Annotated in this window: 112 protein-coding genes and 1 tRNA gene (1 of these 113 running past the window's edge); 53 read left to right on the top strand and 60 right to left on the bottom strand. The window is 73.5% G+C overall.

The window, feature by feature from the left end; genetic code table 11:
• Positions 1 to 358, bottom strand: partial view of a hypothetical protein gene (locus tag AB7F12_RS16960; protein WP_428502004.1) — the 5' portion only. 299 nt of this gene lie to the left of the window's left edge; the window shows 358 of its 657 coding nt (coding positions 1–358); the start codon lies at positions 356 to 358; the stop codon falls past the left edge of the window.
• A 46-nt stretch (positions 359 to 404) separates the two neighbouring features.
• Positions 405 to 1,796, bottom strand: a complete 1,392-nt coding sequence (locus AB7F12_RS16955) for an acyltransferase family protein (protein ID WP_428502005.1) — start codon at positions 1,794 to 1,796, stop codon at positions 405 to 407.
• 217 nt (positions 1,797 to 2,013) lie between these two features.
• On the opposite strand from AB7F12_RS16955, the gene AB7F12_RS16950 reads away from it, so the two are divergent.
• Complete coding sequence (locus AB7F12_RS16950; protein WP_428502006.1) at positions 2,014 to 5,007, top strand: arabinosyltransferase domain-containing protein; 2,994 nt, start codon at positions 2,014 to 2,016, stop codon at positions 5,005 to 5,007.
• A 63-nt stretch (positions 5,008 to 5,070) separates the two neighbouring features.
• Positions 5,071 to 7,011, top strand: coding sequence for a glycosyltransferase (locus tag AB7F12_RS16945; protein ID WP_428502007.1), 1,941 nt, complete (start codon positions 5,071 to 5,073; stop codon positions 7,009 to 7,011).
• Positions 7,012 to 7,058: 47 nt separating this feature from the next.
• Here AB7F12_RS16945 and AB7F12_RS16940 read toward each other — a convergent pair whose 3' ends face one another.
• The 3 genes from AB7F12_RS16940 to glf all read right to left on the bottom strand — a co-directional run bounded on the left by AB7F12_RS16940 (position 7,059) and on the right by glf (position 12,288).
• Positions 7,059 to 9,047: a glycosyltransferase gene (locus AB7F12_RS16940; protein WP_428502008.1), complete on the bottom strand. Its 1,989-nt coding sequence runs from the start codon at positions 9,045 to 9,047 to the stop codon at positions 7,059 to 7,061.
• A 120-nt stretch (positions 9,048 to 9,167) separates the two neighbouring features.
• Positions 9,168 to 10,886, bottom strand: coding sequence for a hypothetical protein (locus AB7F12_RS16935; RefSeq protein ID WP_428516629.1), 1,719 nt, complete (start codon positions 10,884 to 10,886; stop codon positions 9,168 to 9,170).
• A gap of 208 nt (positions 10,887 to 11,094) precedes the next feature.
• Positions 11,095 to 12,288, bottom strand: coding sequence for a UDP-galactopyranose mutase (gene glf, locus AB7F12_RS16930; RefSeq protein ID WP_428501046.1), 1,194 nt, complete (start codon positions 12,286 to 12,288; stop codon positions 11,095 to 11,097).
• 146 nt (positions 12,289 to 12,434) lie between these two features.
• Here glf and AB7F12_RS16925 point away from each other — a divergent pair, with 146 nt between their 5' ends.
• Genes AB7F12_RS16925 through AB7F12_RS16915 form a run of 3 tightly spaced genes read left to right on the top strand, consistent with a single transcriptional unit; the run spans position 12,435 to position 16,851 of the window.
• Complete coding sequence (locus AB7F12_RS16925; protein WP_428501047.1) at positions 12,435 to 14,498, top strand: DUF6541 family protein; 2,064 nt, start codon at positions 12,435 to 12,437, stop codon at positions 14,496 to 14,498.
• A 53-nt stretch (positions 14,499 to 14,551) separates the two neighbouring features.
• Complete coding sequence (locus tag AB7F12_RS16920) at positions 14,552 to 15,841, top strand: hypothetical protein (RefSeq protein ID WP_428501048.1); 1,290 nt, start codon at positions 14,552 to 14,554, stop codon at positions 15,839 to 15,841.
• A complete protein-coding gene (locus AB7F12_RS16915) occupies positions 15,838 to 16,851 on the top strand; it encodes a glycosyltransferase family 2 protein (protein WP_428501049.1) in 1,014 nt (337 codons plus the stop codon). The genes AB7F12_RS16920 and AB7F12_RS16915 overlap by 4 nt, the downstream gene beginning before the upstream one ends.
• 7 nt (positions 16,852 to 16,858) lie before the next feature.
• Here AB7F12_RS16915 and AB7F12_RS16910 read toward each other — a convergent pair whose 3' ends face one another.
• The 3 genes from AB7F12_RS16910 to AB7F12_RS16900 are packed head-to-tail and all read right to left on the bottom strand — an operon-like array spanning position 16,859 to position 18,656.
• On the bottom strand, positions 16,859 to 17,278 hold the full coding sequence (locus tag AB7F12_RS16910) for a DUF2304 domain-containing protein (protein ID WP_428501050.1): 420 nt from the start codon (positions 17,276 to 17,278) through the stop codon (positions 16,859 to 16,861).
• Entirely contained in the window at positions 17,278 to 18,048 is a 771-nt protein-coding gene (locus tag AB7F12_RS16905; RefSeq protein WP_428501051.1) for a glycosyltransferase family 2 protein, read from the bottom strand. Before AB7F12_RS16905 ends, AB7F12_RS16910 begins: the two co-directional genes overlap by 1 nt.
• A complete protein-coding gene (locus AB7F12_RS16900; protein WP_428501052.1) occupies positions 18,045 to 18,656 on the bottom strand; it encodes a class I SAM-dependent methyltransferase in 612 nt (203 codons plus the stop codon). Before AB7F12_RS16900 ends, AB7F12_RS16905 begins: the two co-directional genes overlap by 4 nt.
• A 99-nt stretch (positions 18,657 to 18,755) precedes the next feature.
• On the opposite strand from AB7F12_RS16900, the gene AB7F12_RS16895 reads away from it, so the two are divergent.
• Positions 18,756 to 19,292, top strand: coding sequence for a dTDP-4-dehydrorhamnose 3,5-epimerase family protein (locus AB7F12_RS16895; RefSeq protein ID WP_428501053.1), 537 nt, complete (start codon positions 18,756 to 18,758; stop codon positions 19,290 to 19,292).
• Positions 19,289 to 20,125, top strand: coding sequence for an SDR family oxidoreductase (locus tag AB7F12_RS16890; RefSeq protein WP_428501054.1), 837 nt, complete (start codon positions 19,289 to 19,291; stop codon positions 20,123 to 20,125). The genes AB7F12_RS16895 and AB7F12_RS16890 overlap by 4 nt, the downstream gene beginning before the upstream one ends.
• Here AB7F12_RS16890 and rfbB read toward each other — a convergent pair.
• The 8 genes from rfbB to AB7F12_RS16850 form a co-directional block, all read right to left on the bottom strand.
• Positions 20,112 to 21,086 carry a dTDP-glucose 4,6-dehydratase gene (rfbB, locus tag AB7F12_RS16885; protein ID WP_428501055.1) on the bottom strand — a complete coding sequence of 325 codons (975 nt, stop codon included), beginning with the start codon at positions 21,084 to 21,086 and terminating at the stop codon, positions 20,112 to 20,114. The two genes, AB7F12_RS16890 and rfbB, sit on opposite strands and share 14 nt — an antisense overlap.
• Positions 21,083 to 21,994 (bottom strand): glucose-1-phosphate thymidylyltransferase RfbA, encoded by a 912-nt coding sequence (gene rfbA, locus AB7F12_RS16880; protein ID WP_428501056.1) that lies wholly within the window; start codon positions 21,992 to 21,994, stop codon positions 21,083 to 21,085. The genes rfbB and rfbA overlap by 4 nt, the downstream gene beginning before the upstream one ends.
• An 11-nt stretch (positions 21,995 to 22,005) precedes the next feature.
• Entirely contained in the window at positions 22,006 to 22,926 is a 921-nt protein-coding gene (locus AB7F12_RS16875; RefSeq protein WP_428501057.1) for a decaprenyl-phosphate phosphoribosyltransferase, read from the bottom strand.
• Positions 22,923 to 23,414: a phosphatase PAP2 family protein gene (locus AB7F12_RS16870; protein WP_428501070.1), complete on the bottom strand. Its 492-nt coding sequence runs from the start codon at positions 23,412 to 23,414 to the stop codon at positions 22,923 to 22,925. The genes AB7F12_RS16875 and AB7F12_RS16870 overlap by 4 nt, the downstream gene beginning before the upstream one ends.
• Before the next feature lie 180 nt (positions 23,415 to 23,594).
• Positions 23,595 to 24,449 carry an HAD family hydrolase gene (locus AB7F12_RS16865; RefSeq protein WP_428501058.1) on the bottom strand — a complete coding sequence of 285 codons (855 nt, stop codon included), beginning with the start codon at positions 24,447 to 24,449 and terminating at the stop codon, positions 23,595 to 23,597.
• Positions 24,450 to 24,473: 24 nt separating this feature from the next.
• Positions 24,474 to 24,926 carry a DUF350 domain-containing protein gene (locus AB7F12_RS16860; RefSeq protein ID WP_428501059.1) on the bottom strand — a complete coding sequence of 151 codons (453 nt, stop codon included), beginning with the start codon at positions 24,924 to 24,926 and terminating at the stop codon, positions 24,474 to 24,476.
• 63 nt (positions 24,927 to 24,989) lie between these two features.
• Positions 24,990 to 26,156 (bottom strand): glutathionylspermidine synthase family protein, encoded by a 1,167-nt coding sequence (locus tag AB7F12_RS16855; RefSeq protein ID WP_428501060.1) that lies wholly within the window; start codon positions 26,154 to 26,156, stop codon positions 24,990 to 24,992.
• Positions 26,156 to 26,809 (bottom strand): hypothetical protein, encoded by a 654-nt coding sequence (locus AB7F12_RS16850; protein ID WP_428501061.1) that lies wholly within the window; start codon positions 26,807 to 26,809, stop codon positions 26,156 to 26,158. The genes AB7F12_RS16855 and AB7F12_RS16850 overlap by 1 nt, the downstream gene beginning before the upstream one ends.
• Before the next feature lie 276 nt (positions 26,810 to 27,085).
• Here AB7F12_RS16850 and AB7F12_RS16845 point away from each other — a divergent pair, with 276 nt between their 5' ends.
• Complete coding sequence (locus AB7F12_RS16845; RefSeq protein WP_428501062.1) at positions 27,086 to 28,174, top strand: septum formation family protein; 1,089 nt, start codon at positions 27,086 to 27,088, stop codon at positions 28,172 to 28,174.
• A gap of 15 nt (positions 28,175 to 28,189) precedes the next feature.
• Positions 28,190 to 28,540 carry a metallopeptidase family protein gene (locus AB7F12_RS16840; RefSeq protein WP_428501063.1) on the top strand — a complete coding sequence of 117 codons (351 nt, stop codon included), beginning with the start codon at positions 28,190 to 28,192 and terminating at the stop codon, positions 28,538 to 28,540.
• 16 nt (positions 28,541 to 28,556) lie between these two features.
• Here the strand turns inward: AB7F12_RS16840 and AB7F12_RS16835 are convergent, their stop codons facing one another.
• From AB7F12_RS16835 to AB7F12_RS16825, 3 genes are all read right to left on the bottom strand, one after another.
• Entirely contained in the window at positions 28,557 to 29,291 is a 735-nt protein-coding gene (locus AB7F12_RS16835; protein ID WP_428501064.1) for a histidine phosphatase family protein, read from the bottom strand.
• Positions 29,288 to 30,241, bottom strand: a complete 954-nt coding sequence (gene pheA / locus AB7F12_RS16830; RefSeq protein ID WP_428501065.1) for a prephenate dehydratase — start codon at positions 30,239 to 30,241, stop codon at positions 29,288 to 29,290. Before pheA ends, AB7F12_RS16835 begins: the two co-directional genes overlap by 4 nt.
• A 199-nt stretch (positions 30,242 to 30,440) precedes the next feature.
• On the bottom strand, positions 30,441 to 31,316 hold the full coding sequence (locus tag AB7F12_RS16825; protein ID WP_428501066.1) for a hypothetical protein: 876 nt from the start codon (positions 31,314 to 31,316) through the stop codon (positions 30,441 to 30,443).
• Positions 31,317 to 31,435: 119 nt separating this feature from the next.
• Between AB7F12_RS16825 and AB7F12_RS16820 the strand changes: the two genes are divergently transcribed.
• Positions 31,436 to 32,275, top strand: a complete 840-nt coding sequence (locus tag AB7F12_RS16820; protein WP_428501067.1) for a DUF2470 domain-containing protein — start codon at positions 31,436 to 31,438, stop codon at positions 32,273 to 32,275.
• Between the two features lie 63 nt (positions 32,276 to 32,338).
• On the opposite strand, the gene AB7F12_RS16815 is transcribed toward AB7F12_RS16820, so the two are convergent.
• Positions 32,339 to 32,689, bottom strand: coding sequence for a DUF3817 domain-containing protein (locus tag AB7F12_RS16815; RefSeq protein ID WP_428501071.1), 351 nt, complete (start codon positions 32,687 to 32,689; stop codon positions 32,339 to 32,341).
• Positions 32,690 to 32,737: 48 nt separating this feature from the next.
• Positions 32,738 to 33,193: a hypothetical protein gene (locus tag AB7F12_RS16810; RefSeq protein ID WP_428501068.1), complete on the bottom strand. Its 456-nt coding sequence runs from the start codon at positions 33,191 to 33,193 to the stop codon at positions 32,738 to 32,740.
• Between the two features lie 36 nt (positions 33,194 to 33,229).
• Between AB7F12_RS16810 and AB7F12_RS16805 the strand changes: the two genes are divergently transcribed.
• Positions 33,230 to 34,048, top strand: coding sequence for a CPBP family intramembrane glutamic endopeptidase (locus AB7F12_RS16805; protein ID WP_428501069.1), 819 nt, complete (start codon positions 33,230 to 33,232; stop codon positions 34,046 to 34,048).
• Positions 34,049 to 34,201: 153 nt separating this feature from the next.
• Here the strand turns inward: AB7F12_RS16805 and AB7F12_RS16800 are convergent, their stop codons facing one another.
• Positions 34,202 to 35,116: an SDR family NAD(P)-dependent oxidoreductase gene (locus AB7F12_RS16800; protein ID WP_428516627.1), complete on the bottom strand. Its 915-nt coding sequence runs from the start codon at positions 35,114 to 35,116 to the stop codon at positions 34,202 to 34,204.
• A 104-nt stretch (positions 35,117 to 35,220) separates the two neighbouring features.
• Between AB7F12_RS16800 and AB7F12_RS16795 the strand changes: the two genes are divergently transcribed.
• Positions 35,221 to 35,757: a ferritin gene (locus AB7F12_RS16795; RefSeq protein WP_428502785.1), complete on the top strand. Its 537-nt coding sequence runs from the start codon at positions 35,221 to 35,223 to the stop codon at positions 35,755 to 35,757.
• A gap of 22 nt (positions 35,758 to 35,779) precedes the next feature.
• Here AB7F12_RS16795 and AB7F12_RS16790 read toward each other — a convergent pair whose 3' ends face one another.
• The 12 genes from AB7F12_RS16790 to AB7F12_RS16735 all read right to left on the bottom strand — a co-directional run bounded on the left by AB7F12_RS16790 (position 35,780) and on the right by AB7F12_RS16735 (position 48,815).
• Positions 35,780 to 36,727, bottom strand: a complete 948-nt coding sequence (locus AB7F12_RS16790) for a DUF5926 family protein (protein ID WP_428502786.1) — start codon at positions 36,725 to 36,727, stop codon at positions 35,780 to 35,782.
• Between the two features lie 37 nt (positions 36,728 to 36,764).
• A complete protein-coding gene (locus tag AB7F12_RS16785; protein ID WP_428516625.1) occupies positions 36,765 to 37,691 on the bottom strand; it encodes a DUF4328 domain-containing protein in 927 nt (308 codons plus the stop codon).
• Positions 37,692 to 38,152: 461 nt separating this feature from the next.
• Positions 38,153 to 38,482, bottom strand: a complete 330-nt coding sequence (locus AB7F12_RS16780) for a rhodanese-like domain-containing protein (protein ID WP_428502788.1) — start codon at positions 38,480 to 38,482, stop codon at positions 38,153 to 38,155.
• Between the two features lie 272 nt (positions 38,483 to 38,754).
• Positions 38,755 to 40,497, bottom strand: a complete 1,743-nt coding sequence (locus AB7F12_RS16775; RefSeq protein WP_428516623.1) for a cation acetate symporter — start codon at positions 40,495 to 40,497, stop codon at positions 38,755 to 38,757.
• Positions 40,494 to 42,233, bottom strand: coding sequence for a cation acetate symporter (locus AB7F12_RS16770; RefSeq protein ID WP_428516621.1), 1,740 nt, complete (start codon positions 42,231 to 42,233; stop codon positions 40,494 to 40,496). Before AB7F12_RS16770 ends, AB7F12_RS16775 begins: the two co-directional genes overlap by 4 nt.
• A gap of 6 nt (positions 42,234 to 42,239) precedes the next feature.
• The gene (locus AB7F12_RS16765; protein ID WP_428502734.1) at positions 42,240 to 43,628 is read right to left on the bottom strand and encodes a hypothetical protein; all 1,389 of its coding nucleotides are present in this window, start codon (positions 43,626 to 43,628) and stop codon (positions 42,240 to 42,242) included.
• Positions 43,629 to 43,664: 36 nt separating this feature from the next.
• Positions 43,665 to 44,531 carry a LytR/AlgR family response regulator transcription factor gene (locus tag AB7F12_RS16760; RefSeq protein WP_428502735.1) on the bottom strand — a complete coding sequence of 289 codons (867 nt, stop codon included), beginning with the start codon at positions 44,529 to 44,531 and terminating at the stop codon, positions 43,665 to 43,667.
• A 167-nt stretch (positions 44,532 to 44,698) separates the two neighbouring features.
• Positions 44,699 to 45,580: a S49 family peptidase gene (locus tag AB7F12_RS16755; RefSeq protein ID WP_428516619.1), complete on the bottom strand. Its 882-nt coding sequence runs from the start codon at positions 45,578 to 45,580 to the stop codon at positions 44,699 to 44,701.
• Positions 45,581 to 45,631: 51 nt separating this feature from the next.
• Complete coding sequence (locus AB7F12_RS16750; protein ID WP_147114372.1) at positions 45,632 to 46,840, bottom strand: sensor histidine kinase; 1,209 nt, start codon at positions 46,838 to 46,840, stop codon at positions 45,632 to 45,634.
• 10 nt (positions 46,841 to 46,850) lie between these two features.
• The gene (locus AB7F12_RS16745) at positions 46,851 to 47,726 is read right to left on the bottom strand and encodes an Fpg/Nei family DNA glycosylase (RefSeq protein WP_428497929.1); all 876 of its coding nucleotides are present in this window, start codon (positions 47,724 to 47,726) and stop codon (positions 46,851 to 46,853) included.
• A gap of 1 nt (position 47,727) precedes the next feature.
• Positions 47,728 to 48,174: a hypothetical protein gene (locus tag AB7F12_RS16740; RefSeq protein WP_428497930.1), complete on the bottom strand. Its 447-nt coding sequence runs from the start codon at positions 48,172 to 48,174 to the stop codon at positions 47,728 to 47,730.
• Between the two features lie 107 nt (positions 48,175 to 48,281).
• The gene (locus tag AB7F12_RS16735; RefSeq protein WP_428497931.1) at positions 48,282 to 48,815 is read right to left on the bottom strand and encodes a cupin domain-containing protein; all 534 of its coding nucleotides are present in this window, start codon (positions 48,813 to 48,815) and stop codon (positions 48,282 to 48,284) included.
• 245 nt (positions 48,816 to 49,060) lie between these two features.
• Between AB7F12_RS16735 and AB7F12_RS16730 the strand changes: the two genes are divergently transcribed.
• The 4 genes from AB7F12_RS16730 to AB7F12_RS16715 all read left to right on the top strand — a co-directional run bounded on the left by AB7F12_RS16730 (position 49,061) and on the right by AB7F12_RS16715 (position 54,001).
• A complete protein-coding gene (locus AB7F12_RS16730) occupies positions 49,061 to 49,648 on the top strand; it encodes a MarR family winged helix-turn-helix transcriptional regulator (protein ID WP_428497932.1) in 588 nt (195 codons plus the stop codon).
• Between the two features lie 11 nt (positions 49,649 to 49,659).
• Positions 49,660 to 52,509: an MFS transporter gene (locus tag AB7F12_RS16725; protein WP_428497933.1), complete on the top strand. Its 2,850-nt coding sequence runs from the start codon at positions 49,660 to 49,662 to the stop codon at positions 52,507 to 52,509.
• Positions 52,506 to 53,309, top strand: a complete 804-nt coding sequence (locus AB7F12_RS16720) for a YceI family protein (RefSeq protein ID WP_428497934.1) — start codon at positions 52,506 to 52,508, stop codon at positions 53,307 to 53,309. Before AB7F12_RS16725 ends, AB7F12_RS16720 begins: the two co-directional genes overlap by 4 nt.
• A 287-nt stretch (positions 53,310 to 53,596) precedes the next feature.
• Complete coding sequence (locus AB7F12_RS16715) at positions 53,597 to 54,001, top strand: nuclear transport factor 2 family protein (RefSeq protein ID WP_428497935.1); 405 nt, start codon at positions 53,597 to 53,599, stop codon at positions 53,999 to 54,001.
• A gap of 25 nt (positions 54,002 to 54,026) precedes the next feature.
• On the opposite strand, the gene AB7F12_RS16710 is transcribed toward AB7F12_RS16715, so the two are convergent.
• From AB7F12_RS16710 to AB7F12_RS16695, 4 genes are all read right to left on the bottom strand, one after another.
• Positions 54,027 to 54,578: a methylated-DNA--[protein]-cysteine S-methyltransferase gene (locus AB7F12_RS16710; RefSeq protein WP_428497936.1), complete on the bottom strand. Its 552-nt coding sequence runs from the start codon at positions 54,576 to 54,578 to the stop codon at positions 54,027 to 54,029.
• Between the two features lie 99 nt (positions 54,579 to 54,677).
• A complete protein-coding gene (gene msrA / locus AB7F12_RS16705) occupies positions 54,678 to 55,358 on the bottom strand; it encodes a peptide-methionine (S)-S-oxide reductase MsrA (protein ID WP_428497937.1) in 681 nt (226 codons plus the stop codon).
• 133 nt (positions 55,359 to 55,491) lie between these two features.
• The gene (locus AB7F12_RS16700) at positions 55,492 to 56,793 is read right to left on the bottom strand and encodes a UDP-glucose dehydrogenase family protein (RefSeq protein ID WP_428497938.1); all 1,302 of its coding nucleotides are present in this window, start codon (positions 56,791 to 56,793) and stop codon (positions 55,492 to 55,494) included.
• A 155-nt stretch (positions 56,794 to 56,948) separates the two neighbouring features.
• A complete protein-coding gene (locus tag AB7F12_RS16695; protein ID WP_428497996.1) occupies positions 56,949 to 58,661 on the bottom strand; it encodes a TM0106 family RecB-like putative nuclease in 1,713 nt (570 codons plus the stop codon).
• Positions 58,662 to 58,820: 159 nt separating this feature from the next.
• Between AB7F12_RS16695 and AB7F12_RS16690 the strand changes: the two genes are divergently transcribed.
• The 5 genes from AB7F12_RS16690 to AB7F12_RS16670 all read left to right on the top strand — a co-directional run bounded on the left by AB7F12_RS16690 (position 58,821) and on the right by AB7F12_RS16670 (position 62,586).
• Positions 58,821 to 59,567 (top strand): DUF6474 family protein, encoded by a 747-nt coding sequence (locus AB7F12_RS16690; protein ID WP_428497939.1) that lies wholly within the window; start codon positions 58,821 to 58,823, stop codon positions 59,565 to 59,567.
• A gap of 53 nt (positions 59,568 to 59,620) precedes the next feature.
• Positions 59,621 to 60,226 carry a hypothetical protein gene (locus tag AB7F12_RS16685; RefSeq protein ID WP_428497940.1) on the top strand — a complete coding sequence of 202 codons (606 nt, stop codon included), beginning with the start codon at positions 59,621 to 59,623 and terminating at the stop codon, positions 60,224 to 60,226.
• A gap of 61 nt (positions 60,227 to 60,287) precedes the next feature.
• Positions 60,288 to 61,052 carry a YcnI family protein gene (locus AB7F12_RS16680; protein WP_428497941.1) on the top strand — a complete coding sequence of 255 codons (765 nt, stop codon included), beginning with the start codon at positions 60,288 to 60,290 and terminating at the stop codon, positions 61,050 to 61,052.
• A complete protein-coding gene (locus AB7F12_RS16675) occupies positions 61,049 to 61,606 on the top strand; it encodes a copper resistance CopC family protein (RefSeq protein WP_428497942.1) in 558 nt (185 codons plus the stop codon). Before AB7F12_RS16680 ends, AB7F12_RS16675 begins: the two co-directional genes overlap by 4 nt.
• A complete protein-coding gene (locus AB7F12_RS16670; RefSeq protein WP_428497943.1) occupies positions 61,606 to 62,586 on the top strand; it encodes a copper resistance D family protein in 981 nt (326 codons plus the stop codon). Before AB7F12_RS16675 ends, AB7F12_RS16670 begins: the two co-directional genes overlap by 1 nt.
• 18 nt (positions 62,587 to 62,604) lie before the next feature.
• Here AB7F12_RS16670 and AB7F12_RS16665 read toward each other — a convergent pair whose 3' ends face one another.
• From AB7F12_RS16665 to AB7F12_RS16655, 3 genes are read right to left on the bottom strand one after another with little or no spacing between them, the layout of a single operon-like run.
• Entirely contained in the window at positions 62,605 to 64,032 is a 1,428-nt protein-coding gene (locus tag AB7F12_RS16665) for a dihydrolipoyl dehydrogenase family protein (protein ID WP_428497944.1), read from the bottom strand.
• Positions 64,029 to 64,688 (bottom strand): SDR family oxidoreductase, encoded by a 660-nt coding sequence (locus tag AB7F12_RS16660; protein ID WP_428497945.1) that lies wholly within the window; start codon positions 64,686 to 64,688, stop codon positions 64,029 to 64,031. Before AB7F12_RS16660 ends, AB7F12_RS16665 begins: the two co-directional genes overlap by 4 nt.
• Positions 64,689 to 64,698: 10 nt before the next feature.
• Positions 64,699 to 65,160 carry a DUF4442 domain-containing protein gene (locus AB7F12_RS16655; protein WP_428497946.1) on the bottom strand — a complete coding sequence of 154 codons (462 nt, stop codon included), beginning with the start codon at positions 65,158 to 65,160 and terminating at the stop codon, positions 64,699 to 64,701.
• 75 nt (positions 65,161 to 65,235) lie between these two features.
• On the opposite strand from AB7F12_RS16655, the gene AB7F12_RS16650 reads away from it, so the two are divergent.
• The 5 genes from AB7F12_RS16650 to AB7F12_RS16630 all read left to right on the top strand — a co-directional run bounded on the left by AB7F12_RS16650 (position 65,236) and on the right by AB7F12_RS16630 (position 71,097).
• On the top strand, positions 65,236 to 67,062 hold the full coding sequence (locus AB7F12_RS16650; RefSeq protein WP_428497947.1) for an AMP-dependent synthetase/ligase: 1,827 nt from the start codon (positions 65,236 to 65,238) through the stop codon (positions 67,060 to 67,062).
• Positions 67,063 to 67,325: 263 nt separating this feature from the next.
• Complete coding sequence (locus tag AB7F12_RS16645) at positions 67,326 to 68,354, top strand: NAD(P)-dependent alcohol dehydrogenase (RefSeq protein ID WP_428497948.1); 1,029 nt, start codon at positions 67,326 to 67,328, stop codon at positions 68,352 to 68,354.
• 53 nt (positions 68,355 to 68,407) lie between these two features.
• Positions 68,408 to 69,472 (top strand): amidohydrolase family protein, encoded by a 1,065-nt coding sequence (locus tag AB7F12_RS16640; RefSeq protein ID WP_428497949.1) that lies wholly within the window; start codon positions 68,408 to 68,410, stop codon positions 69,470 to 69,472.
• Positions 69,469 to 70,182 carry an iron-sulfur cluster assembly protein gene (locus tag AB7F12_RS16635; RefSeq protein WP_428497950.1) on the top strand — a complete coding sequence of 238 codons (714 nt, stop codon included), beginning with the start codon at positions 69,469 to 69,471 and terminating at the stop codon, positions 70,180 to 70,182. Before AB7F12_RS16640 ends, AB7F12_RS16635 begins: the two co-directional genes overlap by 4 nt.
• 225 nt (positions 70,183 to 70,407) lie before the next feature.
• Positions 70,408 to 71,097: a haloacid dehalogenase type II gene (locus AB7F12_RS16630; protein ID WP_428497951.1), complete on the top strand. Its 690-nt coding sequence runs from the start codon at positions 70,408 to 70,410 to the stop codon at positions 71,095 to 71,097.
• A gap of 101 nt (positions 71,098 to 71,198) precedes the next feature.
• Here AB7F12_RS16630 and AB7F12_RS16625 read toward each other — a convergent pair whose 3' ends face one another.
• Complete coding sequence (locus AB7F12_RS16625; RefSeq protein ID WP_428497952.1) at positions 71,199 to 71,933, bottom strand: class I SAM-dependent methyltransferase; 735 nt, start codon at positions 71,931 to 71,933, stop codon at positions 71,199 to 71,201.
• A 10-nt stretch (positions 71,934 to 71,943) separates the two neighbouring features.
• Positions 71,944 to 73,044, bottom strand: a complete 1,101-nt coding sequence (locus AB7F12_RS16620) for a 5-methyltetrahydropteroyltriglutamate--homocysteine S-methyltransferase (RefSeq protein ID WP_428497953.1) — start codon at positions 73,042 to 73,044, stop codon at positions 71,944 to 71,946.
• Between the two features lie 69 nt (positions 73,045 to 73,113).
• Here AB7F12_RS16620 and AB7F12_RS16615 point away from each other — a divergent pair, with 69 nt between their 5' ends.
• A complete protein-coding gene (locus AB7F12_RS16615) occupies positions 73,114 to 73,965 on the top strand; it encodes an LLM class F420-dependent oxidoreductase (protein ID WP_428497954.1) in 852 nt (283 codons plus the stop codon).
• Here the strand turns inward: AB7F12_RS16615 and AB7F12_RS16610 are convergent.
• Entirely contained in the window at positions 73,962 to 74,750 is a 789-nt protein-coding gene (locus AB7F12_RS16610) for an IclR family transcriptional regulator (protein WP_428497955.1), read from the bottom strand. The genes AB7F12_RS16615 and AB7F12_RS16610 overlap by 4 nt on opposite strands.
• Before the next feature lie 51 nt (positions 74,751 to 74,801).
• On the bottom strand, positions 74,802 to 75,362 hold the full coding sequence (locus AB7F12_RS16605) for a carboxymuconolactone decarboxylase family protein (protein ID WP_428497956.1): 561 nt from the start codon (positions 75,360 to 75,362) through the stop codon (positions 74,802 to 74,804).
• Between the two features lie 100 nt (positions 75,363 to 75,462).
• Between AB7F12_RS16605 and AB7F12_RS16600 the strand changes: the two genes are divergently transcribed.
• Complete coding sequence (locus tag AB7F12_RS16600) at positions 75,463 to 75,714, top strand: DUF2630 family protein (RefSeq protein WP_428497957.1); 252 nt, start codon at positions 75,463 to 75,465, stop codon at positions 75,712 to 75,714.
• Positions 75,715 to 75,727: 13 nt separating this feature from the next.
• Complete coding sequence (locus AB7F12_RS16595) at positions 75,728 to 76,351, top strand: uridine kinase (RefSeq protein ID WP_428497958.1); 624 nt, start codon at positions 75,728 to 75,730, stop codon at positions 76,349 to 76,351.
• 14 nt (positions 76,352 to 76,365) lie between these two features.
• Here AB7F12_RS16595 and AB7F12_RS16590 read toward each other — a convergent pair.
• Positions 76,366 to 76,451, bottom strand: a tRNA-Leu gene (locus AB7F12_RS16590).
• 175 nt (positions 76,452 to 76,626) lie between these two features.
• Here AB7F12_RS16590 and AB7F12_RS16585 point away from each other — a divergent pair.
• From AB7F12_RS16585 to AB7F12_RS16535, 11 genes are all read left to right on the top strand, one after another.
• Positions 76,627 to 77,715: a DUF3662 and FHA domain-containing protein gene (locus AB7F12_RS16585; RefSeq protein WP_428497959.1), complete on the top strand. Its 1,089-nt coding sequence runs from the start codon at positions 76,627 to 76,629 to the stop codon at positions 77,713 to 77,715.
• Positions 77,716 to 77,815: 100 nt separating this feature from the next.
• Positions 77,816 to 78,274 (top strand): FHA domain-containing protein FhaB/FipA, encoded by a 459-nt coding sequence (locus AB7F12_RS16580; protein ID WP_098956915.1) that lies wholly within the window; start codon positions 77,816 to 77,818, stop codon positions 78,272 to 78,274.
• Between the two features lie 115 nt (positions 78,275 to 78,389).
• Positions 78,390 to 79,781 carry a PP2C family protein-serine/threonine phosphatase gene (locus AB7F12_RS16575; RefSeq protein ID WP_428497960.1) on the top strand — a complete coding sequence of 464 codons (1,392 nt, stop codon included), beginning with the start codon at positions 78,390 to 78,392 and terminating at the stop codon, positions 79,779 to 79,781.
• Positions 79,781 to 81,247 carry an FtsW/RodA/SpoVE family cell cycle protein gene (locus AB7F12_RS16570; RefSeq protein ID WP_428497961.1) on the top strand — a complete coding sequence of 489 codons (1,467 nt, stop codon included), beginning with the start codon at positions 79,781 to 79,783 and terminating at the stop codon, positions 81,245 to 81,247. The genes AB7F12_RS16575 and AB7F12_RS16570 overlap by 1 nt, the downstream gene beginning before the upstream one ends.
• Positions 81,244 to 82,707: a peptidoglycan D,D-transpeptidase FtsI family protein gene (locus AB7F12_RS16565; RefSeq protein WP_428497962.1), complete on the top strand. Its 1,464-nt coding sequence runs from the start codon at positions 81,244 to 81,246 to the stop codon at positions 82,705 to 82,707. Before AB7F12_RS16570 ends, AB7F12_RS16565 begins: the two co-directional genes overlap by 4 nt.
• Positions 82,704 to 83,675 (top strand): serine/threonine-protein kinase, encoded by a 972-nt coding sequence (locus tag AB7F12_RS16560; protein WP_428497963.1) that lies wholly within the window; start codon positions 82,704 to 82,706, stop codon positions 83,673 to 83,675. The genes AB7F12_RS16565 and AB7F12_RS16560 overlap by 4 nt, the downstream gene beginning before the upstream one ends.
• A 401-nt stretch (positions 83,676 to 84,076) precedes the next feature.
• The gene (locus tag AB7F12_RS16555) at positions 84,077 to 84,682 is read left to right on the top strand and encodes a hypothetical protein (RefSeq protein WP_428516615.1); all 606 of its coding nucleotides are present in this window, start codon (positions 84,077 to 84,079) and stop codon (positions 84,680 to 84,682) included.
• A 108-nt stretch (positions 84,683 to 84,790) separates the two neighbouring features.
• The gene (gene pknB, locus AB7F12_RS16550) at positions 84,791 to 86,701 is read left to right on the top strand and encodes a Stk1 family PASTA domain-containing Ser/Thr kinase (protein WP_428497965.1); all 1,911 of its coding nucleotides are present in this window, start codon (positions 84,791 to 84,793) and stop codon (positions 86,699 to 86,701) included.
• Between the two features lies 1 nt (position 86,702).
• A complete protein-coding gene (locus AB7F12_RS16545; RefSeq protein WP_428497966.1) occupies positions 86,703 to 87,341 on the top strand; it encodes an aminodeoxychorismate/anthranilate synthase component II in 639 nt (212 codons plus the stop codon).
• Between the two features lie 135 nt (positions 87,342 to 87,476).
• Positions 87,477 to 87,734 (top strand): cell division protein CrgA, encoded by a 258-nt coding sequence (gene crgA, locus AB7F12_RS16540; protein ID WP_428497967.1) that lies wholly within the window; start codon positions 87,477 to 87,479, stop codon positions 87,732 to 87,734.
• Positions 87,735 to 87,816: 82 nt separating this feature from the next.
• Positions 87,817 to 88,287: a PH domain-containing protein gene (locus AB7F12_RS16535; protein ID WP_428516613.1), complete on the top strand. Its 471-nt coding sequence runs from the start codon at positions 87,817 to 87,819 to the stop codon at positions 88,285 to 88,287.
• A gap of 65 nt (positions 88,288 to 88,352) precedes the next feature.
• Here AB7F12_RS16535 and AB7F12_RS16530 read toward each other — a convergent pair whose 3' ends face one another.
• Entirely contained in the window at positions 88,353 to 89,156 is an 804-nt protein-coding gene (locus tag AB7F12_RS16530; protein WP_428497969.1) for a rhomboid family intramembrane serine protease, read from the bottom strand.
• A gap of 85 nt (positions 89,157 to 89,241) precedes the next feature.
• On the bottom strand, positions 89,242 to 89,781 hold the full coding sequence (locus AB7F12_RS16525; protein ID WP_428497970.1) for a peptidylprolyl isomerase: 540 nt from the start codon (positions 89,779 to 89,781) through the stop codon (positions 89,242 to 89,244).
• Positions 89,782 to 89,840: 59 nt separating this feature from the next.
• Between AB7F12_RS16525 and AB7F12_RS16520 the strand changes: the two genes are divergently transcribed.
• Entirely contained in the window at positions 89,841 to 90,266 is a 426-nt protein-coding gene (locus tag AB7F12_RS16520) for a hypothetical protein (protein WP_428497971.1), read from the top strand.
• 25 nt (positions 90,267 to 90,291) lie between these two features.
• Here AB7F12_RS16520 and AB7F12_RS16515 read toward each other — a convergent pair whose 3' ends face one another.
• Complete coding sequence (locus tag AB7F12_RS16515) at positions 90,292 to 91,413, bottom strand: alpha/beta hydrolase family protein (RefSeq protein ID WP_428497972.1); 1,122 nt, start codon at positions 91,411 to 91,413, stop codon at positions 90,292 to 90,294.
• Positions 91,414 to 91,636: 223 nt separating this feature from the next.
• Between AB7F12_RS16515 and AB7F12_RS16510 the strand changes: the two genes are divergently transcribed.
• From AB7F12_RS16510 to AB7F12_RS16495, 4 genes are all read left to right on the top strand, one after another.
• Complete coding sequence (locus AB7F12_RS16510; RefSeq protein WP_428497973.1) at positions 91,637 to 92,230, top strand: hypothetical protein; 594 nt, start codon at positions 91,637 to 91,639, stop codon at positions 92,228 to 92,230.
• Positions 92,231 to 92,387: 157 nt separating this feature from the next.
• Entirely contained in the window at positions 92,388 to 93,053 is a 666-nt protein-coding gene (locus AB7F12_RS16505) for a DUF899 family protein (RefSeq protein ID WP_428497974.1), read from the top strand.
• A 153-nt stretch (positions 93,054 to 93,206) separates the two neighbouring features.
• Positions 93,207 to 93,875: an MT-A70 family methyltransferase gene (locus AB7F12_RS16500; protein ID WP_428497975.1), complete on the top strand. Its 669-nt coding sequence runs from the start codon at positions 93,207 to 93,209 to the stop codon at positions 93,873 to 93,875.
• 49 nt (positions 93,876 to 93,924) lie between these two features.
• The gene (locus AB7F12_RS16495) at positions 93,925 to 94,137 is read left to right on the top strand and encodes a helix-turn-helix domain-containing protein (RefSeq protein ID WP_428497976.1); all 213 of its coding nucleotides are present in this window, start codon (positions 93,925 to 93,927) and stop codon (positions 94,135 to 94,137) included.
• Here the strand turns inward: AB7F12_RS16495 and AB7F12_RS16490 are convergent, their stop codons facing one another.
• The 8 genes from AB7F12_RS16490 to AB7F12_RS16455 form a co-directional block, all read right to left on the bottom strand.
• Positions 94,138 to 95,220 carry a zinc-binding dehydrogenase gene (locus AB7F12_RS16490; RefSeq protein WP_428497977.1) on the bottom strand — a complete coding sequence of 361 codons (1,083 nt, stop codon included), beginning with the start codon at positions 95,218 to 95,220 and terminating at the stop codon, positions 94,138 to 94,140.
• A 303-nt stretch (positions 95,221 to 95,523) separates the two neighbouring features.
• Positions 95,524 to 95,796, bottom strand: coding sequence for a hypothetical protein (locus AB7F12_RS16485; protein ID WP_428497978.1), 273 nt, complete (start codon positions 95,794 to 95,796; stop codon positions 95,524 to 95,526).
• 118 nt (positions 95,797 to 95,914) lie between these two features.
• On the bottom strand, positions 95,915 to 96,589 hold the full coding sequence (locus tag AB7F12_RS16480) for a trimeric intracellular cation channel family protein (RefSeq protein ID WP_428497979.1): 675 nt from the start codon (positions 96,587 to 96,589) through the stop codon (positions 95,915 to 95,917).
• A 116-nt stretch (positions 96,590 to 96,705) separates the two neighbouring features.
• Complete coding sequence (locus AB7F12_RS16475) at positions 96,706 to 97,353, bottom strand: trimeric intracellular cation channel family protein (RefSeq protein ID WP_428497980.1); 648 nt, start codon at positions 97,351 to 97,353, stop codon at positions 96,706 to 96,708.
• 119 nt (positions 97,354 to 97,472) lie between these two features.
• On the bottom strand, positions 97,473 to 98,756 hold the full coding sequence (locus AB7F12_RS16470; RefSeq protein ID WP_428497981.1) for an RNA polymerase sigma factor: 1,284 nt from the start codon (positions 98,754 to 98,756) through the stop codon (positions 97,473 to 97,475).
• 3 nt (positions 98,757 to 98,759) lie between these two features.
• Positions 98,760 to 99,179, bottom strand: a complete 420-nt coding sequence (locus AB7F12_RS16465; RefSeq protein WP_428497982.1) for a YciI family protein — start codon at positions 99,177 to 99,179, stop codon at positions 98,760 to 98,762.
• 130 nt (positions 99,180 to 99,309) lie between these two features.
• On the bottom strand, positions 99,310 to 100,149 hold the full coding sequence (locus AB7F12_RS16460) for a class I SAM-dependent methyltransferase (RefSeq protein ID WP_428497983.1): 840 nt from the start codon (positions 100,147 to 100,149) through the stop codon (positions 99,310 to 99,312).
• Positions 100,150 to 100,288: 139 nt separating this feature from the next.
• Positions 100,289 to 100,624: a VOC family protein gene (locus tag AB7F12_RS16455; protein ID WP_428497984.1), complete on the bottom strand. Its 336-nt coding sequence runs from the start codon at positions 100,622 to 100,624 to the stop codon at positions 100,289 to 100,291.
• A gap of 79 nt (positions 100,625 to 100,703) precedes the next feature.
• Here AB7F12_RS16455 and AB7F12_RS16450 point away from each other — a divergent pair, with 79 nt between their 5' ends.
• Positions 100,704 to 101,951, top strand: a complete 1,248-nt coding sequence (locus AB7F12_RS16450) for a cation:proton antiporter (protein ID WP_428497985.1) — start codon at positions 100,704 to 100,706, stop codon at positions 101,949 to 101,951.
• A 17-nt stretch (positions 101,952 to 101,968) separates the two neighbouring features.
• Here the strand turns inward: AB7F12_RS16450 and AB7F12_RS16445 are convergent, their stop codons facing one another.
• Together AB7F12_RS16445 and AB7F12_RS16440 are read right to left on the bottom strand one after the other, a co-directional pair.
• A complete protein-coding gene (locus AB7F12_RS16445) occupies positions 101,969 to 102,541 on the bottom strand; it encodes a GNAT family N-acetyltransferase (protein WP_428497986.1) in 573 nt (190 codons plus the stop codon).
• 7 nt (positions 102,542 to 102,548) lie between these two features.
• The gene (locus AB7F12_RS16440) at positions 102,549 to 103,079 is read right to left on the bottom strand and encodes an ester cyclase (RefSeq protein ID WP_428497987.1); all 531 of its coding nucleotides are present in this window, start codon (positions 103,077 to 103,079) and stop codon (positions 102,549 to 102,551) included.
• 192 nt (positions 103,080 to 103,271) lie between these two features.
• Between AB7F12_RS16440 and AB7F12_RS16435 the strand changes: the two genes are divergently transcribed.
• Positions 103,272 to 103,958, top strand: a complete 687-nt coding sequence (locus AB7F12_RS16435; protein WP_428497988.1) for a phosphatase PAP2 family protein — start codon at positions 103,272 to 103,274, stop codon at positions 103,956 to 103,958.
• Between the two features lie 105 nt (positions 103,959 to 104,063).
• Positions 104,064 to 107,231, top strand: coding sequence for an ATP-binding protein (locus AB7F12_RS16430; RefSeq protein ID WP_428497989.1), 3,168 nt, complete (start codon positions 104,064 to 104,066; stop codon positions 107,229 to 107,231).
• Here AB7F12_RS16430 and AB7F12_RS16425 read toward each other — a convergent pair.
• Positions 107,228 to 109,333: an alpha/beta fold hydrolase gene (locus tag AB7F12_RS16425; protein WP_428497990.1), complete on the bottom strand. Its 2,106-nt coding sequence runs from the start codon at positions 109,331 to 109,333 to the stop codon at positions 107,228 to 107,230. The genes AB7F12_RS16430 and AB7F12_RS16425 overlap by 4 nt on opposite strands.
• 115 nt (positions 109,334 to 109,448) lie before the next feature.
• Between AB7F12_RS16425 and AB7F12_RS16420 the strand changes: the two genes are divergently transcribed.
• The 5 genes from AB7F12_RS16420 (at position 109,449) to AB7F12_RS16400 (ending at position 113,363) form a co-directional block, all read left to right on the top strand.
• Complete coding sequence (locus tag AB7F12_RS16420) at positions 109,449 to 110,504, top strand: class I SAM-dependent methyltransferase (RefSeq protein ID WP_428497991.1); 1,056 nt, start codon at positions 109,449 to 109,451, stop codon at positions 110,502 to 110,504.
• Positions 110,505 to 110,729: 225 nt separating this feature from the next.
• Positions 110,730 to 111,431 carry an energy-coupling factor ABC transporter permease gene (locus AB7F12_RS16415; RefSeq protein WP_428497992.1) on the top strand — a complete coding sequence of 234 codons (702 nt, stop codon included), beginning with the start codon at positions 110,730 to 110,732 and terminating at the stop codon, positions 111,429 to 111,431.
• A complete protein-coding gene (locus AB7F12_RS16410) occupies positions 111,428 to 111,790 on the top strand; it encodes an energy-coupling factor ABC transporter substrate-binding protein (RefSeq protein ID WP_428497993.1) in 363 nt (120 codons plus the stop codon). The genes AB7F12_RS16415 and AB7F12_RS16410 overlap by 4 nt, the downstream gene beginning before the upstream one ends.
• Positions 111,790 to 112,527 (top strand): cobalt ECF transporter T component CbiQ, encoded by a 738-nt coding sequence (gene cbiQ / locus AB7F12_RS16405; RefSeq protein ID WP_428497994.1) that lies wholly within the window; start codon positions 111,790 to 111,792, stop codon positions 112,525 to 112,527. The genes AB7F12_RS16410 and cbiQ overlap by 1 nt, the downstream gene beginning before the upstream one ends.
• Positions 112,524 to 113,363, top strand: coding sequence for an energy-coupling factor ABC transporter ATP-binding protein (locus AB7F12_RS16400; RefSeq protein WP_428497995.1), 840 nt, complete (start codon positions 112,524 to 112,526; stop codon positions 113,361 to 113,363). The genes cbiQ and AB7F12_RS16400 overlap by 4 nt, the downstream gene beginning before the upstream one ends.
• The last annotated feature ends 120 nt before the right edge of the window (positions 113,364 to 113,483 follow it).

Below are 113,483 nucleotides of genomic sequence, written 5' to 3'. Positions count from 1 at the left end.
CACCACGCAGGACGCGCCGCCACAGGGCGATCGCGTCGAGGACGGCGCGGTCGTCGAGGGCGCCGGTGTCGTCGACGGCGACGACGCCGCGGAACCCGTCGTCGGCGAGGTCGGCGGGGTCGGTGACGACGGGGCAGCCGGGGGCCTCCGCGCGGGCGAGGCGGGCCACGGCGTCGTCGGGGGTGAAGCCGGTCGCCGCCCCGTGCTGCGCGAGCCGGCGCAGGCGCTGCCCGCCTGCGCACCGGAAGTCGAGGTACGGCCCGGCGCCGAGGTAGCGGCGCACGAGCTTGAGGTGCCAGGCCAGTTCGGGGTCGTCGGACTGGATGGGCAGATCGGGGGTGGGGGCGTCGTCGGTCATGGTTACGCCCATCATCCCCGGGGGTGGGCCCGGCGCGGAACCGTCCTCAGGACAGGGCGGCGCGGGGGTCGCGGCGGGCGTGGCGGGCCGCGGCGGAGGGCACGAGCGCCGGGCGGGCGACGGTGCCGGCGGCGTGCCGGGGCGTGCGCTGCCGCGGCGGGCCGTAGGAGACGGTCCGGGCGACGGGGACGGCGCCGAGCAGCGGCCCGCGGCCGCGCGCCGGACCGCTGCTCGTCGGCCGTACCCGTGCTGTCGTGCGGCCCGCCTTCCCGGCGGGGACCTCGTGCAGGAACGACGGCATGTGGGCGCGCATGATGCGGCTTCCGGGCGCCTCGACGAACCGGTGGAGCAGGGCGGCGGCGGGGAACGTCGCGAGCAGGACGAGCCCGCCGATGACGTGTGCGGCGACGGTCGGCCCGGTGAGCACCGGGATGTGGGCCATGGCCAGCCAGTAGACCTCGAAGATCGGGATGTGGACGAGGTAGAGGCTGTAGGAGGCGCGGCCGCCGTAGCAGAACGCGCGCGTCGACAGCAGCCGGGCGAGGCCGCCGTCGGCGATCGAGAGGGCCCCGACGAGCACCGGGAACAGCACGATGACGGCGCCGCCGCGGCCCTCGCCGGCGAGCTCGCCGACGCACAACCCGACGACGACGAGCACCGCGGTCGTGTCGGCGACCCGGGAGGCGACCCGGCGGCTGCGGGCGGTCACGCGCAGGCGGCGGACCACGAGGAACACCAGGACGCCGGCGCCGAACCCGCCGAGGATGCGGACGAGCCAGCTCCACGGGAAGTAGGGGCTGCCGGTGACGACGTAGGCCGCCGCGATGGGCGTCATCAGCAGCAGCGCGCCCAGTGCGAGCAGCGGGCGCGGCAGCCGCCGCATCCGGTACAGCACCACCGCGGCGACGGGGAAGAGCAGGTAGGCGAGCCACTCGGCGCTGATCGACCAGGTGGGGCCGACCCAGGACGCGCCGTCGAAGTACGGCTTGTCCCACAGCTGGACGAGCAGCAGCTGGCGGACGAAGGCGCCGACGGTCACGTCGGGCTGCTCGGCCTGGAACACGACGGGGCCGCCCCCGCCGACGACGTGGCGCGCGACGACCCACGCGCCGAACAGGACGAGCACGACGACGTAGGCCGGCCACAGCCGCGCGGTGCGGGCCCAGACGAAGCGGCCGGCGGCGCGGGCGCGCAGTCGCGGGCCGAGGACGTCGAGGTAGGTGTAGGCGATCACGAACCCGCTGAGCACGAAGAACATGTCGACGCCGAGTGCACCGGCAGTCAGGACCGGTCCGGTCGCGGCCACGACGTCGGCGACGCCGCCGAGCGCGGTGAAGTGGAAGTGGAAGACGACGACCCAGACCGCTGCGACGATCCGCAGTCCGGTGAGCGCCCGCACCTCGGGCTGTCGGGTGGCGCGCGGCGCGGTGGTCGTCACATCGGACTGAACGAGCAACGGGATTGCCCGTAACGGGCGTCCCTCGACAGCGCCCGAACAGCCCAACCGACTACTCACTGTCGGTGAGCATCGCGGGCGTAACCCGGGCGATCGTCACAGATCGTCACTCCTTCCTCGCGATGCACACGGAAAGTGATCGACGGGGGCACCGGCCGCGTCACCCGGGCCCCGTCCCCGTCGGCGCTAGCCTGACCTCGTGCTCTCGCCGGCCCACGCCCCCGAGGCCGGCGCGACCACATCGGACCCGGGAACGCCCGGACGGCCCCGCCGGACCGGCCCCGCGCACTGGGCACTGGCCCTCGGTCTGCTCACCGTGCTGTGCGCCGTCGCGTTCCCCCTCGCCCCCGTCACCCAGTCACAGGCCACGTACACATGGGACGTCGCCGACGGCCCCGCCGCCATCCCGCTCATGCCGTACCAGCCGACGTCGCTGCAGGCCACGGTCGGCTGCGCGGGCGTCCGCTCCGCCGCACCCGGCACCACACTGCTGCGGACGGTCCCGGCCCGCACCGGGCCCGGCGCCGAACCGCTCGCCGGCCTCGAACTGACGGCCGGACCCGGCCTGACGGTGCGCTCGGCGGGGGCTGACGTCGGCACCGTCGACGTGCCCGCAGGCGACTGCACCGTCACGGTCACCTCCGACGTCAGCACGACCCAGGTCCTCGTCGACGACCGGCCGGTGCTGACCGCCGAGGGCGACCTGCGGCCCGCCGTGGCGGGCGCGTTCGCCGACGTCGACGCCGGGCAGTCGTTGAGCCTCGTGGCCGACACCAGGTGGGAGACGACGATCTCCCCGCTCAAGGCCGCGCTCGGCGTCGTCTGCCTGGCAGCGCTCGTCGGCGCCCTCGTCGCGCTCGCCCGCTGCGACCGCGCCGCGCGGCCCCGGGTGCGGCTCGTCGCGAGACCCCGCCGGCCACGCGTCGTCGACGCCGCGGTCACCGCGGCGCTGCTCGGCTGGTGGTGGGTCGGGCCCGTCACCGTCGACGACGGTTACATCGCCGGGATCGTCCGCGGCCGCGCGGCCGACGGGTTCATCGGCAACGGCTACCGCTGGCTCAACGCCCCCGAGGCCCCGTTCAGCTGGTTCTACGAGCTGTACGCGCCGTGGTCGGCGATCTCGGCGTCGACGCTGTGGCTGCGGCTGCCGTCGACGCTGCTCGGTGTCGGCTGCTGGCTGCTGCTGTCGCGGGCGGTGCTGCCCCGGCTGGGTGTCGCGTTCCGGCGGCGCGGCGTGCCATGGATCGCGGCCGCGGCGTTCGGGTCCTGGTGGCTGCCGTTCAACCTGGGGATGCGTCCGGAGCCGTGGGTCGCCGTCGGCACACTGGCCGTGCTCGTGGCGGTCGAGCGCGCGGTCGCCCGGCGCGCCGTGCTGCCGTTGGCGGTCGCGCTGCTCCTCGCGGGCGCGACGACGGCCGTCACCCCGGGCGGGCTGGTCGCGTTCGCACCGGTCCTCGCCGCGGTCCTGCCGCTGGTCCGGCTGCTGCGCGCCCGTCGGGACCTGCACGTCCTGCCGCTGGTCGCCGCCCTGCTCGGGGCCGCCGCCGCACCGGTGCTGCTGATGTTCTCCGACCAGAGCCTCGCCGCGGTCATGGAGTCGGTACGGGTCCGCCGCGAGATCGGCGGCGGGGTCGCCTGGACCCAGGAGTACGAGCGCTACGCGCTGCTGCTGGACCCCGACAACTTCCAGGGCGCCATCGGCAAACGCACCCCCGTCCTGCTGACGCTGCTCGCCGTGGCGGGCGCGGTGTGGTCGGTGGCCGGCCGTCAGCGGGCCGGGCTCGCGGCAGGTCCGGTGCGACGGCTCGTCGTGGCGTTCGTGCTCTGCCTGGTGTGCCTCACCGCCACGCCGACGAAGTGGACGCAGCAGTTCGGCGTCCTCGCCGGGCTCGGCGCCGCGGTGCTGACGGTCGCCGTCGTCGGGTGGACGACATCGGCGCTGCGGGTGCGCACGCGCGGCCGGTCGCTGCTGCCGGTGCTCGCCGGGACAGCGGCGCTGACCGCGGCGGGCTCGCTGATCCTCGCCGGCCGCGACCTGTGGCCCTACGTCTCCGGCTGGTACCCGACCGAGTGGGGGCTGCACCCGCCCGGCCTCGCAGGCCGGTCGATGTCGTCGTCGTGGCTGGTCATCGGAGTAGTGGCGATCGTTGTCGTCGGCGGGACCGCGGTGTGGCGGGCCACGTCCACGTCGGGGACGGCGCTCACCCGCGCCGACGCGCCCCGCCGCTTCCCCGCGCCCGGCCCGCTCGCGCTCGGGCTCGCCGTGGCGGTGCTGCTCGTGCAGGTCGCCGGCTTCGCGCGGTCCGCGGCCGAACATCGCGCGGCCTACACCCTCGCCGGCGACGCCGCCGCGACCCTCCGGGGCGACCCCTGCGGGCTGGCGTCGCACCTGCTCGTGGAGACCGACCCGGGCGTCGGCCAGCTCCCCACGGTCGGACCGCTCACCACGACAGCACCCACCGCGGCCGCCGACGTCGGGGGCCGGCTCGTACCCGGCATCGCCGTCGCCGGCTCCGGGGTCTCCCCCTGGTTCGCGCTCGACCCCGCCCAGCGCTCCGGCGACCTGCCCGTCGTCACCACCCTCGGGGGCATCCCCGGCGACGCCGCGCTCGTCGCCGAGTTCGCCGCCGGCCCCGGCCAACCCCCGCTCGCCCGCCAGGACGTCACCACCGACGCCGCCCGGCCCGCCGACGTCCGCCTCGTCGCCCCCGCAGGCGCCGCGGTCGTGCGGCTCGTCGTCGAGTCCGGCACCGGGCCGGCGGGCACCGAGATCGCGTCCCTGCCCCGCGTGCCGCGCCTGACGCCGATGACGACGCTGCTCCCCCGCGGGACCTCGGCCGTCCTCGACTGGCCGGTCGCCTTCACCTTCGGCTGCCTCGAACCCGCACCGCTGCGTGACGGGTCGGCCGGCCTCCCCGAGTGGCGCGTCGCCCCGCCCGCCACCGACCCGTCGGCCGGGATCACCTACTCCCCCACCTTCGGGGGCCCGTTCGCCGCGCCCCGGCTGCTGGTCGCCGAGGAGCGCCTCCCCGTCTACCTCGCCGACGAGCCCGTCGCCGAGCCCGTCCGCCTCTATCGATGGGTTGCGGCGCAGGACTTCACGACACTCGCACCGGCGGTCACCGACCGTGATGCCTGGGGATGGCATTCTGACGGGAGAGTTCGGACGGCGTCGGCCCGGACGACCGGTTGATCCCCGGCCTCGACGGCGTCCGCACGGCCGCGTGACACAGACGAGCAAAGGACGTTCGCCCGCATGCCAGCTTCCGCCGGCACCACCGAGATCCCGCGCACGGCAGCGACCGGCATGGACGCCGATCCCGCCGCCGACCCCTCGGCGTCCGACGAACCGGGGGCCGCTCGTCGGCTGTTGATCCAGCGCGGCCTCTTCGACGGCCCCTCCCCGCTCGTCCCCGAGGACCTGTACTCGGTCGTCGAGCGCGGCAACGCCCGCCGTGAGCGCGGCCGGGTCGTGCTCACCCCCGACAGCCTGCTGACCACCAACGCCTACTTCGGGCGCGTCCACGCCACCTACTGGCAGCGCTGGACCGACGTCACCGAGCTGCAGGTCTCGGTCGTCGTCAGCGGGTCCGGGCGCATCCGCGTCATGGCGTCGGACACCAACCGCATCCCGCGCATCGCTGCCGCCCAGGACGTCACCGAGGCCCGGGCCGTCACGCTGCGCTTCGACGTGAAACTCGACCGCTTCATGGACGGCGGCGGCCTGTGGCTCGAGTTCAGCACCGGTGCCGACGAGCTCACGGTCTCCGACGTCCGCTGGTCGGTGGCCGAGGTGGCGGCGCCGCGGCCCGCGTCGATGGTCATCTGCACGTTCAACCGCGTCGACGACTGCCTGAACACCCTCGAGGCGCTCGCCGACGACCCCGAGGCGCTCGCCGCGATCCGCACGGTCTACGTCGTCGACCAGGGCAGCGACCCGGTCGAGTCCCGGCCGCGGTTCGCCACGGTTGCGGCCCGCTTCGGCGACCAGCTCGGCTACATCCGCCAGCCCAACCTCGGTGGCGCGGGCGGCTTCACCCGCGGCCTTTTCGAGGTGGCCGGAAGCGGCGAGGCCGACGCCGACACCGTCTTCATGGACGACGACGTGCTGCTCGAGCCGGAGATCCTCATCCGGCTCACGGCATTCGCGAACCGCACCCGCAACCCGATGATCGTCGGCGGCCAGATGCTCAACCTGCTGCACCCCAGCAGGCTGCACATCAGCGCCGAGTACGCGGTGCCCGAGAAGCTGCTCGCCGGCCAGCCCGTCGAGGACGGCATGCACGACGCGATGCTGCTGGGCGTCGACGAGGAGGGCCTGCCGCACGTCGTCGAGCGTCGCGTCGACACCGAGTACAACGGCTGGTGGTCCTGCCTGATCCCGGCCGAGGTGGTCCGGCGGATCGGCTACCCGCTGCCCATGTTCTTCCAGTGGGACGACGTCGAGTACGGCTACCGCGGCCGCGCTCACGGCATCGCGACGGTCTCCCTCCCGGGCGCGGCGGTCTGGCACGCCGACTTCGGGTGGAAGGACTGGGACGAATGGCACCGGTACTTCAACATCCGCAACGCCCTGGTCACGGCCGCGCTGCACACCGATTTCTCGACGCGCACCGTCGGCGGCAAGCTCGCCGGGATGCTGGGCCAGTACCTCGTCGGGATGCAGTACGGCCTGGCCGCGACGCTGCTGCAGGCCGTCGAGGACTTCCTGCGCGGCCCGGAGATCATGGCCGACGGGTCGGCCGCGGCCGCCGCCGAGATCCGCCGCATCCGCGCGGAGTACCCCGAGACCAGGATGCACCAGGTCGGTGAGATCGAGCACGACTTCCGGGAGCTGACGGTCGTGCGTCCCGCCGGCCCACCCGGGCTGCCCCGGGCGACCTGGCTCAAGCGTGCCGCCGGCCTGGCGCTCGATCGGGCGAAGGGCCGCACGGGTTACGTCACCGCGGGCGACGCCCACTGGTGGCACACGTCGACGTTCGCGAAGGCCTACGTCACCGACATGTCCGAGGGCGGCGTACGCGTCCGCACCCGCGACCGGGCGCTGGCCGGGGAGCTCGCGAAGCGGGGGGCGCGCACGCTGCGCCGCCTGCAGAAGGAGGCGCCGTCGGTGGTCGAGAGCTACCGGTCGGCGATGCCGGAGCTGACGAGCCGGGCGAACTGGGCCCGGCTCTACGGGCTCGACGAGAACGCCTGACACGCACGAGGCCCCGCACCCGGGAAGGTGCGGGGCGTCGTCGTGTGTCAGTCCTCGAAGATCTGCTTCCAGCCCTCTCGGCTGGTCAGCGTCGGCTGCGCGTCCCGGTAGCGACGCTGCAGCTCCGGCCACCGCTTGCCGATCTCCCGCAGCTGCTGCCCCGACTTCTTGAGCTGGGCCGCGAACAGCGCACGGTCACGCCGGCGGAAGGTGACGCCGCGGCCGTCGGGCGTCGACACGGTCGCCGAGTCGAGGTGCGCGAGCACGTACCAGTGCGCCTTGCGCGACGGCACGTTGCGCTGCGGCACGTCGTGGTGCGCGGGGTTGGGCGGACGCAGGTTGGCGACGACGGCCCGGCCCAGCATCTTCACGGCCGTCTTCGCGTTGCGCGGGGCGTCGGGGAACATCTGCGCGGCGAGCTCGTCGAGCTCCGACAGCGGCACCTGCGTCGCGGAGTCGAGCGGGCGGCCGTCGTCGAACTCCGCCCGCTTGGCGCGGATCTCGGGCAGCACCGTCGGCAGCTTCGGGAACAGCGCCTCCGGACCGGCCAGGAAGTCGCGCAACGCCATGTCCTGCAACGCCATCGCCGAGTACTCCATGAGCAGGAGATGGCGCAGGCTGCGCTTGAACGTGTCGATCAGGATGCCGCGCGGGTTGACCGGGCCGTGCAGCGCCGCCGCGACGAACCGGTTGCGGTAGTGGAAGTACGCCTGCCAGTCGCTGGTGTCGTCCTTCTCCAGGAACGACATGTGCCAGATCGCGATGCCCGGCACCGTCGCGGTGCGGTAGCCCTTCGAGCGGGCGCGCAGGCCGTACTCGGCGTCGTCCCACTTGATGAACAGCGGCAGCGGCAGACCCAGGTCCTCCGCGACCGCGCGCGGGATCAGGCACATCCACCACGCGTTGTAGTCGACGTCGGTGCGTGAGTGCAGCCACGGCGTGTTCCGCAGCGGTCGGTCGGCGAGGTCGTGGTGCGGCTCGGTGCCGGGCGCGTTGCGCCACAGGAAAGCGTTGCGGTCGACGACCTCGCCCATGGTCGACAGCTGCGACCGTGACTGCAGCGACAGCATCTGCCCGCCGACGAGCATCGGGGACCGCGCGAAACGGGAGAACGCGACGGCACGCAGCACCGAGTCGGGCTCGAGCAGGATGTCGTCGTCCATGAAGAGGATCTGCTCGCAGTCGGTCGACCCGAGCGCCTCGTACATGACGCGCGCGTAGCCGCCGGATCCGCCGAGGTTGGGCTGGTCGATGATCCGCAGCCGGTCGCCGAGGCGCGCCGCGGCGGCGGCGAAGCCGTCGGCGTCGCGGACCTTCTGCGTGCCCTGGTCGGGCAGGATCACAGCCGTGACCTCGGCGAGCACCGCCGGGTCCTCGCCGATCGCGGTCAGGGTGGCGACGCAGTCGGCGGGCCGGTTGAACGTCGGCATCCCGATGGTGACGGCGGCGCGGCCCGGTGCGGGGCGGTCGGCGAACCAGCCGCCCTCGACCAGGGTGAGCTCGGCGTCGTCGGTGACCAGGTCGAACCAGTACCAGCCGCCGTCCTCGAACGGCCGTAGGTCGAGCGCCAGGTCGACGTCGCGACGCCCCTCGACCACTTCGCCGCCGACGTAGATCTGGGTGCCGTCGGCCTTCGTCCGGTACACCTCGACGCGGCCCGCGCCCTCCAGCGTCAGCCGCAGGTGCACCTCGGTGAGGACCGACCAGCGACGCCAGTAGCCGGCCGCGAACGCGTTGAAGTACGCGCCGAAGGACACCTCGGACCGCGCGGGCACCGACGCCGACGTCCGCGACAGCACCCGCAGCCGCCGACGTCCGCGCTGACCGAGGGTGAGCGTCACCGGCTGCGAGGTGTCGCCCGGCTCCGGCTCCTCGGTGGCGACCTTGCTCCCCGAACCCTCGTCGACGTAGAGCGCGCGGACCCGTGTCGGGTCGGCCACCCGCGGCAGGATCACCCTCTGGAGCAGGCCGGGCGCGCTGTCGGCGGCCTCGTCGGAGACGGGGCGCGTGGTCGGGTCGGTGGCGAGCTCGGTCATCAGGGGTGAGCCTCGGTCCTCTGCTGCTCGACGTCGGGCGTGCGCGTCCGCCGGTTGCGGTCGCGACACCGAGGGTAGCGACGGACCCCGCTCACCCCTGGCCGGGGCGCGCGGTCGGCGTCACGCCGCCGACGTCTCGCCCTGGACGATCCGGTCCCCGCACGACGCGAGGGGAGTCGCACGCTGCCCCGCGTCGGCCGCGTCGGCCTGCACCGCCCACTCCCGCAACTGCGTCATCGTCGCGTCGTCGGGCACCAGCTCGCGCCGCACCCAGTTCCCGCCGCCGTTGGGCGAGGGCCCGATGAGCAGGTAGTCGGCCTGGAACCGCGGGTCGGCGTCGAACGCCATCTGGGTCCGGAACTCGCCGTGCGCGCGGAAGAACGTCGGCTTCACATCGTCGAGGACGTAGTCGCGCACAGCCGCCCAGTCCTTGTCGGCCCAGAACACCGCGATCGTCGGCTCGGCCAGCCCCGCGCCGTCGACGAGCAGCGACCGGCCCGCGAGCGCGCCCCCACCGATCTCGGGCGCGAAGAACGTCGCCCGCTGCAGACCGAGGATGTCGGCGTAGCCGTTGAACTCCCAGCCGGTGTTCACGACGATCAGGCACATCGGCGCGGTCGGGGCGGCCCGGAACGTCTGCGCCGACCCGACCCAGCCCGCCCCCGAGAGCACCGCCGCGACGACGGCGACGAGCGCGACCGTCAGCCGTCCCCGCATCCGCAGCCCACCGAGCACGTCGACGGCCGCCAGCGCCACGACGAACGCGCCCAGCGCCCAGACGGGCGTCGCGAACCGGTACTGCTCCATCCAGTCCGGCACGAGCACCCCGAACGCGACGACCCCGAGCCCCAGCGGCACCAGCAGCGCCGCGAGCGCCGTCCGCAGCGGGGCCGGGCGCATCAGGGCGGCGCCGACCAGCACCGCACCGACCAGCACCCCCAGCCAGCCCGCGTACGCGACCAGTTCGGCGACCTTGCCGAACCCCGCGACCGTGGGCAGGCCCTGCGACTTCGCGACGGCCGTCGTCGGCAGCAGCTGGTGGAACGTCGACCAGCGCCACAGTAGGTACAGCCCGAACGGGACGGCGAACGCGGCGACCGACAACAGCGCTGTCGCGAACGAGCGCCAGAACCCGCCGCGGCGCAGCAGCAGGAGCGCGACCAGCGGGAACGCCCCCGCGTAGATCATCCCTTCCGGCCTGGTCAGTGCCGCGAGCGCGGCGAGCAGCCCGCACGCGACCGCGGTGCCGACCGACGCGATCCGATCCCGCGCCGACGCCCTGACCAGCAGCGCTCCGATCCAGGCGACCGCGAGGGCGAGCAGTGCGTTCTCCAGCCCGGACACGCACCAGATGACGAACGACGGGATCGCCGACGCGATCGCACCCGCCAGGATCGTGACGACGACCGGGCGGCGCGACACCGCCGACGCAGCGGCGTAGAAGGCTGCGAACACGCCGGCGACGCACAGCAGCGCGAGCATCTTCGGGTATGCGACGTAGTCGGGGATGCCGAACCAGGCGCCGTGGTCGAACAGCCCCAGCCAGTGCCCGACGACGAGCAGTCCCAGCCACGCCGGGTTCGACCAGCCCTCGACGGGAGGCAGCCCCGCCTGCAGCACCGGACCCGCGCCGGTCGCGACCGAACGGGCATAGGCGAACGTGATGCCGGCGTCGTCGACCTCCCACTGCCCGTAGGTGAGGGCGTGCAGGCCGAACAGGACCGTCGGGACCAGGACGGCGAGCAGGCCCCACAGCCGGTGGCGACCGCGGCGGGGCGGGTCCGCCTCGGGTTCCGGGGTGTCGAGCGGCCGAGCGACGACCTCGGCGGTGTCCGTCATGCGCGGAAGTCTGGCAGGTGCGGGGACGCCGACGCGGGACCCCCGCGCGGGGTTCCGGCACTCCGGCAGCAGCGCGGTTGCGGCCGGGACGTCGCGCGCAACCTCACGGTCGTCCGGCGGCGCTCCGGGAGCGGTGAGGTTGCGGCCGGACTTCTGCGCGCAACCTCACTGCTGTGCCGAAGCCCCCCGCCGACATCGAGGTTGCGGGTCAGTCCTCGGACTCCGTGCCGGACAGGGGCCTGCCGTCGACCAGGAACGGGCGCAGCCGGTTGTCGAACATCGTCAGTGCCGAACCGATCGCCATGTGCATGTCGAGGTACTTGTAGGTGCCGAGGCGACCGCCGAAGAGCACGTTGTGCTCGGCGGTCTCCTTGCGCGCCCGCTCCCGGTAGCGCTCGAGCTTCGCCCGGTCGTCGGGGGTGTTGATCGGGTAATAGGGCTCGTCGCCCTCCTCCGCGAACCGCGAGAACTCCCGGACGATGACGGTCTTGTCGGTCGGGTAGTCGCGCTCCGGGTGGAAGTGCCGGAACTCGTGGATGCGCGTGAACGGGACCTCGGCGTCGTTGTAGTTCATGACCGACGTGCCCTGGAAGTCGCCCGTGTCGTGCAGGACCTCCTGCTCGAAGTCCAGCGTCCGCCAGCCCAGGTCGCCCTCGACGGAGTCGAAGTAGCGGTCGATCGGGCCGGTGTAGACGATCGGTACGCCGGCCGGCAGCTCGTCGCGGACCTCGAAGAAGTCGGTGTCGAGACGGACCGTGATGTTCGGGTGGTCGGCCATCTTCTCGAGCCACGCGGTGTAACCGTCGACGGGCAGGCCCTCGTAGGTGTCGTTGAAGTAGCGGTTCTCGAACGTGTACCGCACCGGGAGCCGCGTGATGATCGACGCCGAGAGCTCCGTCGGGTCGGTCTGCCACTGCTTCGCGGTGTAGCCCTTGACGAACGCCTCGTAGAGCGGGCGCCCGATCAGCGAGATCGCCTTGTCCTCGAGGTTCGCGACCTCGTCGGATGCGACCTCCGACGACTGCTCCTTGATCAACGCGCGTGCCTCGTCGGGCGTGTGGGACTTGCCGAAGAACTGGTTGATCAGCGCCAGGTTCAGCGGGAACGCGTAGACCTGCCCCTGGTACTTCGCGAAGACGCGATGCCGGTACCCGGTGAAGTCGGTGAACCGGTTGACGTAGTCCCACACCCGCTTGTTCGACGTGTGGAACAGGTGGGCGCCGTAGCGGTGGATCTCGATCCCCGTCTCCGGCTCCGCCTCCGAGTAGGCGTTGCCGCCGATGTGGGAACGCCGCTCGAGCACCAGGACCTTCTTGTCCAGCTCGGCGGCCGCTCGCTCGGCGATGGTCAGCCCGAAGAATCCGGAACCGACGACGACCAGATCGAACCCCGTGTCATCCACGGCCACCGAGGGTAGCGGCGCAGACCGCACACACCCGGTCCGGGTGTGGTGACGCCGCCGTCCAGGGCGGCGCCGCGGCCTCCCGGGGCGACCTGGCTAGCATGCGGCAGCAGGATGCACCACCCCCCGACGCGAAGAAGAGGCTCGTGATCATCCCGCAGTTCGGTGTGGCCGACAGCGTGGTCGTGATCGCGTACGTGGCGGCGTTGCTGCTGCCCGGCGGACTCCTCGGGTTCGTCGGCGGCCTCCGCGGCTGGACGCTGGTCGCGTCGGCTCCGTTGGCCACCTACGCCGTGTCCGGCATCGCGGGTCCCCTGTACGCGGCGATGGGAATCCGCTGGTCGACGGTGTCGTGGGCGCTCACGTTCGTCGTCGTCATCGTCGTCGTGGCCGGAGTCCGGCTGCTGGTCCGCCGGCTGCGCGGGGCACCCGAACCTCGTCCGGAGATCCCGCCGTGGAGTCTGGCGGCGCAGCTCGCCGTGGTCGCCGCCGTGGTCGTCGCCGTCGGGACGGGCCTCGTGGTCATCCTGGGCGGTATCCGGACGCTCGGGGCGATCCCGCAGGACTGGGACGCGGTTTTCCACGCGAACGGCATCCGCTACATCTCCGAGACCGGCGACGGCTCGCTGTACGGGATGGGGCTCACCAACTGGTACGAGCCGGGCGCCCCGCCGATCTTCTACCCGAACGCGTACCACCTGCTCGCAACCGTCGTCCACGAGATGACCGGCGCGACGATCCCGGCAGTCCTCAACGCCCACACCGTGCTGATCCCCGGCATGATCGGGCTGTCGCTGGTGGCGCTGGTGCGCCGCTTCGGGGGCCGCCCGATCGTCGCCGCCGCGGCCGCGCTCGCGGTCGTCGCGGTGTCGTCCGTGTACGACCTGCTGTGGCGCGGGCCGTTGCTGCCCTTCGCCACCGGCGTCGCCCTCACCCCGGTGCTGGTCGTGCTGGTCGTCGACATGCTCGACGCCCGGACGCTGCGCTCGGCCGTCCGCCCGGCGCTGCTCTTCGCGCTCGGCATGGCGGGCCTGCTGTGCCTGCATCCCGCGATCCTCATCGGGGCCGTCCTGTTCACGGTGCCCGCGCTGCTGCAGCGCTGGTGGAGCGCACCGGGCCGGGCGCCACGGGAGATCGGGCTGCTGCTGGTCGCGGGCGTCCTCGCCGCCCTCGGCTGCGCCGCGCAGCTCGCCGGCACGCTGAGCAGCGCCGGCAACCTCGCCGCGATCAGCTGGCCCGCCGACCTCACCGCCTCGACGGCCGTCGGCCAGATCCTGACGTTCGGCCACGGCAGCGACACCATCCAGCTGTGGTTGACCGCGTTCCTGGTGGTCGGGCTGCTCACGTACCGGCGGCTGGGGGCGCTGCGCTGGGTCGGGTTCACCGCCGCGATCTTCGGTGTCCTGTTCGTCGTCGCCGCATCGGTGAGCGCGCCGTGGGCGAAGACGATCACCAGCCTGTGGTGGAACGACCGCTGGCGGCTCATCGCGCTGACCGCGGTACCGCTGTGCATCGTCATCGGGCACGGCGTCGGTGAGCTGCAGCGGCTCGTCGTCACCGCGCTGTCCCGGGTCGCCGACGCGGCCCGGCACCGCCCCCCCGAGGCGCTGCCTTCGCAGAGCGCGACGACGCAGCGTGTGCTCGCCGTCGCGACCTCGGTCGTCGTGCTGGTGCTGTTCGTCGTCCTGACGAACGGCCTCTACGTGAGCCGCGACCAGGCCCGGATGATGCAGAACAGCGGCGAGGGACCCGCCGTGTCCGGGCTCGAGATCGCCGGCATGCAGGAGATCGCCCGGATCGTCCCGCCCGGCGAGCGTGTCCTCAACGACCGCGGCGACGGCTCGACGTGGCTGTACGCCCTCACGGGCGTCGAGTCGGTGGCCGGGCACTACGACGGGTTCCGCACCGGCCCGGACGCGATGCTGCTCGCGCAGAGCTTCAACCGCTACCCCGACGACCCGGCCGTCCGTGCCGCGGTGCAACAGCTCGGCATCCAGTACGTGCAGCTCGACGCAGGCTTCCTGCGCTCGGACGCGACGCGCGCTCCCGGCCTGACCGGGCTGGAGGACGCCGCCTGGCTCACCGTCGTGTACCGCAACCCCGACGTCGTGCTCTACCGGATCGACCCGCCCGGGGCCGAGCAGGAGACGTCGGCCGGATCGAGGGCAGGCGTCCCCGCTGGTCCGCTGCTCTCCGACGGCTCGGGCTGATCGGGCGTCACCGTGGGCGCAGGGGTGCTCACGCCGACGGCTAGCCTGGCGCGGTGACCAGCCGCGCCGAGTCGGGCAGCCGCGTCCGCCGCACCGGCGCGGCGGCGCAGGTCGCGGGCAGCCAGATCGGGCTGGCGCTGTCGAACTACCTGGTGCTGGTGATCGCGGCGCGCCACCTCGACACGGCGGGTTTCGCCGCGCTGACCTCCTACTACCTGCTGATCAACACCGTCGGTCGGGGCCTGTTCGCCGCCGTCGAACTGGAGGCGACGCGCGCGGTCGCCGACGCCGTGGCCCGCGGCCACGACACCGGGCCGGCCGTCCGCACGGCTCGCAACGACACGCTGCGGCTGCTCGTCGTCGCGCTCGTGCTCTCGGCGGTGGCGGGTCCGTTGCTGCTGGGCCAGGCGCTGGGCAGTTCCGCGCTCGCGATCGGGATGCTCGCCGCGGGTGCGGTGACGATGGCGGCGTCGTACCTGCTGCGGGGGCCGCTCGCGGGCCGCCGCCGGTACGGCCTGTACGCGGCGACGTTCTGGATCGAGGCCCTGGTCGGGCTGGCGGTGGCGGCGGTGTTCGTGGTCGTCGACGTACGCGGCATCGGATCGTGGGTGGCGATTCTCGCGCTGGCGCCGATCGTGTCGGCGCTGGTCCTCGCCCGCCCGGCCACCCGGGTCCCCGCGGCCCCCGAGGCGGTCCCCGGCGCGGCGGTCGCCGTGCCCGCGGCCGCCCGCGGTGGCGTCTTCTGGTCGGCCGCGCTGCTGCTCGCCGGCCAGGGCGTCTGGAACCTCGCCGCCGTGTTCGTGACGTCCCGGCTCGCCGACACCCCGGCCATCGCCGCCGGCTTCGTGACCGTCGCGGTCATCCTGCGCGCGCCCGTTCTGCTGTTCCCCGCCGTGCAGGCGATCCTGCTGCCGTCGTTCACCGCGATGCTCGGCGACGGCGACCACTCCGGGGTGCGCACGATCGTGCGCCGCCTCGGCCTCGTCCTCGCCGGCGGCGGGGTCGTGTGGCTGGTGCTGTCGGTGTTCGTCGTGCCCTGGGCGGCGCGGCTGCTGTTCGGGGCCACCGTCGTCCCGCCCGCGTGGGTGCTGCTGGTGCTCGCGGCATCGACGGTCGTCGGTGCCGCCGCCCAGATCGGCCAGACCCGGCTCGTCGCCGAACGCCGGCCCGCCGCGGTCGCGGTGGCCTGGATCGCCGGTCTCGCGCTGCTGGTCGTCGTGGCGTTCCTCGCCGCCCCGCCCGTCGCGGCGGCCGCGATCGGCCAGCTGGCGGCTGCCGTCGCCGTCTTCGTCCTGCTCGCCGTCGCCGCGCGACGGACCCCCGACCCCGGAGCCACCCCATGAGCCTGCCCTCGGTCGGAGTCGTCGTCCTCGCCTGGCGCGCCGAGCCCTACCTCGCCGAGTGCATCTCGTCGGTGCTCGCGTCGAACGACGTCGACGTCCGGATCGTGCTGGTGGACAACGGGTGCGAGCCCGACGACCTCGCCGCCGTCGCCCCGGACGACCGGGTCTCGCTGCTCACCCCCGGCGTGAACACCGGCTTCGCGGGCGGCTGCAACCTGGGTGTGGAGAAGCTCGACACCGACTTCGTGACGCTGGTGAACTCCGACTGTGTCCTGCGCCCCGACACCCTCGCCCTGCTCGTCGCCGAGGCGTCGCGGCCCGACGTCGGCCCGGTCATGGCCTCGATCCGGCTCGCCGAACCGGCCGGGCTGATCAACAGCGCCGGCAACCCGGTGCACCTCGTCGGCCTCTCGTGGGCGGGCGACATGAACCGCCCCGAGACACGCACCGAGCCGTTCGACGTCACCGGCGCCAGCGGCGCGTGCGTGATGCTGCGCCGCGACCTCTGGGACAGGCTGGGCGGCTTCGACGACGCCTACTTCGCCTATCTGGAGGACACCGAGCTGAGCCTGCGGTCGTGGCGGCTCGGCCTGCCTGCCCGCTGCGTCCCGCAGGCCGTGGCAACGCACTACTACGAGTTCTCCCGCAACAGTCACAAGATGCACCTGCTGGAACGCAACCGGCTGATGCTCGTCACGACGATGTGGAGCGGTCGCGCGCTGGTGGTCCTCGCGCCGCTGCTGCTCGTCACGGAGCTGCTGCTCACGGGCTACGCGTTCGCCTCGGGCTGGGGGAAGCAGAAGCTCACGGGCTGGGTGTGGCTGTGGCGCCACCGCGGGCACGTGGCGGCGCGTCGCCGGCAGCTGCAGGCCGAACGGGTTCGTCCCGACACCGAGTGGATGGGCCGGCTGACCCCGAACCTCGACCCGCAGGCGTTCGGGGCGGCGCCCGCGAAGGTCGCGAACGTGTTCTTCCGCGCCTACTGGGCGGTCGCGCGCCGGCTGGTCTGACCGCGCGTCAGCTGCGCTGGTCGACCTCGGCCGGGGTCACGGCGGGCTCGGCGACGGCCTTCGCGTCGGACGCGTTCTTCTTCTCCAGGGCGTCGACCCGCAGCCGCAGCGCGCCGACCTCCTCGGCGAGGCGCCGCGACTGCTCCTCCAGCAGGCCCACCTCGCGGGAGAGCTGCAGCGACACCGCGAACAGGACGAGCAGCGACCCGAAGAACAGCAGGTTGCTGGGGGTCTGGATGCCGATCGCGCCGGCGATGCCGCGCAGCAGCGACGGGAAGATCGCGACGACCAGCGTGCCGATCGAGATGACGACCCAGATGACCGCGTACTTCTCCCGCAGCCGCCGGCGCCGCAGCAGCTCGACGACGAGCACCAGCGCCGCCACCGCGACGACGACGGAGAAGATCGTGAGGCGCAGGTCGGGCACTAGCGGTGCTCGCTCTCGGGACGGCGGCGGACGAGGGCCAGGCCGACGGCGACTACGACCCGCACCAGGTAGACGGCGGACCGGAGCGGGTTGGTGCTGGCGACACCGGTCTCACGGGGACGCATGACCACCGGGACCTGCGCGACGGACAGGCCGGCGCGGTGGGCGATGACCAGGGACTCGACGGTGTCGCCGAGGTACTCCTCCGGATAGTGCGCCGCGAACAGCGCCAGCGCACGTTCGTGCACGAGCCGGAAGCCGGACGTGGGGTCGGTGAGCGGGACACCGATGATGCGGCTGAGCACGAACGACAGCAGCCGCATCGCCCAGCGGCGCGGCCCCTTCACGACGTAGCTGCCGCGGCCGGCGAACCGGGCCCCGATGACGACGTCGACGTCGCGCACGGCGAGCAGGTGCTCGATCTCGCGCGGGTCGTGCTGGCCGTCGGCGTCGACCTGCACGACGGAGGTGAACCCGGCCTCGTGGGCGTAGCGGTACGCGGCGCGCATCGCGCCACCGACGCCGAGGTTGAACGGCAGGCGCATGACCAGGGCGCCCGCCGCGTCGGCACGCTCGGCGGTGCGGTCGGTCGAGCCGTCGTCGACGACGAGGATGTGCGCGTCGGGCCGGCCGGCCCGGATCTCGCCGATGACCTTGGCGACGGACTCCTGCTCGTTGAGCGCGGGCAGCACGACGAGCAGCCGCTGCGCGGGCGCCGAGGTGGACCCGTTCAACGAGATCTCGACGCGCTCGAGGCCTTCCGTGGTCACGGCCTGCCCACCGTCGAGGCCACGGTCACGAACTCGTTGTAGGTGAAGACCTTGCCCGTGAACCGGGGCAGCGGGAACGAGAACTCCCGGCGGAAGGTCAGGCCCAGCTCCGCCACCAGGGCGCGCAGCGCGGCGTGGTCGGTGAAGACGGTGTGTGTGGCGTCGGAGGCGAAACCGCGCTCCTGGGGGCAGATCAGCACGACGGGCGACCCGGGCCGCAGGTAGTCGAGGTAGGGCCGGATGACGTCGGCCGCGGCACCCTCGTCGAGGTGTTCGACGACGTGCGCGACGAGCATCGCGTCGAACGGCGTGGTGTCCTCGGGGGTGCGGGCGAGGAAGTCCTCGCTGGTCTCGGCCTCGAAGCCGTTCTTTCGGCACATCTCGACCGAGGTCGCGTTGTGGTCGACCCCGACACTGCCCGCGGGCAGGTTGGCAAGGTTGCGGCCGATGCCGCAGCCGACGTCGAGCGTCCGGCGCTGCCCGATGAGCCTGCGCAGGTTCCACCGGTACGGCCGTTGCACGTCGACGAGGCGCTTCCAGCGTGCCCCCGACAACGACACGAGCCGCTCGGAGTAGGCCGTCGACGTCGTATCGCCCTCTCCCGCCACGGCGCGCACCCTACCGGCCGTTGCTGAGCGGTTGCCCACCGACAGGCCGCGCCCTGATGCGAGGATGCGGCCGACCCCACTTCTGGAGGACGCGCAACCGTGGCAGAGCTCAGCGTCGACACGACGTCGATCCCCGGACTGCTCCGGGTCACCCTCGCCGTGCACGGCGACAACCGGGGCTGGTTCAAGGAGGCCTACCAGCAGGAGAAGCTGCAGGCGGCGGGCTTCCCGGAGTTCGACATCGTGCAGTCCAACGTGTCGTTCAACGCCGAGCCGGGCGTCACCCGCGGCATCCACGCCGAACCGTGGGACAAGTACATCTCGCTGGCGCACGGGGAGGCGTTCGCGGCGATCGTCGACCTGCGGCCGGGCGCGTCGTTCGGGGTCGTGGAGACGTTCACGTTGACGCCCGGGAACGCGATCTACGTGCCGCGGGGCTGCGGGAACTCGTACCAGACGCTCACCCCGGACGTCGTCTACACGTACCTGGTCAACGACCACTGGTCCCCGGACGCGCAGTACACACTGATCAACGCCTACGACCCGGCGCTGGGCATCGACTGGCCGATCGCCGCGGCCGACGCGATCCGGTCGCAGAAGGACATCGACCACCCGCCGCTGGCGGCGCTGCAGTGAAGGTCCTGGTCCTGGGCGCGGGCGGGCAGGTCGGCCGGGCCCTTGCCGCCGCACTGCCGGGCTCCGTGGCGCTGGCCCACGCAGACTTCGACATCACGAGAAGCGGCGGGGAGCCCGACTGGACCGCGTTCGACGTCGTCGTCAACGCCGCCGCGCACACCGACGTCGACGGCGCCCAGACACCCGACGGCCGCGTCGCGACGTGGCGGGCCAACGCGGTCGGGCCGGCGATGCTGGCCGACCGCGCCCGCCGGCACGGGTTCACGCTCGTCCACTTCTCGACGGAGTACGTGTTCGACGGCGCGAAGGCCGGCGCGTACGTCGAGGGCGACCCGATCGCACCGCTGTCGGCGTACGGGTCGGCGAAGGCGGCGGGCGACCTGGCGGTGCGGGGCGTCGAGAAGCACTACCTGCTGCGGCCGACGTGGGTCGTCGGCGAGGGGCGCAACTTCGTCGCCACGATGCTGGGGCTGGCCGGGCGCGGGATCGCGCCGACGGTCGTCGCCGACCAGGTCGGGCGTCCGACGTTCGCGCCCGACATCGCTGCCGCGGTCGCGCACCTGCTGGAGACGACGGCGCCACACGGGACCTACCACGTCACTGGTGGTGGGGAGCCCGCGTCGTGGGCCGACGTCGCCCGTGCGGTGTTCTCCGCGGCCGGGCGCGACGACCTCGCCGTCACCGACACGACGACGGCCGAGTACTTCGCCGGCAAGCCCGACGTGGCGCCACGGCCGCTGAACAGCGTGCTCGACCTCGGCAAGGCGCAGGCTGCGGGTGTCGAGACCCCGGACTGGCGTTCGCGGGTGGCCGAGTACGTCAGCCGTTCTTGAGCGGTTCCCACCAGTCGCGGCGGTCGCGGTAGAACGCGACCGTCTCGGCCAACCCCTGTGCGAACGGCACCTGCGGCGCGTAGCCGAGCTCGTCGGCGATCTTCGACCAGTCCACCGAGTACCGACGGTCGTGCCCCAGCCGGTCGGCCACCGGCTGGATCATCGACTCGTCGGCGCCGACGGCGTCGAGCAGCAGGTGCGTCAGCTCCCGGTTGGACATCTCCGTGCCGCCGCCGATGTTGTAGACCTCGCCGTCGCGACCCTTCTCCACGACGAGCTGGATGCCGCGGCAGTGGTCGTCGACGTGCAGCCAGTCGCGCACGTTGCGCCCGTCGCCGTAGAGCGGCACCTTCCTGCCGTCCAACAGGTTCGAGACGAACAGCGGGATGACCTTCTCCGGGAACTGGTGCGGCCCGTAGTTGTTGGAGCAGCGCGTGATGCACACCGGCAGCCCGTGCGTGCGGTGGTAGGCCCGGGCCAGCAGGTCCGACCCGGCCTTCGACGCCGAGTACGGCGAGTTCGGCTCCAACGGATGGGTCTCGGGCCAGGAGCCCTCGTCGATCGAGCCGTACACCTCGTCGGTGGACACGTGCACGAACCGGCTCACGCCGGCGTCGAGGGCGGCCTGCAGCAGCACCTGGGTACCGACGACGTTGGTCGACACGAAGTCGCCCGCCCCGGTGATCGAGCGGTCGACGTGGGACTCGGCGGCGAAGTGCACGACGACGTCGGCCCCGGCCATCACCTCGGCGACCGCGGCGGCGTCACGGATGTCGCCCCGCACGAACCGGTAGCGGGGCGAGTCGGCCACCTCGACCAGGTTGGTCAGCGTCCCGGCGTAGGTGAGCAGGTCGAACACGGTGACGTCCGCGTCGGCGAACGCCGGGTAGCCCCCGCGGAGCAGCGTGCGGACGTAGTTCGATCCGATGAAACCGGCCCCGCCGGTGACCAGCACCTTCACCGTGTCCGAGCCCCCTGTGCCTGTGCTCCTCGTGCCCGCGCCACGTTCATGACGTACTCCCCGTACCCCGACTTGCCCTGCGCCGCGCCGAGCGCGAGGCAGGCGTCGGCGTCGATCCAGCCACGGTCGAGTGCGATCTCCTCGAGGCAGGCGATGCGCACGCCCTGCCGGTGCTCGAGGACCTGCACGTACTGGCTCGCCTCGACGAGCGAGTCGTGCGTGCCGGTGTCGAGCCACGCGAAGCCGCGGCCCAGGTCGACGAGCCGGGCCTGGTCGCGTTTGAGGTACTCGCGGTTGACGTCGGTGATCTCCAGCTCGCCGCGCGCCGACGGGGTGAGCCCGCGCGCGATGTCGACGACCTGGCCGTCGTAGAGGTACAGCCCGGTGATCGCCCTGTTGGAGCGCGGCACCGCCGGCTTCTCCTCGATGTCGATCAGGCGCCCCGACTCGTCGGCGAGGCCGACGCCGTAGCGCTCCGGGTCGCGGACGGGGTAGCCGAACAGCACCGCGCCGTCCTCGCCCTCGGTGAGGCGGCGGATGCAGTCGCGCAGGACCGTCGCGAAGCCCTGGCCGTGGAAGATGTTGTCGCCCAGGACGAGGGCGCACGAGTCGCCGCCGATGTGGTCGGCCCCGATGAGGAACGCCTGCGCGATGCCCCCCGGCTCGGGCTGGGCCGCGTAGTCGAGGCGAAGGCCGAGCTCGGAGCCGTCGCCGAGGAGCCGGCGGAACAGCGGCTGCTCCTCCGGCGTGGTGATGACGAGGATGTCCCGGATCCCGGCCAGCATCAGCACCGAGAGCGGGTAGTAGATCATCGGCTTGTCGAACACCGGGAGCAGCTGCTTCGACACCGCGCGGGTGATCGGGTGCAGCCGGGTACCGGCACCGCCGGCGAGGATGATGCCCTTCACGCAGTATCCGATCAGCTGTAGACGGCGAGGACGAGCGTTGCGATCCACGCCAGGCCGAGCACCTGCAGGACGTGGTCCTTGATCGCGATCTCGTCGGGGGCGCCGCCGTTGCCGCTGTCGACGTCGACGGAGTAGCGCAGCACGGCGACGACGAACGGCACGATCGAGATGACCGACCACACCGAGTTGTGGTGCGCCTCGCGGATCTCGAAGGCCCACAGGCAGTACGTCATGATCAGGACCGTGGCCGAGAGCGCCCAGACGAACCGCAGGTACGACGAGGAGTAGCTCTCCAGCGACTTGCGAATCTTGGCGCCGGTGCGCTCGGCGAGCATCATCTCGGCGTAACGCTTGCCCGCCACCATGAACAGCGAGCCGAACCCGGCGGCCAGCAGGAACCACTGCGACAGCGGGATGCTCGCCGCGGCACCACCGGCGATGGCGCGCAGCAGGAAGCCGGAGGCGACGATGCAGATGTCGAGCACCGGCTGGTGCTTGAACCAGAAGCAGTAGCCCAGCTGCACCGCGATGTAGACGGCCAGCACGATGAGCAGCTGCACCGAGGCGAGGATGCTCAGCGCCAGCGAGCCCAGGATCAGCACGACCGCGAGCGCATAGGCCAGCTGGACGGGCACGATCCCGGCGGCGATGGGCCGCTTGCACTTCGTGGGGTGGGCGCGGTCGGCCTCGACGTCGTTGGCGTCGTTCACCAGGTAGATGGCCGAGGCGGCGAGGGAGAAGGCGACGAACGCGACCGCGAGGTGGTAGGCCGAGCGGCCGTCGAACAGCTCGCCCGCCGCGAAGGGCGCGGCCAGCACGAGGACGTTCTTGATCCACTGCTTGGGCCGCATGGTGCGCAGCAGGCCCAGGCCGACCCCCACCGGGGTGCGGGCGGCGGGCGCGGCGGTGGGCGGGGTGTCGGTGCTGGTCATCGCTTGCCCGCCCGGCGGCGCAGCCAGGCCCGGACCCCACCTGCGACGCTCGCGCCGAGCGCGGAGCCGACGAGCACGTCGGACGGGTAGTGCACGCCCAGCACCAGCCGTGACAGCGCCATCGGCGGGACCAGGACGGGCACGAGCGGCCGCTTCAGCATGCCGCCGTAGAGGACGGCGGCGGCGGTGGTGGACGTCGCGTGGGCCGACGGGAAACTGAGCCGGCTGGGGGTCGAGACCAGCACGCGGACCGACGGGTCGGAGGGGCGGCGGCGGCGCACGACGCGCTTGACCGCGATCGAGGCGCCGTGGGCGGCGGCGACGCCGGCGACGGCACCGAGCCAGTCCTGCCGGCGGTCACGATCGACCGCGGCACCGACGAGCCCGAGGGCCAGCCAGCCGGCGGCGTGCTCCCCGAACAGCGACATGCCGCGCGCGACCTGCACGACGGGCGGCGTCGCGACGGCGGCCTGGACGGCGTTGAGCATCCGGACCTCGACGGCGCGGTCGGCGGCGTCGGGGACGACGGCCAGGGTGCGCGCGGGGTGCTCTGGCGGAGGGGACTCGGGGACGCCCGGACGGACGACGGGCTCGGCCACGGTGGTGGGCCTCCTGTGCGCCGGACCTGGGGCGGTGGCGCTGCTCGGCGGTTGTTCCGGCGCCCGATGCTACGCGCGGCGGGTTTCCGCGGCCGTGTCGGGGAGGTCCGGTGACACCCACCGCTCGACGACGCGGGCCACCCCGTCGTCGGCGTTCGACGCGGTCACCTCGTCGGCGACGGCGATCAGCGCGGGGTGCGCGTTGCCCATGGCGACGCCGTGCCCGGCCCAGCGCACCATCTCGATGTCGTTGGGCATGTCGCCGAAGGCGACGACGTCGCTCGCGTCGAGCCCGTCGGCACCGGCGACGTCGGCGAGCCCGGTGGCCTTCGTGATCCCCGGCGACGAGGCCTCCACGAGCCCTCCGGGGTGGGAGAACGTGAGGTCGACGGCGTCGCCGACGGCGGGGCCGAGCGCCGCCACCATCTCCTCCGACGTCATGCCGGGCGCCCTGACCAGCAGCTTCACCGCGGGCGAGGACAGGAGCGCGGCGCGGTCGGTGCGGCCGCTGTCGTCGTCCTCCCAGGCGTGGCTGTAGCCGGGTTCGGCGAGGAACTGGCTGTCGACGTCGTCGAACGCGCCGGCGGCGACCCGCTCCACGGCGATCCCGCAGCCGGGGAGGGTGCGGTGGGCGGCGTCGGCGACGAAGGCGAGGGTGTCGCGGTCGATCTGGCGGGCCCACAGCACCCGGTCGGCGACGACGTCGTAGAGGACGGCGCCGTTGGCGCACAGGGCGAGCCGCACCGAGCCGAGCTGCGCGGCGACCGGCGGGATCCAGCGCGGCGGCCTGCCGGTGACCAGGACGAACCGGCCCCCGGCTGCGACGTGGTCGTCGACGGCGCGGGCGGTCCGCGCGGTCACCTGGAGCTGCGGGTCGAGCAGCGTCCCGTCGACGTCGGTCGCGACCAGCCGGGGTACCTGCACGCACCCCAGCCTACGAGGCGACGCTCAGAGGATCGCGACCGCGACGACCAGACCGAGCGCGACGTGCGCGGCGGCGACGACCCAGGCCTGCGGCTTCAGGTCGGGCGCGGCGAGGACGTGGCCGATGTCGATACCGGTCACCCACTCCAGCAGCCGCACCGCCAGCACCTGCGCGACGATCCCGACCAGGCCGAAGATCAGGGACGCGAGCAGGCCCTCGGCGAGCGCCCCGGACACGCTGTAGATGGCGGTGACGACGATGAGCGCCATGCTCACCATGCCCGCGGACGTGACGACGACGGCGTTGGGCAACCCGTCACGGACCATCCGGTTGAGCTTGCCCGGGGTGGTCAGGTCGATGGCCCAGAATCCGAGCAGCATCAGCAGCAGGCCGATCACCGCGTACAGCAGGATCGCGCCGACGCCGCGGCCGACGGTCCCGAAGAATCCCGCCTCGAGGGCCAGCAGGGTGGTCATGGGTGTTCCTTCCGGGGAGCGGGTCGGGCTCGGGGGATCGGGGTCGGGCTCGAGCTCGGGGGGTCAGGACTCGGGAATGCGGTGCGGGACGAACGCGGCGCCGTCGTCGGTGACCAGCCCGACGGTCTCGCGGATGCCGAGCCCGGCGGCGGCGTCGCCGACCACCCACGCGCCCAGTGCCGGACGGAACCCGTCGAACTCCGGCAGCGGGTCGAACAGCTGGTAGACGTATCCTTCCTCGCCGTACACGCCGCCGGTGGACACCTCGCTGCCCGGTGACACGATCGAGACGTTCGCGCCTTCCCGGCCCAGGAGCGGCTTGCGCACGTACTCGGTGAGCAGCCCGGGGTGCTGCAGGTAGGCCGGCAGCAGGTTGGGGTGTCCGGGGTACATCTCCCACAGCACGGCGAGCAGCGCCTTGTTGGACAGCAGCGACTTCCACAGCGGCTCGAGCCACAGCGTGTCGGGCAGGCTGCGGGCGACGTGCTTGCCGAAGTCGTCGGAGAGCACCCACTCCCACGGGTAGAGCTTGAACACGGCGGCCAGCGGCGCCTCGGCGAGGTCGACGAAGCGGTCGAGCGCGGCCTCCCAGCCGATGTCCTCGATGGCCAGGCCGACGGTGTCGATCCCCGCCTCGGCCGCCGTCTCCTGCAGGTAGCCGACGGTGACGTGGTCCTCGCCGCTGGTCTCCGCGCCCGACCAGGTGAAATGCACCTCGGAGCCGGGCAGCCCCGCCTTGATCTCCGTCCAGCGCTCGACGAGCTTCTCGTGCAACGAGTTCCACTGGTCGTCGTCGGGGTGGGTGTCCTTGAGCCAGTACCACTGCAGCAGCGACGCCTCGAGCAGCGTCGTCGGGGTGTCGGCGTTGTACTCCAGCAGCTTCGCCGGCCCGGAACCGTCGTAGCGCAGGTCGAACCGGCCGTAGACGTGCGGGTCGTGCCGCCTCCACGAGGCCGCGACGGCCTCCCACGACCACTCGGGCAGCGCGAAGTCGCGGAACCGCTCCGTGGTGACGACGTGGTCGACCGCGTCGAGACACATCGAGTGCAGGAGTTCGACGTCGGCCTCGAGGGAGAGGATCTCGTCCATCTCGAAGACGTAGTGCACCGACTCGTCCCAGTACGGGCGGGCGGCTCCGCCCTCGCCGCGGCCCGGGGTGCCGTAGACCATGCCCTGCTCGCCGACGATCTTCTCCCAGCCGGCGCGGGGCTCGCCGCGTTCCCGGCGCACTACGACCCGCTGCTCTTGGAGCCGCCGCCGCTGCTGCCGCTCGAGCTCTTGCTGGACACCCCGAGCCCGCCGCGCGAGATCGTCTTGCCGGAGGTGCCGCTCTTGACGGTGGCGGAATCCTTGGGGACGACGGTCGAGCCGCCGGCCGCGACCTGCCCGATGCCGCCCGAGCCGCCGTAGTTGTAGTGGTACTGCCGGCCGCCGCCACCGATGAAGATCGGGTAGAAGCCGCCGCCCCCGTAGTAGGTGCTGCCACCGGAGGCGTTGCTGGCCGGGGTGACGCAGTTGCTGTCGTCGACGACGACGTTGTTCTCGTCGACGCAGCGCGCCTCGACCTCGTCGTTCGCGTTGGCGATGGCGTAGCCGATGGCGATGACCGCGACGACGCCGACCGTGACCCCGGTGCCGATCAGGATCCGCTTGCGCTTCTTGCTCTTCGCCTGCTCCTCGAGCACGCGGGCGGAGGCCTCCTCGCGCGCACGGCGCTCGGCCTGCTGGCGGGCGCGACGCTCGGCGAGGGTGGGTTCGCGGGGCGTCGTGTTCTCGTCCTGGAAGCTCATCCGGCCGCGCTGGACCGGCTCCTCCCGGAACGGCGGCTCGGGCTGGTCGCCGCGTGCGTCCGGCCGCTCACCGCCGGGTGTTCCCTCCGACATCACTCACCCCCGCGCGCACCCTATAGGCCTGCCGATCACAGCGGAACGCCGCACGTCCGCCGCATCCGGGCGACCGATGACCGCCCGGCCGTGACACCCGCTCACTCACCCGATCCGGGTAACGGCATGATTGCGACCGACATGGCCACGCCCCTCACCGCGCCGGAGCGGCGGTCCCCCACCGCAGCCCGTCGTCGCCCCCCAGGTGCCCCCCGGCCGTCGGCGTCCCGCCCCCCGCGGGAACCCGACCGGGCGCCCAGGCGCGCGTTGCACCCGGTGCGACGCATCGTGATCGGCGTCCTCGTCGGCGCGGTGACCATGCTGGGGGTCACCCTGCTCGACCGGTTCGCCGACACGTCGGTGCCGGTGCTCAGCACGCTCGCGACGCTGCCCGACCCGGCCGCGGCCGAGGCCCGCAGGCTGGCCGACCTGCCGCCGCCGCCCGCCGAGGCCGGCATCTGCCTCAACTGGACGCGCGCCGACGCCGCCGACACCGTCGCCGTCCCGTGCGCGCAGCCGCACCGGTTCGAGCAGGCCGGCTCGGTGCAGGTCACCGACCAGGCCACGCTGCCCGACGACCGCACCTGGCGTCAGCTCGTCGGCGAGCGCTGCACCCCGATGGTGACCGCCTACCTGGGCGACAAGTTCGACCAGGACGGGAAGTTCCGGGTCGGCGCGCTCAAGCCGTCGCAGGCCAGGTGGGCCGAGGGCGAGCGTTCGATGCGCTGCGGCCTGCAGACCAACACCAAGAGCGGCAGCTTCCTGCCCATCACCGGCAAGGTGGCCGACCAGGACCAGTCCAAGGTCGAGGCCGCAGGCACCTGTCTCGCGATCGACGGCCGGACCGTCGGCGACCCGGTGCCGTGCACCGGACCGCACGCCGTCGAGACCGTCGGCGTCGTCGACCTGGCCGAGCAGTTCACCGACGGCAAGTACCCCGCCGTCGACGACCAGGACAAGTTCCTGCAGGCCAGGTGCGGCGAGATCGCCGCCCAGTACGCGGGCAGCGCCGACGCCATCGCGCAGAAGAAGCTCACCGTCTACTGGGACAACGTGGCCGAGCAGTCGTGGCAGGTCGGCTCGCACAAGGTCAACTGCAACCTGGCCGCGCTGCTGCCCGACCGCAGCGGGTTCGCCCCGGTCACCGGCTCGGCCAAGGGCCCGGTGACCGTCGCCGGCACCCCGGCCCCGCCCACCGGTCCGGGCGCCCCGCCCTCGCCGGGAGCCCCCGCCGACGGCTCCACCACACCCACCGGCCCGGTCGACGACGCGCCGCCCGCCGGCACCACCGCCGAACCCCCGGTCCCGATCCCGACGCAGGTGCTGCCGCTGCCCGGCACCGGCGGCGGGGGCGGCAACACCTGATCGGCAGCTGCTCCGTTGACGGTCCGGATGAGCCGGCGACGCTTCGAGGAGCTGGTCGGCGACGCTCTCGACGCCGTCCCCCGGGAGCTGGCGTCGGCGATGGACAACGTCGTGGTACTCGTCGGGGACCGCCACCCCGACGACGACACCCTGCTCGGGCTCTACGAGGGCATCGCGCTCACCGAACGCACCACCGAGTACGCGGGCGTCCTCCCCGACCGGATCACCCTGTTCCAGGACGCGATCCTCGACATCTGCGACGACGAGGACGACGTCGTCCACGAGGTCGCCGTCACCGTGGTGCACGAGATCGCCCACCACTTCGGCATCGACGAGGACACCCTGCACCGCCTCGGCTGGGGCTGAGGGCGCCCGGCCCGGATCAGCCGGTGGCGCCCGCCGTGACGTCGCCCGCGAGGGTGGGGCCGCTGTCCCACAGCTGCAACGTCCAGCCCGTGTCGGACCCGGGATCACGCACGAGCACGACCCGGCCCGTGTTGGGCACGTAGGCCGTCTCCACGGTGTCACCGAGCAGCGCACCGGCCAGGATGCGGATCGTCGCACCATGGCTGACCAGCACGATCGCCGACCCGGGCGGCAGGTCGTCCGCGGCCGCGGCGAGCGTGTCGACGACGGGCAACGCCCGTTCCCGCACGTCCGCCGCCGACTCGCCGCCCGGCATGCTGCGCCCGAGGTCCCCACCCCACCAGGCGTCGTAGACGTCCTCGAAGATGCGGCGCGAACGGGCGTCGGCGGCACCCTCGAGATCACCCACGGAGATCTCGTGCACGCCGTCCAGCACCGTCACCGGCAGACCGTGGGCCTCGGCGACGGGCGCGGCCGTCTCCTGTGCGCGGGTCGCCTTCGACGCGAACACGGCACGGACCGGCCAGTCGGCCAGCAGCGCGGCGACGGAACGGGCCTGCGCGTGGCCCAGGTCGTTCAGCGGATACCCGGGCAGCGCCGTGTCGAGCACGTGGCCCGCGTTCGCGTCGGTCTGGCCGTGGCGAACCAGGACGAGCCGCAGCCCGTCGACCGGGACCTCCGGCAGCTCCTCGTCGGCACCGGGGTCGACACCGGTCCCAGCGTCCGTCCCGGCGCCGATCGTGCCCGTCATCCATGTCCTCCAGACCGCAACGCTGCGAGCCACTCCTGGGCCGCGGCGAACTCCGCATCACCCGCCGTACTCATCGGCACGGCCGGGGCGCCCGGGCCACGGTGGGACCCGTTGCCCTCGACCCCCGCAGCCCGAGGGTACGAGCCCAGGTAGCGGACCTCGTCGCATCGGCGGTGGAGTGCGGCCAACGCCTCACCCATCGCGGACTCGGCGACATGGCCGGTGCAGTCGAGGTGGAACCAGTACTCGGCGTGGCGGTGCTTGATCGGGCGCGACTCGATGCGCGTCAGGTCGATCCCGCGGACGGCCAGCTCCGTGAGCAGGCCCAGCAGCGAGCCCGGCCGGTTCTCCGTCGTCGCGGCCAGGGTCGTGCGGTCGTTGCCCGACGGCGCCGGCGGCACCGACGGCGGCGCGACCAGGACGAACCGGGTGACCGCGCCCTGGTTGTCGGCGATGTCGCGCTGCAGCACCTCGAGGCCGTGCCCGGCCGCGGCGATCGGGGCGCAGGCCGCCGCGTCGATCTCCCCGCGGGCGACCTGGGCCGCCGCCTCGGCCGTCGACGTCGAGGTGCGGACGTCGGCGGAGGGCAGGTTCGCCGCGATCCAGCCGCGCGTCTGCGCGATGCCGTGCGAGTGCGACGAGACCGTGCGGATGTCGGCGAGCGTGGTGCCCGGCCGCACCGCCAGCACGAACGCCACCGGGATGACGACCTCGCGCACGATGACCAGCGGCGGGTCCTCCACCAGCCCGTCGAGCACGGGCGGCACCGCACCCTCGACGGAGTTCTCGATCGGGACACAGCCGGCGTCGGCGCGGCCCTCACGTACCGCGGCCAGTACGGCCGGGTTGCCGGGGCAGGGCAGCAGTTCGGCGCCGACGGAGTCGGGGAGGGTACGCAGCGCCTGCTCGGTGAAGGTTCCGGCCGGGCCCAGGAACGCGAGTCGGGGCACGTCGCGACCCTATCCGCGGGTCACCGGCCGTCCGCAGGCGGTCTCGGCCGCCGTTCGGCCACCCGAGTTGGTCCGTTCGACGCAACTTGCGAACCGCACGCCGCGCCGGCTCGTAGATGTGAACGAGGCGGCGTCGCCGCGACGGAGGAAGGGGGTCCGTCGAGGCGGGGCCGCCTCACCGGATCCGGCTCCTGCGGGCTCAGGCCGCGAGAGTGCCGAGCGCGACGACCTCGTCGCGACCCGCGCCGCAGCGCGCCAGTACCCGGCGCACCGTCTCGTTCTCCGCACCGCCCAGCTCGCGGGCCTCGGCCGCGAGCTCGTCGGCATCCGTCGACGTCAACGCCGCGGCGACATCGCCCCCGTCGACGGTCCGGGCGGCCGCGACCAGCAGGTTCAGGATGCCGTGCTGTGTCGTGCCCGCTCCGTCGGTCGACCGGACCAGGCGGCTCAGGCCGATGACCGCGGCCGCGCGCCCGGTCTCGGCGGCGATCGCGAGGAACCGCTGCACCTCGTCGACCGCCGGGACGTCGGACGGGCGGGGCCCCCCGCAGCGCAGCTTGGGCTCGCACCCGTTCTCGGCGACCCGGCGCACGGCGTCGAGCCAGGCCGCGACGTCGTCGGGGTCGCCGGTGATGGGCCTCCTGGGCTCGACGACGGCCGTCACGTCGTCGGGCACGAACTCCGCGACGCGCTCCAGCCAGATCGGGTCGAGGTCGACCGGCGCCGACGTCTCCACGGTGCGCGGGGTGAGCAACGTGGCGCGCGAGAAGACCGTCGACAGCGCCTTGGGGACCGAGCCGAGCCCGCTGTCGACGACGAGCGCCAGGTCCACCGGTGCCGCCGGCGCGGAGCGCGCGAGCTCGGTCACCAGCGGGGAGAGCCGCGACACGGGACACACGAGCCGACCCAGCAGGCCGCCGTGGACGCCGTCGCGGGTGTCGAGGTAGCCCTCGACCACGGTGTCGACCCCGAGGCCGCCGCCCGGCCGGAGCAGGCTCGTGTCGTCGACGAACGAGGCGAACAGCGGAGGGACCGACCCGGGAGCGGCAGAGCTGCCCGATGGAACGGTCGTCACGGTCCACACGCTAACCGGCGGCCCGCAGGCCACGGACAAGGGGGCAGGGGCGGGGGGAGGCCTGGACACCCGTCGGTCGTCAAGATAACTTAGCCTCACCTAACACAGAGGAGACCGACGTGGGGACGACCAGGCTCCGGCGCCCGCCGACGCCGACGGACGCCGAGCGCGCCCGCAGCCTCACCACCCGCGGTGGGCGCGCCGCGCTCGTCGGCACCGGCGGACCCGAACCCGTCGTGCCCGCCTACCACCACGTACACGCCGACGGCTCCGCGACCCTGCTCCTCGACGAGCACTCCGCCGTCGTCGAACAGGCCCGCCTCGACCCCCGCGGCGAAATCCCCGTGATGCTCGAACTGGCCGACTACGCGGCCGTCGACCTGCGCGAACCCGTCCGCGCCCTGCTGTGGATCACCGGCTGGCTCCGCGTCCCCACCACCGACGACGCCCGGCACGCGGCCCTGCACGCCGCCGACGTCCGCCCCCACCACCGGCTCCTCGACCTCGGCCACGGCGCGGTCCTCGTCCGCATCGAACCCGGCTCCGCCGTCCTCGCCGACGCCGAAGGCACCGCCTCGCTCGCCCCCGTCGAACTCGCCGCCGCCCACCCCGACCCGTTCTGCACACTCGAGGAGCGCTGGCTCGGCCACCTCGAACAGACGCATCCCGAGGTGTTCGTCGCACTCGCCCGGCACCTGCCCGCGCCGTTGCGCGCCACCGCCGGCGCCCGCATCCGGCCCCTCGGCGTCGACCGCTGCGGCATCCGGCTGCGCGTCGAGACACCCAGCGCCGACCACGACGTCCGCCTCGCCTGGCCCCGGGAGGCCACCACCGTCCAGGAGCTGCGCACGCAGCTGACCGCGCTCGTCGGCTGCGGCCACGGCAGGCACACCACCACCGCCGGACCCGCCGCCGAGGAACTCGACGCCAGCTACGCCGGCGAGGAACAGCAGGGCTGAACCCTCACCGGGGCACCGACCACCGACCAGGGGGTCGGACGCGGCAGGCCGCCGCCGGGAACGTCAGCCGGCGGCGGCCTGACGGCTCTCGATCTCCTTCGTGACCTTGCGCTCGGCCACGAACGACGCGATCGGGATCGTCCCCGCCAGCAGGATCAGCAACGCCGTCACCGGCCGCCACCGAACGCGCTCCGCCAGCACCAACGTGCACACGATGTAGATCATGTACAGCCAGCCGTGGGCGATGCCGATGACCGTCGTCGGGCCCGGAATGTCCCAGATGTACTTGAGCGGCAACGCCACGAACGTCAACAACAACAGGCCGACACCCGTCACCCACGCCGAGATCCGGTAGATCAGCAGCCGCGGGCCGACCGGCCGCATCGGCGCCTGCTTGCTGGTGTCGGCGGGCATGCTCACGACCCCGAGTGTACGGCCGGAACCGACGGCCCTCCGGCCAGGTCAGCGGCCCCGGTCGTGCTCGGCCAACTGCGCGAGCATCCGGTTGTACGCGGCCAGCTGCGGGTCCTCGTCGTCCTCGACGGCGTCCGCCGCCGTACGACGCACACCGAACGGCCCGCCCTCACCGGCGTCCTCCACCGCGGCCACGGCCGGGGCCGCGGGCGCGGGCTCGTGCACGTCCTGCACCGGCTCCGCCTCGACCGGCGGCGACACCTGCTCGTCGACGTCCTCACCGGCGAGGCGGCGAGCCTCCAACCGCAGGAACCGCCACCACATCACGCCGAAGAAGATCGCGAACGCCGGCCACTGCAGGCCGTATCCGACGTTCAGGACCGAGCCCATCGCCGACCCCGCACGACCCCACTGCCACGCGGCGAGGAACGCGCACGTGGCCATCGCGCCGAGGGTCAGGACATGCCAGACCCACCAGCGGGGGGACAACGCGAGGCGCAGCACGGAGCCAGGATACGTGTCCCGGTAGCGTCCGGCCCTGTGCCCGACGGCCTCCGCAGCTGGCTCGCCCCACCCACCCCCACCGGCCCCCGGGCCGGGGTGATCGAGGACCCCGCCCGCCGCAGGCTCGTCGTCACCGAGATCCTCGTCGTCCTCACGGTGACGCTCGGCCTCTCGGCCCTGCGCTCCCTGCTGTCGCTGCTCGACTCCCTGCTCGCCACCGCCCCCCTCTCCCAGCAGCAGGTCGCTCTCAACGCCCCCGCCGCCGCGGCCACCCTCGTCGACCTCGCCCTGCAGCTCACCCGCGTCCTGCAGCTCGTCGGCTGGGGCGCGCTCGGCGCCTACCTGCTGCTGCGGGCCGGGTTCGCCATGCGCGACGTCGGCCTCGACGCCCGCCGCCCCGGCCGCGACGCCGCCGCCGGCGTCGGACTCGCCGCGATCATCGGCATCCCCGGCCTCGGCCTCTATCTCATCGCCCACGCCATCGGCGTCAGCCTCACGATCGCACCGACGACCCTCACCGACACCTGGTGGCGCATCCCCGTCCTCATCGCCTCGGCCGCCGGGAACTCGTGGGCCGAGGAGATCGTCATGATCGGCTACCTGCTGACGCGGCTCCGGCAGCTCGGCTGGTCCCCCAACCGCGCCCTCCTCGCCGCCGCCGTCCTGCGCGGGGCCTACCACCTCTACCAGGGCTTCGGCGGGTTCGTCGGCAACCTGATCATGGGCCTGGTGTTCGGCCGCTACTGGCAGCGCACCGGCCGGCTCTGGCCCCTGGTCGCCGCACACACCCTGATCGACGTCGTCGCCTTCGTCGGCTACGGGCTGCTGAGGGGCCACGTGTCCTGGCTACCGTGACCCGTTGCGCAGCAACCGGTCCCACACCTCCGGGCCGTGCCGCGGCCACGTGAGCGGCGCGCCCGGGGTTCCCCGCGGGCCGCGACCGCGGGTTGCAGGTCGGGCCGCCACCACCCGACGCGGGCCCCGACGCACGCCACGGGTCGTCCGGTCTCAGATGTCCAGGATCTGGTAGCGCATGCGCGCCATCATGTTCTCGGCTCCGGCCTCGACACCGGTGCCGGTGAAGAGCTCGTCGATGCGACCGGGGAGGTCCTCGGGGTCCCAGCGCCGGCCGTCGTTCTTGATCTCGGCGACCGAGGTGTACGGCTGGAAGATCTCGACGCTGTCGCCCTGCACCCCGAACACCTTGCCGCTGATGTGGCTCGACGCGTCGGAGCAGAGGAACGCGACGAGCGGCGCGATGTTCTCGGGGGCGAAGAAGTCGAACTCGCCGCGGGCCAGGGCCTCGTCACGCTGGTCGCGGGCCTCCTGCGGCATGAGGTCGAGGGTCATGCGGGTGAGCGCGGTGGGGGCGATGGCGTTGCTGGTGATGCCCGCCCGGGCGCCCTCCTGCGCGACGATCGTCGAGAAGGCGGCGATGCCCGCCTTGGCGGCGCCGTAGTTGCCCTGGCCGAAGTTGCCCAGCAGCCCCGACGTCGACGCCGTGTGGACCAGGTGGCCGCCGCGCTTGTTCTCCCGCCAGTACTGCATCGCGGCGCGGGTGGGCAGGAAGTGGCCGCGGAGGTGCACGCGGACGACGGCGTCCCAGTCGTCGTCGCTCATCTTGGCGACGGTCTTGTCGCGGAGGATGCCCGCGTTGTTGACGACGGCGTCGAGGCCGCCGAACTCCTCGACGGCGGCGCGGACGAGGGAGTCGGCGACGGCGGAGTCGGCGACGTCCCCGCTGACGGCGACGGCGCGGCCACCTGCGACCTCGATCTCCTTGGCGACGGCCTCACCGGCATCGGCGTCGAACTCGGCGACGACGACGGCGGCGCCCTGCGCGGCACACTCGAGCGCCTCACCGCGCCCGATTCCGCGACCCGCTCCGGTCACGACGACAACCTTGGCATCGAGAAGTCCCATGCTTGGGATCGTAAGCGCCCGGTCAGAGCCGACCGGGTGCGGATACTCACACCCTCGTGGCCGGTTCAGACCATGATCAGCAAAGGTCAGGGTACCCTTACCGCGTGCTCGACGAGTCGAAGTTCCAGGTCCTGCTCCGCGACCAGATCCGCAACGAGTTCACCGCCAGCCAGCAGTACACGGCCGTCGCGGTCTTCCTCGACGACGAGGACCTGCCGCAGCTGGCCGCGCACTTCTACGCCCAGGCGCTCGAGGAGCGCAACCACGCGATGGCGCTCGTGCAGTACCTGCTCGACTCGGGCAACCGCGTCGCGATCCCCGGGATCGGCGACGTGCGCAACGACTTCGCCTCGGTCGAGGACGTCGTGGCGCTGGCGCTGGCGCAGGAGAAGGAGGTGACCGCGCAGGTCACCGCACTCGCCCGGACGGCCCGCGACGAGGGAGACTACCTGGGCGAGCAGTTCATGCAGTGGTTCCTCAAGGAGCAGGTGGAGGAGGTGGCGTCGATGACGACGCTGCTCACCGTCGTGCGGCGGGCCGGTGAGAACCTCTTCCACATCGAGGACTTCGTGGCCCGCGAGATGGCACGCGCCGCGACCGTCGACGCGTCCGCACCGCCCGTGGCGGGCGGACGCGTCTGACCCGGCGCTCCCGCGGGGCGCATCAGCGCAGCGTGACCTGCTTACCGGCGAGGGCGTCGCGGGCCCGGCGCTCCGCGTCGGTGGGCGGGGTGTCGTCGAGACCGGCGAGGGCGTCGTCGAGCCGGGCCGCGAACGCGGCGACGGGGGCCGTCCACTCCTTGGGGTGCAGGTCGCGGTCGAGGTCCCACACCGGGACGAGCAGCCCGTGCGCCCGGAAGGAACCGAGGTAGCGGGCACCCTCGGAGAGGGCGAGGCCGTCCCCGGCCTGCAGCCGGGCCATGGCGGCGAGCAGCCGGTCCTCGGGCTCGGGGCGCACCCAGCGGATGTGCGCCTTGGAACCGGTGTCGACCCAGTAGGCGGCGCGCACACCCTCGGCGACGACGGGCTCCGTCGGCATGATCACCGAGTTGGCCCGCTCGAGCATCGCGGCGAGCTCGGGTGCGAGCTCGCCGTCCTGCTCGGGGACCCACCAGCCGAAGTCCTTGTGCATGGTCAGGTCGAGCGTGGCGCCGGGGTCGAGCAGGTCCTGCAGACGGACGGGGTCGCCACCGAGGCCGGGGCCGACCACGGGCAGCGACTCCCCCGGCTCGGCCTGCTGGGCCCAGCGGACGGCGCGGGCGACGTCGGCGGACAGGTCGCCGGACCGCGTCTGCACCTGCATGCCGATCATGATCGAGCCGTCGGCGCGGACCAGTGCGGCCGAGGCACCCGGCAGCACCGAGGTGACAGTGACGGGGCGCTCGCCCTTGTCCCGCAACGGGAACGGGGCGGTGGCCGACGGCAGGAACTCGCGCATCGCGACGAGGTCGGGCTCCGCGGCAAGGCCGTCGAACGGGCGGATGACGATGACGTCGTCGCCGGCACCGTGGCAGACCTTGTAGCGCTTGCCCGACCCGCATGGGCAGGGGCGGCGGGGGTTCTCGCCCGGGGCGCTCGCGGCGGCAGCCCGGTTGCGTGTCTTCTTGGCCATCAGGGGTCAGACCGTAGCGAACGGCACCCGGCGCAGGTCAGTCGCCCGCCCGCACCGCCACCAGGGTCTCGCGTACGGGCGCGCGGACCGGCCCGATCAGCACCGACAGCCCGGCGACCAGCCGCGCCGTGAGGACGGCGACCGCGGCGGCGACGAGGTCGACGAGCGCGTGCAGGACGACGCCGTCGGCACGCGCCTGCACCCCCGTCCGGAACGACAGCGCGAACACCATGCCGGCGAGGACCACCCCGACCGCCCACACCGCCCACCACACCAGCAGCTGTCGCGACGGGCGCGGCCGCTGGTCGGCGGGCCGGTCCAGCGCGCCGTGCTCGATCTCGGCCAGCACCGACCCCGGCACCGACAGGTTCACGACCGGCACCACCCAGCCGACGACGATGTCCCGCGCCGACCGCGACGGCACCCTGCCCGCGCGTCCGGCCGCCGCACGCGACGCCCTGATCGACCAGCCGACGACGAGCAGCCCCGTGAGCAGCCCGAGGACCGTGACCAGCCAGCCGGCACCGGCGACGAGCATGTCCGACGCCGACACCACCCCCGCCGACAGCGCCCCCGACCTGCTCATGACGAGCAGCACGTAGCGCCAGATCTCGGCGCCCGCGGCGAGGAGCGCGACGGCGGCGGTGGCCCACAGCGCGGGGACGAGGGTCTGGGCCAGGGCGCGGGCCCGCACCCAGTCGGCGACCGGTTCGGGCCCGGTCTCGCGCAGGAACGGCAGCGCCGGGAACCCCCAGCGCGGGACCCCGCGGTAGGACGGCGGGCCGGTGTAGGGGCGGCGGGCGCCCAGGGTGGGTGGGGCGCCGGCACCGGGCGGAGGCGTCGCGACCCAGCGCAGCGACGCACGCTGCCGCGCGCAGTACGGGCAGGGGCCCCAGCCGGGCGCGACGGGCCGTCCGCAGGAGGGGCACGCGACCGGCCCCGGCGGCAGGCCGCGCGGCGGCACCGGCGCAGGCCTCGCGGCGGGTGGCGGATACCCGACATCGGGCTGCGCGGGGTGACCCGGTGCGGCGACCCGGGGTGGCGCGGCGTAGGGCTGCACGGCGCCGGCCGTGTGCGACGTCGACGGAGGTCCATAGGCCGGCGGCGCTGCCCACGGTGGCGGGGGCGGCACCTGCGTGTGCGGCGGCCATCCACCCGGCCGGGGCTGCACGTCGGGAACCGGGGCGGCGTCCTGCCAGGTCCGCCCGGACGGCTGCCCCGGCCATGCGGGCGCGGCGGGCCAGGCCGGCGACCGGGCCGGTCCCGGAGCGCCGGGGCCGGTCGCGGTTCCCGGGGGCCCGGCGTCCGGGTCGGGTGGCGGCGCGGGCCCGTCCCGGCGCGCATCGTCCCCGTCCCGGCGCGCATCGGCGAAGCCCCCTGCATCGGGGCCCTGCGGCACGGGACCGGCGGGCACGGGCGTCGGCGTCAGACGATCTCGGGAGTGCGGTCGCCGTCGGCGACGACGGGGCGCCCACGGGCCGCCCAGTCCTGCATGCCGCCGTCGACGTTGACCGCGGGGTAGCCCTGGCCGACGAGGTAGGCGGTGACCCGCGCCGAGCGACCGCCGGAGCGGCAGACGACGTAGAGCGGGTCGGAGTCCGGGAGCTCGGAGAGACGCCCGGCGAGTTCGGACATCGGCAGGTGCCCGGCGGTGGGCGCGTGCCCGGCGTTCCACTCGTCGGTCTCACGGACGTCGAGCAGGGGGGCGTCGGCCGGCAGGTCGGCGACCGCGACGGACGGGATGGGACCGGTCATGGCGCCGATCCTCGCATGCCGGGCGTCAGCCGCAGGTGAACGCGGCGAGGACGCCCCCGGTCCGCGCGCAACCCCACTGCTCCCGGCACACCGCCCGGGCGACCGTGGGGTTGCGCGGGACGTGGGATCAGCGCTCGGCGCCCAGGCCGGATGTCCACGTACGTGGGAGCGGATCGCTCGTCCGGCCTCGCACTGCTCACGACCTGTTCGGAGCGGCCGCAGTTCTCCAGGCGGACACAACGGTCGACGCGGTCGCCGACCGGGGTCGACCCTCAGTCGCGGAACCGTGCGGGACCGTCCTCGACCGTGTCCGCGCTGAGGCCGAGCCGTTCCGGTGCGTGCAGGCGCAGGAGGAGCTGGTCGGCGTCGGCGGGGCGTTCGCGGCGGGTCGCGCGGCTCACGACGATCATCGTCAGGAAGGCCAGCGGCACGCTGATGATCGCCGGGCGGTGCAGGAGCGTGCCGAGCAGCCCGGTCGAGGCGGCGCCGGCGAGGCTGGCGGACACCGCGCCGAGTGCGACGGTGCCACCGACGAGGATCCCCCAGGTGGCGCCGGTCGCGGTGAGCCCGCGCCACCAGACGCCGAGGACGAGCAGCGGGCAGAACGTCGAGGCGGCGACGGCGAAGACGAGCGCGACCGACTCGGTGAAGTCGAGCCGCGTCACCAGCAGCGCCAGCAGGATCGGGACGGACCCCGCGAGCAGCGTCGCGATGCGGACGTCACGGAGGCGGCCGCGGAGCACGTCGGTGGACAGCACCCCGGCGACGCTGGACAGCAGCCCCGACGACGTCGACAGGAACGCCGACCAGGCCCCGGCCGCGACCACCCCACCGAGGATGGTGCCGGCCCAGCCGCTGCCGAGGACGGCGGTGGGCAGGAGCAGCACGGCGGCATCGGTCTCCCCGGACACCAGCAGCTGCGGGGTGTACAGCCGTGACAGCGCACCGAGGAGCGTCACGAGCAGGTAGAACGCGCCGAGCATGCCGAGGGCGACGACGGCGCTGCGGCGCGCGGCCCGGCCGTCGGGGTTGGTGTAGAAGCGGCCCAGCACGTGCGGCAGACCCATCGTGCCCAGGAACGTCGCGAGGATCAGCGAGTAGACGGCGAGCAGGCCGTAGCTGTTGCCGTCGGCGAACGGGGTCAGCCAGCTCGCGTCCTGCACGGGCGCGCCCTCGACGACGGGCACGGGGGCGCCGGCGTCGAAGTCGAGGCGGGTGCCGGACTCGACCGTGTGCGCCCCGGGCTGCCAGGTGAGCGGGCCGTCGACGGCCGTCCCGTCGACCTCGCCGACCGCGCGCAGGGAGAGCGGGCCCTCGGTGCGCAGGACGACGTCGGTGGTGACGTCGACCGTCGTGGCCGCGGCGAACGAGGGCGGCGCCGGCCGGTCGAACGTGCTGTCGTTGCCGAGGAAGAACATCAGCGCGATGACGGTGGGGATGGCCAGCGCCGTCAGCTTGAGCCAGTACTGGAACGCCTGCACGAGTGTGATGGCCCGCAGCCCGCCGAACGCGACCGTCACCGCGATGACGACGCCGGCCGCGACGACGCCGACCCACTGCGGCAGCCCGGTGACGGTCGCGATCGTGAGGCCGGCGCCCTGCAGCTGGGGCAGCACGTACAGCCAGCCGACGACGAGCACGAACACCGTGCACACCCGCCGCACCTGCGCCGACGCGAGCCTGGCCTCGGCGAAGTCGGACGGGGTGTAGGCGCCGGAGCGGCGCAGCGGGGCGGCGATGAACAGCAGCAGCGCCAGGTACCCCACGGTGAACCCGACGGGGTACCAGAGCGCGTCGACCCCGTCCTTGAGGACGAGGCCGGCGATGCCCAGGAACGACGCCGCCGACAGGTACTCGCCGGAGATCGCGCCGGCGTGGGCGGCGGTGCCGGAGGTGCGGGAGGCGACGAGGAAGTCCGACGTGCTGCGCCGGCGCACCCCGTAGGCGCCGACCAGGGCGGAGGTGACGGCGACGAGCACGATGGCGACGACGGCCGCGAGGGCGGCGGGGTTCATGGGGGGTCCGCGGGGTCGCCGGCCCGGTTCGGGGAGAAGCCGAGGCGTTCGGGGGCGTGCAGGCGCAGCAGGATGCGGTCGGCGTCGGCGGGACGCGACGCCCGGGTCCGTCTGCTGACGACGACCATCGTCAGGAACGCGAGCGGCACCGTGACCGCGGCGGGCCGCTCCAGCAGCACGCCGGGCACCCCGTCGGGGACGAGCCGCAACAGCGTCAGCACCGTCGCGGCAGCGGCCGCTCCCCCACCGACGAGCACTCCCGCGATGCCGCCCGCCGGGGTGAGCCCGCGCCACCAGATGCCGAGCAGCAGCAACGGGCAGAACGTCGACGCCGCGATGGCGAAGACCAGCGGCACCGTCAGCGCGAGGTCGAGCCGCGGCACGGTGAGCGCCAGTGCGATCGGGATCAGCGCGGAGGCGACGGCCGCGAGCCGGAAGTCGCGCAGCCGTCCGCGCAGCACGTCGGTGAACAGGACGCCGGCGAGGCTCACCACGAGCCCCGACGACGTCGCCAGGAACGCCGCGGCCGCACCGGCCGCCACAAGCCCGCCGACGAGCCAGCCCAGCCAGCCGCCGCCGAGCGCGGCCGACGGCAGCAGCAGGACCGCCGCGTCGGTGTCACCGGAGACCAGCAGCTGCGGCGTGTAGAACCGTGACATCGCCCCCAGCAGCGCCACGAGTACGTAGAAGGCGCCGATCATCGCCAGGACGACGACCGTCGTGCGACGGGCCGCCCGGCCGTCGGGGTTGGTGTAGAAGCGCACCAGGACGTGCGGCATCCCCATCGTGCCCAGCGCGCACGCCAGCAACACCGAGTAGATCTCCAGCAGCCGCCCCGGTCCCGACCCGGACAGCGGCGCGAGCCATTCCCGGTCGGTGGCGGGGCTGCCCTGTGCGGTGGGGACGGGTGCGTCGGCGTCGAACGTCAGCGACGCCCCGCGCGAGACCGTGTGGGCGCCCGGCTCCCAGCGGACGGGCCCGTCGACCCGGGTGCCGTCGACCTCGCCGGTCGCGGTCACGGTCAGCGGTTCGGTGACGTCGAGGACGACGTCGGCGTGCACGGCCACCGTCGTCTCCGCGGTGAACCGTGGCGGCGCGGGGCGGTCGAAGGAGTGCCCGTCGTAGGCGAACAGCGCGACGATCACCAGCGCGGGCACCGCGAGGGCGGTCAGCTTGATCCAGTACTGGAACGCCTGCACGAACGTGATCGACCGCATCCCGCCGCCGACGACCGACAGCACGACGACGATTCCCGCACCGACGATCCCGGTCCACGGCGGCAGCCCCGTCAGCACGGTCAGCGACAGGCCCGCGCCCTGCAGCTGCGGCAGCAGGTAGAGGGCCCCGATGAGCAGCACGAACGCCGAGCACACCCGGCGCACGCCTGCCGATCCCAGGCGGGCCTCGGCGAAGTCGGGCACCGTGTACGCGCCCGACCGGCGCATCGGCGCGGCCACGAAGATCAGCAGCGCCAGGTACCCGGCCGCGAACCCGATCGGGTACCAGAGCGCGTCGACACCCTCGCGGAGGATGAGCCCGGCGATGCCGAGGAACGAGGCCGCGGACAGGTACTCGCCGGAGATCGCGCCGGCGTTGACGACCGGACCGACGGTGCGCGACGCGACGAGGAAGTCCGACGTCGAGCGGGCCACCCGGACACCGAGCGACCCGATGACCGCCGAGGCCACGGCGACGAGAGCAATGGCGACCAGCGCGACGACCGCGGACGTGCTCACCCCGGCTCAGTCCTGCACGTGGTCGGCGAACTCCTGCTCGACCTTCTCCGCGGATCGGGTGTGCCACCAGCCCAGCAGCAGCAGGAACGGGTAGACCAGCACGCCCAGCAGCAACCAGGGCAGGCGCAGGCCCAGGATGTCGACCTGGCCGATCTCCGGGAACAGCGCGAAGAGCGCCGGCAGCGAGCCCAGCGTCAGCACCGCCACCGCCGCCACGCGCAGCGCGAGCCCCAGCTGGTTGTTGATCAGGTTGGAGCGCAACAGGTCGCCGACCGACGTCAGGTCCTGCACGTCCTGGACCGTCCGCACCGAGCGCTGGTGCTGGCGGCGCTCGGAGAGCACCACCCGGACGCGGCCCGACGCGTGGTCGATCTGGCCGGTGGCCGGGTAGGGCATGGTCTGCTCGACCGCGGAGACGCCGTCGGCGGCCGACAGGTAGTCGGCGTAGGGGTCGGGGTGAGGGGCGCCGTCGGCCGCCGGGGCGCCCGGACGCGGCAGCGGCGTCTCGTCGTCGAGGGCCGCGGGACCGGACGCCGCCGACCACAGGACCTGCGAGTCGTCCTCGTCGTCCTCGGTCGCGACGAACCCGCCGTCGCGGTCGTCGTCGTCGTGATCGTCGTCGTCGTGACCGTCGTTCTCGGGACGGTCGTGCTGATCGTCGACGGCGGGGGGAAGCCGGGGGCCGGGGGCGGTCCACTCGTCGACGCGGGGGTGTTCGGCGGTGACGTCGTCGCCCCCCTGCGCGACGAACGCTGCCGCCCCGGGCGCGGACGGCCCGACCGGGGAGGGCGGGGTCGGCGGCTGCGGGAGCGGCGGCTGCGGGGCCGGTGTGGCCGGGCGCGTCACCGGGGCGCGGACCGCCGACGCCTCGACCGCCGGCGGTGTCACCGGGCGCGAGCCCGCAGGCGGGGACTCGGCGTGACGGGCGGGCGACGTCCGCTGCGGCGGGGGCGGCAGGCTCGGCACCGGGTCGGGTGGCGGGCGCAGGCCCGCCGCGGAGTAGCCGACCCCACCGTCACTGCGGTACGGGTCGGGCGAGTGGCCGTTGCGCAGCCGTGGCCGCGACGCCTGCCGCACGGGCGGCCACTGCCGCTCCCCGTCACCGCCCGCGCGGCCGTCCTCCTCCACGGCAGCGGCGGCCTGCGGCTCGTCGGGCTGCTCCTCGTCGGACACCTCGCCACGCTCACGGCGCGCGTGCCGCCCACCCGGGCGGCTCGCGGCCTCACGCATGCGGCGCTGGATCTCGGCGTTGACCCACGCGGGACCGGAGTCCTCGACACCCAGCGACTGCCGGGGCATCAGGGGCTGCGCCTCGTCCGCGGGCCGTGCCTCGTCGCCGGGCTCGGGGGGCCCCGGCGACACCGACGGCCGCGCGCCGTCGGTGTACGTCGTCACCGGACGACCCCGCTCACGACGACGGTCACGGCGACGTCACCGCTGGCTCCAGGCCTGCTTCGTCGCGCGGACCAGGCGGTCCTTGAGCTCGCGGGTGTGGCGGCGGCTGACCGGCAGCTCGGCCGTCTCCGGGCCCGACCCGACACGCACGACATAGCCCGATCCCGACAGCCGCAGCTCGGTGACCAGCGGCAGCGCCACGAGGAACGACCGGTGGATGCGGACGAACCCGGCGTCGCGCCAGCGGTCCTCCAGCACCGACAGCGGGATGCGGACGAGGTGGCTGCCCTCGTTGGTGTGCAGCCGCGCGTAGTCGCCCTGGGCCTCGACGTAGCGCACCGCCGAGCGCGGCACGAGCTTGGTGGTGCCGGCGAGCTCGACGGGGATGACCTCGTCCTCACCGTTGTCCTGCTGCGCCGGCTCGGTGGGGCCCGAGGCGCGGCTGGCCAGGATGCGGTCGAGGGAGGCCGAGAGCCGCTCCGAACGCAGTGGCTTCAGCAGGTAGTCGACCGCGCCGACCTCGTACGCGTCGACCGCGCGGTCGTCGTGGGCCGTGACGAACACGACCGACGGCGGTGTGGCCATCGACGAGAACACCCGTGCGAGCTCGAGACCGTCGAGGCCCGGCATCCGGATGTCGAGGAAGACGACCTCGACGTCGGTGCGCTCGGCGACGCGGGTACCGGTGGCGGGGTGTGTGACCCCCCGGCCGGGGACCGGCGCGACCTCCCGGGCTCCCTGGCGGTTGTTCAGGATGCGGAGTGCCTCTGTGGCGTCCGAGGCCTTCAACACGGTGCCGACGCGACTGTCCTCGTTGAGCAGGAATGCCAGTTCTTCGAGAGCGGGTTCCTCGTCGTCCACAGCGAGAACGACCAGACCTCCGGAACTGTCGTTGCTGTCCACGATCTCCTCATCCTGCGTGTCCGGCGCTCCCGGCAGGGTGACGCCCGAACGATCACGTGCCCACCCCGCCGACTATGGTGACGGCGAATCGACCGGAGTGCCAGGGGGCCGTCCGATCGGTACCCGATGAGTACCGACACCGATCGGATCCGATCGACCACACCGAGTCATAGACCGTACCGCGCCCAGAGCGCGCGTATCTCGGCCGCCTCGGCGATTCCCAGCAAAGAGTTCACAGGTGAGAACGTCGCCGCGGCGGCCGGAGCACCGATCCCCAGCCGCGCGAGCAGCGGCCTGCGCGACTCGACGGGCACGATCTCGGCATCCGGGAAGCGCTCCGCGAGTACCGCGCGCGGAGTGCCCAGCCCGTCGATCAGACCCGTCCCGACCGCCCGCGCGCCCGTCCACACCTCACCGGTGAAGAGATCACTCTCCGTGTTCAGACGGTCACCGCGGCGCTCGGTGACCCACGCCGTGAACATGTCGTGGAGCTGGTCCTGCAGGCCTCGCAGCCACTCGACGTCGTCGGGCTTCTCGGGCAGGAACGGGTCGAGCCGCGACTTCGACTCCCCGGCGGTGTGCAGCCTGCGCTCGATGCCGAACCGCTCGATCAGCCCCTGCAGCCCGAAGCCCGCACTGATCACACCGATGGACCCGACGATCGACGTCTCGTGCGCGTAGATCTCGTCTCCGGCGCAGGCCAACCAGTATCCGCCGGACGCCGCGACGTCCTCGCAGAACGCGAGTACCGGCATCTTCTTCTCGTCCGCGAGCCCGCGGACACGGTCGGCGATGAGCGCCGACTGCGTGGGCGCACCGCCGGGCGAGTTGATGAGCAGCGCGACGGCGGCCAGGTTGTCGGGCGCGAAGGCGCGCTCCAGGACCTTGTCGAGCGAGGCGGCGTTGAGCACCGAACGCGGCACCGGGCCGGCCTGCGGGGTGATGACTCCGTGCAACCGGACGAGGGACACGACCCCCTTGGCGGAGCGGTCACCGAGCTTGCCGGGAAGGCGCGACACGATCTTGTCGGGGATGCGCAACGTGTCCATACGACCACCGTACGCGGCGCGCGGCGTCCACCCAGTGAGAGTTGTCCGGCCTCAGGCGCGGATGCCCACGCGGAACTTCGGGACCCTCAGCGTGATCTTCATCCCGGCCCCGATGTTCGTGTCGACGACGAGACCGAAATCATCTCCGAAGGCCGACCGCATCCGGTCGTCGACGTTGCCGAGGCCGACGTGCGCGCCGGACAGATGGGCGTCGTCGAGATCCTCGGTGAGCCGCGCCGGGTCCATGCCGACGCCGTCGTCCTCGACGATGATGACGCACTCGGAGCCCGCGTTCTCCGCGGTGATGGTGATCGTGCCGCCCTGCGGCTTGCCCGACAGACCGTGCCGGACCGCGTTCTCGACGAGCGGCTGCAGCGCCAGGAACGGCAGGACGACGTTGAGCACCTCGGGCGCGATCTGCAGCTTGATGTTGAGCCGGTTGCCGAAGCGGGCCTTCTCCAACGCGATGTAGCGCTCGATGTTGGTGAGCTCGTCGGTCAGCGTCGTGTACTCGCCGGCAGTCCGGAACGAGTAGCGGGTGAAGTCGGCGAACTCGATCAGCAGCTCGCGGGCGCGCACCGGGTCGGTGCGGATGAACGAGGCGATCGTCGTCAGCGCGTTGTAGACGAAGTGCGGCGAGATCTGGGCGCGCAGGGCGCGGACCTCGGCGCGGGCCAGGCGCTGCCGCGACTCGTCGAGCTCGGCCAGCTCGAGCTGGCTGGACACGTAGCGCGCGACCTCGGCGGTGGCCCGCAACAGGACCGGGCCCGCGGTGGCCGTCGTGAGGGCGGCCAGCGTGCCGACGATCGCGCCGTCGGTCTCCAGCGGCACGACCACGATGCCGCGCACCTCGCAGCCCGGGTGGTCGCACGAGATGGAGCTGTGCGAGGCCACCTGCTGGCGGCCGGTGGAGATGACCTGGTCGGCGAGGGTGACGACGTCGGGCTCGTGCTGGTCGGCGTCGCCGTCCCACGCCAACGTGTTGCCCTTGGCGTCGGTCATGGTGAGCGCGCAGGTGTCGAGCAGGACCTTCAGGTAGGGCAGCGCGAAGTTCGCCGAGTTGGGTGACAGGCCCTCCCGCAGCGCGGGCGCGGCCAGGGCGACGGTGTGCAGCGTCGCGAACGTGGCGCGCTCGAGCGGGGTGGCGAAGGTGTTGCGCCGGGCCCGTCGCAGCTGCAGGAACAGCACGACCAGCAGGACGATGATGACGACACCGACGAGGACCAGCAGCGCTGTCGGCGAGCTCAGCAGCTCTCCCACGACGGCTCCCTCACCTCACCAGCCTGGACAGGCGCCGGTCGGCGAGCGGTTTGCCTCCGGTCTGACAGCCGGGACAGTACTGGAACGATCTGTCGGCGAAGGACACCTCCCGGACGGTGTCGCCGCAGACGGGGCACGGCAGGCCGGTGCGGGCGTGCACCCGCAGCCCCGAGCGCTTCTCGCCCTTCAGCTCGGCCGCACCCTGGCCGACTGACCGTCCGACGGCGTCGGTGAGCACCGACTGCACCGCCTCGTGCAGGGCGTCGACCTGCTCGGGCTTGAGCCGGCCCGACACGGCGTAGGGCGAGAGCCGCGCGGTGTGCAGGATTTCGTCGCTGTAGGCGTTGCCGATCCCGGCGACGGTCTTCTGGTCGACGATCAACGTCTTGATCCGTTCGGTGTGCCCGGCCAGCAGCTCGGCGAGCTCGTCGCGGCTCAGGGCGAGCGCGTCGGGACCCAGCCGCGCGATGCCCGGGACCTCCTGCGGGTCGTGCACCAGGTAGACGGCGAGGCGTTTCTGCGTGCCGGCCTCGGTGAGATCGAACCCCGGGCCGCCGACGGCGTCGAGGTGCACGCGCAGCGCGAGCGGGCCGCGGCCGGGCTTGGGCGGGGCGGCCGACGCCTGCTCGTGCCAGCGCATCCAGCCCGCGCGCGACAGGTGGGTGATGAGGTCGAGCTCCTCGCCGGGCCGGTCGTGGAACTCGACGGCCAGGAACTTCCCGTAGCGCGCCGCCCCGGTCACGACCCGGCCCGCGAGCGCCGACACGGGCGGGTCGAACGTCTTGAGCACGCTCATGCTCGCGATGTCGACCCGCGCGACCGGGCGGTAGATCGCGTGGTCGCGCAGGTGCTGGGCCAGCGCCTCGACCTCGGGGAGCTCGGGCACGTCAGTTCACCGGCTGCAACGGACTGTCGGAGTGTCCCGGCGTCGCGCGCGTGCGCAGGCTGCGGACGACGACCCGCATCTCCTCCTTCGCCCGCGAGCGGCCCCGCACCATCCCGGACCAGTGCTCGGCGGGCAGGTCGGCGTCGTAGCTGCCCTCGGTCTCGGCGACGATCGTGTACGGCCGGCGCAGGTACCAGCGGAACGGGAAGAACAGGATCGCGACGGCGGCGATGAACCACAGGTAGAAGGGCACCGAGACCAGCGACGGCTTCCAGAAGATCAGCACGACCCAGAACAGCAGCAGCGACGACAGGATCATGATCGCGGCGCCGCGGCCGCCGTCGACGTCGTGCTCGAACTCGTCCCCGACCGCGGGGGTCGACCACTCGATGTTCATCCGCACCGACCAGCTGCGCCCGTCGGCCCCGGCGACCGTCTTCGATGCCATCGTCCCCGCCGTTCCCGCAGTTCGTCCCTACCGACGCCACTATCCCACGCCTGCGCAACGCGGGGTGATCATCGACGCGGGATCGGCGCCGGTCAGCGCCGGGCCGGTCAGCGCAGGGCGGAGCCGCCGCAGGCCGCGGCCACACCGCTGCGGTCGGCCGCGCCGGGCGCCAGCACCTGGGTCACGACGAGCTGGGCGGGCACCGTGCCGTCGTTGCGCATGACGTGGGGCTCCGCGTCGGGCACGAAGACGGCCTCGCCGGCGCCGACACGCCGGGGGGCGCACTGCTCGGCCGTCTGCACGGTCAGTTCACCGGCGTTGACGATCGTCGTCTCGAAGCCGGGGTGGCGGTGCCAGCCGGTGGACTCGCCGGGGGCCAGTTCGACGGTGCGGACGGAGACGTCGGCGGGGCCGAGCGTCGTCATCTGGATGCGGGCGGGGAGGGTGCCGCGGCCGACGTCGGCGGTCCCGGCGGGCAGGGGCGGTGGCGGAGCCTGAACGGCGGCGACGGGGCCCGCGGCGGGGGGCGCCGGCGGGGCGTCGTGCCCCAGTTGGCCGGGTTGCGCACAGCCCGCGAGCAGGAGGCCGGCCAGGAGGAGGAGCGGGGCGACGGATCTCGTCGAGCGGCCGAACCTCGTCAACGCCAACCTCCCGGGGGCCTGTCACGTGCACGCCGAGGGTAGTGCCCGTCACGGTGAGTGCTCCCGACCGGGCCGGTTCGGCGCCGTCGACGCGGACGTGGCGCAGGTCTCAGGGACGTCCCGGACGAATGCCGCTGGTCGGGTGAATTCGACTTGCCGACCGGCAGGTAAGAGGAGCATGGTTGCCCCCAGCAACTTCTTGCGTGTTACAAGCAAAGTATTGGTAAAGGATCGGGGGCGCGGCCATGACGAGCGCAGCGATCTCCACGACCGGGCCGACGGCGGACCTCGCCGGCGACCCGGCACCGGGCAACCCCGCGATCATCCCCGGTCCCACCCGGAGCGGCGACCTCACCGACGACGTCGCCGACGACCTCGCCGTGGCCGACGCGCTCGGCTACGAGATCGCCCGGCTGTTCCGCCTGGTCCAGCGCAGCAGCCGCAGCTCCGGCCCCGCCGACCTCGACCGGGCCACCTTCCACGTCCTCGTGCACCTCGCCTCCGCCGACGGCCCCCAGCGGTCCGCCGACCTCGCCGGAGCCCTGTGCACCGACCCGTCGACCGTCAGCCGCCGGGTCGCGGCCCTGGTCAAGCAAGGACTCATCGAGCGGCGCGCCGATCCCGACGACGGCCGCGCCAGCCTGCTCGCCGTCACCGACGACGGCCACGCCGCACTGGAGCAGAGCCGCAGGCACAAGGCCCGCCTCGTCGCCGAGGCCCTCGGCGCGTGGCCCATGGAGAAGCGGCAGGCGCTCGTCACGCTGCTCGCCGACTTCTGCACCGACTTCCAACAGCACGAGCTGCCGGCGGGTACGCCCGCCCGCAGGCACTGAGGGGGAATCCGATGTCGACCGAGGCCGTCGCGCCGCAGCAACAGGCTGCGGGGGCGTCCGCCCCGCCGGAACGCAGCTCCGGCGAGCTCAGCCACAAGCAGATCGTCACCATCCTGGTGGGTCTCGCGCTGGGCATGTTCCTCGCCGCGCTCGACCAGACGGTCGTCTCGACGGCCATCCGCACGATCGCCGACGACCTCGGTGGACTCAGCCTCCAGGCCTGGGCGACCACGGCGTTCCTGATCACCGGCACGATCACCACGCCGCTCTACGGCAAGCTGTCCGACCAGTTCGGCCGCAAGCCGCTGTTCCTGTTCGCGATCTCGATCTTCCTGGTCGGGTCGGTGCTGTGCACCTTCGCGACGTCGATGTACAGCCTCGCCGCGTTCCGCGCGGTCCAGGGCCTCGGCGCCGGCGGCCTGTTCACCCTCGCGCTGACGATCCTCGGCGACATCGTGCCGCCCCGTGAGCGCGCCCGGTACCAGGGCTACATCCTCGCCGTGTTCGGCACCTCCAGCGTCATCGGCCCGGTCATCGGCGGCGTGCTGTCCGGCCAGGCCACCATCGCCGGCATCGACGGCTGGCGCTGGATCTTCCTGGTCAACGTCCCGATCGGCGCCGTCGCACTCGTCGTCGTGGCCAAGGTCCTCAACCTGCCGCACACCAAGCGCAGCAGGCGCATCGACTGGCCCGGCGCCATCGCCCTCGCCGTCTGCCTCGTGCCGCTGCTGATCATCGCCGAGCAGGGCCGCGAGTGGGGCTGGGGCTCCACGAGCGCCCTCGTCTGCTACGTCATCGGCGCCGTCGGCCTCGTGCTCTTCCTGCTCGCCGAGCGGTTCTACGGCGAGGACGCCCTCGTCCCCCTGCGGCTGTTCCGCAACGGCGTCTTCTCCCTCACCGGCACCGCCGGCTTCGTCATCGGCATGGGCATGTTCGGCGGCATCGTGCTGCTGCCACAGTTCCTGCAGATCGTCCACGGCGCCACCCCGACCGAGTCGGGCTTCCTGATGCTGCCGCTCGTCGCGGGCATCATGGTCGCGTCGATCCTGTCCGGCCAGATCACGTCGCGGACCGGGCACTACAAGATCTTCCCGATCATCGGCACCGCGCTGATGGTCGGCGCGATGATGCTGCTGCACTTCCGGGTCAACGTCGACATCCCGCTGTGGGAGCTCGACCTCTACATGGCGATGCTCGGCCTCGGCCTCGGCGGCTGCATGCAGACCCTCGTGCTCGCCGTGCAGAACGCCGTCCCCGCCCGCGACATGGGCGTCGCCACCGCGTCGTCGACGTTCTTCCGCCAGCTCGGCGGCACGCTGGGCGTCGCGGTGTTCCTGTCGATCCTGTTCTCGACGGTCACCGACAAGATCAGCGACGCCTTCTCCCGGGCCCAGACCGACCCGACCTTCATGGCCGCCGTCGCCGACCCGGCCGTGCGCGCCGACCCGGTCAACGCGCCGTTCTTCGCCGCCCTCAACGGCGGCGCCGACACCTCCGGCGTCCTCAACGACTCGTCGTTCCTGCAGAAGATCGACCCGCGCCTGGCCAGGCCGTTCCTCGAGGGCTTCTCCAACTCGATGACGCTGACCTTCCTCATCGTCGGGTTCATCCTCGTCATCGCGTTCGTGCTGGTCCTGTTCATCAAGGAGCTGCCGCTGCGCACCATGTCCGGCGCCCAGGCCCGGGCCATGGAGGAGGCCGCCGGCGAAGGCGCATCGGTCGGTGCCGTCACGCCCACCCCGCTGGAGGCCGACACCGAGGCCACACCCGCCGGGACCGCCTCCCCGTCCACGAACGGGAACGGGCACAACGGGAACGGTGTCCCGGCCGGGACCGTCGCCGCCGCCGTCGCCGCCGCGGCCACGGGCAACGGGCAGAGCAGCCGGCACGCCCTCCGCTCCGACGGCGCCGCCCCGGCCGTCGACCCCGGCGTCACCGCGCCGATGGCCGCCGTCGTCCCCGGCGGACCCCTCGACGGACCCGCCATCGAGGGCACGGTCCGCCGCGCCGACGGCGCCGGGCTCGCCGGAGCGGTCGTCACCGTCACCGAGCCGACGGGCCGCCAGGCCGCCCGCACCACCTCCGACCAGGTCGGCGAGTACCGGATCGGCGTCCCGACCGGGGGCACCTACCTCGTCGTCGCCGCCTCCGGAGCCTTCCAACCGCACGCCGCGATGGTCGCCGTCGCCGACCGGGCCGTCCGCCACGACGTCACCCTCGCCGGGGCCGGTGGGCTGCGCGGAGTGGTCCGCGTGACCGACGCCACCGGGCAGACCCGCCCGGTGTCCGGGGTCGCCGTCACCCTGATCGACGTGCAGGGCAACGTCTCCGCCGCCACCGTCTCCGACGAGCTGGGCCGCTACCTGCTCGCCGGTGTCCCCGACGGGCAGTACACGCTGACGGCCGCCGGGACCGGGTACCAGCCCATCGCCACCAGCGTCGTGCTCCCCGGCGGCAACGAGATCGTGCAGGACGTCGAGCTGCCGCGGCGTGCCCGGCTGCTCGGGACCGTCGTCGCCGGCTCCACCGGCCGCGGCGTCCCCGAGGCGCTCACCACGCTGATCGACCCGAGCGGCAACGTCGTCGGCTCGACCGTCACCGACGCCGACGGCACCTTCGCCTTCGACGACCTCGCCGAGGGCACCTACACGATCACCGCGAGCGGCTACGCGCCGACCGCATCGGTTGTGCAGGTCACCGCGGGTGGCGCCAGCACTACGGAGATCGCCTTCGCGGCACCGGTCGTCGCCGGGTCGGCCCCGGCGACGGCGCACGGACCCGCGTCCCCCGCTGCTCCGCCGCCCGACCTGCCCGCGGTGCCGGAGGAGCCCGGCTCGCCGACCGGCGGGCGGCTGCGGTGACCGCGGCCATCACCGGAACCCTCACCACACCCGACGGCTGGCCCGTCGGCGGCGGGATGCTCACCGTCGTCGACGGGGCCGGGATCCAGCGCGGACGCGCCGCCGCCCGCCAGGACGGCGGGTTCGTCCTCGACGGCCTCGACACCGGTACCTACACGGTGATCATCGCCGCCCCCGGCCACGAGCCCGCCGCCCGCACCGTCACCCTCACCGGTGCCGCTCCGGCGGCGCTGGGCGTCGTCGAGCTGCCCCGCGTCGGCGGGCGGGTCCTCCCCGCCCCCGGCACGTGGCAGATCGACCCCGTCCACTCCAGCATCCGCGCGACGGCCATGCACCTGGGGCTCACCCCGGTGCACGGCCGGCTGCGCCGCTTCGACGGCCGCATCCAGGTCGCCGACCCGCTGGAGAACAGCTCCGTCGAGGTCGTCATCGACCCGAGCGGCGTCGACTCCGACGACGACACCCGCGACGCGCACCTGCGCAGCGCGGACTTCCTCGACGTCGACGTCCATCCGGAGATCCACTTCAAGAGCGACGGCCTCACCCGCCGCGACGCCACCCACTGGCGCGTCGACGGGATCCTGACACTCAAGGGCGTCAGCGCCGCCGTCCCCCTCGACGTCACCTACCGCGGCAGCGGCCCCGACCTCTGGGGCGGCACCCGCGCCGGCTTCTCGGCCACCACCGAGATCTCCCGCGACGACTTCGCGATCAGCTGGAACCAGTCCGTGCTGGCCGGGGTGCTCGCCGTGGGCCGGACGCTGCGGATCGACATCGACATCCAGGCGTTCCGGACCTGACCTCCGTTTCCGGCCCTGGGCCGGGTGGCGCCGACCCCGACCAGGGCTGGTACGGCGGGGCGACGCCCCCGCCCCGGCGCGGGACCGGTGCGTGTTCGACGAACGTCGGATGCGTCGCCCGAGTTGTGCACCGCCGGCCGGGTGCCCCACGCCGCCTACCCCGTGATCGCCGCACGGAACTCGGGGTCGTCGGGCAGGCCGGCGTCGCCGGCGCGAAGTCTCCACCTGTCGACGGCGGAAAGGGCCTACCCTCCCTCATCACGCGGCACAACGGCGGGGAGGCGGCGATGGCAGAACGGGGCGAGGCGTCCGTCGAGACGTTGGAGGCGATCACGGCGGCGTTCAACGCACACGACCTGGACGCGATCATGGAGTTCTTCGCCGAGGACTGCTCGTTGGACATGCCCAGGGGCCCCGAGCCGTGGGGGCAGCGCCTCACCGGCAAGGACGCCGTACGGGCGGGCCTGGCCACCCGCTTCGCGGGACTTCCCGACGTGCACTACGGGGAGGACAGGCACTGGGTCAGCGGCGACCTCGGCATCTCCGAATGGCTCCTCACAGGCACGAGGGCCGACGGCGAGAAGGTGTGTGTCCGCGGCTGCGACCACTGGGAGTTCCGCGGTGGTGAGGTGGTTCGCAAGGACTCCTACTGGAAGATCGTCGACCCCCCGGCCCGGACGACCGACTCCTGACGCGCGCCGCCGTGTCGTCCGGCCGCTACCGGAAGTCCAGCGTCGGCGTCAGCACGCCCTCCAGGGCCAGCAGCCACTCCTTGGCCGGCAGGCCCCCGCCGAACCCGCCCAGGGCCAGCTTCCCGCCACCCGCCGACGTCAGCACCCGGTGACACGGCACCACCACCGGCACCGGGTTCGACCCCATGATCGAGCCGACGCCGCGAGCGGCCGACCAGCTCTCCGCGAACGCCCCCGACATCTCCGCCAGCTCCCCGTACCCGACGACCCGCCCGTACGGCACCTGCTCGTGCAACGTCCGGAGCACCGTCAGCCGCGAACCGCGCATGCTGCGCCAGTCGATCCGCAGGTCGAACACCCGGCGACGGCCGTCCAGGTACTCCGCGAGCTGGGCTGCGGCGTCACGGGTGCGCGCCTCGTCGACGACGAGCTCCTCCCCCAGCACCCCCGCCAACGCCTCGAGCGTGCCGGTCCCGGAGCCCCACCCGACATGGGCCAGCGCCCCGTCGTCGGCGACGGCGCAGGTCAGCGCCCCGATCGGGGCCGGCGCCGGGACGGTCTGCCATGCGAGCGTCATCACTCTCCCGAGCGAAGTACCTGTCGGACGCCGTGACCCGTTCGGCGCAGCGTCGTTGATCCGTTCGTTGCTCCCCAGCGACGGCGGCCCGGGCGGCGGTCACCGCCCGGGCCCCGGCACCCGCTCGCCGGGGACACCTGACCCGACCGGGCACGACACCCCGGTGCCACCGGTGTTGCAGTAGCCGTTCGGCACCTTCGCCAGGTACTGCTGGTGATAGCCCTCCGCCCAGTAGAACGTCCCCAGCGGCGCGATCTCCGTGGTCACCGGGCCGCGCCGCGCCAGCCGCAACGCCTCGCCGTAGGCAGCCGCCGACGTCTCCGCCTGCACCCGCTGCTCCTCGCCGGCCCAGTACACCGCCGACCGGTACTGGGTCCCGCGGTCGTTGCCCTGCCGCATGCCCTGCGTCGGGTCGTGGCCCTCCCAGAACACCCTCAGCAGGGTCTCGAAGCCGATCTCGTCGGGGTCGAACACCACCAGGACCGCCTCGGTGTGGCCGGTCAGGCCCGAGCACACCTCTTCGTAGGTCGGGTTCTCGGTGAAGCCGCCCGCGTACCCGACCGCCGTCGACCACACACCCGGCGTCCGCCAGAACGTCCGCTCCGCGCCCCAGAAACATCCCATGCCGACGACGGCCGTCTGCAGCCCGTCGGGGAACGGCGGGACGATGCGGTGCCCGTTCACGAAGTGCGCCTCCGGCACCGCCAGCGGCGTCGGCCGGCCGGGGAGCGCCTCGTCCACGGTGACCATCCGCGAGGTGTCCCGCCCGAAGAGCGCCATCCGGCCAGGCTACGCCGCGGCGCGCCACCGCTCCGGCTGTGGCGCAGGGGGAACCCACGGGCGACACCCGGCGCGGACACCGCCGTCGGATGCGGCGCCGTCAGGTGCGCGCCGTCGGGTGCGCGGGTGCCGGTCAGCGCCGGCCGACGCCGATCCAGGAGAAGCCGGCACGGCGCAGGACGTCGGGGTCGAGCAGGTTGCGGGTGTCGACGACCACCCGTCGACCGACGACGCCGCCGAGGGCGTTCCAGTCGAGCTGGCGGAACTCGGGCCACTCGGTGAGGACGACGAGGGCGTCGGCGTCCTTGGCTGCGCGCATGACGTCGTCGGCGACGGTGACGGCGTCGGTCACGCCGGGGACGGCCGCGGGGCAGCCGGGGTCGTAGGCGGTGAGTTCGGCACCTTCGGCGGCGAGGAGTTCGGCGACGGCGAGGGCGGGTGAGTCGCGGAGGTCGTCGGTACCGGCCTTGAAGGTCAGTCCCAGCATGCCGATGCGGGCCCCGGTGAGGGGACCGACGGCTTCACGGACCTTGCCGACCATGATCTCGCGCTGCCGGGTGTTGGTGTCGATGCCGGCGCTGACCAGCGGGAAGTCGAGTCCGGCGGCGGCGGCGACCTGAACGAGGGCGCTGGTGTCCTTGGGCAGGCAGGAGCCACCCCACCCCGGCCCGGGTGCGAGGAAGGCGGCGCCGATGCGGCGGTCGTGCCCCATGCCCTCGGTGACGTCGGCGACGTCGGCGCCGAGGACGTCGCAGAGCTCGGCGAGGGCGTTGACGTAGGACAGCTTGATGGCGAGGAACGCGTTGGCGGCGTACTTGACCATCTCGGCGCTGGCCGCGTCGGTGAGGACGGTCGGGGCGCCGAGGCGGGAGTAGAGGGCGGCGACCCGTTCGGCGGCGTCCTGTTGGTCGCTGCCGACGACGATGCGGTCCGGGTTGAGGAAGTCGTGGACGGCGGAGCCCTCGCGGAGGAACTCGGGGTTGGCGACGACGGCGACGTCGCGGCGGCGCAGGAGGGTGCGGGTGCGGTTCGCGGTGCCGACGGGGACGGTCGACTTGGTGACGACGACACAGCCCGCGGGGATGAGGTGGCGGACCTCGGCGGCGACGGCCTCGACGGCGGCGAGGTCGGCCGCCCCGCCGTCGCCCATGGGGGTGGGGACGCAGAGGAAGAGGACCTCGACGGGGTCTTCGTCGCGGCGGGCGACGGCCGCGGCGGCGCCGACGCAGAACTGGAGGCGGCCGGCGGCGGTGCCTTCGGCGACGAGGTCGGCGAGGCGGGGTTCGAGGATGCCGATGTCACCTGCCTGGAGGCGTTCGACCTTGGCGACGTCGATGTCGGCGCAGACGACGCGGTGGCCGAGGTGCGCGAGGCAGGCGGCGGTGGTGAGGCCGACGTACCCGGCCCCGACGACGGCGATGCGGCGTGCGAACACGGGGGAACTCCTCGCGGCGACGAGCGGGCGCCTGGTGGGGCGGCCCCTGACGGGACGATCGTCTGCTCGGCCGGCGGATGCGAGGTGAACAGCTGCCGGGCGCGTCGGAGGCGGTCGTGTGAACCCGGGATGCCCTGCCGCGGCCGACTCACACCTCAGAGATCTGCCGCCAGCGGGACGTTCTCGATCGCGGGCGAGGTCATCCACTCGCGCAGCGCGCGGGTGGCGCCGACGTCGTCCTCGTTGTACTCGAGCAACCTGATGCGCTGCACCGGGTCGGGGGTGCCGCCGTCGAGGGCGACGGCGTCGCGGTACCAGCGCATGGAGTTCTCGCCGCCGGCTTCGGCGTCGCGCCAGGCGAATCCGGCGGCGGGGGCGATCCGCTTGAGGCCCTTCCCGTGTGCGCAGAGGAACCACTCGTTGACGACGGCGAAGAGGTCGACCCAGGAGTCGGCGTCGATGAACGCCTGGACGTCGGCGATCGGGGGGATGCCGGGCCTGCCGGCGAAGCGTTCGGCCGAGCCGAGGAGCCAGCGGTTCTCGGCCTGTTCGTTGTAGCAGTAGGCGGCGAACGTGCGCCCGCCTGCGAGGGCGGCGTCGCGGACGCCGGTGATCCAGGTCCAGAACTCGGCGAAGGAGCGGGCCTCGTCGTCGGTGGGGACGGGTTCCCAGGTGGCGAAGGCGCGGTAGCCGGCGGGTTCGTCGCCCGCGCGGGCGCCGCCGGGGTAGGTCAGGAGCACGCCCCACATGTAGGCGCCCGCTTCGCCGAAGCTCTCCATGTCGACGTCGACCTCGACGTCGGCGCGGGTGACGGGCACGGTGGGCACCCGGCGGACGACGGACAGCCCGCGTAGCCAGGCCCGGGCGAGGGCGACGGTGTCGGCGAAGGCCATGCCGGGCAACGGGACCGGCGGCTCCTCGGTGGGGTCCATCGCGGCGAGCTGGGCGACGGTGACGACGTCGGCGGTGCGCAGCGCGGTGGCGGCCTCGCCGCGGACCACGAGGCTGACGTCCTGCCCGTCGGCCAGTTCGGCCTCGCAGGTGGGCCACCAGGGGCAGCGCCGGCACTCGGTGACACGGGAGGGCAGGGCCAGTGCGGGACCGCCGGTGGTGGCGGCGACGGCGACGGCGACGCGGTCGGCGAAGCGGGCGTCGTACTCGGCCATGGTGCTGCGGCCGCCGGGCCAGTGTTCGACGGTGAGGTCGTGCCAGACGACGACGTCGCCGTCGAGCCCGACCACGCCGCCCGTGGCGGCGGCCGCGACGTCGGCGGGTGGGGCCCAGCCCGCGGCACCGAGCATGCGGGTGAGGTGGGCGAGGCGCAGCAGGTCGCGCGGCTGGGAGCGGACCTTGCGGGTGGGGTCGGGGCGGGCGCGGCCGGGGAACGGCTCGAGCAGCGGCGACGTCAGCGCGCCCTGGCCGGGGTCGGTGACCCGGTGGCGCACGACGAGGACGGGCACGTAACCGCCGCCGGGCACGCGGACCAGCAGTTCGGCTCCCCCGCGGCGGCCGCCGGCACGGTCGCGCGGGAGCTGCGCGTTCCAGACGAGGCCGGCGCCGGCGGCGACCGCGACGGCGGTGGCCTCGGCGCGTTCGCGGGCGGGTGCGTCGCCCGGGACGGTGGCCCACAGGTCGCGGTGCGCGGCGCCGAGGAGCTCGCCGACCCGGTCGCGGTGTTCGCGGGCGTCGGCCCGGCGCTGTTCGAGGGACGGATCGGGCAGGGCGCGCGGTGCGTCGGCCACCGCCGGGTCGTGGTCGAGGTGGACGCGGCGGCGGCATCGGGTGGTGACCGACGCGTCGAGCGAGACGCCGGTGACGGCGGCCGCACCGGTGTTCCGGAACGGCGCAACCGTCACCGTGTCCCGCACCGTGTCCGCCGTCGGGGTCTCGTTCACCGTCACACGCCCGAGGGTAGAGACCGGCACCGACAGCCTCCGCGCCTGCCACCGGCGCGTCAGGGCTCTAAGGTGGCCCGGACCGAGCGCGCACCCGGCCGGCGGGGACGCCCGGCGCATGAGGAGGACGGCATGGCACTGCTGGGACGGCGCGGAAGCAGGTCGGCCGGCACGCAGGCCGGCACGCAGTCCGCCGGGAAGCAGGCGAAGGCCGCCCGCAAGGCTGTGAAGGCGCAGAAGAAGGCGGCGGCCGAGGCGGCCGCTCTCGCCGCGTCGCTCGACAAGGCCCGGGCCAAGGCCGCGAAGAAGATCGCGGGCGCGGACATCAAGGCGGCGAAGGCGCTCGCGTCGGCGGACAGGAAGACGGCGAAGGCGGCGAAGAAGACGGGCCGCCGGGTCGGCTCGGCGGAGGACACCGCCGTCAACGCGGTGGCGAGCGCGACGGCACTCGCCCCCGCGAAGATCACCCGGGCGGTCGCCGTCGGCAAGGTCCTGGTGCCGTTGGTGGTGCCGTACGCGCTGGCGGCGGCGGGGACGGCCCGCGCGGCGTGGGACGACCGGAAGGCCCGCAGGCTGGGCGTCCCGGCCGACCAGCTGGGCGCCTACACGGGTCGCGGCGGCGCGCTGCACGCCCGGATCTCGCGGATCGCGGAGGCGCTGCCGGAGCTGACGGCCGAGGGCGACGCGCAGACCACCGAGGCCGGTCGTCGGTTCGCGGCGGACACCGGGCCGCGGCTGGCCGATCTGTCGGTCGCCGTCCGGGCCGCCGAGCAGATGCCGACGGCCCGGCGGCGCACCGCGTTCCGTGCCGTCGCGGGCGAGCTGGACCGGCTGGAGAGCGAGCTGCTGGGCCACCTGGGAGTGCGCGTCCCGGGCTGACCGCGGGTCACGGCCGTGCGGGCCGGTCGGGGTCACCGGCTACCGTTCCTGCCATGAGGCGCGGCCCCGGGACCCGTGCCGCGGTCGCGCGCGCCCCGCGCCACGACCGCGGCCGTGCTCCCGTGCGCGCCCGCCGCGCCGGGCCGTTGCGCGGGCTGCGGGGGGTGGCGGTCGCGTCGGCCGCGGCGCTGATCACGGGTGTCGCGCACGTCGCCGGCGGTGGGGCACTGCCCGACCTGGGCCTGCTGCTCGTCCTGTTCCCGCTGCTCGCGGCCCTGATCGTCAGCCTCGCCGACGCGTGTCGCAGCATCGGCGGGGTCCTGGGGGTCCTCGCCGCGGGGCAGCTCGCGATGCACGCCGTGCTGGAGGTCATCGGACACTCGCACGTCGCCGGGGATGCGGGTCCGGCGGGCAGCTGGTCGATGTTCGCCATGCACGCGGTGGCGACGGTCGCGCTCGGGCTGCTCATCCGCGACGCGGACCAGGTGCTCGAACTGCTCGTCTCGGCGCTGGCGCGGGTCCTCCCCCGCCGGTTGCTGGTCCCACCGGCCGATCGGCCGCTCGCCACCTTCGCGGTGGCGTGTCCGGCCGTCGTGGGCGCGACGGAGCGGGCCGCGCTCGGCCCGCGGACCCTTCGGGGGCCTCCGAACCGGGTGTGAACCGACCTTCACCCCACTTCACCGCCGCCGACGTGTGGCGGTCCCAGTCAACGGAGTTCCCATGTTCGGATCCCTGCGCCGTTCCGCCCTGCGCGGCGGCGTCGTGGCCGCGGTCGTCGCCGGTGTGGCGCTCGCCGCGGCCTCCCCGGCCCTCGCCCACGTCACGGCCCAGCCGGGCACCGCCCAGCAGGGCGGCTACACGGTGATCACCTTCCGCGTGCCCAACGAGTCGGACACCGCGGGCACGACGAAGGTCGAGGTGACCTTCCCGGTCGACCACCCGGTCACCTCGGCACGCACCACCCCGCAGCCCGGCTGGGACGCGGTCGTGACCAAGGGCGTGCTGCCCAGACCGATCGAGCGCGACGGCGCGCAGATCACCCAGGCCGTGACCACCGTGACGTGGACGGCCCAGCCCGGCACGCGGATCGGCCCGGGCCAGTACGTCGACTTCCCGCTGTCGGTGGGCCCGCTGCCTGAGGACACGACGAGCCTCGCGTTCCCGGCCGCCCAGACCTACGACGACGGCAGGGTCGTCAACTGGAACGAGACGCAGCAGCCCGGCGGGGCGGAGCCGCAGCACCCGGCGCCGACCGTCACGCTGACCCCGGCCACCGCCGGCGGGCACGGTGGTCACGACGCCGCGGCGGCGACCAGCGGCGACTCCGGCCCGGCCGGCACCACCGACACCACCGCCCGCTGGCTCGGCGGCATCGGCCTGCTGCTCGGTGCGCTGGGCCTCGGGCTCGGCGCCGGCTCGGCGCTGCGCAACCGCAAGCCCTCCGGTGCACCGTCGAAGGGCGAGGACAAGGTGACCACGTCGTGACCCGCGTGGCGCGGCTCGCCGGGCGGGTGGCGGCCGTCGTGGTCGCCGCCGGCCTCGCGTTGTTCCTCGGCGTGGGCCCCGCGCTCGCCCACGCCCAGCTCGAGGGCAGCGACCCGCCCGACGGCTCGTCGCTCGCGACGGGGCCGACGTCGGTGACGATCCGCTTCAGCGACACCATGCAGGCGGGCTTCAACACCGTCACCGTGATCGGCCCCGACCGGCTGGCCTACCAGGACGGCGACGCCGTCGCGGCCGCCGACTCCGTCACGGTCAAGGTGAAGCCGCTCGGCCCGGCCGGGAAGTACGACATCGGCTACCGCGTGGTGTCCGACGACGGGCACCCCGTGTCGGGCGTCCTGTCGTTCACGTTGACGCAGGCCGGCCCGGGGACCGGGGTGCCGGTCAGCGGCGCCCCGCAGCCGGCCGACGCGGCGGTGGGCGACGCGGCCGCCGACCCGGGGTCCGGTGGGGCCCCGGTGTGGCCGTGGATCGTCGGCGCGGTCGTGCTCGTCGCCGGCGGAGTCACCCTCGCGCTACGGCTCGGGAAGAACTGATGCAGAGGGCGACCGCGCGGCCCGGCACCACGTCCCGGCTGCTGCCGGTGCTGTGGGCCGGGCTCGCGGTCGCCGCCGCCGTCGTCGCGGGGGTGCTGGCCGACGCGTTGAGCAGTTCGACGTTCTCGGCCCGCATCGCGACGGCGGTGACGCGCTCCGGCATGGACGTCGCCGGCATCGCCTGTGTCGGCCTGGGCCTGCTGGCGGCGCTCGTGCGGACCCGGGGTGTGTCCGAGCGCGACATCCGGACCCTCGACCGCAGGCTCGACCGCGCGATCGTCGCCGTCGGCGGGGCGTGGCTGGTCGTCGTGTTGTGCGACACCGCCTTCCGGGCCGCCGACGCGTACGGGCGGCCCGTCACCGCCGTCGGCGGCGGCGAGCTGCTGCGCTGGGCGACGTCGCTGGCGTCGGGCCGCGGCCTGGTGCTGACGGCGGCGTGCGTGCTCGTCGTGATCGGCTGCGCGACGGCACGGCTGGTCCGTGAGGGTGCCGTCCCGCCGCGGGCCGCGCTCGTCGCGGCGCTGCTGGGGCTGCTGACCCCGGCGGTGACGGGGCACGCCGGGACGTCCTCGGACCACGAGCTGGCCGTGATCATGTCGGCGCTGCACGTCGCGGCGGCGTCGGCGTGGGTCGGGGGGCTGGCGGCGATGCTGCTGTTCCTCGGTGGCCGCCGCGCCCTGCTCGATCCGGTGGTGCCGCGGTTCTCGCGGTTGGCGACGTTCTGCATCATCGGCGTCGGCATCACCGGTGTGCTCAACGCGCTGCTGCGCCTGCCCTCCGTCGGCGCCCTCGTGACCGGTGGATACGGCTGGCTGATCATCACGAAGGTGGTGCTGCTCGCCGGGATCGCGGTGCTCGGCAACGCCGCGCGCCGTCGTCTGGCCGCCGGTCGCTTCCCGGTTCTGCGCTGGGCCGCGGTCGAGGTCACGCTGATGGCGCTGGCCGTCGGCGTGGCGGCTGCCCTCACCCAGACCGCGTGACGCCGCAGCAGCGAGTGTTCAGCGCGCCGTGTCCGAGCGGTAGGTCTCCAGGAGCCGCAGCCAGACCTCGCTGATCGTCGGGAACGCCGGCACGGCGTGCCACAGCCGGGCCAGGGGTACCTCGCCGACGACGGCGATCGTCGCGGCGTGGACCATCTCGGCGACGTCCTGGCCGACGAAGGTGACACCGAGCAGCACCTCGCGTTCGGTGTCGACGACCATCGTCGCGCTGCCGGTGTAGCCGTCGGCCTGCAGGGACGAGCCGGCGACGGCAATGTCGATCTCGACGACCCGCACCGGCAGTCCGGCCTCGCGCGCCGCGACCGAGGTGAGGCCCACGGACGCGACCTCGGGGTCGGTGAAGACGACCTGCGGGACGGCGGCGTGGTCTGCGGTGGCGGAGTGTTCGCCCCACGGCCCGGTGTCCAGCGGCGTCCCGGCGGCGCGGGCGGCGATCGCGGCGCCGACGATGCGGCCGGCGTACTTGCCCATGTGGGTCAGCGGGGCCCGGCCGGTGACGTCGCCGGCGGCGTAGAGCCAGTTCCCGTGGGCGAGCCCGGAGTCGTCGACGGTCAGTGGGGCGCCCGGTTCGAGGCCGATGGTGTCGAGGCCGATGTCGGCGGTGTTCGGCCGGCGGCCGGTGGCGACGAGCAGCTCGTCGACCTCGACGCGCTCGTCGCCGAGGTGCAGTACGACGGAGCCGTCGGGGCCGGGCGAGACGGCGTCGAGGCCCTGGTCGAGGCGGACGTCGATGCCCTCCTCCCGCATGGCGGCGGCGACCCGCTGTCCCGCAACGGGTTCGGCGGACGGCAGCAGCCGCGGGCCGTGGTTCACCAGGGTGACGCGGGAGCCGAGCCGGGAGAACGCCTGTGCCAGCTCGCTGCCGACGACGCCACCGCCGAGCACGCCGAACCGCGCCGGGACCGACGCGGCGCCGGTGGCCTCCCGCGATCCCCAGGTGCGCACGGAGTCCAGGCCCTCGACGGGCGGGCGGACGGGCACGCTCCCGGTCGCGACGACGACGGCGTGCCGGGCCCGCAGCACCCGGTCCCCGACGCGGACGGCCCGTTCCCCGTCGAGCCTGCCGACGCCGCGGACGACCGCGATACCCGCGCCCGCGGCCCATTCGACCTGGCTCGTGTCGTCGAGGTCGTGGACGAAGGAGTCGCGCCGGGCGAGGACGGCGGCGGGGTCGAGCTCGGCGCGCACCCCGGGCAGCCGCCGTGCCGCGGCGACGGCGTGCCCGGTGCGCAGCAACGTCTTCGACGGGATGCACGCCCAGAACGAGCATTCGCCGCCGACGCGTTCCGACTCGACGAGGGCGGCCGTCAGGCCGTTGCGGATCGCGTAGTCGGCGGCGTTCTCCCCGGTCGGCCCGGCCCCGATGACGACGACGTCGAACTCGTCGCCGTCGAGCCCGTCGGCGTCGGTCTCCGGCGGGGTCATCGGAGGGCCGCAGCGACGGCGGCGGTGATCGGGGTGTCCCCGCCGACGGCGTCGAGGACGAGCCCGGCGGTCGCGGGCGTGTCGAGCAGGGCGACCAGCACCGCGGCCGTGTCGTCGCGGGTGATCTCGCCGTACTCGAGTCCGGGCGGGCCGAGCCGGACCGTGCCGGTGCCGGCGTCGTCGGTGAGGCGGCCGGGTCGCAGGAAGGTCCAGTCGAGGTCGGTGGCGCGGACGGCGTCCTCGGCGGCCTTCTTGGCGCGGACGTAGGCAGTCCACTGTTCGCCGCGCCCGGCGTCGGGTTCGTCGTCGATCCCGATGGCGGACACCAGCAGATAGCGACGGACGCCTGCGCGGGCACAGGCGTCGGCCAGCAGCGTGGCGGCGGCCCGGTCGACGGTGTCCTTGCGGGCGACGCCGCTGCCGGGCCCGGCACCGGCGGCGAAGACGACCGCGTCGGCCCCCTCCAGATGCCGCGCGAGTGAGGCGGCGTCGGACTCCTCCAGGTCGACGACGGCTGCTGTCGCGCCTGCGGCGCCCACGTCGTCGACGTGCGCGGGGTTGCGCACGAGTCCGACGACCTCGTCACCGCGCGCGGCCAGCAGTGTCGCCAGCCGCAGCGCGATCTGTCCATGTCCTCCGGCGATCACGATGCGCACGGGCCGGACGCTAGTCCTGTTTCGCCCGGACCGGCTTGAGCGTCCACACGACCGTGACGGTCGCGCAGTCGGTCCCGGCGGCGTCGCGGACGGTGACGTCGACGGTGAACTCCGGCCGCGTCCCCGCGTCGAGCTCGGCGAGGACCTCGGCAGCCGGGCGGGCGAGGACGGCCTCGGCGGTGAGCGGCCCGCGGGCGAGCGCCCGGTAGCGCACCGACGAGCTGACGACCAGCGGCGTCGCCCGCTCGGCGGTGGCCCCGAACGCCGCCAGCCCGACGGCTCCGGAGGCCGTCTCGGCGAGGCCGAAGATCATCGCGGCGTGTGGGCCGCCGACGTGGTTGTGCAGGTCGGGCCGGTCCGGAAGGCTGCACACCGCGCGGGCGGCGTCGACCCGGTCGAACTCGACGCCGCTGCTGCGCACCCAGGGGACACCGGAGGTCATCGCGCCGGCCACCCAGTCGAAGTCGCTCACACGGCCGCACGTTACTCGCGAGTAACGCTGATAGGTTCCGCACCTCGAAACAGACATACGGGATAGGGGCGGGTCATGACCGCAACGGCTTCCACTGTTCCCAGCGTCGCCCGGCTGTTCCACGACCGCGTCTTCGCCTCGGCCGACCGCGAGGCCTTCCGCGTCCCGGAGCCCGACGGAACCTGGCGGTCGATCACGTGGGCCGCGACCGGGGAACGGGTCGGCGAGCTCGCCGCCGGCCTCGTCGCACTCGGCATCGAGGCCGGCGACCGGGTGGCCGTCATGTGCTCCACCCGCTACGAGTGGATCACCTGCGACCTCGCGATCATGTGCGTCGGCGCCGCCACCACCACCGTCTACCCGTCGACGGCCGCGCCCGACGTCGCCTACATCCTCGCCGACTCCGGCAGCCGCGTCGTGTTCGCCGAGGACGCCGAGCAGGTCGCCAAGCTGCGCGCGCACCGCGACGAGCTGCCCGACGTCGGCGCGGTCGTCCTGATCGACGGCACGCCCGCCGACCTGCCCGACGACGACGACCGATGGGTCCTCGGCATCGAGGACGTCGCCGCCCGCGGCCGGTCACTGGCCGAGACCTCGCCCGACGCCGTCGCCAACCGCATCGACGCCATCCGCCCCGACGACCTCGCCACCCTCATCTACACCTCGGGGACGACCGGCAGGCCGAAGGGCGTGCGACTGCCCCAGAAGGCGTGGACCTACCAGGGCGACGCCCTCACCAAGCTCGACCTCGTCCGCGCCGACGACCTGCAGTACCTGTGGCTGCCGCTCGCCCACTCCTTCGGGAAGGTCCTGCTGTCGGCGCAGCTGGCCATCGGGTTCGCCAGCGCCGTCGACGGGCGGGTCGACAGGATCGTCGACAACATGGGCGTCGTGCGGCCCACGATGATGGCCGCCGCCCCGCGCATCTTCGAGAAGGCCCACGCCCGCATCGTCACGACGATCGCCGCCGAGGGCGGGCCCAAGGCGAAGCTGTTCGACTGGGCGATCGCCGTGGGGCGCAAGGTCAGCGACCTCGAGCTCGCCGGCAGACGCGTCCCGCCGCTGCTCGCCGCCCGGCACAAGCTGGCCGACAAGCTCGTCCTGTCGAAGATCCGCGACCGCTTCGGTGGCCGCGTCCGCTTCTTCGTCTCCGGCTCCGCCGCGCTCGCACCCGATCTCGCGCACTGGTTCCACGCCGCCGGGGTGATCATCCTGGAGGGCTACGGCATGACCGAGAACGCCGCGGGCGGATCGGTCAACGAGCTGTCCCGCTACCGGCTCGGGACCGTCGGCAGACCGTTGCCCGGCACCGAGATCAAGATCGGCGAGGACGGCGAGGTCCTGCTCCGCAGTCCCAGCGTCATGACCGGCTACCACAACCTGCCCGACCAGACCGCCGAGGCACTGGACGACGACGGCTTCCTGCACACCGGCGACATCGGCGAGCTCGACGACGACGGCTACCTGCGCATCACCGACCGCAAGAAGGACCTCTTCAAGACCTCCGGCGGCAAGTACGTTGCCCCGCAACCCATCGAAGGCCAGATGCTGGCGGTGTGCCCGTACGTCAGCCAGGCGGTCGTGCACGGCGAGGGCCGCAACTTCTGCACCGCCCTGCTCACCCTCGACCCCGACGCACTGCAGGGCTGGGCGGCGGGTAACGGCCTCGGCGGCCGCGACCACGCGTCGCTGGTGCGCAGCCCCGAGGTGCGGGCCATGGTGCAGGGCTACGTCGACACCCTCAACGGCCGGCTCAACCGGTGGGAGACGATCAAGAAGTTCACGATCCTCGACCGCGAGCTCTCCCTCGAGGAGGGTGAGCTGACGCCGAGCATGAAGATCCGCCGCAAGGACGTGGAGAAGCGCCACCGGGCGGCCCTCGACGCCCTCTACGGAAGCTGACGACTCCCCCGGCCACCGGCCGGGTTTCGATCCGCACGTCTCGATCCGCACGGCGTGGGCGGGATCTGCGCCGGACCGCTGCGCCGACCCGTACCCGCCCGGCCTCACCAGGCCGGACGGCGGCACCGGCCGCTCCCCTCGGTCGCGCGCTGTCTCATGTCCGATCAGTCCGTTTTCTCGCTCTGTGGAATCCGACCCCTTGTGACGTGATGCAGGCCGCAATGGAATCGGGGCCAGTCCCCGAAACCAAGGGAGGTACGGGCGTGAAGGCCGTCCGGGTGCACGAGTACCACTCAGACCCGAAGATCGACGACATCCCCGAGCCCACGCTGCAGGGACCCCTCGACGTCATCATCAAGATCGGTGGCGCAGGTGTCTGCCGGACCGACCTGCACATCATCAACGGCGACTGGGCCGAGGCCATGGGCCCGAAGCTGCCGTACGTGATCGGGCATGAGAACGCCGGCTGGGTCGAGGCCATCGGCGACGGGGTCACCAACGTCGCCGTGGGCGACACGGTGATCCTGCATCCGCAGCCGTCCTGCGGGCTCTGTCTGCCCTGCAGGCGCGGTCGCGACATGCAGTGCGAGAACGCGTTCTTCCCCGGCCTGTCGAACAACGACGGTGGCATGGCCGAGTACCTGCGCACCACCGCGCGGGCCTGCATCAAGCTCGACCCGAGCACCAACCCCGCCGACGTCGCCGCGCTCGCCGACGCCGGCATCACCGCGTACCACGCGGTGCGCAAGGCGGTGCCGGACCTCTTCCCCGGCACGACCGCGGTCGTGCAGGGTGCGGGCGGTCTGGGCCACATCGCGATCCAGGCGCTCGCGGCCATCACCGGCACGCGCATCGTCGTGGTCGACCGCAACCCCGACGCGCTCGCGCTGGCCAAGCAGATCGGTGCCGACGAGACCGTCCTCGCCGACGGCAACCACGTCGACGCCGTCAAGGACATCACCAACGGTCGCGGTGGCGACGTGGTGTTCGACTTCGTCGCCGAGCAGGGCGCCGAGCTCGACGCCTGGCAGATGACCGCACCCGCGGGGTCGCAGTACATCCTCGGCTACGGCGGCACGTTCACCGCGCCGACGCTGGACTTCGTCGGCGGCGAGAAGAACGTCATCGGCAACATCGTCGGCACCTACGCCGACCTGACCGAGCTGATGGTCCTGGCCCAGGCCGGGAAGGTCACGCTCCACACCAAGCAGTACCCCCTCGATGCGGCGCTCGACGCGCTGCACGACCTCGACGCCGGCCAGGTGCGCGGCCGGGCGATCCTCGTCCCCTGAACTCCTGAACAGCGGAAACCAGCACTGACGCTGAGAGGAAAGGACACCACCACATGTACGAGAAAGACGGCGAGAAGTACTTCATCGTCGACTCCCACAGCCACTTCTGGGACGCCTCCAAGGAGAACTGGGTCGAGGGCGCCGAGCAGTACGCCAAGGGCTGGATCGACTGCTTCTACGGCTACCACCAGCTCGGTCCGCCCGAGACGCACTGGGACTGGGAGCACTACCTGAAGCCCTCCGCGGAGGACTTCGAGCGCGACATGTTCGTCGAGGGTCACGTCGACTACGCGATCTTCCAGTCGACCTACCTGCGCGAGTGGTACAAGGACGGCTTCAACACCGCGGCCCAGAACGCGGCGCTCCTCGAGAAGTGGGGCGAGAAGCTGATCGTCAACGGGCGTTTCGACCCCCGTGACGGCCAGAAGGGCCTCGACGAGTTCGACGCCGACATGGCGAAGTACAACCACAAGGGCATCAAGCTCTACACCGCGGAGTGGAACGGCGACTCCCGCGGCTACAAGCTGACCGACCCCGAGTGCTACAAGTTCCTGCAGCACGCGCAGGACGCCGGCGTCAAGAACGTCCACGTCCACAAGGGCCCGACGATCTGGCCGCTCGACAAGGACGCGTTCGACGTCGCCGACGTCGACCACGCCGCCACCGACTTCCAGGGCCTCAACTTCATCGTCGAGCACGTCGGCCTGCCGCGTATCGAGGACTTCTGCTTCATGGCGGTCCAGGAGCCCAACGTCTACGCCGGCCTGTCCGTCGTCGTCGGTGGCCTCATGCACGCCCGTCCCAAGTTCTTCGCGAAGGTCATGGGCGAGCTGCTGTTCTGGGTCGGCGAGGACAAGATGCTCTTCGGCGGCGACTACAACATCTGGACGCCCAAGTGGCAGGTCGAGGGCCTCGTCGACTGGCAGATGCCCGACGACGACCAGTTCGCCGACTACCCGCGTCTCACCACCGCGTCGAAGAAGAAGATCCTCGGCCTCAACGCGGCCAAGCTGTACGACATCCCGGTCCCGGCCGACATGCAGCTGCCGACCGACGCCGGCGAGGACTTGCAGCCCGGCCAGGAGCTCGTCGAGGGCACTGCGGGCGCGCAGGCATGATCGAAGCCCCTGAGGGGGTCTCGCCCGAGATCTGGGCCGCGTTGGACACGGTGCTCGACCCGGAGCTGGACGAGCCCATCACCGGACTCGACTTCGTCGAGTCGTGCACCGTGACCGCCGCACCCGACGGTGACATCGTCACCGTCGGGCTGCGGTTGCCCACGTTCTTCTGCGCACCGAACTTCTCGTTCCTGATGGTCGCCGACGCCTACGACGCGGTGTCGGCGGTCCCGGGAGTGGCCCGCGCAGAGGTCACGCTGGTCGACCACCACGCGTCCGACGAGATCAACGGCGGGGTCGCCGCACACGCGGGCTTCGTCGAGACCTTCACGGGGGAGGCGACGGCGGAGCTCGACGAGCTGCGCCGCATCTTCCTCACGAAGGCCTCGGTCGCAGGTCAGGATCGTCTCGCACGGCCGCTGGTCGACGCCGGCGCCGGACCCGACGAGCTGGCGACGACGACGCTGGGCGAGCTGCCCGAGTCCGACGAGCTGACGCGGCTGCGCCGCCGACGCGACGGGATCGGGTTGCCCAGCGGCGACGACGCCCCGCTGCTCATCCATCCCGACGGCAGCCCGGTGACCGCGGAGCAGGTGCCCCTGCACCTGCGCCGGGCCCGCCTCCAGCGGGTCGGCATCGAGACGAACGGCGAGTACTGCAAGAGCCTGCTGGCTCTCAGGTACGCACCCGGGGCGGCCACCGCGCCCTGAGGGTGACGAGGAACGGCCCCGGCCATCACGGCCGGGGCCGTTTCGCGTGCACAGACCCGCGCGCAACCTCACTGCTGCGATCCGCGCGTCGGACGACCGTGAGGTTGCGCCCGGGCGCGCTGCGCTGCAAGGGGCGGCGGCAGCAGCTCGGCTCGCGCGGCGGCCGGGATGCGCGCGCACGGAAAGGGTGCGGCGGCGGTCGGGCACCGAGGCTAGGGTCGGGACGTGGACGTCCGCGCGCTGGTGTTCGACGTGTTCGGGACGGTCGTCGACTGGCGCTCCGGCGTCGCACGCGAGGCGGCGCGGCTGCTGCCCGAGGTCGACGACCCGCACGCGGTCGCCGACGACTGGCGCGGCCGCTACCAACCGTCGATGGAGGAGGTCCGCAGCGGGCGCCGGCCGTGGACGATCCTCGACGTCCTGCACCGCGAGTCCCTCGACGCGTTGCTGGCGGAACGGGGCCTCGACCCGTCGGAGGAGGTCCGCGCCGAGCTGGTGCTCGCGTGGCACCGGCTCGACCCGTGGCCCGACGTCGTCGAAGACCTGACGCGGCTGAAGGAACGGTTCACGATCGGCCCGATGTCCAACGGCAACGTCGCGCTGCTGGTCGACATGGCCAAGCGGGCGGGGCTGCCGTGGGACGTGATCCTGGGCGCCGAGGTGGCGCGGCACTACAAGCCCGACCCCGGTGCCTACGACTCCGCGCCCGCGCTGCTGGGCCTGCGTCCGGAACAGGTGGGCATGGTCGCCGCCCACGTCGACGACCTGGCGGCGGCACGCGCCCGGGGCCTCACGACGTTCTACGTGCACCGTCCCGACGAGTTCGGCGGTCTGGTCCTCCCGCCGGCCACGGACCCCGACGCGACCGCGTCCGTCGCGTCGTTCACCGAGCTCTGCGACGTCGTGCTGCTCTAGGAGAGCCCCAGGGGCGACAACGAAAGCACCGGCTCGTCAGCCGGGCCGGACCACGGCCGGAACGCCCTGCCGCGTACCGCTGGGCGGCGCGGGGCGCGAGGTCACGCCGTTGCCGGATGGGCCGTCAGCACCCGGAAGAGGTTCTGCAGGACGTAGCTGCCGTCGGGCTGCCGTTGAGGGGCGAGGCCTTCCAGGATCGCCGCGCGGACGCCGCCGGGGCCGCCGCGGCGGGCGGCGGTGCGGCCCAGCCCGGAGCCGAGAACGGGGCCCACGAGCTCGTCCTCGTGGTCGTAGCGGAAGGAACAGACGACCTCGTCGACCGACGCGACGGCGAGCCCGGCCATGCCGACGATCTTCGTGAGCCGTTCGGGCTCGGTCAGCGGCGGCGGCCCGGACGGCGAGGCGGAGCGCGGTGGCAACAGACCGGCGAGGGACTCGCCGATCAGCCGGACGTCGCACTCGGACTCGCGCCCCCACACACTGACCACGACGGTCCCGGAGGGCCGGACGACCCGTGCGGCCTCCCGGAGCGCGGCAAGCGGGTTGGCGACGTGGGTGACGAGCTGGACGAGGGCGACGGCGTCGTAGGAGGAGTCGGGCTGGCCCAGCGACTGGGCGTCCCCGACGGCGAAGACCCCCTCGGGGACCCGGCGCGCGGCGACGGCGACGGCCGACGGATCGGTGTCGACACCACGGACGGCGTGCCCGCGGTCGGTGGCGACGCGGGCGAACTCGCCTGCGCCGCACCCGACGTCGAGCACCGTGGCGCCGGCGGGCAGGGCGTCGAGCGCCCGCGAGTACAACGGCGTTCCCCAGCCCTGGGGCCCTTCGGACATACCCCGAAACCTAGCCCCAGACGTCGCGCGCCACGTCGACGACCAACCGGAGTTTCGCCACCTGTTCGTCGTGGGTCAGGTTGTTGCCCTCGACGGTGGAGGAGAACCCGCACTGCGGCGACAGGCAGAGCTGGTCGAGCGGCACGTACCGGGCGGCCTCGTCGATTCGGCGCTTGAGGTCGTCGGGGTTCTCCAGGGCGCCGCGCTTGGTGGTGACGAGGCCGAGGACGACGCGCTTGCCGGGCGGCACGAAGCGCAGGGGTTCGAAGCCGCCGGAGCGTTCGTCGTCGAACTCGCAGAAGAAGCCGTCGACGTCGAGTTCGCCGAAGAGGGCCTCGGCGACGTAGTCGTAGCCGCCCTCGGCGGCCCAGCTGGAGCGGTAGTTGCCGCGGCACATGTGGGTGGTGATGCGCATGCCCTCGGGCCGCCCGGCGACGGCCGCGTTGATCTGGCGGATGTAGCGCAGGTGGTCGGCGTCGCCGTGGGCCTCGCGCTGGGCCGGGTCGTTGAGGTAGGCGAGGCTGGTGTCGTCGAGCTGCAGGTAGCGGCAGCCCAGTTCCCCGATGGCGGCGATCTCGGCGGCGTAGGCGGCGGACAGGTCGGCCCAGAACTCCTCGACGTCGGGGTAGACGCCGTTGTCGATGGCCGCGGTGCCGCCGCGGTAGTGGACCATGCTCGGCGACGGGATGGTCAGCTTCGCGGTGGCGGTCGAGGTGAGGCCTGCGAGGAAGCGGAAGTCGTCGGCGAAGATCGGCTCGTCCAGGCGGACCTTGCCGTCGATCGCCAGCCCGGCCGAGGTGAACGCACTCTCCCCCGCCGCGTTGACCATGCGCACGCGGATGCGTTCGTCGGTGGCGGAGACGCCGCCGAGGCGGTGGATGAAGTCCATGTGCCAGGAGGTGCGCCGGAACTCGCCGTCGGTCGCGGTCTGCAGGCCGAGGCCTTCCTGCATGACGACGACGGCACGGATCGCGTCGTCCTCGGCGGCGCGCAGCCCGGCGTCGTCGAGGGTGCCGGCGGCGTGCCGTTCGCGGGCGTCGAGGAGGGCGGGTGGCCGCAGCAGGCTGCCCACGTGGTCGGCGCGGAAGGGCGGGTCCGACAGCGTCGTCATGGAGGTGACGCTAGTGCCGCCGGGCGGTCCGGCACTGCGTCGGCTTCCGTTGGGTGGAAGGCTCGCGGCGTGGACACCGGCGTCGTCATCTTCCTCACCGACTACGGGATCGACCCCCTCGACCTGGCGCGGGCCGTCGAGGAGCGGGGTTTCGAGTCGCTGTTCCTCACCGAGCACACCCACATCCCGACGTCGCGGGAGTCGCCCTGGCCGGGCGGCGGGGACCTGCCCGAGCGCTACGCCCACACCTACGACCCGTTCGTCGCGATCGGCGCGATGGCCGCGGTGACGGAACGGATCGTGCTGGGGACGGCGGTGTCGCTGGTGAACCAGCACCATCCGATCAACCTGGCCAAGCAGGTGGCGAGCGTCGACCGGATCGCGAACGGCCGGTTCGAGCTGGGTGTGGGGCCGGGGTGGAACAAGGAGGAGATGGCCCACCACGGCGTCGATCCGCGCACCCGGACCGCACGGATGCTGGAGACCGTGGAGGCGATGACGGCGATCTGGACGCAGGACGAGGCCGAGTTCCACGGCGACCACGTCGACTTCGGCCCGATCTGGTCGTGGCCGAAACCGACGCGGGTGCCGCCGATCCTCATCGGCGGCGGCGGGCCGACGGTGCTGGACCGGGTGCTGTCGCACGGCCACGGCTGGGTGCCGTTGCGGGTGCCGGTGTCGGAGCTGACCGCTTTCGCGAAGCGTGTCGAGGAGCTGCAACGTCGCGCCGCCGACGCCGGGCGCGGGCACATCCCGGTGTCGATGTACGGGGCGGCGCGCAAGGCGGAGGCGATGGAGTCCTACCGGCAGGCGGGCGTCGACCGGGTGCTGTTCGAGCTGACCGACCAGAAGGGACCCGGCGCCCGCGACGCGGTCCTGCGCGAGCTCGACGAGCTGCGCACGCTCTCCGGGGCCGGCTAGGGGACGTGCGCCGCGCCCGGGGCGACGACCAGCGCCCGCGACGCGCGCACGGCGGCGACGCGGACGGCGTCCTCCAGGTCCCAGCGTCGTGCCGCGAAGTCCGACCGGGCGACGACGACGCCGATCGCCGCGGCCGTGTCGCCGCCGGGTCCCCGGACGGGGACGGCGATGCCGGCGACGCCGCGCTCGTGCTCCTCGACCTCGACGGCGACACCCGCGGACCGGATCCGCATCAGCTCGCGGTCGAGCGCCCGACGTTCCGACAGCGTGCGACGGGTGCTGCGGTCCAGCCCGCCGTGCGCGACGACGACCGTGAGCCGCCCCGCGTCGAGGCTCGCGAGCAGCACCTTGCCGCCCGCGGTGGCGTGCGCGGGCACCGGCTCCCCCGCCCGCAGGCCGGGACCGGGGTGGGCGCCGCACTGTTCGACGTGCGAGACGACGACGTCGACGTCGCGGAACGTCGCCAGGTAGGCGGCGGCGCGCGCCTCGGAGTGCAGTTCCTGGAGGATCGCGACGACGGCCGGCTGTGGGGCGACCTGCGCCGTCAGGACCCGGTGCAGCGCCGCGACCCGGTAGCCGAGCCCGTAGCCGCGGACGTCCTGCATGCGGACGAGGTAGCCCTCCTCCACGAGGGTCGCTAGGACGCGGTAGATGGTGGGCAGGGGGCTGCCGAGCCGCCGCGCGATGGCCTTGGCGGTGACGCCGTCGCCCGCGGCGGCGACGGCGTCGACGACGCGGAGAGCACGGAGCACCGAGCTCCCCGCGCTCGCCTCCTCACGTGCCACGGGTGACAGTCTCGAACAGACCGGCGGCGGGCGCATTGCGCCGATCGGGGGTCACCCGACCCGGAACACCCGCATCTGCAGGGCGAGCGTGGCGTAGTAGCCGACGAGCGTGGTCAGTTCGAACAGGCCCGGCTCGCCGAGGGCGTCGACCGCGGCGGTGTACGCGGTGTCGTCGAGGTCGCCGTCCACGGCCAGGGAGCGGACAGTGGCGAGCAGGACCGCCTCGCGGGCGTCGTCGAGTGCGGGGTCGGCGCCGTCGCGGAGGGCGGCGAGCTCGTCCTCGGTGAGCCCCGCGGCGCGGCCCGCCGCCTCGTGGGCCTGCTGTTCGAACGCGGACCGCCAGTGCGCGGCGACGACGAGGATCGCCAGCTCCCGCTCGCGGCCGGAGAGTGCGCCGCGGAAGCGGATGCCGGCGCCCAGGTTCTGCAGGGCGTCGCCGATGCCGGGGGCGCGCAGCATGGCGTCGAACGGCCCGCGCAGGGCGCCGTCGTCGTCGACGACGGGTGCGGCGCCGCCCGTGCCCGGCCCGCGGCGGGAGCCGACGATGCGGTCGTAGAGGTCGCGCTGCTCGTCGTCCATGTCGGCGGGCCGCAGCCCGGTCAGGCGGGACACACTGTCTCCCTCGGTCGTGGATCGGGGTACCCAGCATCGCCGACGCGGGCGCGAGCGGTGCGGCCTATCGTGATCCCGGATGTCGACGAGAGGACGAGTCGTGAGCCAGGACCCGGACGCCACGCTGCGCCACCAGATCAACGAGCTCGTCGAGGAGGAACACCGGCTGGAACGCGCGCACGTCGGCAAGGCGCTCGACGGCGACGAGAAGGCGCGGCTCGACGGGCTCGCCGTGGAGCTGGACCGGCTGTGGGACCTGCTGCGTCAGCGGGCGGCGCGGCGCAGCGCCGGGCTGCCCGTGGAGGACGCCGAGGAGCGGTCGGCGCGGGTCGTCGAGGGCTACCAGCAGTAGCCCGGGCGCAGCCGTGAGCGCCGCGATCACCCCGACGACGCGCGACGCTCTCGCCGCGCGGATCGCCGAGTCGGCTCTGGAACGGGACGGGCGGGTGCGGCTCGTCGTCGACGGACCACCGCCCACAGATCCGCTGGGTCTCGCCGAGCTGGCCGCCGACGTGCTGCGGGGCGCGGGCAGGCCCCCGCTGGTGGTCGACGCCGGCGACTGGCTGCGCCCTGCGTCGGTCCGGCTGGAGTACGGCCGCACCGACCCGGACATGTACCTCGACGGCTGGCTCGACGAAGGCGCGCTGCGCCGTGAGCTGCTCGACCCCGCCGGTCCCGCGGGGTCGGGCCGGGTGCTGCGCCGCTTCCACGACGCCGCCCGCGACCGGGCGTTCCGCGACGGCTACCTCGAGCTGGGCGACGCCGCCGTCGTGCTGGTGGCGGGAGCGCTGCTGCTGGGCCGCGGACTTCCGTTCGACGTGGCGGTGCACCTGCGGATGTCGGCGGCGGCGCTGCAGCGGCGGCTGCCGCCGGACCTGGCCTGGACCGCCGCGGCGTACGAGCGCTACGAGACGGAGTGGTACCCCGGCGAGGGAGCCGATCTGATGGTGCTCTCGGATCATCCGGAGCGGCCCGCGATCCGCGGGTAGACGCAGGTGGAACGTGGTGGGCGAGGAGGGAGTTGAACCCTCACGTCCTTTCGGACACACGGACCTGAACCGTGCGCGTCTGCCATTCCGCCACTCGCCCGAGCGACGTGGAGAAAGCTAGCACGCACCGCTCCGGCACCCGTGCACGGGGTACCCCCGACGACGATCACCCTGCTGGTCACGGAGCGGTCACGAGGCCGCGCCACGCGGCGCCGGTAGCACAGTTACGATCGGCCTCACATCGAAACACGCCGATGCGATCGGAGGAAGAACGGTTGGGCCGTGTCGAGCGATTCGAACGCCGTCTGCAAGGGATGGTGGGCGACGCGTTCGCGCGGGTCTTCGGAGGCAGTGTCGTCCCGCAAGAGGTCGCACAGGCACTGCTGAGGGAAGCCGAGGACAACATCGAGCAGCTCGCGGGAGGGCGTCGCCTCGCGCCCAACCGGTACGTCGTGCAGCTCGGGCCGTCCGATCTCGAACGCATGGCCGGCGACGAAGGCCGGATAGAGGAATCGCTGTCCGGCTACGTCACCGCACAACTCGCCGACCAGGGATGGGACACCTACGGCGACGTCGTAGTCTTGCTGGAGCGCTCCGAGGCGCTGCACACGGGACAGTTCCGCACCCGCTCGTCAGTGGACCCCGACGCTTCCCGTCGACCCACCCGGGCACGCAACGCAGGAGAAGCACCCATGAGCCAGCAACCGGGCCACCCCGAGGAGAACGGGCAGTACGGCTACGACCGTGGTGCCCCCGGCTACGGTCAGCAGACCTACGCCCCTCCGCAGGGCAATGACCAGCGCCGCGAGAACTATGGCCAGTACGACCAGCAGCAGCAGCCGGGCTACGACCAGGGCTACGGCCAGCAGCAGGGCGGCTACGACCAGGGTTACCAGCAGCAGGGCTACCAGCAGGGCGGCTACCAGCAGGGCGGCGGGTACGACCAGGGTTACGGCCAGCAGCAGGGCGGCTACGACCAGGGCTACCAGCAGCAGGGCTACCAGCAGGGCGGCTACCAGCAGGGCGGCGGGTACGACCAGGGCTACGGCCAGCAGGGCTACGGCGGCTACCAGCAGCTGCAGGCCTCGCTCAGCCTCGAGGACGGCTCGGGTCGCAACTACCAGCTGACCGAGGGCACCCACGTCATCGGCCGTGGCCAGGAGTCGCACTTCCGCCTCCCCGACACCGGTGTCTCCCGCCGGCACCTGGAGATCAGCTGGGACGGCCAGTCCGCCACGCTGTCCGACCTGGGTTCGACGAACGGGACCACCGTCAACGGCAGCCCGGTCCAGAGCTGCCAGCTCGCCGACGGCGACATGATCCGGGTCGGCCACTCGAGCCTGGTCTTCCGAGCGCACGGCTGACGGGCTCCCCGCTGACGAGCGCCCGGTCCACGGGCGCGGTGACGGGTCGTCACGCGCCGACCGGCGCGTGACGAGTGGACAGAAGCGGAGACCACGGCACGTGCCCGAGTTGGTGCTGCAGCTGACCAGGGCGGGTTTCCTGGCCCTGCTCTGGCTGTTCGTGCTGTTCGCGATGCGCATCGTGCGGTCGGACCTCTACGCGGCATCGGGTCTGCGGGCGATCATGCCCGGGGGGTCCCGCGCCGCACGACGGTCGGGTCGCGGCCGGGTCGCGCGGCAACTGCTGGTCACGCAGGGGCCGCTCGCCGGGAGCCGGATCACGCTCGACTCCCGTCCGATCCTCATCGGTCGCGCCGACGACTCCACGCTCAAGCTCGACGACGACTACGCCTCTACGCGCCATGCGCGGATCGCTCCCCAGGGCGAGGACTGGTACGTCGAAGACCTCGGGTCGACGAACGGCACATACCTGGACCGGGCTAAGGTCACCGGACCCACCCGGGTTCCCCTGGGGGTGCCGGTCCGCATCGGCAAGACGGTGATCGAGTTGCGCTCGTGAGGGCACATCCGCGCGCCGAGCCGGACGTACCGGGCCGTTCCCGCGAGACCTGCGTGCCGGACCGAGTACGTCGCCGCGCGTGGGGTCGAGCCGATGGTGCCGACGGAGTCGAACGATGACCCTGGTCCTGCGCTACTCGGCCCGCAGCGACCGCGGGCTGGTCAGGCAGAACAACCAGGACGCGGTGTACGCGGGCCCGCGCCTGCTCGCGCTGGCCGACGGCATGGGCGGTCACGCCGCCGGTGAGGTCGCGTCCTCGCTGGTCATCTCGGCACTCGCACCGCTCGACGAGGACGACCCCGGCGACGACCTGCTCGGCCGCCTGCGCGACGCCACGTTCCAGGGCAACGCCGCCATCACCCGGCACGTCGCCGACGCCCCCGACCTCGAAGGTATGGGCACGACACTGACGGCGATCCTGTTCGCCGGCTCCCGGCTCGGGATGGTGCACGTCGGTGACTCGCGGTGCTACCAGCTCCGCAACGGTGAGTTCACCCAGATCACGAAGGACGACACGTTCGTCCAGTCGCTGATCGACGAGGGCCGCATCACGGAGGAGGAGGCCCACACACACCCGCAGCGGTCGCTGCTGCTGCGGGCGATCACGGGCCAGGACGTCGAACCGTCGCTGACGATCCGTGAGGCCCGCGCGGGCGACCGCCTCCTGCTGTGCTCCGACGGGCTGTCCGGCCCGGTCAGCGACGAGACCCTCGCCCAGACTTTGGCCGAGTACACCGATCCGCGCGAGTGCGCCGACCGGCTCATCGACCTCGCGCTGCGCGGCGGCGGGCCCGACAACATCACCTGCATCGTGGCCGACGTCGTCGACGTCGACTACGGCGACGTCGCACCCATCGTCGGCGGCGCCGCGGGCGACGGCAGCGACGACCACCGGCCTGGCCCCGACACGGCGGCCGGCCGCGCATCGGCGACCACGCTCCCCCGCACCGCCCCGCGCCGGGTGGAGGCCGCCCCGGCCCCCGCGCCGCGGCGCCGCCGCAAGGGGCTGATCATCGGGATCGCCGCCGCGGTCGTCGTGATCGTCGCCGGGGTGCTGCTCGGCGGCATGTGGGTCATGCAGCAGTACTACGTCGCCGCGTCGGCCGACCGCGTCGTCATCTACCAGGGTGTCCACGGCAGCGCGCTCGGCATCCCGCTGCAGCGCGTCGCGCAGCAGACCGACATCGCGCTCGCCGACCTCCCCGAGGACTACCGCAACCGGGTCCAGGACGGGATCGTGTCCTCCGACGGGCTCGCCGGCGCCCAGGGCGCCGTGCAGAAGCTGCGGGACAACCGGCTGCCGATCTGCACGCCACCGCCCCCGGCGACGCCACCGCCCCCCGTCCCCAACGGTGACCCCACCACCGGTCAACCCGGCACCACCGGTGTGCCGACCAGCGCCGCGCAGCCTCCCGGCCAGGGGACCCCGCCCGAGCCGCAGACCCCCGACACCACCCTGCAGACCGAAACGCCCGTGCCGGGGCTGACCTGCCGGCCGGGGAACTGATGGCGGCGCCCCCACAGGTACAGGGCAGGGCCCCTGCTCCGGCGCTCCCCACCGGGCGCGGGATCGAGCTGTTGCTGCTGGCGTTCGCCGCAGTGATCGTCACCGGCGCGCTCGTGATCGTCGAGGCCAACCAGGAGCAGGAGCTCACGACGACCCTGCTGTGGCTCGGGCTCGCCTACCTGGGCCTGTTCGCCGGGGCACACTTCGCGGTCCGGCGCTGGGCGCCCTACGCCGACCCCTTGATCCTCCCGTCGGTCGCGCTGCTCAACGGGCTGGGCCTCGTGATGATCCACCGGCTCGACCTGGCCGACGCCGCACGCGCAGCGCAGCTCGGCAACGACGCGCCCGGGTCGCTGGTACTGCGCCAGGTGGTGTGGACGGCGATCGGGCTGGCGCTGTTCGTCGTCGTCCTGTGGCGGGTGTCCGACCACCGGATGCTGTCGCGGTTCGGCTACACCGCAGGGTTCGCCGGGCTCATCCTGCTCGCGCTGCCGGGCATCCTCCCGTCGTCGATCTCCGAGGTCAACGGCGCGAAGCTGTGGATCCGGTTCGGCGGCATCGGCATCCAGCCCGGCGAGTTCGCCAAGATCCTGCTGATCATCTTCTTCTCCGCGTTCCTTGTCCAGAAACGTGAGCTCTTCTCCACCGCCGGGCGGCGCTTCCTCGGCCTGGAGTTCCCCCGCGCCCGCGACCTGGCGCCGCTCGTCGTCGCATGGGGACTGTCGGTCGGCGTCCTCGTCTTCGAACGCGACCTCGGCACGTCGCTGCTGTTCTTCGGCATCCTGCTCGTCCTGCTCTACGCCGCCACCGAGCGCGTGTCCTGGATGATCGTCGGCCTGCTGTTCTTCATCGGCGGCGCCGTGCTGGCCTACAACCTGTTCGGGCACGTCAGGGTGCGCGTGCAGATCTGGCTCGACCCGTTCTCCGACTTCCAGGGCGGCGGCTACCAGCTCGGCCAGGCCCTGTTCGGGCTCGGCACGGGCGGCGTCGGCGGCACCGGCCTGGGCGCGGGCCGGCCCGATCTCGTGCCGTTCGCCGAGAGCGACTTCATCTGGTCGTCGCTGGGCGAGGAGCTCGGCCTCATCGGGCTCGCCGCGATCCTGCTCGTCTACCTCGTGCTCATCACCCGCGGCCTGCGCAGCGCCCTCGCCGTCCGCGACTCGTTCGGCAAGCTCCTCGCCACCGGGCTGTCCTACGTCATGGCGCTGCAGCTGTTCGTCGTCATCGGAGGCGTCACCAAGCTCATCCCGCTGACGGGCCTGACACTGCCGTTCCTGTCCTACGGCGGATCGTCACTCGTCGCCAACTACGCCCTCGTCGCGCTGCTGCTGCGGGTCTCCAACGCCGCGCGCGCCCCCCTGCCGCAGCGCCCGTCGGTGCCGCAGGCGCCCATCGCGCAGGCCGCGACCGAGCTGGTCCAACGGCCCGACCTGTCCACCGGCGAGTCCCGCGGGACGCCGTCGTGAACAACCCCGTCCGCAAGATCGCCGTCTCCGTGATGGTCATGATCCTGCTGCTGTTCGCCAACCTGACCTACGTGCAGGTCGTCAAGGCCGACGACTACCGCAACGACCCCCGCAACCAGCGCACCGCCTACGCCGAGTACTCCCGCCAGCGCGGCCAGATCACCGCCGACGGCAAGATCCTGGCCCAGAGCGTCGCCACCGACGACCGGATGCGCTTCCAACGCCAGTACCCCGGCGGGCCCGCGTTCGCGTCGGTGACCGGCTACCTGTCGCTGTCCTTCGGGCGCACCGGCATCGAGGGCGCCGCCGACTCCGTCCTCAACGGCACCGACGACCGGCTGTTCGTCCGCCGCCTGTCCGACCTCATCACCGGCCGGGACCCGCGCGGCGGGAACGTCTCGCTGACGGTCATGCCGACGGTGCAGCAGGTCGCCTACAACCAGCTGTCCCAGAAGGGCTACGCCGGCTCCGTCGTCGCGCTCGACCCGCGGACCGGCGCGATCCTCGCGATGGTGTCGACGCCGTCGTTCGACCCCAACCCGCTGGCCAGCCACAACGACAAGACCGTCCAGGACGCCTGGAACAGCGACAACGCCGCCAAACCACAGGTGCTGCTCAACCGCGCCATCAGCGTGCCGCAGCCACCCGGTTCGACGTTCAAGATCGTCGACACCGCCGCGGCGCTGCAGAACGGCTCGACACCCGACACGGTGCTCACCGCCGAGCCCGAGATCCCCCTGGACGACGGCGTGACGACGCTGGAGAACTACGCCCACACCCCGTGCGGCACCGGCGCGACCACGACCCTGCGCGACGCCTTCGCCCGCTCCTGCAACACCGCGTTCGCCGAGCTGATCACCAGCGTCGGCATCGACAAGCTGCGCAGCCAGGCCGACGCCTTCGGGATCGGGCAGTCCGACCTGGCCGTCCCGATGAAGGTCGCCCCGTCGACCATCGGCAACATCACCACCGTCACCGCCCTGCAGCAGTCGGCCATCGGCCAGCTCGACGTCAAGCTCACCCCGCTGCAGAACGCCATGATCACCGCCGCCGTCGCCAACGGGGGCCAGCTCATGGCGCCCTACCTGATCAAGGAGATCCAGGGTCCGGAGCTCGACACCGTCGACACCACCGAACCCGACCGCATCGGATCGGCCGTACCCGCAGGCGTCGCCGCGACGTTGACAGATCTGATGATCGGCTCGGAGAACCGCACCCAGGGCGGCGGCAAGATCAGCGGCGTACAGATCGCGTCCAAGACCGGCACGGCGGAGCTCGGCAGCAAGGACATCCCGCCGCACGCCTGGTACGTCGCGTTCGCACCCGCCGACAAGCCCGTCGTCGCCATCGCCGTGCTCGTCGAGAACGGCGGCGACCGTGGCCTCGAGGCCACCGGCGGCTCCGTCGCCGCACCCATCGGCCGGGCCGTCATCGCCGAGGCCCTCAAGGCGGGCCGATGAGCACGCTCGCCCCCGGCCTCCACATCGCCGACCGCTACCGCCTCGACCGGCGGATCGCGGTCGGCGGCATGGGCGAGGTCTGGGAGGCCTCCGACACCCGCCTCGACCGGGCCGTCGCCGTGAAGGTGCTGCGCCCCGAACTCTCCGGCGACGAGGAGTTCCTGCACCGCTTCCGCATCGAGGCCCGCACGGTCGCCTCCCTCGACCACCCCGGGATCGCGCTCGTCCACGACTACGGCGAGGACGACGCCACCATGGGCGACCGGCGCACCGCCTACCTCGTCATGGAGCTCGTCCGGGGCGAACCGTTGTCCAACCGCATCAGTCGCGGCCGCATGGACGCCGACGAGACCCTCGAGGTCCTCGAGCACGCCGCCTGGGCCCTCGACGCCGCCCACCAGCGCGGATTCGTCCACCGCGACGTCAAACCCGGCAACATCCTCCTGCGCGAGGACGGCGTCGTGAAGCTCACCGACTTCGGCATCGCCAAGGCCGCCAACGCCGTCCCCGTCACCCGGTCCGGCATGGTCATGGGCACCGCCCACTACATCGCGCCCGAGCAGGCCAGCGGCGGCGAGGCCGGCCCGGCGGGCGACGTCTACTCCCTCGGCATCGTCGGCTTCGAGTGCCTCGCCGGGAAGCGGCCCTTCCGGGCGGAGAACCCTGTCGTCGTCGCGATGATGCAGGTCCGCGACGCACCGCCCCGCTGCCCGACGACGTCCCCGAGAGCGTCCGGCTGCTCATCGAGGCGGTGCTGGTCAAGGACCCGATGCACCGCTACCGCGACGGCGCCGAGCTGGCCCGCGCCGTCGCCGCGGTCCGCCGGGGCGAGCCGATGCCGCGGCCGTCGCTGCTGCCCGCCGACGTCGAGCTGCCCGGTACCGAGCTCCCGCCCGCACCTGACGCGGAGCCCGCGCCGGAGGCCGCCGAGCGCCGGCGGTCCCGGCTCGCCCGCAGCCGTGAGGTGATCGCGTCGACGAGCCGCCGGGGCACCGACGACGGCGCGCCGGTGGGGGGCCGGAGGACGCGTGCCCGGGGCCGGGCCGCGCACCGCGCCGAGGACACGCCTGCCGCGGAGGCCTGGTCGCCGCCCGCGGACGCACCGGCAGCCCCGGAGTCGCCTGCCGTCGCAGCGCCGGCCGCCGTGCCCCCGGCCGTGCCCTCTGCGATGCCCCCGGCCGTGCCCCCTACGGCGCCCCCCGCCGTGCCCCCTGCCCCCGTCCCGCCGCCGACCGGTGCGCACGCGCTGGTCCCGCCCGGCACCCCGCCACCCGGTGCGTGGCAGGACCCACGTCCCACCCCTCGGCGCCGGCCCGTCCCCTCCGACGGTCCCCGGCACGCGGCGACGCCCCCGGCACCCGCCGCCCCCGTGTTCCCCGGCTCGGTCCCGCCGGGGACGCTGGGGGCCGTCGCGTCGCCGGTGTCCGCCGCCGCACCCGTCGCCGCACCCGTCGTTCCCCAGGGGCCCGGGTCGGTCCCCGCGATGCCGCCGGCCGCGTCGTCCCCCTCGATCCCGCCGGTGCCGGTCCCGCCGGAGTCGTCGGTCGAGACGACGATCGAGACCACGGCGACGTCGGTGCGCCTCGCCGCCGGCAGCCCGGTCGCCACACCCGACCGCCCCACGGGCGCCCACCGGCTGGCCGACGACCACGAGCCGCTGGAGGACCCGTCCGCCGACGCCCGCGAGCCGGGCGACACGCCGTCGCGCGCCCCGGGATCCGAACCCGTCTCGCTGGCCCCACGGTCCCGGTCCCGCCACACCGCGTTCGTCGTGCTGTTCGTCGTGCTCGCGGTGGTCGCCGTGCTCGTCACCCTGCTGCTCCTGCTGCCCCGGCTCATCGGGTCGGCGAGTGCGATGTCCCAGCCGTCCGGGTTCGCCCCGGGTAGCGTGTCCCGCCAGGAGGGCGTCGCGATGGGCTGGACGGCGCATCGGGTCGGAGGGACCGGGGACGATGTCACGGAGAATGTCCGGTGAGCCCCTGGAACCCGCTGCCCGGCGACCGCGCGCCGAGCGAGCGGACCGACGCGCGGCGCGACCAGGCATGATGATCCGACCCCCGACACAACTCAGGAACCGGCACCGATGACCACCCCCCGCCTGCTGTCCGAGCGCTACGAGCTGGGCGACACGCTCGGCTACGGCGGCATGTCCGAGGTCCACCGCGGCCTCGACACGCGCCTGGGCCGCGACGTGGCCGTCAAGGTCCTGCGCGCCGACCTCGCGCGCGACCCGCAGTTCCAGCTCCGGTTCCGGCGCGAGGCGCAGAACGCCGCGGCACTCAACCACCCGGCGATCGTCGCGGTCTACGACACGGGCGAGACGGTCAGCGAGTTCGGCCCGTTGCCCTACATCGTCATGGAGTTCGTCGACGGGCAGACGCTGCGCGAGATCGTCAAGACGCAGGGGCCGATCGACCAGGCCCGCGTCGTCGACGTCATGGCCGACGTGTGCGCGGCGCTCGACTTCAGCCACCGCCACAACATCATCCACCGCGACGTCAAGCCCGCCAACATCATGATCAACACCCAGGGCGCGGTGAAGGTCATGGACTTCGGCATCGCCCGCGCACTGGGCGAGGGGCAGAACGTCACGCAGACGGCCGCCGTCATCGGCACCGCCCAGTACCTGTCCCCCGAACAGGCCCGCGGCGAGGCCGTCGACGCGCGCAGCGACGTTTACGCCGCAGGCTGCGTGCTCTTCGAGCTCCTCACCGGCGACCCGCCCTTCACCGGCGACACCCCCGTCGCCGTCGCCTACCAGCACGTCCGCGAGGACCCGCGGCACCCGTCGCAGCTCAACCCCGACGTGCCGCCCGAGCTCGACGCGATCGTCCTCAAGGCGCTGAGCAAGAACCCGATCAACCGCTACCAGTCCGCGGCGGAGATGCGGTCCGACCTCATCCGCGTCCGCAACGGGCAGCGACCGCAGGCGCCGCTCGTGATGAGCGACGACGAGCGCACCGCCCTGCTCGCCGCCGACGCGGGCCCGACCCGCCGGATGAACTCCGCCGGCGGTGGCCGCCACACGATCCCCCCGGGCACCGTCCCCGTCTGGCGCGACGACGACCAGGGCAGCGGCACCGGCCGCAAGGTCGCCATCGGCCTCGGCGTCGCCGTCGTGCTCGGACTCATCGCCTTCGTGGCGTTCCAGTTCCTCGGCAGCCCCTCGGTCAAGCAGGTCGCGGTGCCCAACGTCATCGGCCAGCCGCAGGACACCGCCCGCAGCGCGATCGTCGCCGCCGGGCTGCAGGTCAACGTCCAACAGGACGAGTCCCCCGTCGACCAGGTCAACAAGGTCGTCCGGACCGACCCCGCCGGCGGCACCCAGATCGACGAGAACAAGACCGTCACCATCTTCATCGGGAAGGGCCCGGCCCAGGCCGCCGTCCCGCCGCTCATCGGGCAGACGGTCGAGCAGGCCCAGCAGCTGCTCACCGAACGCGGCCTCACCCTGGGCAAGCAGACCGAGCAGGAGACCACCAACTCCTCCGACGTCGGGCGGATCATCTCCTCCGACCCCCAGGCCGGCGCCAACGCGCCCGGCGGCAGCGCCGTCAACGTCGTCGTCGGCAAGGCGCAGTCCACCGTGTCGGTCCCCGACGTCACCGGCCAGAGCGCCGACGCCGCGACCAACACGCTCGAGCAGGCCGGGTTCCAGGTGAAGGTCTCCGGCGACACCGGCAACAACGCCACCGTCGCGAGCACCAACCCGTCGGCGGGCACCAAGGTCGCCAAGGGCACCACGGTGACGCTCACGATGAGCGGCTCCGACAGCGGCCAGGTCCAGGTGCCCGACTTCACCGGCATGGACGTCCAGACCGCCCAGGCCGCAGCCCAGCAGGCCGGCCTGACACGGCTCAGCCAGCAGAACGTGACGGTCACCGACGCCTCGCAGGACGGCAAGGTCGTGGCACAGAATCCACGCGCCGGGTCGACCGTCGACAAGGACCAGCAGGTCGTGCTCGGCGTCGGCCGACTTCTCGGGAGCCGCTGACGTGCGCGTCCTCGTCGTCGACAACTACGACAGCTTCGTCTACAACCTGGTGCAGTACCTCGCCCAGCTGGGTGCCGAGAACACGGTGCGCCGCAACGACGAGGTCGAGCTCGACGAGCTCGACGACGTCGACGGTGTCCTGATCAGCCCGGGCCCCGGCGTGCCCGAGGAGGCCGGGCGCAGCGTCGAGGTCATCAAGGCGTGCGCCGAGCGCAACGTGCCCCTGCTCGGGGTGTGCCTGGGCCACCAGGCCATCGGCGTCTCGTGGGGCGGCGTCGTCGACCGCGCGCCCGAGCTGCTGCACGGCAAGACGTCGCTGGTGCACCACGACGGGGTCGGCGTCCTGCGCGACCTGCCCGACCCGTTCGTCGCGACCCGCTACCACTCGCTGTCGATCCGCCCCGAGACGCTTCCTCCGGAACTGGAGGTCACGGGCCGCACCGACGGCGGGGTGATCATGGCGCTGCGTCACCGCGACGCCCCGCTGGAGGGTGTGCAGTTCCACCCCGAGTCGGTCCTCAGCGAGGGCGGGCACCGGCTGCTCGCCAACTGGATGGGCTCCGCGGGCCACCCGGTGCCGGAAGCGGTGGTCGCCGACCTGACGGCCGAGGTCGCCGCCCTGGGCGCACAGCAGTCCTGACCGCGCCGGGCTGCGGCCCGGTCACGAATCAGCCCCGGATCGGGCGTTCGAGCACGCCACGGACGGTTCACGTTACGGTGGAGGCACGCCCGGGCGTGCCGCCCCGGACGCGCACATCCGTCTCGTGAGGTCTTGATGCCCAAGTCGAAGGTCCGGAAGAAGACCACCTACACGCCGCCGGCGCAGCGCGCCGCCGTGAAGGAGGCCGGGCCCACCAGTCCGGTCTATGTGGTCGTCATGCTCGGGCTGATGCTCATCGGGCTGGCGTGGCTGGTCGTCAACTACATTGCCGGCGACAAGATCGCGCTGTTCACCGCGCTCGGCTCCTGGAACTTCCTGATCGGATTCTCACTCATCGTAGTCGGTCTGTTGATGACGATGAGATGGCGCTGAGCAGCGGAAATACGCCGGTGTAAGCAGTCCACACTGTGGATGAACGCTGTGGACAACCTCACAAGAACTACTCTTCGTGATCATGTGTGACGGCGAACACGCAGGTGGCGACCCCGGTCCGCCCGCACGCTCGTGGAGCACCCCGGCCGGCCTCGTGGCGGTCGGATGGCTGTGCACAGCCGCCGCAGCGTGCTGGCTCACCATGATGCTCATCACCCACTCGGACCCCACTGGTTCGCTTCTCGCAGCCGTCGCCACGCTCGGTCTCTTCGTGTCCTCCGTGTGGGGCAGCCGGGCCCGGCCGCGGCTGACCGTCTCACCGGCAGGCGTCGGCGTGCGCGGACTGCTGCACCGCCGCACCTACCCGTGGCCGGCCGTCACCGACGTCCGGGTCATCCAGGCCCGCAGGCTGGGCCGCGAGACGTACCTCCTGGGCGTCGACGTCCGCGACGAGGCGGCTCTCGACGGCGAACGCCTGCTGGTGTTCGGCCGCCTCGATCTCGGCGCCGACCCCGTGGACGTCGCCGCCACCGTGATGGCCGCCCGCCACTGACCGGCCGCAACCTCGCTGCTCGCCGGGGCCGGATCCACAGCAGAGAGGTTGCGCGCGGGCGGTGGTCAGGCGGCGACGAGCATGACGACGATCGCGAGCACCGCGAGGAGGGCGAGGGCGCCCGCCTGGAGGGCGTTGCGGTTGCGGGCCGGGGCGTAGACGACGGCAGCCGTCGCGACGGCGCCGACGACGAGGCCCCCGACGTGCCCGATCAGGGAGACGCCGGGCAGCGTGATGCTGAGGACGATGTTGATCCCGATGACCACGATGACCTGCGTGGCGGGGATGTTCATCCGGCGCAGGACGACGGCGAGGCCGCCCATCAGCCCGAAGACGGCGCCGGAGGCGCCGGCGACCTGCGCGGTCGGCCCGTAGAACAGCAGGGCCGCGGCGGAACCGCCGAGCAGGGCGACGACGTAGATGCCGAGGAGCCGGGCGCGGCCGAGGAAGACTTCCATGTCGCGCCCGATGACCCACAGCGCGAGCATGTTGAACAGCAGGTGCAGGAGGCCGAAGTGCAGGAACCCGGCGGTGACGACCCGCCACCACTCGCCGCCGGCGACGGCCGCGGGGATGAGGGACCAGTCACGGAACAGCGGGGACGAGCTGTTCTGGTTGAGGCTGCCGGCCTGGACGACCGTCAACAGGAAGACGACGACGTTGACCGCGATCAGCGACGTGGTGACGACCGGGACGCGGGAGGCCCGCGCCGCCGGTCGGACGGTGCGTCGGGCCGCGGGGCGGCCGTCCGCGACGCAGTCGACACATTGGTAGCCGACCGACGCCTCCCGCAGGCACTCCGGGCAGGACGGCCGGTCGCAACGTGTGCACCGCAGACCGGTCGGCCGGTCCGGGTGCCGGGCGCACACCGCGGGAGCAGGTGCGCCCGGCGCTGGGCCGGACCGGTCGTGCGGAGGGCCTGCGGGGTCGGTCACGTCGGAGGCGCTCCGGCTCTCAGCTGACGTCGATGCTCTGGATGACGACCGCGGTGAGCGGGCGGTCCGAGCGGTCGGTGGAGGTGGTGGCGATGGCGTCGACGACGGCGCGGGACTCGGCGTCGGCCACCTCACCGAAGATCGTGTGGCGACGGTTGAGGTGCGGGGTCGGGCCGACGGTGATGAAGAACTGCGAGCCGTTGGTGCCGGGGCCGGCGTTGGCCATCGCGAGCAGGTAGGGCCGGTCGAACTGGAGCTCGGGGTGGAACTCGTCGCCGAACTGGTAGCCGGGGCCGCCGCGGCCGGTGCCGGTGGGGTCGCCGCCCTGGATCATGAAGCCGCTGATCACGCGGTGGAAGACGGAGCCGTCGTAGAACGGTCCGCTGTCGCCGCCGCTGGCGTTGGGCTGGCTGTAGTCCTTGGTGCCCGTCGCGAGACCGACGAAGTTGCCGACGGTCTTGGGGGCGTGATCCGGGAACAGGGTGATCCGGATGTCGCCCTCGGACGTCCGCAGGGTCGCGATCTGCTTCGAGTTGCCTGGGTCAGTCACATGGCCCATCGTGCCAGCACCGGAAATGGACGCCCACGCGGGAAGGCAGGTCGAGCATGATGGCGAGCATGAGGACCACCAGGAACGCCCCCGATCACCTCGCCGCGATCGGCGAGGAGCTCGGCGAGCTGGCGTCGGACGTGCTCGCGGACGTGCGCGACCGTGTGGAGGTGGGCGGCGGCGCGATGGCGGACGGGGCGCGGCGGCTCGCGGAGGTGGCGGCGGAGGCGTTCACCGACGCCCGGCACGAGCTGGCTGCCCGCGTGGAGCCCGAGCGGCCGTCGCGGAAGTGGCGATGGGTCGTCGCCGGCGGGATCGCGGCCGCGGTCGCGGTGTCGCTGTGGGCGGTGTTGTCGCGGCGGCCGCAGCTGGTCGACGAGCCGGTCCGGGCGGTGCCGGGGACGCCGCCTGCGGGCGATGAGGGTGCGTCGCAGACGGCCCCGGCCACGCCGACGTCGTCGGCCGCGGCACGCAACGGTCACACGTCGGGCTGAGCACGGTCCGGCGTCGCCGCGGCGGTCATCGCCGCCGGCCGCCGTCGAGGAACTCGACGACGGCGCGTTCGTAGCGTGCCGGGTCGGCGTTCCACGATGCCGTGTGCTCGACGCCGGGTACCTCGAGGAGCTCGACGTCCCAGCCGATGCCGGGTGCGGCCTGCGCCAGCATCCGGCTCGACGTGACGGGCACGGCTGTGTCGGGTGTGCTGTGCACGATGAAGGTCGGTGGACGGACGGCGGGCGGGCTGTCGCGAAGGGCGAACCGGTCGAAGTCGATGCCGATGCGGCGGCTGGTCCAGCCGGCGGCGACGGGGGTGAGCGCCGGTGGCAGCCTGCGGTTGCGGGCCTGCTGGCGCAGGGTGGCGCGCCAGTCGACCAGCGGCGCGTCCCAGACGGCCGCGTCGATGCGCCCGGCTTCCGGGGACCGGTCGAGGAACGCCCCGGAGATGGCGGCGCCCATGGACCAGCAGAACAGCGACAGCCGCGTCGCCCCACCCGCGACCAGGTGGCGGACGGCGGCCTCGAGGTCTTCCCACTCGGTGTCGCCCAGGTGGTAGTGGCCATCGGGGCTGGGTGGGGCGACGTCGTCGTTGCGGTAGGAGATGACGAGCTGCGACCACCCGGCGCGGTGCAGCGCGGGCAGGATGCGCAGCGCTTCGCGACGGGCGCCGCCGCGGCCGTGGACGTGCACGATCCAGGGGGCGTCGGGGCGGGCGGCGGGGACCGACCAGGCGGGCGCGGGTCCGAGCGGAGTGGGGACGGCGACCTCGGTGAACGCCAGGCCGCGGGCACCCGGGTCGGGGTCGTAGGGCCCGGTGTCGACGACCGCGGCCGTGCCGGGCGCCGGGACGGGCCCGTCGTCGAGGGCCCGGACGACGGTGTCGCGTTCGGTGCGCAGCACCGGCCCCATGACGGCGAGCCCGTCGGTCCAGCGCAGCCCCCACACCCCGGGCTGCTCGACGAGTCGTGACCGGCGCAGCGTGACGGTGCCGTCGCCGGCGTCGAGTACCTGTTCGGGCAGCACGAGCTTCTGCCGCGTGTCGAGCAGGAGGCTGGAGTAGAACCAGCCGACGCCGAGCACTCCGGCGCCCAGTCCCGCACCGACACCGGCGATCCCGGCCCGCAGCCATCCGTTCCCCCGCACACCCCGATGATGGCGCAGTCGGCTCCGAACGGTCGCATGGAACGCCGAAGGTCAAGGCGCACACAGTCATACGGACCGGTGAAAACGCTCCTACCTGCGCTTTCACGACCACCGGAACGGGTGAAAACCAACTTGCCGGGACAACCGTATGAGAGGGGTGTCGTTGGGTGGACAGATCACCGTCGCAACGTCCGAGACCCCCGATCGGAAGGATTTACCTGCGATGAGCAGCCTTGCTCGGCGCACCTTGCGCACCACCGTGACCGCCGCGGGCATCGCGGCGCTCGGTGCGGGCCTGGCGGCCCCGGCCTTCGCGGCCCCGGCCCTGCCTGCCCTCCCGTCGCTCCCCGGCGCCGACGCCCTCCCCGGCACGGACGCGATCCCCGGTGCCGACGCGCTGTCCACGCTCCCCGGTACCGACGCCCTCCCCGGCGCCGGTGCGCTCCCGCCCGCGTTCTCGTTCGAGGCCCCGACCGTCGACACCGCGGCCGACGACGCCGACGACTCGTCGGACGACGACGTCGCTGTGAACAGCGCCCTCCCGGGCGTCCCGCAGCTCCCCCCGGTCCCGGGCACCGACGCGCTGTCGTCGCTGCCGGCCCCGGCCGACCTGCCGCTGCCCCCGCTGCCCGGCCCCGAGGCGCTCGCCCCGGTCGTCAACGCGGAGGGCACCGGCCTGCCGGACCCGACGGCCATCAGCCCGGCCGACTTCGTCAACAGCAACGCCGTCGTGCCGACCCCGCCCACGGTGGACCCGGCGCAGGTCGCGGCTCTGGCGCAGAACCCGACGCAGGTCCAGGGCTTCGCGGTCAGCTGACCCGTCCCGTATCCCGAACGGCGCGTCCCGCCGCAGGTCCCAGCGCTGTGACCTGCGGCAGGGCGCGCCGTTCGGCGTGTGCGGGGTGGCGGCCGGCTCACAGATGAGTTCGGGGGCTCCGGACGGTCTGCACATCAGGCCCGAAGGAGGCATTCCGATGCCCGTGACGTTTCCCGGCGAGTCGCCGGAGTACCGCGCTGCGCGTGACCGGCTCCTGGAACAGGAGGCGGAGCTGCGGCGGCTGACCGAGACGGTCGCCGCCGCCCGCCGCGCCCTGCCGCCCGGTGGGGAGGTCCCGCAGGACTACCTGTTCGCGGGCGCCGACGGCCCGATCCGGTTGTCGGAGCTGTTCGGCGGGCACTCGACACTCGTCGTGTACTCGATGATGTTCCCCGCCGACGAGTGCGGGGGGCCGTGTCCGACGTGCACGGCGTTCCTCGACGGGCTCGACGGCGTGGTCCGCCATTCCGACCGCCGGGTGGCGGTGGCCGTCGTCGTGAAGGAGGCGGTCGAGACCGCGCTGGCGCACCGTGGGGCCCGGGGCTGGCGCACCCTGCGGGTCGTGTCGTCGGCGGCGGGCTCGTTCAACCGCGACTACCTGGCGGAGACGCCGGACGGGGCGCAGCAGCTGCCGATGCTGCACGTGTTCCGCCGCGACCAGGGCGTGGTCCGGCACTTCTGGAGCTCGGAGCTGATGTACGCCGACGCCGAGCCGGGCCAGGACCCGCGGCACGCCGACACCGTCGACGCGCTGTGGAACCTGTTCGACCTGTGCCCGGAGGGCCGGGGCACGGGCTGGTATCCGGAGCTGTCCTACACGTGACCCGGCCCGCACGTGACCCGGCCCGGTCGGCCGCAGCGTGCTGTGGCGCAGCCTCTCGGGGCGAGGCCCCCCGGGATGCCGGAGGGGCCGCGCGCCGGGGGCGCGCCGCGTCCGCATCCCCCGCGCGCACCCGATCTCGGTGACAATCGAGCCGTGACGGCCGTCGATCCCACCACCAGCCGGCATCGTGCCGCCCCGCTGCGCGTCGGCGACGCCGGCCCCGTCGAGGTCGCGGCGCTCCCCCGGGTCGACGGCGGCTGGGCGACGGTGTACGCCGACCCGCCGTGGCGGTTCGCGAACCGGACGGGCAAGGTCGCGCCCGAGCACCGGCGGCTCGACCGCTACGACACGATGACGACGGCCGACATCGAGGCGTTGCCGGTCGCCGACGTCGCCGCCGCGAACTCGCACCTGTATCTGTGGGTGCCCAACGCGCTGCTCCCCGAGGGTCTCGCGGTGATGGAGGCGTGGGGCTACCGCTACGTGTCGAACATCGTGTGGGCCAAGCGGCGCAAGGACGGCGGGCCCGACGGGCGCGGGGTCGGGTTCTACTTCCGCAACGTCACCGAGCTGATCCTGTTCGGGGTGCGGGGGACGCTGCGCACGCTCGACCCCGGCCGTCGCCAGGTCAACATGATCGAGACGCGCAAGCGTGAGCACTCCCGCAAGCCCGACGAGGCGTACGGGCTGATCGAGGACTGCTCCCCCGGGCCGTTCCTGGAGCTGTTCGCCCGTTATCCGCGCCCGGGCTGGACCGTCTGGGGCAACGAGTCGGACGCGGAGGTCACTCCACGCGGACGTGTCCACCCGGCATACCGCTGACCTCGCCGAACACTGGATCCGTCATCGTCGCGGGTGGAAGATCCGCGCCATGGCCAAGACTCCGGACCTCAAGCGCGGCCAGCGCCTGTCGGACGCGCAGCGTTCGACGATCGGCGCCGAGCTGCTCAAGCGGTACGAGACCGGCAAGAGCGTCCGCGAGCTGTGTGCCGAGACCGGCTACAGCATCGGCCGGGTGCGCCGGCTGTTGGAGGACGCCGGGGTGACGTTCCGGGCCCGGGGTGGGGCCGGCCGCCGCCGGTGATCAGGGCTGCATCACCAGAGCCGCGCGGTTGACCTTGCGCGCCTTCGAGTCCTCCATCGCCTGCAGCACGTCGTCGAGCGGGTAGGTGGCGTCGACCAGCTGGTCGAAGGGCAGCGTGCCGACGTTGCGGGAGATGAACTCGAGGCCCTCCCTGAGGTAGCGCTGGTGGTAGCGGATGACGGGGTGGATGGTGACGGCGCGCCGTGTCATCGAGCCGATGTCGAGGGTGATCTCGACGCCGGGCATGACGTTGCCGATCTCGATGTAGGTGGCGCCGGGGCGGACCATCTCGATGCCTTCGGGCACCGCGGACCCCACTCCGGTGAGCTCCAGGGCGATGTCGGCGCCGCCGTCGGTGAGCTCGCGGACCCGGGCGATGCGGTCGGTGGCCTCGGGGGCGTCGGCGAAGGAGACGGTCTCGTCGGCGCCGAAGGCCTTGGCGGCGTCGAGGCGGCGCTGCACGGCGTCGACGACGATCACGCGTGCGCCGCGTTCCTTCGCGACGGCGACGCCCCACAGCCCGAGGCCGCCCGCGCCCTGGATGACGACGGTGTCGCCCGCGGTGACGCCGCCGCGGTCGATGCCCGCCGACACCTGGGCGAGCGCGCAGTTCGCGCTGACCGCGGCCAGGGGGTCGACGTTGTCGGGCACCTTGAACAGGTGCTGGAAGCGGCCGACGTAGTAGTGGGTGCCGAAGGTGCCGGTGAAGTGCGGGAAGTCGTCGGGCGAGGCGATCCAGTGGTTGTAGGAGTTCTCGCACAGGTGGGTGCGGCCGGCCTGGCACTGCCGGCAGTGCTGGCAGAACGCGAAGTAGACGACGGAGACGAGGTCGCCGGGGGCCAGCTCGACGCCGGCGGAGTCGGTGGGGCGCGTGGAGGGGTCGACGACGCGGCCGATCACCTCGTGACCGAGCACGATCGACTTGAGCGGGTGCTTGTCGGCGAACATGTGCAGGTCGGAGCCGCAGATGCCGGCGGCGACGGTCTCGATCAGCAGGGCGCCCGGCTGGGGGGTCGGAAGCTCGTACTCCCGGAGCTCGACGCTCCCGGGGTTCGGCATGTAGGCGAGACGTCCGGTGGCCATGAGGTGTCCTTCCGGTCGAGTCCGACGATGGGCCCGCACCCGACGCTAAACATCAGACTTTTTCGCGTCAACGCGGACCGATGACTTCGTGGGCTCTTCGCGGTCCACCCCGGCGAGACGACACGGTCTGCCGGCGCAGCACCCGCGCGAGGGAACACACACGAGCCGCCGAGCTCGACGCCGGGCTGGTCTCCCGTCCTCGGGACCAGCACGATGTCGAACTCGGCGGCGGTGTCGAGCTCGGCGGCGGTGTCGAACTCGGCGGCGGTGTCGAGCTCCGCGGCGGTGTCCAGCTCCGCGGTGTCAGCTGTTGTAGGACCAGTCGTCGCACTTGCCGTACTTGTCGTCGCAGTCGTCGTACTTGTCGTACTTGCTGTCGCAGTCGTCGTACTTCGAGTACTTGTCGTCGCAGTCCTCGTACTTGTCGTACTTGCTGTCGCAGTCGTTCCACTTGTCCTTGCCGCCGTAGCCGCCGCCGGACCACTTGTCGTCGTCCCACTTGTCGTTCTTGCCGCCGTAGCCGCCGTCCCACTTGTCGTTGTCGTAGGACTTGGAGGGGCAGGTGCTCTTGAACATTTGGGGGCTCCTTCTCGGTTCGGGCTGTTGCTCCGTCGAGAAGAACTTTGCCCGGTTGGCGCCTCGATGTGGATCGAGTACGCCCCCGTATCGAGGGGGGCGAACCCCCCTTCCAGGATCAGTCGGCCAGCCCCGGCAGCCGCCAGCCCAGACAGGTCGCGGCGAGCGCCAGTCCGACGCACGTGGCCGCGCCGAGCACCGCGGCGACCTGGCTGCGGACCCCGAGCCGCAGGGTCACGACGGTGACGGTCGCCCCCGCGGCGGCGGCGACCGCGCTGACGTCGTGGCGCATCACGGAGGGGACGGTGCCGGTCATGATGTCGCGGACGACGCCGCCACCGACGGCGCTGATCGTCCCGAGCAGGATCGCCCCCAGGGACGACATGTGCCGTTCGAGCGCGACGACGGCGCCGATGCCGCACATCATGCCCAGGCCGGCGGCGTCGAACGGTGTCCGCATACCGGGCAGCAGGACGCCGAGCGCGTGGTGGCCGAACGCGGCGACGAGCCCCCCGGCCAGGGCGACCGCGGGGTAGGCGACCGAGCCGAGCGCCGCCGGTGGGTGGCGTTGGACGAGCAGGTCGCGGACGAGGCCGCCGCCGAGGGCCGACAGGAACGCGACGGCGAGGATGCCGACCAGCGCGAACCCGGCCGACACCGCCATCAGCCCGCCTTCGACGGCGAACAGCAGCACCGACGCCAGGTCGAGGCCGACGAGCCAGAGCGGGGGGGCGTCCGCGTCCTGCTCGGGGTGGTGGGTCGCGGTGAGGGACCGCAGGGTCGCGGCGGTCATCGTGGATTCCTCCTGTGTGCCGGGGATGTCCCCCACTTTCTCGTCGGCGGCCCTGTCGCGCGGTCGTCCGGCCGGGCCACGAGGGGGACGAGGCCCGTGTCGGCCGATCGGCAAGGTCAGGTCAACGGCGGCAGCCGCCAACCCAGGTACGTCGCGACGAGTGACAACGCCGCACAGGTCACGACACCCAGCGCCGCCGCCACCGGCCGCGGGGCGTTGCAGCGCAGCGCGGCCACGGTGACGGTCGCGCCGAGGGCGGTCGCCACCGCGCCGACGTCGTGGCGCAGCACCACGGGCAGGGAGCCGGTCAGCAGGTCGCGGATCGCTCCCCCGCCGACGGCGCTCACCGTCCCGAGCAGGACGGCACCGAGCGTCGACATGTGCCGGTCGAGCGCGATGATCGCCCCGGCGACGCACAGCAGGCCGAGCGCGGCGGCGTCGAACGGGGCCCGGGTGCCGGGCAGCAGGACGGCGAGCGGCTCGTGCGCGAACGCGGCGACCAGCCCGCCGCCCAGCGCGGTCGCCGGGTAGACGACGGAGCCGAGCGCGGCGGGTGGGTGCCGCTGGACGACGAGGTCGCGGACCAGGCCGCCGCCCAGCGACGACACGAACGCGACGGCGAGGACACCGGCCAGCCCGAACCCGGCCTCGACGGCCATCATCCCGCCCTCGACGGACAGCAGCAGCACTGCGGCGAGGTCGAGGGCGACGAGCCACCGTGGGCGGTCGCCGACGGTGGTGGGGCGCAGGGTCGTGGCGGTCATCGCTCGCTCCTCGGTGGGGTGGGCTGCGTCGACCCTCCCTCCGTGGCGGCCGCCACACCTTCGGGCGCCCGGCCCATCCGGGGACCACACGGCCGTCGACCGACCGGGGGACGCGACCCTCAGCCCAGGTCGGCGAGCTTGCGCCGCAGGACCTCCCGTTCGCGCTCGTTGCCGCACATCGCCGCCGCGCGCCGCAGCTCGTGGCGGGCGTCGCCGGTGCGGCCGAGGCGGCGCAGCAGCTCGCCGCGGACGGTCGGCAGCAGGTGCGAGCCGGCCAGCACGTCGTCGCCGGCGAGACCGTCGACGATCAGCAGTGCGGCGGCCGGGCCCTGGGCCATCGACACGGCCACGGCCCGGTTCAGCTCCACCACCGGCGACGGCGCCAACCTGCCGAGCGCCTCGTAGAGCACGACGACACGGTCCCAGTCGGTGTCGGCGACGGAGCCGGCGACGGCATGGCACTCCGCGATCGCCGCCTGCACCCCGTAGGCCCCCAGCCCCTTCCCGACCTGGCCTGCGCGCACCAGCGCGGCCCGGCCACGGGTGATCGCGGACCGGTCCCAGCGGCGACGGTCCTGGTCCTCGAGCAGCACCGGCTCGCCGTCGGGGCCGGTGCGGGCGGGGAAGCGGGCCGCGGTCAGCTCCAGCAGCGCGAGCAGGCCGTGGGCCTCCGGTTCCGACGGCACGAGCCGGGCCAGGATCCGGGCGAGGCGCTGGGCCTCCGCGGCGAGGTCGAGGCGGATCAGGTCGTCTCCCGAGCTGGCGGAGGAGCCCTCGGTGAAGATCAGGTAGACGACGCTGAGCACCGACCCGAGACGGGCGCGGCGCTCGTCGGCGGGCGGCAGCGCGAACGGCACCCGCGCCGCCCCGAGCGTCTTCTTCGCGCGGGTGATGCGGGCCTGCACGGTGGCCGTCGGCACCAGCAGCGCCCTGGCGATCTCGTCGCTGGTCAGGCCGCCGACGACGCGCAGGGTGAGCGCCACCTGCGCCTCCCGCGACAGCACCGGATGGCACGCGGTGAACATCAGGGCGAGGACGTCGTCGTCGATCCGGTCGGGGTCCCAGAGCACGTCGTCGGCCTCCCCGGTGTCGGCGGCATCCGCTCCGGTGACGGCTCCCCCCTCGGACAGCCCGTGGGCGAGGGCGGCGTAGCGCGCGTCGCGGGCGGAGCGGCGGCGGAACGCGTCGATCGCGCGCCGCCTGCCCGTCGTGAGCAACCAGCCCGCCGGGTTGCCCGGCACCCCGTCGCGGGGCCACGAGACCAGCGCCTCGGCGAGCGCTTCCTGGGCGAGGTCCTCGGCCAGCGCGAAGTCGCCGGTGTACCGCGCGAGCGCACCGACGATCCGCGCCGACTCGATCCGCCAGACCGCCGCGACGGCCTGGCGGCCGGTCTCATCCGCCACGGTTCAGAGCTGGCCCGTCGCCTCGCGCCACGCCCGCTCCTTCTGGATCCACTCGTTGTCCTGCGGGAACTCGTCGATCGACGTCACGCGCCGGATCTCGGTCTTCATGCCGGGGGCCTGCATCGGGGCCCGCTTGGCCCACTCGACCGCCTCCTCCTTCGAGGCGACGTCGAGGATCCAGAAGCCGCCGAACAGCTCCTTCGTCTCCCCGTACGGGCCGTCGGACACGACCGGCGGCTGCGACGAGTAGTCGACGACCACGCCCTGCGCGGCGTCGTCCAGGCCCTCGGCGGCCACCAGTACGCCGGCACGGATCATCTCGTCGTTGAAGCGGCCCATCGTCGCGATGATCTCGTCGAAGTCGACGTCGCCCATGGCGGCCCAGGACTCGTCGGCGGCGCGCATGATCAGCATGTACTTCACGGTTGCTCTCCCTGTTCGTCGGGTCCCGCGCGGACCCTCTCATCCACAGGTCGAACGGCGCGGGCCCCGCATCGACAACCACTCGGATATTTTTCCGGGCGATGTCCCGACGACCGGGGCCCCGCCCCGGTCAGCGGCTGCGGCGGGCCGTCACCACCAGGTACTCCCATTCCAGGACCATGGCGCCGGGGGTGCCGCGGTCGTAGCGGGCGGCCAGGGCGGTGAGGTCGGCGTCGAGGGCGGCGACGTCGTCGGCGTTGCCGGCGACGTGGTTGTAGATCGCCATCGTCGGGCCGTAGACGGTCTTCCAGTACGCCGTCCACTCCTCCGGGGTCGCCCAGCGGTCGGTGCTCAGCACCCGCCGGCGGGTCGTCACGTCGGTGACCCGGTCGCCGAGCAGGGCGCGGACGTGCGCCTCGTCGCCCCACAGCGGCGGCGGCTGCGCCCCGGGCGGGGGCGGCGGGGCGTAGGGCTTCATGGTGCGGAACAGCTCGCCGATGAACCCGGTGGGTGTCCAGCTCAGCAGGCCGATGGTGCCGCCGGGCCGGCAGACCCGGACGAGCTCGTCGGCGGAGCGCTGGTGGTTCGGCGCGAACATGACGCCGACGCACGACGTGACGACGTCGAAGGAGCCGTCGGCGTAGGGCAGGTTCTCGGCGTCGGCCTCCTGCCAGTCGACGGCCACGCCGTGACGGGCGGCGTACTCGCGGCCCGCGACGAACAGTTCGGGGGTCAGGTCCGACGCGACCACCTGCGCGCCTGCCGCCGCGGCGGGTACGGCGACGTTGCCGGTACCCGCGGCGACGTCGAGTACGCGGTCCCCGGCGCGGATGCCGGCGGCCTCGACCAGGATCGGGCCCAGCTCGGGAATCAGCTCGATCGCGACCTCGGGGTAGTCCCCCATGGCCCAGACGGCGCGGTGCTTGGCCTTGACGGCGCGGTCGGCGGCCTGGTCGGCGGTGATGCTCATCGTGTCGTCTCCTCGTCACGTTCCGCCTGGTGGAGGCGGTTTCCATGACGAGAACGCTAGGAGCGGGACCTGGGCCGGCGCGTCGGGTGCGACACCCCACATCCGGGGTGGGGCACCCCATCTCGGACGTGGGGTGTCCTCAGGCGGGGCCGCCGCCGACGCCGACCTCGTTGCCGTCCGGGTCCCGGAACACCAGCTTGCGGACGCCGTTGTCGTAGGTCTCCCGCGACTCCGGCGCGACGCCCCGGGCGGCCGCCGCGGCCTCGAACCCGTCGAGGTCGTCGACGAACAGGGTCACGATCGAGTGTCCTGCCGCGGCGGGCCGGACGACGGCGTAGACGTGTCGGTGCTCGGCGATCGTCCACACGTGTTCGTCGTCGTCGGGTACGAACGTCTCCACGTCGCCCAGCAGCCGGTCGAACCAGCCGACGGTCCGCTCCAGGTCGCTGACCGCGACACCCGCGAAGAGCTCCATCGATCCCCCTCGTGTCGGCGCGTCGTTGTGTGATCCCCCGGGGCCGTCGAGGATGACCACCGACCGAACTGGGGGATGCATGGCCGCGCTCGTCGTCATCATGCTGATCCTGCTCGTGTGGGCGCTCATCGCGGGCCGGCTGGCCCGGGTCAGCGTGACGATGCCGCTCGCGCTGCTCCTCGCGGGTGTCCTGCTCACCGCCGGTTCCGATCCGTGGTTCATCTTCGAGATCGACTTCGAGTCGGGCGAACATCTCGTCGAGGCCATCCTCGCGCTCCTGCTGTTCGTCGACGCCACCGAGGTCCCGGGCGGGATCTTCGGTCGCGAACCCCGGGTGATGCTGCGGCTGCTGCTCATCGCGCTGCCGTTGTCGCTGGTCCTGATGTGGGTCGCGGGCATCGCCCTGTTCGGCGGCACCGGGCTGTGGTTGCTCGCCGTGCTCGCCACGATCGTCATCCCCGTCGACCTCGCACCCGCCGCCGTGTTCATCCGCGACCGCCGCGTCCCCGTCCGGCTACGCCGCCTCGTCAACGTCGAGAGCGGGCTCAACGACGGCCTCGTCGCCCCCGTCTTCCTCCTCGCGATCGCCGGGGCGGCCGCGCACGGCGAGGAGAGCGTCGCCGAGGCCGCGGCCGACGCCGTCCCGTCCCTGGCAGTGGCGGTCGTCGTCGGCGCGGTCGTCGGCGCCGTCGCCGCGCGCCTGCTCGGGAAGGCCCTCGACGCCGGGTGGACCCTGCCGTCCGCGCTGCGGATCGGGGTGCTCGCCCTGCCTCTGCTCGCCTACGGCACCGCGATCCTGCTGACCGGTAACGGGTTCGTCGCCGCCTTCGTCGCCGGGGTGTTCTTCGAACCCGCCGCGCGCCGGCTGCCCGCGGCCACCATGCACCTCGCCGAGGACGTCGGCGAGATGCTGTCGCTGGCGCTGTGGTTCATCTTCGGGGCCATCGTCAACGACGTGCTCGCGAGCGGCGCTATCACGTGGCAGGTCGTCGTCTACGCGCTGATCGCGCTGACCGTCGCGCGGTTGCTGCCCGTCGCGCTGTCGCTCGTCGGCACGGACGTGCGGGTGCCCGACCGGTTCACCATCGGCTGGGTCGGGCCTCGCGGGATCGCGACGCTCGTGTTCGGCATGCTCGCCGTCGTCGAGCTCCCCGGCGACAAGGACTTCGTCCTCGCCGTCACCGTCGTGACCATCGTGGCGAGCATCGTCGTGCACGGCCTGTCGACGGGCGTGGTGATCCGGTTGTACGACCGCGCGTCGCAGCGTCCGGCCGGACCCGGTGCCGCCGGGGACACCGAGGGGCCCGGGCAGACCGCCGACCGATGAGCGCGAGTCCGCGCAGCTCAGCCGGGGGCGGCCCGCCACTCGTCGGCGAGCAGGGCGTAGGTCGTGCCGTCGAGCCAGCGGCCGTCGCGGTGCAGCGAGTCGGCCACCGAGTACTGCTCGCGCCGCATCCCCAGCCGCTCCATCAGCCGCCACGACGGCTCGTTGGCCGCGAAGCACGTCGCGAACACGCGCCGCACCCCCAGCTCGTCGAAGCAGATCCGCAGCAGCTCACGGGCCGCCTCGGTGGCGTAGCCCCGGCCGGCGAACCGCGGGTGGAGCGCCCAGCCGATCTCGGCCTCCGCGGCCTGCGCCCGGTCCTTCACCTCGTACTGGGCCCACGCGTCCTGGACCCGTAGGAACAGGTCGCCGATGACGTCGCCGCTCTCCTCGATCATGATCGCCGTGGGTAGCCGCTCGGCGAACCCGACCTGCCACGCGCCGAGGTCGTCGGGCAGCCGGGTCAGCCACCGGCCGACCTCCGGCAGGCTCCGGTAGCCGAACGCTGCGGCCGCGTCGAGGATCGTCGCGGGGCGCAGCGACAGCCGTTCGGTCGTGACGGGCCAGGGCAGGTCGGCGAGGGTGCGGATCACCGGCTCATCATCCGCCCGACGGGCTCGCGGTTCTGGCCCGGCGCGTGGCCAGCGCCGTCCGCGCCAGGTAGGTGGCCCGCGGCGGAACCCACCCCAGCTGTTTCGCCATGCCCATGTCGTCGCGGTTGGCCCAGTGCTCGACCACCATTCCGTCGACGAGGCGCAGCCAGTGCGTCTGTGGCGCCGCGAAGGCGCGGCCCGTCGCCGGGAACACCGTCTCGACGGCGCCGTCGGCCGTGTACACGACGAAGGGGCCGGTGTGCGTGCCGCTCATCGTCGTGTGGGCGACGACCAGGTCGCCGTCCTGCACGACCTCGCGCACCTCCCACCGCAGCCCCGAGTGCGCGGTGGTGAGCCAGCGGGCCGTCGCCACGAACGCCGCCGGGCCGCGGCCGCGGCAGTCGGGGGGCTCGCGGACGGCTTCCCGGTTGGTGGCGTCGGGATGGATCACCTCGGCCAGCGCGGCCTCGTCGCACGCCGACAAGGCGTCGAACATGCGGCGCAGGAGGTCCCGGACGTCCGTGGAACTCGCGGTCATGGGCTCCCCAGGTGGCGGCGTCGACGGTCGGAGTATTCCTCGCCCGCCCGCCGGACGACCAGTACCGCCCACGCCGGGACCCGCCGCCTGACGTGCCGTCGCCGGGTGCGGTCGACGGCGCCGCCGAATCGTTTGCCGGGCGTTGGCTTTCGGCTGGTCATCCACTTCCGGGCGCTCCATAACGTGGATGGTGTGATCGTCACGCCCCCGGCACCGTCGTCCGTCCTCGCCGACCCCCGGCTGCTCCCGGCGGGCCTGCGCCGGCCCGCGGTCGTCGTCGCCGCAGGCAGCGCGGTGGTACTCGGCCTGCTCGCCCTGCTGGTGGGGCACACGTCCGCCCCGACGGCGTTCGACGTCTGGGGCGAACACCTGGTCAGGGGCCTGCACGTGCTTCCCGACGGCTGGACCGACATCGCTGTCGCCGCGGGTGACCCGGTGTTCGTGGTGGCCGTCGCGGTCGTCGTCGCCGCGTGGTGCGCGTGGCGGCGGCAGTGGCGGCCCGCCGCCGTCGTCGTCGCCGGACCAGGGCTGACGGGAGTCGCCGAACTGGTGCTCAAGGCGCTGGTGGGGCGCACGATCGGCGCAGGGGACCTGGCCTTCCCCAGCGGTCACACCGCGGGGTCGGCGGCGCTCGTGCTGGCCCTCACGCTCGTCGTCGCCGCGGTGCTGCAGGGCCGCCGCGAGCCGGTACTCGCGGTCGGCGCGCTGGCGGGCGTCGCCGTGGCGGTGGTGGTCGCGGTCGGGCTGGTCGCCGAGCGCGCGCACTACCCGACCGACACGATCGGCGGCTTCTCCCTGGCCGTGGTCATGACGATCGTCGCCGCCCTGGCGATCGACGGGTTCGCCGACGCGCGCCGGGGCCGGCGGCCCGCCGCGTAGCCCCGTCCGCACCCGGCCCACCACCACATCGGGGCCGCCGTCCCGCCCCGCGGGCGTCCGACCTGCCCGCTTCTCCTCGGCGCCGGTCGGCGGGACACTCCTGCGGTGGCCACCGTCGTCGTGCGGATCGTCGGCAGGCTCGGGGTGGAGTCGCCCGAGTCCGCCGATGTCGCTCTCGGCAGCCGCAAGGCCCGCAGGCTGCTCGCGGCGCTGGCCGTGCACCGCACCCGGACCGTTCCCGCCGACGAGCTGGCGCACGTCCTCTGGGGCGACACGCCGCCGTCCCGGCCGGTCGAGAACGTCGCGACGCTGGTCAGCCGGCTGCGTGCGGCGCTGGGTGCCTCCGTCGTGCTGGGCGGGCGGGACGGGTACCGCCTGGGGACCCCGCCCGACGTGCGCGTCGACCTCGACGACGCGGCCCGGTTCGTCGCCGAGGCCACGGCCCGGGCGGCGACCGAGCCGGGTCTCGCCGCCGCCGCGGCGCAGCAGGCGCTGCGGCTGCTGGGGGCGGGCGCGGTCCTCGTCGACGAGCCCGACGCCGACTGGCCGGCGCCCGCGCGGACCGAGGCGGAGCTGCTGCTGCGCTCGGCCCGGCTGGCCGCGGCGGACGCGTCGACGCGCTGCGGGGACCACGCCGCAGCGGTGGCGGCCGCGTCCGCGGCGCTGGCGCACGACCCGCTGGACGAGGCCGCGGCCCGCCTCGCGATGGCCGCCCACCAGGCGTCGGGCGAGCCCGCGCACGCCCTCGCGGTGTTCGACCGGCTGCGGACCGACCTCGCGGAGGCCCTCGGGATGGATCCGGCACCGCAGACCCGGGAGCTGCACCTGGCTCTCGTCCGCGGGCGGCGGGCCCCACCGACCCGGACACCACCGACCCGGACACCACCGACCCGGATACCACCGACGAGGCCCTCCACGGGCCGGCCGCCGACGGGCCGGGGCCGGGAGTCCCGGGTCCTCCTCGATGCGTGGAGCGCGGCCGTGGCCGGGCGGGGTGGGCTGGTGCTGCTCGTCGGGGAGGCCGGGATCGGGAAGACGACGCTGGCCGACCGGCTCCGGGAGACCTCCGCGTCGACCGGTGGGCGGGTCCTGTTCACCCGCTGCTACGCGGCGGAACGCTCACTGTTCCTGCAGCCGGTCGTCGATGCGCTGACCACGACGTTGTCCGGGATGCCGGCGTCCGACCTGGCAGCGGCCGCGGGCATCCACGCCCCCGCCCTCGTCGACCTGTTCCCCCAGCTCGCGCCCGCGCTCGGGCCGCCGGCGGCGGAACGGACCAGTTCCGACGTCGCGATGCGGCGCACGTTCGAAGCCGTGACCGGCGTGCTCGCCGCGCTCGCCACCGAGCGGCCGGTCCTGCTCGTGCTCGACGACCTGCAGAACGCCGGGGCCGCGACCGTGGAGCTGGTGCACTTCCTCGTCCGGCACGCCGCGGACACCCGGCTGCTGGTCGTCGCGACGGTGCGCGTCGAGGAGGGGGACGGGGTGCTGGCGCTGCTCGAACCGGTCGGGGCCCGGCTCGAGGTGGGCCCGCTCGACGCCGCCGCCGTCGGTGCGCTCGCCGCCGCGGCAGGTCACGCCCCGATGGCGGACGCGATCCTGGCCCGGACCGGCGGGCACACGTTGTTCGTCGTGGAGACGCTCGGTGGGCTGCGGGCGGGGGCGTCCGGTGTGCCGGCGTCGCTGCGGTCCGCGGTCGTCGACCGGCTCGACCGCGCGGGGGCCGACACCGCGGACCTCCTGCGCGCCGCCGCGGTGGTCGGGGCGAGCGTCGATCCCGAGGTCGTCGCGGGGATGCTCGGGCTGGCGACCCACGTCGCGGTGCAGCGGTGCGAACGGGCCGTCGCCGCCCGGCTGCTCGTGCCCGCCGGGTCGCGCTACGAGTTCGCGAACGACCTCCTCCACGAGATCCTGTACGCGACGACGCCCGAGCCGCTGCGCCGCGCCCACCACCACCGCGCCGCCGACCTGCTCGTGGGCACACCGGAGGCCGTCGCGGTGCACGCCGCCGCGGTGCAGGACCGGGGGCGCGCGGCCCGCGCCCTGGAGGCGGCCGCCGCGGAGGCGACCCGCCGCGGCGCCATGGCCGACGCCGAGATCCTGCTGAGCCGGGCGCTGGGCCACGCGGCGCAGGCGCGGGCCATGGCCGACGTCGCCCGCATCTACCTCGCCCGCGGCCGGGTGCGCGAGGCGATCGGGGAGTACCGGCGCGCGGCCGGGGACGACCGTGCCGCGCTCGCCACGGCCCGCGACGCGGGCGACCGCCGCAGCGAGATGCTCGCGCTGCGGGCGCTGGGCGGGCACGCGTCGCTGGCCATCGGGGTGCCGGTGGCCGAGTGCGCACAGTCGTTGGACGCCGGGTTGGCGATCGCCGAGTCGCTGGGCGACGACGCCGTGGCCGCGGAGCTCCTCGGCTGGTCGGCGGTGCTCTCGACCAACCGGCTGCGCTTCGCCGAGGCGCTCCGGTCGAGCGAGCGGGCCGTGGCGGCGGCGCGGGCGGCGGCGTCGGAGGCCGCGCTGGCGGCGGCGCTCGACGGGCGCAAGAACGCCCTGACCTACCTCGGCCGGTTCGCCGAGCTGGGGCCGGTGCTGGCCGAGCTCGAACCGATGCTGCGCCGCTGCGGTGACCTGGAGCTGTTGCAGTGGTGCGTGTTCGAGTCCGCGTTCCCGGCGGCGGCGCGGGCGGACTGGTCGACCGCGACGCGCCGCATCGACGACGCGTTGACGATCAACCGCCGCAGCGGCCACCCGGTCCACGAGTCCTGGTTCGTCGCCCACCTCGGCTGGATCGCGCGCCTGCGGGGTGACGTCGCGGGGGCGCTGCACCACGGACGACGCGCCGTCGAGCTGGCCGGTTCGCTGTCGCACCGGTGGTTCGTCTCCGACGCGGGTGCCGTGCTCGGTGCGACGTTGCTCGAGGCCGGGGAGCGGGCCGAGGCCGTCGAGGTACTGGACCGGGCGCTGCAGCGGGTGGGGAGCAACGGCGCCGAGGCGCACCTGCTGCGCTGCCTCGGCCCGTTGGCGGAGGCCAGCGGGTCGGCGGCCGTCCTCGCCGACGCCGACGCGCTCCTCGGCTCGGTCGACGCCCCGCCCGGTGCCGCGTGGTTCGGGGGCGGCGACGCCTACCTGTCGATCGCCCGCGCCCACCTCGCGCGCGGTGAACCGGGGCGGGCCCTCGCCGCGGTCGCCCCGCTGCTGACCGCGGCCCGCGTCGGCGGCTGGACCGCTCTGGAGCCGCTCGCCCGCCGCGTCGTCGAGCACGCGCACGTCTAGACCAGTTCCGCCAGCAGCTGCGCGACCCGCCGGGCCCCGTCCGACGGGATCGCCGGTGGATCGACCGGGCGGGCGAGCTCGGCGGCCAGCGCGGTCGCGAGCTGCTCGGGACCGGTGTCGGCGTAGTCGAGGCAGCGCCCGGCGCCGTAGCGGTCGAGGCGGTGCCGGACGTGGATGTTCTGTTCGAAGTGGTTCTGCACCGGCACGTGGACGAAGGGGCGCCCGCACGCCGTCAGCTCCATCGTCGTCGTCAACCCGCCCTGCACGAGCGCGACGTCGCACGCGGCGAGGTGCCGGTGCAGGTCGGGGACGTACCCGAGGACCTCGACGCCCGGCGGCGCGGTGAGCGCCGCCGGGTCGATCCGCGGCCCCGCGACGACGACCATCCGCAGCCCGGGGATCGCGCGGGCGATCGCCGGGTGCGCGGCCAGCGCGCGGTGCAGCAGGTGCAGGCCCACCCCGGAGCCGCCGACGCTCACCACGCAGACCCGCTCGTCGTCACCCCAGCCCAGCTCGGCACGCAGCGCGTCGCGGTCGGTGACGGGCTCGAACCCGCTCACCCAGCCGCCGAAGTCGAAGTTGCGGGCGGTCCATTCGCGGATGGGCGGCAGGTCGGGGCCGAAGTCGAGCGGGACGACGTCGTCGGGGTCGCCGATGAACACCGCGCGGTCCCGCAGCCGCGGTGTGCGGGCGACCTGGTCGAGCATCTGCGCGTTCGCGTCGGCGGTGAGGGCGGCCTCCCGGCCCCCGCCGGCGGGCATCGGCAGCCAGCCGACGAAGTCGGTCAGCCAGGCGTAGGCGGCCGTCTTGAGCTCGGGGTTCTCGTGCAGGAAGTGGTCGACCTCCCAGCCCTCGTCGGCGATCCACAGGTCGTACGGCTCGTCGCGTACCAGGTCGGCGAAGACCATGAAGTTGGCGACGAGGATCTCGTCCATCCGGCGGATCGCCTCGAACACGCGCAGGTCGTGCTCACCGGCCTCGGACTCGATGTGCGCGGACTCGCCCGCGAGCCAGGCGCTCGCCGGGTGCACGCGCTCCCCCGCCGCGGCGACGACACCGGCCACGGGCGGCTGGGCGAGCCAGTCGATCCGCAGGCCGGGCCGGGCCCGCCGCAGCTCGGCGGCGATCGCGAGGTCGCGGCGGACGTGCCCGAGGCCGATCGGCGAGCACAGCACGAGGGCCCGTTTCGGCCGGTCGAGCGGGCGCACCCACCGCCGGGCCGGGCGCGCCGGCGCGAACCGGGCCGCGAAGTCACGGATCGCGGTGTTCACCACGACCGGTTCGCGCGCCATCGGTAGGTGACCCGCGCCGTCGAGAACGAGCACCTCGGCGTCGACGAGCTCGGCGAGCCGTTCGCCGCGTGCGGGCGGCACGCACCGGTCCTCGGTCGCGACGATCACCAGGACCGGGCACTCGACGGACCGTGCGAGCGCCCGCGTCCCGGCGAGGTCGAGCTCCCCGGGAGCCCGGTCCGTCGCGATCAGGACCTCCGCCGACGTGCCGAGGCTCCACTCGACGGCGTCCTCCCACACCTTGGTCGAATGCGGCTCGACGAGCATCTCGTCGACGAAGAACTCCACGAAGCCGCGCAGGTCCCGTCGCCAGTAGTGCCAGTTGTCCTTCGCCCATCCGGCGTCGGTGTCGAGCGGTTCGGTGTGGTCGTACACGGACCGCGCGGGCAGGGCGGGCGCGAGCACGGTCGGGTTCGGGCACAGCGCGACGACGCCGGCCACCCGCTCGGGCCGGCGCGCGGCGGCGATCACGCACCGCCACGCCCCCGAGCAGTGGCCCACCAGGACCGCCTGCTCGACCTCGACGGCGTCGAGGACCGCGAACAGGTCCGCGACGAGCGCGTCGACGCCGTGCCGCTGCGGGTCGGTGCAGCGGTCCGAGCGTCCGTTGCCGAGCGGGTCGGCCGTCACCACGCGGTGGTGCCGCGCCAGGAACGGCACCTGCGCCTTCCAGACGCGCGAGTCCACGAGCGCCCAGGTCGGGGTGAGGAAGATCGTCGGACCGTCGGCCTTCTCGCCGAACACCTCGAAGCCCAGCCGGTGGCCGTCCCGCTCGACGACGCCCGCGCCGTCGGGTTGCAGCGCGCGCATCGCCCCACCTCCCCGCGACAGTGTCGGCGCGGCCATTGCAGGCCCATTGCAATCCCGGCGCAACCACCGTCCGGACGCTCCTGGGCACACGACACCGATGCGAGGGAGCACGACGATGGCACTCGACCAGGACAAGCTCATGGAGTTCGTCTTCCGGTTCGCCGGCGACCTGGGCGCGACGATGGCGGCGGGCAACGTCGTGATCGGGCACCGGCTCGGGCTCTACCGCGCTCTCGCCGACGGGCCCGCCACGGCCGACGAGCTCGCCGACCGGACCGGCTGCCATCCCCGCTACCTGGCCGAATGGCTACGGGGGCAGGCGGCCGGCGGCTACCTCACCTTCGACGCGGACGCCGGCCGGTTCACCATGACCGAGGAGCAGGAGTTCGCCCTCGCGAACCCCGACGGCCCCGTCTATCTGCCGGGTGCGTTCGTCCTCGCCCTCGGCACCCTGAAGGCCGAGCCGCGGATCACCGAGGCGTTCCGCACCGGCGCCGGGGTCGGCTGGAACACCCATGACACCGACGTCTTCGACGGTTGCGAGCTGTTCTTCCGGCCCGGCTACGTCGCGAACCTGGTCGGGAGCTGGCTGCCCGCCCTCGACGGCGTCGTCGACAAGCTCGGTGCGGGTGCGCGGATCGCCGACGTCGGCTGCGGGCTGGGCGCCTCCAGCGTCCTGATGGCCGCCGAGTACCCGCGGTCGACGGTCGCGGCGTCGGACTACCACGCGGGGTCGATCGAGCAGGCGCGCAAGCGGGCCGCGGACGCGGGTGTCGCCGGCCGGGTGTCGTTCGAGGTGGCCCCGGCCCAGTCGTTCGCCGGCGACGGCTACGACCTGGTCACGACGTTCGACTGCCTGCACGACATGGGCGATCCGGTCGGCGCGGCCCGGCACGTCCGTGAGGCGCTGGACCCGGACGGCACCTGGATGATCGTGGAGCCGGCCGCGGCCGACACCGTGGAGGGCAACCTCAACCCCGTCGGCCGGGTCTACTACTCGTTCTCCAGCTTCCTGTGCGTGCCCAACGGGCTGTCGCAGCCGGGCGGGTACGCGCTCGGGGCCCAGGCGGGCGAGGCCGCGATCCTCGCGGTCGTGCGGGACGCAGGGTTCACCCGGTTCCGGCGGGTGGCCGAGACCCCGTTCAACAACGTCTTCGAGGCTCGTCCCTGATCACGGCCGGGTCGGCCCGGCCGGGGGCGGACCACGGGGCGGGCCTCGCCGCCTCGTGGGCCGTCACCGGGCCGGGTCGTCGCGGGGCCGGGTCGTCGCGGGGCCGCGCGGGCGGCCACGGAGAGGCCTGACACCACACGATTGACCATATAGTCAAGTATTGACCTCGGCAGGTGTGGCGCCTTACGTTCCCCGCCGTCCGTGCCTGCCGTAGGGAGACCAGTAGTGCACATCGCCGAGGGTTACCTGCCGCCGCTGCACGCAGCGGCCTGGGGGGTGGCAGCAGCACCGTTCGTCATCCACGGTGCCCGTGCCGTGGTCCGCCAGGTCCGCGAGGAGCCCGAGACGAAGCTACTGCTCGGTGCGGCCGGAGCGTTCAGCTTCGTCCTCTCGGCACTGAAGATCCCGTCGGTCACCGGCTCCTGCTCGCACCCCACCGGTACCGGCCTCGGGGCGGTCCTGTTCCGACCACCGGTCATGGCGTTGCTCGGGACGATCGTGCTGTTCTTCCAAGCCGTGCTGCTCGCCCACGGCGGGCTGACGACGCTGGGCGCCAACGTCTTCTCGATGGCCATCATCGGCCCGTGGGTCGCCTACGGCGTCTACCGGCTGACCCGCAGCCTCGGCGGCGGCCTCGGCCTCGGCGTCTTCCTGGCCGCGGCGCTCGGCGACCTCGCCACCTACTGCGTGACGAGCGTCCAGCTCGCGCTGGCCTTCCCCGACGCCGCGTCCGGCATCGGCGGCGCCGTGGTCAAGTTCGGGTCCATCTTCGCCATCACCCAGATCCCGCTCGCGATCAGCGAGGGTCTCCTGACGCTGCTCGTCGTCCGGCTGCTCGTCCGGATCAGCCCCGACGAGCTGCGCCGCCTGCGCATCCTGCCCGCCGCGTCCGCCACCCCCGCCGCGACGAAGGAGGTCGGCGCGTGAAGCGGTCGACGCTGCTCAACTGGCTCATCGTCGTGGCCGTGCTGGCCCTCGCCGCGATCCCGGTGCTGTTCATCGAGGGCGAGTACAGCGGTGCCGACGGGCTCGCCGAGGGCGTGATCACCGAGTCGCACCCGGACTACGAGCCGTGGTTCAGCTCCCTGTACGAGCCGCCGTCGGGCGAGATCGAGTCGGGTCTGTTCGCGCTCCAGGCGGCGATCGGCGCCGGCGTGGTCTGCTATTACTTCGGCGTGGCCCGCACGAAGCGGCGCTTCGCCCGGGAAGCGGCCGCCGCCGCGGCGGCCACAGCACCCACGGGTGACCCCGACCGTCCACAGCCGGTCGACACCCGCGACGCCTGATGCTGCCGCTCGACGCGGCCGCCTACACCAACCGCTGGCGCACCCGCCATCCCGGCGAGAAGGCCCTGCTGTCGCTGGGCCTGCTCGTGCTCGCCGTCGCCCTGCCCACGTGGCCGGGCGCGGCGATCACCGGGGTCGCGGCGCTGGTACTGGTGCTCGGCCCGGCCGGGCTCGCACCGCGGGTGCTGTGGCGGGCCGTGCGGGTGCCGCTCGGGTTCGTCGTCACGGGGATGGTGCCGCTGCTCGTCGCCGTCGGCGGCGACCCGTGGCTGCAGTGGGACCCCGCCGGATGGTCCCGCGCCCTCGAGCTCGGCGGCCGCGCCGTCGCGTCCCTGCTGTGCCTGCTCCTGTTCGCAGCGACGACCCCGCTCGCCGACCTCCTGCCCCGGCTCGAGAAGCTCGGGGTCCCACCGGCCGTCACGGAGATCGCGTCGCTGATGTACCGCATGCTCTTCCTGCTCCTGGAATCCGTCCGGGTCATCCGCGACGCCCAGGCCGGGCGGCTCGGCTTCCGCACCTGGCCGACCACGTTCCGGTCCCTCACCGGTCAGGGCGCCGCCGTCTTCGTCCGCGCCTTCGACCGGGCCCGCCGCCTCGAACAGGGCCTCGCCTCGCGCGGCTACCGCGGATCGCTGCACGTCCTCGTCCCCGCCCGGCCGGTCTCGGCGCCGTTCCTGGTCGCGACGACCGCACTGCTCGCCGCCATCGCCGCCTCGACGCTGCTCCTCGCACCGTGACCCCGGTACTGCAGGCCCGCGGCCTGGCCTTCTCCTACGAGCCCGGCCGGCCGGTCCTCGCGGGCGCCGACCTCGAGATCCACGAGAACCGCCGCCTCGCCGTGCTCGGCCCCAACGGTGGCGGCAAGACCACCCTGTTCCGGCTGCTGCTCGGACTGCTCGAACCCACCGAGGGCGCCGTGATCGTCGACGGCACACCGCTGCGGCGCAAACGCGCCGACCTGACCCGGCTGCGCGAACGCGTCCAGCTCGTCCTGCAGGACCCCGACGACCAGCTCTTCGCCGCCGACGTCGCCCAGGACGTCTCCTTCGGGCCGCTCAACCTCGGGCTCCCGGCCGCCGAGGTCGAGCAGCGTGTCGAGGCCGCGCTCACCGCGCTCGGCGTCGCGGAGCTCGCCGACCGCCCGACCCACCTGCTGTCGTTCGGGCAGAAGAAGCGCGTCGCGATCGCCGGGGCGGTGGCCATGCGCCCGGGCGTCCTGATCCTCGACGAACCCACCGCCGGCCTCGACCCGGAGGGTGTCGAGGAGCTCGTCGGCACCCTCGACGACCTGCACCGCGCCGGGACGACCATCGTGTTGTCCACCCACGACGTCGACCTCGCCTACCGCTGGGCGCAGGAGGTCGCGGTGGTGCAGGGCGGACGCGTCCACACCACCACCGCCGACGCCGCGCTCGGCGACGTCGGCCTCCTGCGGTCGGCGCGGCTGGGGCCGGCCTGGGCCCCGGCGGTCCATGAACTGCTCCGCGCCCTCGGCTCCGACGCCGCACCGCTCACCGCGACCGAGCTGCACGCCGCGGTCGAGGCCCTGCAGCCGAGCCGACGCGCGCACTGAGCCTTTGCCAACCTGATCACGCGCTGGCGATCATGAGGGTCTGAACTGCGGCGATGAGCCTGTCGGCGGTGTTCGGGCTGGACCGGATCTTGCGCAGGACTCGCCAGTTCTTCAGCTCGG

It is taken from the genome of Pseudonocardia sp., assembly GCF_050250275.1.
GTDB lineage: Bacteria > Actinomycetota > Actinomycetes > Mycobacteriales > Pseudonocardiaceae > Pseudonocardia.
The sequence above is the reverse complement of the archived record's forward strand: the minus strand, read 5'-3'. Positions and strand labels throughout refer to the sequence as shown.

Bases quoted from the DNA above. Each gene is read 5' to 3' on its own strand.
- AB7F12_RS16945 (WP_428502007.1), top strand. From the start codon at position 5,071: ATGCCAGCTTCCGCCGGCACCACCGAGATCCCGCGCACGGCAGCGACC.
- AB7F12_RS16940 (WP_428502008.1), bottom strand. From the start codon at position 9,047: ATGACCGAGCTCGCCACCGACCCGACCACGCGCCCCGTCTCCGACGAG.
- AB7F12_RS16935 (WP_428516629.1), bottom strand. From the start codon at position 10,886: ATGACGGACACCGCCGAGGTCGTCGCTCGGCCGCTCGACACCCCGGAA.
- AB7F12_RS16915 (WP_428501049.1), top strand. From the start codon at position 15,838: ATGAGCCTGCCCTCGGTCGGAGTCGTCGTCCTCGCCTGGCGCGCCGAG.
- AB7F12_RS16875 (WP_428501057.1), bottom strand. From the start codon at position 22,926: ATGACCAGCACCGACACCCCGCCCACCGCCGCGCCCGCCGCCCGCACC.
- AB7F12_RS16870 (WP_428501070.1), bottom strand. From the start codon at position 23,414: ATGCTCAACGCCGTCCAGGCCGCCGTCGCGACGCCGCCCGTCGTGCAG.
- AB7F12_RS16860 (WP_428501059.1), bottom strand. From the start codon at position 24,926: ATGACCACCCTGCTGGCCCTCGAGGCGGGATTCTTCGGGACCGTCGGC.
- AB7F12_RS16850 (WP_428501061.1), bottom strand. From the start codon at position 26,809: ATGTCGGAGGGAACACCCGGCGGTGAGCGGCCGGACGCACGCGGCGAC.
- AB7F12_RS16835 (WP_428501064.1), bottom strand. From the start codon at position 29,291: ATGACGGGCACGATCGGCGCCGGGACGGACGCTGGGACCGGTGTCGAC.
- AB7F12_RS16815 (WP_428501071.1), bottom strand. From the start codon at position 32,689: ATGCCCGCCGACACCAGCAAGCAGGCGCCGATGCGGCCGGTCGGCCCG.
- AB7F12_RS16800 (WP_428516627.1), bottom strand. From the start codon at position 35,116: ATGGGACTTCTCGATGCCAAGGTTGTCGTCGTGACCGGAGCGGGTCGC.
- AB7F12_RS16790 (WP_428502786.1), bottom strand. From the start codon at position 36,727: ATGGCCAAGAAGACACGCAACCGGGCTGCCGCCGCGAGCGCCCCGGGC.
- AB7F12_RS16780 (WP_428502788.1), bottom strand. From the start codon at position 38,482: ATGACCGGTCCCATCCCGTCCGTCGCGGTCGCCGACCTGCCGGCCGAC.
- AB7F12_RS16775 (WP_428516623.1), bottom strand. From the start codon at position 40,497: ATGAACCCCGCCGCCCTCGCGGCCGTCGTCGCCATCGTGCTCGTCGCC.
- AB7F12_RS16755 (WP_428516619.1), bottom strand. From the start codon at position 45,580: ATGGACACGTTGCGCATCCCCGACAAGATCGTGTCGCGCCTTCCCGGC.
- AB7F12_RS16740 (WP_428497930.1), bottom strand. From the start codon at position 48,174: ATGGCATCGAAGACGGTCGCCGGGGCCGACGGGCGCAGCTGGTCGGTG.
- AB7F12_RS16730 (WP_428497932.1), top strand. From the start codon at position 49,061: ATGACGAGCGCAGCGATCTCCACGACCGGGCCGACGGCGGACCTCGCC.
- AB7F12_RS16725 (WP_428497933.1), top strand. From the start codon at position 49,660: ATGTCGACCGAGGCCGTCGCGCCGCAGCAACAGGCTGCGGGGGCGTCC.
- AB7F12_RS16715 (WP_428497935.1), top strand. From the start codon at position 53,597: ATGGCAGAACGGGGCGAGGCGTCCGTCGAGACGTTGGAGGCGATCACG.
- AB7F12_RS16710 (WP_428497936.1), bottom strand. From the start codon at position 54,578: ATGACGCTCGCATGGCAGACCGTCCCGGCGCCGGCCCCGATCGGGGCG.
- msrA (WP_428497937.1), bottom strand. From the start codon at position 55,358: ATGGCGCTCTTCGGGCGGGACACCTCGCGGATGGTCACCGTGGACGAG.
- AB7F12_RS16690 (WP_428497939.1), top strand. From the start codon at position 58,821: ATGGCACTGCTGGGACGGCGCGGAAGCAGGTCGGCCGGCACGCAGGCC.
- AB7F12_RS16685 (WP_428497940.1), top strand. From the start codon at position 59,621: ATGAGGCGCGGCCCCGGGACCCGTGCCGCGGTCGCGCGCGCCCCGCGC.
- AB7F12_RS16680 (WP_428497941.1), top strand. From the start codon at position 60,288: ATGTTCGGATCCCTGCGCCGTTCCGCCCTGCGCGGCGGCGTCGTGGCC.
- AB7F12_RS16670 (WP_428497943.1), top strand. From the start codon at position 61,606: ATGCAGAGGGCGACCGCGCGGCCCGGCACCACGTCCCGGCTGCTGCCG.
- AB7F12_RS16665 (WP_428497944.1), bottom strand. From the start codon at position 64,032: ATGACCCCGCCGGAGACCGACGCCGACGGGCTCGACGGCGACGAGTTC.
- AB7F12_RS16650 (WP_428497947.1), top strand. From the start codon at position 65,236: ATGACCGCAACGGCTTCCACTGTTCCCAGCGTCGCCCGGCTGTTCCAC.
- AB7F12_RS16640 (WP_428497949.1), top strand. From the start codon at position 68,408: ATGTACGAGAAAGACGGCGAGAAGTACTTCATCGTCGACTCCCACAGC.
- AB7F12_RS16635 (WP_428497950.1), top strand. From the start codon at position 69,469: ATGATCGAAGCCCCTGAGGGGGTCTCGCCCGAGATCTGGGCCGCGTTG.
- AB7F12_RS16625 (WP_428497952.1), bottom strand. From the start codon at position 71,933: ATGTCCGAAGGGCCCCAGGGCTGGGGAACGCCGTTGTACTCGCGGGCG.
- AB7F12_RS16620 (WP_428497953.1), bottom strand. From the start codon at position 73,044: ATGACGACGCTGTCGGACCCGCCCTTCCGCGCCGACCACGTGGGCAGC.
- AB7F12_RS16575 (WP_428497960.1), top strand. From the start codon at position 78,390: ATGACCCTGGTCCTGCGCTACTCGGCCCGCAGCGACCGCGGGCTGGTC.
- AB7F12_RS16570 (WP_428497961.1), top strand. From the start codon at position 79,781: ATGGCGGCGCCCCCACAGGTACAGGGCAGGGCCCCTGCTCCGGCGCTC.
- AB7F12_RS16560 (WP_428497963.1), top strand. From the start codon at position 82,704: ATGAGCACGCTCGCCCCCGGCCTCCACATCGCCGACCGCTACCGCCTC.
- pknB (WP_428497965.1), top strand. From the start codon at position 84,791: ATGACCACCCCCCGCCTGCTGTCCGAGCGCTACGAGCTGGGCGACACG.
- crgA (WP_428497967.1), top strand. From the start codon at position 87,477: ATGCCCAAGTCGAAGGTCCGGAAGAAGACCACCTACACGCCGCCGGCG.
- AB7F12_RS16535 (WP_428516613.1), top strand. From the start codon at position 87,817: ATGTGTGACGGCGAACACGCAGGTGGCGACCCCGGTCCGCCCGCACGC.
- AB7F12_RS16525 (WP_428497970.1), bottom strand. From the start codon at position 89,781: ATGGGCCATGTGACTGACCCAGGCAACTCGAAGCAGATCGCGACCCTG.
- AB7F12_RS16520 (WP_428497971.1), top strand. From the start codon at position 89,841: ATGAGGACCACCAGGAACGCCCCCGATCACCTCGCCGCGATCGGCGAG.
- AB7F12_RS16510 (WP_428497973.1), top strand. From the start codon at position 91,637: ATGAGCAGCCTTGCTCGGCGCACCTTGCGCACCACCGTGACCGCCGCG.
- AB7F12_RS16505 (WP_428497974.1), top strand. From the start codon at position 92,388: ATGCCCGTGACGTTTCCCGGCGAGTCGCCGGAGTACCGCGCTGCGCGT.
- AB7F12_RS16495 (WP_428497976.1), top strand. From the start codon at position 93,925: ATGGCCAAGACTCCGGACCTCAAGCGCGGCCAGCGCCTGTCGGACGCG.
- AB7F12_RS16490 (WP_428497977.1), bottom strand. From the start codon at position 95,220: ATGGCCACCGGACGTCTCGCCTACATGCCGAACCCCGGGAGCGTCGAG.
- AB7F12_RS16485 (WP_428497978.1), bottom strand. From the start codon at position 95,796: ATGTTCAAGAGCACCTGCCCCTCCAAGTCCTACGACAACGACAAGTGG.
- AB7F12_RS16480 (WP_428497979.1), bottom strand. From the start codon at position 96,589: ATGACCGCCGCGACCCTGCGGTCCCTCACCGCGACCCACCACCCCGAG.
- AB7F12_RS16475 (WP_428497980.1), bottom strand. From the start codon at position 97,353: ATGACCGCCACGACCCTGCGCCCCACCACCGTCGGCGACCGCCCACGG.
- AB7F12_RS16460 (WP_428497983.1), bottom strand. From the start codon at position 100,149: ATGAGCATCACCGCCGACCAGGCCGCCGACCGCGCCGTCAAGGCCAAG.
- AB7F12_RS16455 (WP_428497984.1), bottom strand. From the start codon at position 100,624: ATGGAGCTCTTCGCGGGTGTCGCGGTCAGCGACCTGGAGCGGACCGTC.
- AB7F12_RS16450 (WP_428497985.1), top strand. From the start codon at position 100,704: ATGGCCGCGCTCGTCGTCATCATGCTGATCCTGCTCGTGTGGGCGCTC.
- AB7F12_RS16440 (WP_428497987.1), bottom strand. From the start codon at position 103,079: ATGACCGCGAGTTCCACGGACGTCCGGGACCTCCTGCGCCGCATGTTC.
- AB7F12_RS16425 (WP_428497990.1), bottom strand. From the start codon at position 109,333: ATGCGCGCGCTGCAACCCGACGGCGCGGGCGTCGTCGAGCGGGACGGC.
- AB7F12_RS16420 (WP_428497991.1), top strand. From the start codon at position 109,449: ATGGCACTCGACCAGGACAAGCTCATGGAGTTCGTCTTCCGGTTCGCC.
- cbiQ (WP_428497994.1), top strand. From the start codon at position 111,790: ATGCTGCCGCTCGACGCGGCCGCCTACACCAACCGCTGGCGCACCCGC.